Genomic DNA, 115,343 nt, shown 5'->3' with positions numbered 1-115,343 from the left:
TAATGCTTTTTCTGCTTCCTTTTTAAGAAAGTTTTCTATATATCCTTGAGGGTCTTTTGCCATTTCTTTTAATTCATCTTCATTTGCAAACATTTTATCAAAAAGATTTTTATAGTAATTAGTATCATATTCCTCTGAGTACAAAAAGAAAGAAGTTGTGATTAATAAAATAAAAGATATAATTATCCTAAAAATATTTTTATTTTTTAACATATTTTACCTCATAAAGATTATAAGGATTTTATCCTATACTATAGGAATGTATATGTCAATATAAAATAATAAATGCATTAAGGCATAAAACTTACATTTACATTTTTTATTATATCTATTTTTTGAGCTTCAGGCTTTGAATATTTAGCTGATGCTTTTTGTGAATTAGCCTGATTTCCTATATTTATAACAGAAGTATAAAGCACATTATTATCTTGATATATAGTAGCTTCAACAACTATTTTGTAAGTACCGTCTTTTACTATATTGCCTTGATTATCTTTGCAATCCCAAACTATATTAACTTTTCCTTGTTTCGGTGTAGGTTTTGATACAGCATCAATTATTTTTTTATCAATACTTTGAGCATTAGCTTTTTTTTGCCAATTATTTAGAGATTGTTTTCTGTATGTCCAGCCTTCTCTTCTTCCTGTAAAATCTGTAATATATATTGTGGCTATATAATTGCCGTTACTATCCTCAGCCCAAACAGCTATTTGATTACTTGAATAACCCTCTCTTTTTGTATAATCGAAACTTATATTAACTTTTTTAGTGCTATTTTGAGCATAATTTTCATTAATATAAGATACAGCAAAAATCATAAATATTATAATAAAAAGTTTTTTCATAAAAAGTCCTCCTTATTAAAAAATATACATTATAATATTTCACAATTTAATAATATATTATATTATCATTTAATCAATTATAAAAACATCATCTGTTTGACAAAACAATATTTTTATTATAGTATTTTTTCGAATTCTATAATTAAGTAAAGGTTATAAAAATGTCTGGCAAAGTATATATTGTTGGAGGCGGCTGCGGTTCTTATGAGCTTTTAACATTAAAAGCAAAAGAAGTTTTATCTATATGCGATTGTGTTATATATGATAGGCTTGTTGATAATAGTATACTTCAATTTTGCAATGAAAAAGCAGAGTTAGTATATTTAGGAAAGGAGCACGGAAATCCTGAACTTCAAAATACTATACATAAAACAATTCTAAAATATGCCTTGCAAAATAAAACAGTTGTAAGACTCAAAGGCGGAGACCCTTTAGTATTTGGAAGAGGCGGAGAGGAATTAGATTTCTTATATGACAACAACATTAAATTTGAAATAGTGCCAGGCATAAGTTCATCAATAGCCTCATGCGAATATGCAGGCATTCCTTTAACTTATAGAAATATATCAAGAAGTTTTCATGTATTTACAGCCCATGCTATGGGTGAATATAATCATTTAGATTTTACTATAATCTCAAAATTGGAAGGGACTTTAGTATTTTTGATGGGAATAGCAAACCTTGAAAAGATAGTTAATGGACTTTTAGAAAACGGCAAATCAAAATCTTCTCAAGCTTCAATAGTAGAAAATGCATGCCGTCCAAATCAAAGAGTAATAGTAGGCACTTTAGAAAATATTGTTAGTTTATCTAAAGAAAAAAACATAAAGTCCCCCGCTGCTATTATTGTTGGGGAAGTGGTTCAATTTCAAAATAAATTTTCTTGGTATGATAAAATGCCTTTAAGCGGAAAGTCTATTTTAATAACAAGAGATAAAAAAAGAGGCAATATTTTATACAATAGATTAATAAGCTTAGGAGCACAATGTTATCTGCTGCCTATGATAGATATAGAATATAATAATAAACAAATAAATGATTTAAATAAATATAAAGCTATATTATTATGTTCATCAAATGGAGCTAATGCATTTATTGAAAAAATAGATGATTTGAGAATATTAAATAATATAAAAATAGGCGTTGTAGGAAAAGCAACTTTAAATGCTTTAGAAAAATATAAAATTAAAGCAGACTTTTACCCTAATAAATTTTTAGTTAATGAATTAATAAAAGAATCTCTAAACCATACTAAAGAAAATGATAATATATTAATAATCACATCAAATATATCTCCTATAAATGCAGATGAAATAAGCAGCAAATATAATAGAAACTTCACAAAATTAGAATTATATAATACTAAAAAAATAAAATATGAAGAGAAAGTAATGATAGAAAATATTAATATGATAGATTATATAATATTTTTTAGCCCATCTACAGTTGAATCATTTTTGGAATCAATTAATTATAACGTATCTTTAATTAAAAATAAAAAAATAGCATCTATAGGACCTGTAACAAGCAAAAAAATAAGAGATAATAATTTAAGTGTATATTTAGAAGCTGAAGAATTTTATACTGAAGGTGTTATAAAATCTTTATTGGAAGATAAATAATTATTAGGAGATTAATAAAAAAACATGTTTAAAAGAACCAGAAGAACAAGAAATAATGCTATTATAAGAGATTTAATATCCAATGTAAATTTAACTATGAACGATTTTTTATATCCAATATTCATAGAAGAAGGAAATAATGTAAAAAAAGAAATAGAAGCTATGCCTAATCAGTTTAGACTTTCTATAGACAAATTAAAAGAAGAGTTAGAAGATATAGTTAGTTTAGGTATAAGAGGTGTATTATTATTTGGAATACCTAAAAATAAAGATGAAATAGGAAGCTCTTCTTTTGATGAAAATGGAATAATACAAAATGCTGTAAAATATATAAAATCAAATTTTCCTAATCTTTTAGTTGTAACAGATGTATGTATGTGCGAATATACTTCACATGGACATTGCGGAATATTATGCGAAAATAATGTTGATAATGATTCTACACTTGAATATATATCAAAAATAGCATTATCACATGTTCAAGCTGGAAGCGATATAGTAGCTCCTTCAGATTGCATGGACGGTCATGTTTATGCTATTAGAAATATTTTAGATAAAAATAGATATTATAATACTCCTATAATGTCTTATAGTGTAAAATATGCTTCTTGCTATTATTCACCTTTTAGAATGGCTGCTGATTCTGCCCCAAGTTTCGGAGATAGAAAAAGTTATCAAATGGATTTTAGAAACAGCAAAGAATACATAAAAAAGATAGAAAATGATATAGATGAAGGAGCAGATATTTTTATAATAAAACCTGCTTTGTCTTATTTAGATGTTATAAAAGATGTATCAAATAATTTCAATATTCCAATAGCAGCCTATAATGTAAGCGGAGAATATTCTATGATTAAGGCAGCATCAAAGCTTGGATTTATAGATGAGAAAAGAGCTGTTTTAGAAAATATGTATGCATTAAAAAGAGCGGGTGCTGATATAATCATAACTTATCATGCAAAGGATTTAAGCAAATATTTAAAAGAGCTATAATAAAATGTTTTTCCCAGTATTTTTAGATATAAAAAATAAAGAGTGCCTCATCATAGGCGGAGGGAATATTGCTTTAAGAAAAATTAATAAGCTTATAAAATATGAATGTAAAGATGTTACAGTTATTTCTGATAAAATATTAGATGATATAAAAAAATTAGCAGATAATAAAAAAATAAAAATAATAAATAATAAATTTGAAATAGATAGAGAAACATTAAAAAAATATTTTTTAGTTATTGCAGCTACTGATGATGAGAAAATAAATAATGAAATATCTAATTTATGCATTAAAGAAAATATATTAGTTAATAATGTTTCTTCCAAAGAAAATATGAATATACGTTTTTGCACAAGCATAGAAAATGAAGAATATTCTATAGCAATATCAGCAGATGGTAATCCCAAAAAAGCTTTAGAATTAAAAGAGAAAATCAAAAAATATTTAGATAAAAACATATAATAAATTTATTATAATTTGTGATTTAAATCACGGCATTTATAAGCATACATGATATTCTATAATAAAGGGTTATATAGGTATATTGTATGCATAAATTATTAGTAAATGAAGTTTATAATATTATATTTAATAATAGTATATCTTTACAAAGCGAAGTTATAAATATAAAAGATGCATATAAAAGAGTACTTAAAAAAGAACTTTATTACAAAATAGATGACCCTCCTTTTAATAAATCTGCAATGGATGGGTACGGATATTTTAATAATGGTAATAAAAAATTTTTGCTGCTTAAAGAAAGTATCATAGCAGGAAATTCAAGCAAAAACATAAACATTCCTGAAAATTGCTGCATAAAAATAATGACAGGTGCGGTTGTTCCAAACAATATAAATAAAATATCTAAATTTGAAGCTGCAGAAATTATTGATGAAAATGAAAAAAAATATGTTTATATAAAAGAAGATGAAAAGTCTGATAACATCATATATAAAGGAAGCGGATATAAAAAAGGTGATTTATTATTAAATGTAAAAATATTAGAAGCTGAAGACATATCAAAATTAGCATCTAACGGATACTCAGAAATTGAGGTAGTAAAAAATCCTAAAATTGCTTTTATAAGTACAGGAAATGAACTTACAGATATTACAAAAGAACTTGAAGAAGGAAAGATATACGATTCAAACAGCTTTTTAATAAAAAATAAATTAAAAGCAATGAATATAGAATGCCAATTCTATGGCATAGTAAAAGATGATTATGATAGTCTTTATAATGTTGTATATAAAGCATTAGATGAAAATGATATTATAATAGTTAGCGGCGGCATATCATTTGGAGATATGGACTTTACAAAAGAAGTTTTTAATGCACTTAATATAAAAGAACTTTGTCATGGAGTAAAAATAAAACCTGGAAAACCATTCTATTTTGGCAAAAAAGATAATAAAGCGATATTCGGACTTCCTGGCAATCCTTTTGCTGTATTAGTTGCTTTTGAAAACTTCGTTAAACCTTATATATATAATTCTATGGGCTGTAAATATAATAATCAATTTTTTAAATTGCCTTTACTTGAAGAATACAAAAGGAAAAAAAGCGATACTGAAGAATATTTGCCTGCTGAGTTTGTTTTTAATGAAGATGCAACGCTTGTTAAACTAATTGATTATAAAGGCTCTTTCTATTTGCCTTCAAATATAAAAGCACTTGTAAAAATAGATGTTGGGGTTAATGAAATTAAAGCTTTAGAGAAAGTTAATATAAAGTTTATATAAAAAATAATTAAATGAAGGAGTATAAAAAAATATGAATACTATGCAAACAACATGTAATTACTGCTCATTAGCATGCAATTTTGATGTTACATCAGATGGTAAAACAATCACAAAAGTTATACCATCTAAAAACTATCCTGTTAATAAAGGGTTCTCTTGTATTAAAGGACTTAATTTAAATAAGCAAGGTCTTATGAATAGCCCTGACTCTAAGCCAAGAATTAAAGACAAACAAGGTAATGTTAAGCATGTTTCTTGGGAAGAGGCTTTTAATTATACTGCTTCCAAATTAAAAGAAATAAAAGAAAAATACGGACCTCAGGCTATAGCTGGAATAAGTACAGGTCAATTAGAAACAGAGGGTATGGCTATATTTGGACATGTTGTTAGAAATTTTTTGGGCGGAAATTTAGACGGAAATACAAGATTATGCATGGCTACTTCTGTTGTTGCTCATAAACAAAGTTTTGGTTTTGATGCTCCTCCATATACTTTAAATGACTTTGAATTATCAGACACTATATTTTTAATTGGTGCTAACCCTATAGTGGCACACCCTATTATATGGGACAGAATAAGGTTAAATAAAATTCCTAATAAAAAAGTTATAGTAATAGACCCTAGAAAATCAGAAACTGCTAAAGAAGCAGATTATTGGTACGGATTAAAAAGTAAAACAGATATTTATTTATTCTATACTTTGGCTAATGTTTTAATTGAAAAAGATTGGATTAATAAAGAATATATAGAAAATTATACAGAAAACTTTGAAGCTTACAAAGAACATGTAAAAAACTTTCCATTAAGCAAAGCAAAAGAAAACACAGGCTTATCAGAAGAACAAGTTATGGAAATAGCTACTATGATACATGAAGGAAAAAATGTTTCATTCTGGTGGACTATGGGAGTTAATCAAGGTTATCAGGCAGTACGCACTGCTCAGTCAATAATTAACTTGGCACTTATGACAGGAAATATAGGAAGACCTGGAACAGGTGCTAATTCTATAACAGGACAATGCAACGCTATGGGCTCAAGAGCCTTCAGTAATACTGCAGGATTATACGGAGGCGGAGATTTCGATAACCCTAAAAGAAGAGAAGCTGTATCAAAAGCATTAGGCATAGAAGAAAAATGGCTTCCAAATGCCCCTACTATTACATATAATGCAATTATAGAAAAAGCTATCGCTGGAGAAATTAAAGCACTTTGGATATGCTGTACTAATCCTAGACATTCTTGGACTAATAATGAAACTTTCAAAAAAGCTATTGAAAATTTAGAATTATTCATAGTACAAGATATTTATGATGATACAGACAGCTCTAAGCTTTGCGATGTTTATTTCCCTGTTACTTCAGGACTTTATAAAGAAGGTGTAATAATTAATACAGAAAGAAGATTATCAAAATTACGCCCTGTACTCACAGAAAAAAACGGCAAATTAACAGATTATGAAGTATTTTACAAAATGGGTGAAGCTTTAGGAATGGGTGATTTATTAAAAGGCTGGGAAACTCCTAAAGATGCTTTTGAATTAATGAAAAAATGCAGTAAGGGTATGCCTTGTGATATTACAGGTGTTGACTATGATGCTTTAAATGATTCACCTGGCATACAATGGCCTTATCCTGAAGGAAGTGCACCTCTCACTGATAATGAAAGAAGACTTTTTGAAAACAATCAATATTATACTCCAACTAAAAAAGCTAAGTTTATGTTTGAAATGCCTATAGAAAACCCTGTTCAATGCAGCGAAAAATATCCTTATATATTAAATACAGGAAGAGGAACTGTAGGTCAATGGCATACTCAAACAAGAACAAGAGAATTAGATGTTGTTAATGATGTATCTGTGAAGAATGCTTATATTTACATAAGTGAAGCTATGGCAAAAAATAAAGGAATCAATAATTTTGATGCCGTTGAAGTGGAATCTATAAATGGTCAGACAAGAAAATTTATTGCTTTTATCACAGATTCTCTTTCTGATAATCAATTATATGCTCCTATACACTATATAGAAACTAATGCCCTAACTCCTAGTGTATATGATACTTATTCAAAAGAGCCTTCATATAAATCAACACCTGTTAATATAAAAAAGGCTATATAAAAATAAAAAAGGAGTAAATATGAAACCTATAAAAAGAATAGCAATAGATAGAAATAAATGCATAGGCTGCTTAACTTGCGTAAGTGCATGTATAGTTGCACATGACGGAGAAGAGCCAAGAAACAGAGTTGTTATAAGCAGTAATTATAAAAACTCCCCTATATTTTGCAGAAACTGCGATTTACCAGAATGCGTATATACCTGCATGTCTGGGGCTATGAAAAAAGACCCAAAAACAGGATATGTAACTTATGATAAAGAACAGTGTGCAAGCTGTTATATGTGCATAATGGCTTGTCCTTATGGAGTATTAAAAGAAGATAGCTTAACAAAAAAACAAATATTAAAATGCGATATGTGTGAGCATTATGAAGAAGGCTCTCAATGCGTAAAAAAATGTCCTATGAAAGCTATTACTTTAGAGGAGGTAAAATAATATGAAATATCTTGTATTAGGTGCTTCTGCTTCAGGATTAAATGGGGCGAGAGAACTTAGAATGTTAGATAAAGATGCTGATATCACTTTAGTATCTATAGATGATAAAATATATTCAAGATGCATGCTTCATTATTATATAAGCGGAAAAAGAACAGAAGAATCTCTTAATTTTATGCCTGAAGATTTTTTTAATAAGTATAATGTAAAATGGATTAGCAATACTAAAGCTATATCTATAGACACAGATAAAAAAACTGTAAAGCTTTCAAATGGAAATGAAGAGAGTTATGATAAACTTCTTTTAGCTACAGGAGGCTCAAGTGCTATACCTCCTATTGAAAATTTAAGAGAGGCTAATAATGTTGTGGGAGTTAGAACTCTTGATGATTGTAAAAAAATAATGGAATTAGCTAAAAAATATAAAAATGCTGTAGTTATTGGTGCGGGGCTTATTGGTGTTGATGTTGTAAGCGGGCTTTTGCCTTATAGATTAGAAAAGCTTTCTGTTATTGATATAGCTCCTTTCATTATAAGCAAACAATTAGATGAGTATTCTGCTAATGTTTATCAGGATAAATTAAAAGAAAATAATGTTTCTCAGTATTATAGTGTTAAAGTAAAAAGAATAGATATTGATAGTAATAAAAATCCTAAATTTGTTGAGCTTGAAGATGGAAGAAAGATTGATGCTGATTTTATAGTTGTTGCTATGGGAGTTACTCCTAATACTGATTATTTAAAAGACAGCAAAATAGAGTTAAATAAAATGGGAGGAGTTGTTATAGATAAATTTGGTAAAACAAATATTGATGATATATATGCTGCCGGAGATATTACTGCAACTACTGCTATATGGTCTGCTGCTGTTAAACAGGCAATAATAGCTGCTAATAATATGACAGGAAATAATATTGATATAGATACTCTATTTAATTTTAAGTCTACAATGAATTTCTTTAATATTCCTTCAATGTCTATAGGAAATGTTATACCTCCTGATGATTCATATTCGGTAGAGATATTTGATGATAAAAAAGGAAATTACAGAAAGATAGTTCATAAAAACGGTAAAATATATGGTGCTTTGCTTCAAGGTGATTTGCGTTATGCTGGAATACTTACTCAATTAATAAAAGAAAATATTGATGTAAGTAAAGTAAAAAAACCATTATTTAATATAGATTATTCAGACTTTTTTAATATAGATGAAAACTTTAAATTTGCTTTTTAATGAAAATATAGCTGCTGTTGTTTTATGCGGTGGAAATAGCAAAAGATTTGATTTTAAAGATAAAGCCTTGCTTAAGTATGATAACAACAGCACGTTTTTAGAACATATTATTTCAGAATGCAGTAATCAAGAATTATATTTATCTGTGAATAATTCTGATAAATATAATTCCTTGATTTCTGATTATAAAGAAAAATATAATAAAAAAATATATACAATAGAAGATATTAATAAAAACATAGGTGCTTTAGGAGGTATTCATAGTGCATTTGTTAATATTAATACTGATTATATACAATTTTTAAGCTGTGATACCCCTAATATTAGCAGAGATTTTCTTTACTATATGCAAAGTATGGTAGATGAATATCATGATGCTTTTATACCTGTTTATAATAACAAGGCTTATTTTTTATGCGGTATATATTCAAAAAATATAATTAATGCTGTAAATAAAAATATACAAAATAAAGAGTATAGAATAAAAAAATTAATAGAAAAAATTAAAGTTAAATATATAGATTTAAAATATACAATTTTTAAATTACACAATATAAATACTTCAGATGATTATTTATTATTTCAAAAAACTATACCTCAATATTTTGCCGTTTGTGGCAAAAGAAACTCTGGGAAAACAACTCTAATATGCAAATTAATAAAAGAGTTTGTTAATATGGGTAAAAGTGTTGCTGTGATAAAACATACATCTCATGACCATTCTTTTGATACAGATGGAAAAGATACTTATGATTTTAAAAATAATGGAGCTTCTGCTACTTTAATATATTCCCCATTAAAATATATGCTTGTAAAAGACTATATAAAAAGTGAAGATGAAAAAGATGATTTAATAAAGTTTATAAAAAGCTTAAATGAGTATGACATAATTATATTAGAGGGTTTTAAACATCTTGATAATATACCAAAAATTGAAGTGTTTAGAACAGATGTAACTAATAAACCTTTATGTGAAATCTCTTCTTTAAAAGCCTTAATTACAAATGATATTAATTATAAAAGCGAAGTCCCTGTTTTTGATATTAATAATATTTCTTCAATAATAGATTTTATAACACAAAATCTTATAATAATTTAACAATAAAAGGAGTTTTAAGTATGACTAAATTAAAAGGATTACCTATTGGTTTTGTTGGAACCTGCGTAGGATTAGCTACATTATCAAATGTCTATAATCTATTAGGTTTCAGTTGGGTAAGACATTTATGCATGTGTTTAGCTGGATTTGCAGCTATATTAGGCATATTGAAAGTTATATTCTTTTTTCCTAAAGTACAAGAAGAATATAAAAGCGGAGTTTTGGCAGCTATGTATACCACAATAACGATGAACACTATGCTATTTGGTACTTATATTGCTGGGTATAACACTGCTTTAGGAAAAGCTATATTTTTAACAGGTGTATTTGTGCATATGGCTATGATATTATGCTACACTATATACCATATAATTATGAATTTTAAAGTAGATTTTTTACTCCCTTCATATTTTGTTACTTATAACGGACTTTTAGTTTCTACAGTTGCTGGAATAAATATGCTTCCTCCTCAACTTGCTATGGGAATAACTTTTTATGGAATAGGCGTTTATGTTCTTATATTAATATTTTTAATACCAAGAATAATCACAAAACCTATACCTGCTAACTTTGTTCAAACAAAAACAGTATTGTTAGCTCCTTGTTCTTTATGTCTTGTAAGTTATTTAAACTTCAATAATGTAGAAAGCCTAAAAATGTATTTTAATCCTACTGTAGCACTAATATTATATATTTGTGTATTATTAACATTTATATATATATTATTTAATATATTTAAATTTTTTGAAAACGGATTTACTCCATTATTTGGAGCTTTAACATTCCCTATGGCTATAGGTACTTTAGCAGGATACAGAGCAGGAGCATTTTTCACTTCTATTGAAACTTATAAAACTTTAGGAGTTTTGGCAACAAATGTTACAGGTTTTCAATTGCTAATATCATCTACTTTTATGTGTTTAGTATTTTTTAATTTTGTAAAAATGTATTTAACCCCTAATAAAGAATAAATAGAAAAAATAGGTTATTTATATATTATTTATAGATAACCTATTTTTCACATATTCATTTTTTTACTTATTCTTTTATAAAGTTCTAAAGCTAAATTATTTTTATCTTTTAATTCATTAATAGAAATCTTATCTCTATAGTTTTTATTGTTATAAAAGAAATTTCCATGAAGTATAATATTATTATCATAACTAACTTCTGCATAGCCCCCCACCGGGGAATTACATCCGCTATCAAAAAGACATGCAAACTCTCTTTCAATATCAACTAATCTTCTTACATTTTTATCTTCTATCAATTTCAACACTTCTATCATCTCATAATCATTTTCTCGACACTGCACACATAATGCACCCTGCCCCGGTGCAGGAAGAATATCATCTATAGAAAAATATTCAGTTATCATACTCTCAAGATTTAATCTCTTCATAGCAGCAGCAGCCAATATTAAAGCATCATAATCTTCTGTTTCAAGCTTTTTTAATCTTGTATTAATATTCCCGCGTATAGGTTTTATAATTAAATCATCTCTAAGCATCATAACAGAACTTGAACGCCTTAAAGATGTAGTTCCTATTACAGAACCTTTTTTCAAATCATTGAATTTAATATTATTCTTTGAAATTAATACATCTCTTGCATCATCTCTCTCCGGCACAGAAGCATATACCAATCCCTTTGTATTAATTATAGGCATATCCTTCATAGAATGCACAGCAAAGTCAATTTTTTTATCTAATAAAGCCTCTTCTATTTCTTTTGTAAAAGCACCCTTTAAAGATTTTTCTGTACTGTTTGGGTTTTCTATTAAATGCTTATCCCCGCTTGTTGTTATCTCTTTTATTTCTATATTTATTTCTTTAAATTTATCTATCTTTTTTAATTTTTCTATTACTATATTTGTTTGAACCAATGCTAATTTGCTGTTTCTGCTTCCTACAATAATCTTTTTTCTCATCATAATAAAAATATAATTCCATCTTACTAAAAACAATTTTGTTCATTTTAGCAAGTTATTATTTTTTTATCAATACTTATTGACTTTTTTTTATATAATTATATTGTTTAATAAGAAATTATGATTACATTAGATGAAGCATTCAATAAAATAAAAATATTCCAAAATATTAATTCTCAAACTATAGAATATATAAAAAAATTCTCCAATCTAAAAGTATACAAGGAAAAAGAACATATATTCATGGATAAAGATAAAATTGATACTATATATATAATAGTGTCAGGCAAATCAGCATTATATAAATTAAATAATTTCGGAGATAAGAAAATAATTTTTATATTTGGAGAAGGACAAATATTAAATGAACATAGCATACAAGATATAAAAGTTTCTATAAACTGCGAGGTTTTAGAATATTCTATTGTTATGCTTATACCATCAAATATTTTCATAAAAGCTATGGAAAAAGATTTTGCATTATCTAAAGCAATATTGGATTTAATGTCTCTGAATATAAGAAGGCTATATAGACAGCTTCAAAACACTACAAACAATTTAGAATGCGAAAAAAAATTAGCTTCAAAATTATTAAAATTAGTAAAAGATAATGGCATATACTGTGAAAACATAGTAAAAATAAATGTACCATTAACTATAACATATATATCTGAATTAATAGGCTCAAGACGAGAAACAGTTTCAAGACAAATAAAAAAATTATCAGAATTAGGTTTTATAGAATTCAAAGACAATTTTATATTTATAAAAGATATAGAAAAGTTAAGAAATTACTTTTATGATATATAGTTTATTTAATAAAATAACTTCTTAATAAAATTTTAATATTGCAGTGTGATATATATCACATACTTATTTTTAATAATGTCTATAATAAATACATAATTAAAAGGAGGTTTGCAGCATGGGATATAAATTAGATAAATCGGATTTTCAAAATCTGATTGACAATCTAAAAAAGCACTATTTGATTTATGCTCCTAAAAATTTTAAAGGTACAGGAACATTTTCTGATACGGATATAGTAAGATATGATTATATTTCAAATATTGATGATATAGAATTTAATAAAAAATCTAATTATTCATTTAAAGAATCTATTTTGCCAATCACTCAAACATTATTTTATTTTACAGAAGATGAAGTAAAAGAGGCTAATATTGAAAGAGAAAAAACAGCATTAATATTTTTAAGAAGCTGTGATTTGCATGCTATAAAAAGATTAGATCAAATATATCTTAAAAATGGTTTTGAAGATTATTATTATAAGCGTTTGAGAGATAATATAAAATTCGCTCTAATAGGCTGTTCAAAATCTTTTGATAATTGCTTTTGTGTGAGTATGGATAGCAATAAATGTGATGAATATGATTTTGCTCTAAACGTTAGAGATAATTATTTTGAAATAGATTGCAAGAGTGAAGAGTTTAGGAGTTTATTTAAAGAGTATAAAGAATCAGATATAGAGATAGATTATGTAAGAGAGAATGATATTAAAGTAGAAGTAGCAAAAAATTTAAGTTTAGATGTTTATAAATCAAAGATGTGGGATGAATATGACACAAGATGTATTAACTGCGGAAGATGTAATTTTGTATGCCCTACTTGTACATGCTTTACTATGCAAGACATTTTTTATACTGATAATGGAAAGGTTGGGGAGAGAAGAAGGGTGCATGCTTCTTGTATGGTAGATGAGTATACTGATGTTGCTGGAGGAGGAGCTTACAGGAAGAAAAATGGAGAGCGTATGCGTTTTAAGGTTATGCATAAGGTTTTTGATTATAAAAAAAGAAATGGATATACTATGTGTGTGGGATGCGGAAGATGTGATGATGCTTGTCCTGAATATATATCATACTCTAACTGCATCAATAAATTGGAAGATGCTATGAAGGAGGTATCTAAATGAGTAACAATGAATATGTGCCTTTTTTATCAGAGATTTTAGATATCAAAAAGCATACAGAAATTGAATATACTTTTAAAATGTCATATAACGGGGAATCAAAACCAGGACAATTTTTTGAAGTATCAATTCCAAAGTTTGGAGAAGCACCTATATCAATAAGCGGCATAGAAAAAGGAAGCGTTGATTTAACCATAAGAAAAGTAGGAAAAGTTACTAATGAAATATTTGAAAAGTACATTGGAAGCAAGCTTTTTATGAGAGGACCTTATGGAAATGGATTTGATGTTAATTTATATAAAGACAAAGATATTATAATAATTGCAGGAGGTACGGGCGTTTCTCCTGTAAGAGGTGTAATAGATTATTTTAGTGCTAATAAGAATGAAAGAAAAGATATGACCACTATTATAGGGTTCAAAAGCCCTGATGATATTTTATTTAGAGAAGATATTGAAAGATGGGAAAAAAATATGAATCTTATATTAACAGTTGATGCTGCTCCTGATGGTTATAATAAAAATATAGGACTTGTAACAAAATATATACCAGAATTAAAAATCACTGACAATACTATAGCAATAGTAGTTGGTCCTCCTGCCATGATGAAATTTTCTATAATGGAATTAGAAAAAATTGGACTTAAAGAAAAGAATATTTGGGTATCTTACGAAAGGAAGATGTGCTGCGGTATAGGCAAATGTGGGCATTGCAAGATAGACGATGTTTATATTTGTTTAGATGGCCCTGTGTTTAATTATGTTAAAGGTAAAACTTTAGTAGATTAGGAGTTTATTGTATGTTAGATATAAATGTAAAAAAACTTAAAAAAAATGCATTCCGTATTACTAAAAAAAGAGGATTAACTGCTTCAAGAATAAGAGTTCCCGGCGGGCATTTAAATGTTAAATATTTGGATATTATAAAACATATAGCAGACAATTATGGTAATGGCACAATTCATATGACTGTACGTCAGGGGTTAGAAATTCCTGATATAAAAATGGAAGATATGCCAAAAGTTAATGAACTTTTACAGCCTATAATAGAAGGACTTAATATTAATCAAGATGAAAAAGGAAAAGGTTATACTTCATCTGGAACAAGAAATATATCTGCGTGCATTGGAAATAGGGTTTGCCCTTTTGCATGCTATGATACTACAGCATTTGCTCAGAAAATAGAGAAAGCAATATTTCCTAATGACTTACATTTTAAAGTGGCTTTAACAGGGTGTCCTAATGATTGTGCTAAAGTGAGAATGCATGACTTTGGAATTATTGGAATGACTCATCCCCAATACGAAAAAGATAGATGCATAAGCTGTAAAGCTTGCATAAAATCATGCAAAAGAAAATCTGCCGATGTTCTTAGTATGGTTAATTATAAAATAGAAAGAAACCATAAAGGGTGCATAGGCTGCGGTGAATGTGTTATTCAATGCCCTATGAGAGCTTGGACGAGAAGCGAAAAAAAATATTACAGACTTACAATAATGGGAAGAACCGGCAAGAAAAATCCGAGACTTGGTGAAGACTTTATAAAATGGGTTGATGAGGATAGCATAGTAAAAATCATATTAAATACTTATGAATATGTAAAACAATATATAGATTTAACTGCTCCTGGCGAAAAAGAACATATAGGATATATAGTTGATAGAACAGGATTTGAAGAGTTTAAAAAGTGGGCTTTAAAAGATGTACAGTTGCCTGATATAGCTGAAGTTTATACTCCTATTTATTGGAAAGGTATACATTATGTTTAAATAAGACTAATATTTTAATTTTTATTTATAAGTTTCTTGGTTTTATTTATACATAAATTTATAAAAGAGTCCCATTCTCCTAAAGTTTTATCGAATACTTCAGCTTCAATGCCTAATTCTTTTATAGCATTAAATATACCATCTAATATATCATTCTTATAATGAAATGATTTTGATATTAATATTGGGATTATTAATACTTTTTTATTTAATTTTAAAAGTTTATCTTTTATTTCATCTAAGCTTATACCTTCAGAGAAAGTCATAGACAAATACGAGTCATTTTGAAGACTTAATTTATAAGCGAGCATTCCATAAGCAGAATTAGAATGATGCTTTCCTCCGTGGCCTACAAATAAATATGTATAATTATTATAATCATTAAATTTTTCTTTTATTATAGATACCATATTATCATAATCACTTGGAATGGATAATAATGATTCACCGTATTTTAATACAGAATATTCCTCTTTAAAAGGTACTGTAGTGTGGAATATACGCATATAGTCTTTATTTTGCAGTAAAACTATAGGAGCAATATATACTTCTTTTATATTCTTATCTTTTAGCTCATTTAATCTATCTTTAACTGCTGGAAAATCAGAAGCTTCTTTCATCATTTTTCTTATAGCGCTTGAACTATAAGCATCCGTTATATAAAAATCTTTAAACTCATTTTCAAATCTTTTTATTATATCAGAATACATTTTATCTGTTTCTTTATAATTATTTGCGCCATGAAATAATAATATTATACTTTTATCTGACATAAATCCTACTCCATAATAATAATATTATAATCAATTTATAATCAAATTTCAATTAATAGAACTACATATATTAAACATTATCATGTTTCTAAAGTATAAAGTCAATTATGCATAAATAAAATATCAATGAATAGTTATATGTTATTTTAGTACCATAAAAAATTATCCTATAGGAGTGCCATTTTCTGCTTCTTCATTAATGCTAAGCAAAACAACTTCATTATTTTCTTTTACAGCACCAAGAACAAGACATTCAGAAAAAAAGTTAGCAATTTGTTTTTTTGGGAAATTCACAACAGCAATAATTTTTCTTCCAATTAAATCTTCTTTTTTGTATAGTTTAGTGATTTGAGCAGATGATACCTTTATGCCCAATTCTCCAAAATCAATTTTTAATTTGTATGCTGGTCTTTTAGCCTTTGGAAAATCCTCTGCCTCTATGATTGTACCTACTCTAATATCGAGCGAAAGGAAATTATCAAAAGTAGTTTCATTTTTAATATTATTTTCCATAAATAAATCCGTTTGCAAATAATTGAATTATAAATTATCAATTTCTTCTTTGCTTAAACCTGTTATTTTGCTTATTAAATTAATATCTATATTTTCTCTTTTCATATTTTTAGCTAATGCATATTTTTCTTTTTCTACACCTTTTTCAATACCCTCTTTTATACCCTCTTTTATACCTTCTTCTCTTTCTCTCTTTAACATGACTTCCTGTCCATATAGAAAAGCCTCACGAGCATTATAAACTTGCATACTCTCTTCATCAGAGGTAAATATTTTATATTTTTCTATAACTTTACTCATAATAATGTTTTCCTCCTTTAGCTTATCTATAATTTTATTTAAATCATTAGATGTAAAAAACTCTATCCAAGAAAGCAATTTATTTTTCTTTATTTCTTCAATAGTTGAAGTTTCTAATATTTTCTTAAATCTTTTTATCTCTATTAAATGTATTTGAATCATATCTAAACTTATATCATGATTATCTGTATCTATGAGCTTAAAACATCTATGCTCTTTTCCGCTATCATTAAAGTTTAAATTAAAATCCAAAAAATTTATACTAATTATTTGACTTATATCTCTGTAAGCCTCATTAGTCTTTAATTCTAAGGCTATATTTTTTGATATATAGTAATAAATTCTTTTTAAAAAATCTATATTTCCAAAGAGCTGAAACTCTATTATGATTTTTTTATTATCATTAGTTTTAGCTTTAACATCTAAAATAGATTCTTTTAAATATTGATTATCTTTAAGATTATAAGGATTAATTATCTCTAAATTATGAACCGTCTCAAAACCAATATTAGTAAGTACAGCATTCACTATATTTTCAAGTATATCCTCATCACCTTTAGAAGCTAAAAGATACCTAATAAAAAAGTCATTTAATAGATTAATCTTGTTCATATATATATTATACTAATGTTGGAGAAAATTGTCAAAGAGTGATTCATTTGATTATTTAGGCTTATGAGTTGAAAATATATTTTTTATTTGTGTGAACTAGCCCCCTGCGAAGCGTGCCCGAAGGGCGAAAACTTTTTGCTGCGGGAAAAAGTTGAACAAAACAAAAACCTATATAACAAAATATAGTTATTTAACTACATACTAAAAATTTTTAAGCTTCTTAAAAGTTTTTTTATTTTGCAGGACTTTGCCCCGCACCCCAGTTCTTTTGCGACCGTAGGGAGTGCCGGAGGCGTGACCCAAAGAACCAAAAAGACTTTATTTAATTTAATATAGAAAACAATAAATTTTGTTTATTATATTTTTTTAAACCATAACATAACTATATTATCTAAATGGTTATAAGCAAAATGACATAATTCATATCCATATTTATTTAAAATATATTCTAAGTTTTTTGCATCATAAAAGTGGTTATTAGAAAGAATTTCATTTAATTCTTTACATTCATCACCAAAAAAAAATTCATATTTTGTCGGTAAATTGATACGACATACTTGGACTTTATCAATTTTTACATCTGAACTCATTTTTATTTATCTCCATTTTTTGTACATTTCAATAATTAAAAACATAGGCGGCTGAAAATCAAACCTTAAAAATTAACTTCCAACCGCCTACTAGACTTTATATATTCAACTTTTACTTTTTATCTATAATTATTTTTTGTCATTGTCATCAACAACCTCATAATCAGCATCAACTACACCGTCATCTTTTCTGCTTGAATCTTGGTTAGTGTTTTGCTGTGCTTGCTGCTGTCCTGCATCAGCTTGTCCTTGCTGTGCTCCTGCTTGTTTGTAAAGAGCCTCTGAAGCTTTGCTCCATGCTGCTTGTAAATCATCTGTAGCTCTTTTAATGCTGTCTGTATTGTTAGATTCTACTGCTGATTTTAAAGCACTCATTTTTGACTCAATCTCTGATTTATCTGAAGGCTGTAATTTATCGCCGTTTTCTTTTAACAATTTTTCTGTTTGATAAATCATATGGTCAGCATTGTTTTTAGCCTCAACTTCCTCTTTTTTCTTTTTATCTTCTTCAGCATGTTTTTCTGCATCCTGAACCATTTTGTTTATTTCTTCCTCGCTAAGTCCGCTTGAAGAAGCTATTGTTATTTTCTGCTCTTTACCAGTACCCAAATCTTTAGCTGTAACATGTACTATACCGTTAGCGTCTATGTCGAATGAAACTTCAATTTGAGGTACGCCTCTTGGTGCAGGTGGTATTCCTACTAAATCAAATCTTCCAAGCTCTCTGTTGTCATTAGCCATTTTTCTCTCACCTTGTAATACTCTAATAGTTACAGATGATTGATTGTCTGCTGCTGTTGAGAACACTTGTTTTTTGTTTGTAGGTATAGTAGTGTTTCTGTTAATTAAAACAGTCATTACTGAACCTTCTGTTTCAATACCAAGTGAAAGCGGAGTAACGTCAAGAAGAAGAACGTCTTTAACATCACCTTTAATAATACCGCCCTGTACTGCAGCACCCATTGCTACTGCTTCGTCTGGGTTTACGCTTTTATTTGGGTCTTTTCCAAATATGTTTTTAACTGTCTCTTGTACTAAAGGTATTCTTGTAGAACCTCCAACAAGTATAACTTCATCTATATCGCTAGTAGAAAGTCCTGCATCTTTCAATGCTTTTTCACATGGGATACGAGTTTTTTCTACTAAGTCTCTTACTAAATCCTCAAATTTTGCTCTTGATAAAGATACATTCAAGTGTTTAGGACCTGATGCATCTGCTGTCAAGTATGGCAAGTTGATATCTGTTTGAAGTGAGCTAGAAAGTTCTTTTTTAGCTTTTTCAGCAGCTTCTTTTAATCTCTGTAAAGCCATTTTGTCGCTATTTAAATCAACGCCTGTATCTTTCTTAAACTCTTCTATTAGCCAGTTAATTATAGCTTGGTCAAAGTCATCACCGCCTAAATGTGTATCACCGTTTGTACTTTTTACTTCAAATACTCCGTCAGCTAATTCAAGTATAGATATATCAAATGTACCGCCGCCCAAGTCATAAACTGCTATTTTCTCATCTTTCTTTTTCTCCATACCATAAGCTAAAGCAGCAGCTGTAGGCTCGTTTATTATTCTTAATACATTAAGCCCAGCAATTCTTCCAGCATCTTTAGTTGCCTGTCTTTGGCTGTCATTAAAGTATGCAGGTACTGTGATGATTGCATCTGTTACAGTTTCTCCTAAATACTCTTCAGCTGTTTGTTTCATCTTTTGAAGTGTTCTTGCACTTATCTCTTGAGGAGTAAAGTTTCCTTCAAGTGTTTTAATTTTTACTTTTCCGTCTTCCTCTATAACAGTATAAGGCATTCTTGAACGCTCTTCTGATACTTCAGAATAAGTGTTACCCATAAATCTTTTTATAGAGAATATTGTATTTTCTGGGTTAGTTACCATTTGGTTTTTAGCAGGCTGACCTACTAATACTTCCCCTTTATTTGTAAAGGCTACTATAGAAGGTGTTGTTCTGTTTCCTTCGCTGTTTGTTATTACTACAGGTTTTCCGCCTTCCATTACTGATACGCATGAATTTGTAGTTCCTAAATCTATTCCAATAATTTTGCTCATTATAAATTTCTCCTTAAATGTTAATTAAATGTTTATGTACGTTTAAAGTCTGTAAGTCTAATTCTTCGTTAGAACGCTTACAATATATTCAGTATGCCCATTGCCTAAATGTGATGTATTAAGATCAACATTTATAACTTCTCTGTTTTCTATATGTCTGTTAATCTCATCTGTTAAATCTTGCAAAACCTTATTAATATGATTTATGCTTTCTTTTTTTGAATCTTTAGGTTCAAAATAAGCTCTAAAAAGTTGAATATGTGCCATAAAAAAATCTCCTTATAAATATAAAGTAAATAAAAATTTATTATTCAGCCGTCTTTGGTTTTCCAACCACAACCTTAGCTGTTCTCAAAAGTTCATCATTTAATTTGTAGCCCTTAGCATAAACTTCTACAACCTGCTCTTTATCAATATCAGGAACTTCTATCATAGTTAATGCCTCATGCAAATTAGGGTCAAACTCCTCTCCTAATGCCTCTATTTCGCTCACACCATTATCAGTTAAAAAATCTATAAACTGTTTATGTATTAATTCTACGCCCTTATAATATTCACTTCCCTTTATAGTTTCATCATTATCAAAAGATTTTAATGCTCTCTCAAAATTATCCATAAAATTGATAAGAGATAATAATAAACCTTTATTAGCCCTCTTTATGCCGTCAGCTTTTTCTTTGGCAGTTCTCTTTCTAATATTTTCTGATTCTGCCATAGCACGCATATATTTATCTTTCATATCAGAAACTTCATTTTCTAACTCTTCTACTCTCTTTTTTAGAATGCTAATTTCATCTTCATTATTTTCAGAACATTCACAAGCCTCTTTTTGTTCTTCATTAACTTCATTAGTTTCATTAGCTTCTGCATTAGAATTGTTTTCTGCAATGTCCTCACTACCCTTACTAGCAGCTTCATTGCCTTCTTTCATTTCTTCTTCTTGCATTTAATCTCCTTTTTGTTTCCTTCTTATTTCCTTTTAATTATTTACAGAAGTTACACCTATAATATATGCAATAATCGTGCCAAATAGTTATATTTTCATTATTACATTTAGTTAAAAAATAGAAAAATAATGCTATAAAATATTAATATAGCTTTATATTATTAATTTTTTTTATTATAAGATACTTACGAGCTATTAAAATTACACAAATATTAAAACTTATTAAATATAGAAAACATTAATAATTTATTATGTTTAATAATAAGACATTTATACAAATAATATATGTTTAATAATTATACATTCAATTATAAAAAGGTGTTTAAAAAAGTATCACCCCCAGAAAGGATCTGCAGGGTGATAAGGAGGTTTATGAAAAATTGTATTATTTAACAATACAAATAGTATTATATAAGAATTTAAACAAATGTCAAGAAAAAATATCAAAATATCATACATTTTAATTTTATTATTAATTCTATGAAATTATCATAAATTATAGTAAATTATGATATAGAAGATATTATATCATTAATTTCTCTTGCTATATGAGAATCTGTTTTAAGCTCTTCTTTTATTTTTTCTCTTGCATGTATAATAGAAGCATGATCTCTATTAAACTCCAATCCTATTTCTGTAACCGATTTTTTAGAATATTCGCAAGCTAAGTATACAGCAACATGTCTAACTTTAGCTATAAATTTGGTTCTGTCTTTGCTGTCAAAAGCATTCATTTCTATACCATAATAATCAGCCACCATTTTTTTTATTTCTTTTATAGTAGCATTTTTTAATTTTGGTTTGTTAGTAAAATAATCTTTAAATATATTTAACTTATCACATTCTTCAACATTAGGAGTTATTTTCATCAAATCCCTCACAGACAAATAAGCCCTAATAGCACCTTCAATCTTACGAACATCAGTTGTAATATTTTCTGCCATATATTTAATTACTTCTTCATCAATGTTTGTATTTAAATCAATCAACTTTCTCTCTATTATAGCAAGCCTTGTTTCATATTGCGGAGGCTCAATAGATAATATCAAACTCTTTTCGAATCTGTTTTTTAATCTCGCCTCTATATTTCTAAGTTCTTTCGGAGGTTTATCACTAACAAATACCATCTGTTTACAAGCATTATCTAAAGCTTGAAATATCTCAAATAACTCTTTAGAAGTCTCCTGAGCACTTTCTAACAATTGCAAATCATCAAGCAAAAACATGTCTAAAGATTTATATTTCTTTTTAAAATTATCAGGTCTTTTAGTTTGAAGGCCATATATATATTCATCTCTAAATCCGCTTCCATCTATATAATGAACTTTTGCATCTGGATTATTTTCTAAATAATAATTTCCAATAGCCTGAAGCAAATGAGTTTTACCTATACCCACACTTCCATATATATAAAGAGGATTGTATTCTCTTCCTGGTTTTTCTGCAACCAATTTGGCAGCAGCAAAAACAAATTTATTATTACTCCCCTCTATAAAATTGTCAAACTTGAAATATTCATTTAAATTAGATTTATATTTATTTTTTGTATTGTTTTCTTCTGTTGATTCTATTTCTACAATATCATTATTAAAACTATCTTCTTCATTATTTACAATATTTACATCAACTAATACTTGAATGTTTATATCATACGAACACTTGTCTTTTAAATAGTTTTTTATACGCTCTAAAAAATCTTTCTTTATATGGTTAGCAGCAAAATCACCCGAACAAATAATACTTACATTATGCTCATCATCAACCCTAAAAACACTGCCTTTGAGTAAAGCAACCCCAGCATATTCTCCATTTTCTGATATTATCTCCAAAAAATCATTGAAATATTCTTTTATCTTTTCCATTTATCTATCTTTAAAAAATTAGTTGCTCTTTTATCGGTATCAAATCATAATAAACTTTAATCGAAATTAATTATAATATAATAACATATAAAATATAAACTAAAACAAACAACGAAATAAAACCTAATCCATATAATAAAAACTTTAAAACATTAAAATGAGATAACATTCTATATATTTGTTCTTCTTTACTATTTTCTTGATAATAGTTTGGTGTTATATAATTATCTTTTTGAGGGTTAAATACTTTAACTCTAATAGGTTCTGTTTCTTCTATAATAACACAATGCTCATCGCTTAAAGCAAGTGATATCTTAGTAGAATTTTCATTAACTGTTTTATCTATAACCTCGCCAACAACTAAATATTTATTATTATTTTTTTTAGAATTAATATCCAAATATGTCATGCTTGGATAGAAAGAACTGTAATCTACTTTTACTATAATCTTATCGCCTATCTTTATATCTGCTATAGCCCTGCCAATAATAGGAGCTACAACAAAATCTCCATCTACTATTTTATATTTTGATGTAATACTATCTTCATTATTTACATCCTCATTATTTGACTCTAAAGTATATTGACTTATATCAATACTGCTGCCTTCAAACTCTTTTTTAAAATCTTGTAAAAAAGCATTAACATCATCAATATAAAGCCCCTTACAGCTTACATCATATATTCCTATATTATAATCCATAGAAACATTTAGCGTATCTGAAAATATATCTATTATAGAAATAATATCATTATTAATAGCAGCCATAGTTGTATGAACTACATTGGTTCTGTTGGCTAAAATGGAATCCAAATCGCTATTTAATTTATCTAAAACTATATTAACTTTATAATTTAGATTATTATAAACTTCTATATATTTATAAAGCTCCAAATAATTATCATAGCTATTTAATACTTTAAATAACTCATAATTATCTGAAATTAATACTGTTTTAGTAATAAGATTAATTGTTAGTTTATCTATAAAAAATACAAAATATATATACTGGTCTAAATCTGGATATTCTGCTATAAATCTCACGGCAAGAACTTCTGTTTCATCTAATATTAAATTATTGTCCGACATAATACTCCGCTTATATAGTAGTATTTATTTTATACCTTTAAGAGTATCATTATATCATTAATAAACCAATACTCAAGTATAATACTATATAGTATATTAATATTTTCGGTAAAATAAAGTCTATATTATACTTTTACACAAACATTCTATATAAGATATTATAAAATATTTATAACTTTATAAAAAAATCATAAATAAAAACTATAATAAATAATTTAAGCTATGATGCTTTACAATTTTAATTCTTTTTAGTATAATCTTAAATAAGGATAATATTATGTTTACTTATTTTGTAATCAAAAGAATACTAAAAGGCATAATCATGTTTGTGATACTTATGTTTATGTCTTCTGCTATATTTAACACTGTAAGCGAAAAAACTCTTAAGGCACAGATAGAAGAAAATATTAATGCCGAAGTACGAGGACTTAGCAATATGCGTACAGAAGATGTTGCTAATTTTATTAAAGAGAGAAGAGCATACTATTATGATATATATTGGCTTAACAGAAGCATTGGTGAGAGAATATTTATAAGAGCAATCAATACTATTACATTTCAATTCGGCAAATCTACTATAATGATGGATTCTAACGGCAACAGAGATGTTATAAAAATAATAGGAGAAGCACTGCCCCGCTCTATAATACTTTTTACAACAGCATCAATCATACAAATGATAATAGGCTTAATAATAGGACTCGTAAAGGCAAGAAAAGCAGGAAAACTATTCGACAGAACAACAAGCATTATCACTATGATAGTTTACGGCATGCCTACTTGGTGGCTTTCTATGATACTAATAATGATATTTGTTTATAAGTTTAATTTGTTTCCATCTGGAGGAGTTCATTCCATACCAACACCTGAAGGCATAATGTATTATTTGGATATGTTATGGCATATGGCCTTACCTATGCTCACATTAACATTAATAGGATTCTGGGGGCTTTCTTTTGTGGTGAGAAATATAGTGTTGTCTACCCTTCAGGAAGATTATATTATGGCAGCACGTGCTAGAGGCATATCAGAAAAGTCTGTTCTTTTAGGGCATACTTTAAGAAGCTCTGCACCTCCCATAGTTACAATAACTTTGTTAGGACTGCTTGGCTCAATTGCAGGCTCTATCATATTTGAAGGAATATTCTCTTGGCCGGGTTTGGGCAATCTTTATTGGATATCTGTTCAGCAAAATGATATACCTGTATTAATGGGCAATTTAGCTATTACTACTGCTCTTTATCAATTTGGTTTGGTTGTGCTTGATATATCTTACGGATTTTTAGACCCGAGAATAAAAGTTGGAGGCAAGATGTAATGAATAATGTTAATAAAAAACTTGCACCTCTAATAGAATTTTTTAATGAGTTTAAAAAAGATAAAACAGGCGTTGTAGGCTTATGCATACTTCTTTTGGCAATATTTGTTTCACTGTTTGAGCCTATAATACTCACATACAAAGAGGCTCCAAAACGATGGAGAGATATAACCTATTGGCAGGATAACCCAGCATCAGCCCCACCAGAGTGGCTTAATTTCTTCAGCAGAGAAAAATCGGCAATTACAACAGATATAAAACCTATAAGCGTAAAAACTAATTATATAGATAATCAAGCAGTATACAAAGCAATGTTTGAATATGATTATCAATTCGATAAATCTCCAGTGGACTTAATCTTTCATGCTAATGTAGATAATTCTTCCGTCTTAGTATGGAATGTAACAAGACCAGACGGAGCAGTAATCACACTTTCAGATAGTTTACATAATATAAAAGGAGATTTAAGAATATCTGCATTTAATGATTCAAAAAATAGAATATTTAGGTTTTACAGAGAGTCAGTTCCAAGAATGCTTGCAAGACAAATTGACACCCTCACAACAAACCCTATGAAAATACTTTTTAATACAAAAAAAGATGATATGGCAAAAAATTTCTTGGCATTAAAAGGTGTTTATAAATTTGAAATAACTGCTAATTTTTCTGACATTAATTCAAGTTTTGAAAATCCTTATATGGTATTAGTAGGCTCAATGTCTGGAATAATGGGCACTGACAATATGAAGAGAGATATATTTTCTGGGCTTATATCAGGTCTTAAATGGGCATTATTTATCGGTATAGCTACGAGTTTTATATCGGTTATAATCGGCGTGATGTATGGAATAGTCTCTGCATATTTCGGAGGGTTTGTTGATAGCTTTATGCAGTTTGTGTATCAGATATTTATAGGTATACCTGTTTTGCCTGTAATGATAGTAATGAGTGCAATATTTAAGCCTACAATATGGACTATGATTACGATGATGATATTTTTCTCTTGGACAGGCTCTGTTATGACGGTTCGCTCTATGGCTATGCAGCTTAAAGAAGAAACCTACATTGAGGCAGCACGCACAATAGGGGCTTCGCATTTTAGAATAATATTTAATCATTTAGCTCCACTGCTTTTGCCTTTTTCATTTGCTTCTATGGCTTTGGCTGTGCCTTCTGCTATAGTTTATGAGTCTTCATTATCTTTGCTTGGTCTTGGAGATGCCACTATTGTTACATGGGGGCAGATTTTGCATGATGCTATGAAGGGTTCTGCAGTGCTTTCTGGGCTTTGGTGGTGGATAATACCTCCTGGAATATTGATTGCTATTTTGGGAATGTCTTTTGCATTTTTGGGCTTTGCTTTAGATAAGATACTTCACCCGAAACTAAAAAGCAGATAATTATTTTATTAACTAATATGCATTTTTTATTATAATTTATATTGTTATTACTGTGAAATTATTTTTTGATGATTATATTAATTTATATAATTATTAAAAAATAAAACTGATAAACTGTATTGACTAAAAAACTTATTTATGTTAATATAGATAAACTAATAATTGATAATATTTGGAGAGATGCCCGAGAGGCCGAAGGGAGCAGTTTGCTAAACTGTCGTAGGCAACCCCTACCGCGGGTTCGAATCCCGCTCTCTCCGCATTGGAATATCTGTGATAAAAAAAATATTATTATTTACTATACTCACTCTATCTCTTCTATATTCACAAGATACTAATAACATAACAAATGATACTATTCAATCAAATTATTTTAATATTCAGGAAAACACAATAAATAATACAAACAATGAACCAGCTATACTTCAAGACATTAGAAATATAGAAAACAGAGCAAATGTAAGCACTACTTCTATGTTTATAAGGGCTATTATTGGTTTTATAATAACATTAGTTGGAATATATATTGTATTTATATATTTAAAAAATAAAACTAAAAAGGTATCTGGTTCTAATGAAATTATAAAAGTATTAGCTACCACTGCCATCGCATCAAACAGATATGTTTCTATTATAGAAATAGCAAATGAAATGTATTTAATATCAGTATCTGACCATAATATAAATTTGCTTTCAAAAATAGAAGATAAAGAAATGAAAGACCAAATAAAAATGATGTATGTTAATTCTAAAGAAAATACTGTGGAAGATAGTTTTAAAAACATATTAGACCAAACTCTAACAATTTTCAAACAACCGAAAATGAAAAAAGAAGATGCTCTAAAAACTACATCAGATATAAGAGAGAAATTAAAATCTTTAAATGAAGACAAAAATAAAGAGTAATATACCCGCTATACCCTTCTTGTTTTTTATACAGAATAATATATGATAAACATTAAATATCTTAATAAAAGGAATAAAGAATTATGAATAAAAATATAATGATGATTTTTTCATTGATTGTAATAGCTTTTACTATTTCTTGTAATGATTCTTATGCTGCTATAAAATGGGAAAAAGATTTAGCTTCTGCTGTAAAAAAAGCAAAAGATAAAGACTTGCCTATAATGATAGATGTATATACTGATTGGTGCAGTTGGTGTAAGGAATTAGATAAAAATACTTATGCTAATAAAGAAGTAATTGATGCTGCTAAAAGAATGGTATCTGTTAAACTTAATCCAGAAACATCAAAGGAGGGGGCTGATATAGCTCAAAAATATGGAGTTCAAGGTTTTCCTACTATACTTTTTATTAGCCATGACGGTTTTGTTTTAGAGAATGTTGGCGGATATGTAGAAGGTGAAAAGTTTGTACCATACATGAAAAATGCTCAGGAAAAACTAAAAAAAATAAGAATTGTTCTTCAAAGTAAAGAGCCTAGTTTAGAAAAATTAGATTTATATATGGAATCAGGCAACGAGGAAGAATCTTCAAAAATATTCAATGCTTTATTAGAAAAAAAAGCTATATCAAAAGAAGCTATGTCTAAATATATATTAGGCTTTGGTTTGATGAGAGCACAAAAAAATGATTATGATACAGCTAATTCTTATTTTGACAGAATTATAAAAGAATATCCAAATTCTCAGGAAGTTTATATAGCACATTATTATAAAGCAGTAACAATGGTATTGGCAGGCGAAAAGGAAGAGCCTAAAAAATATTTAGAAAAACTATTAGACGACCCTAAAATACCGGAAGAGATGAAAGTACAATACAACACATTATTATCATATATAAACGAAAATTGATAATATATTAAAAATTTTGTGTTTCTGGGGCTTTGCCCCCTGCGAAGCGTACTCGTAGGGTAAGACCCCAGTTCTTTTGTTGACACAAAGAACCAAAAAGACTGCATTTTTATATTATTACCTTATATTTGATATATATATTCTTAAAATATTTAATAAAACTATATATATTTTTTATTTTTAAATTAATTCATAAATAACTTTTAAGAAAGCTCATGAATATTAACTGCCTCAAACTCTTTTAATACATCTCTTATAAAAACATCTTTCGTAAAAATAACTATAGGTATATTATAATCTTTAGAATACTCCACTATAAATTTTAATGCCTCTAATATTCTGTTATTGTCAAAAGTGATAAAAGGATCATCGAGTAAAATTAATCTGCCTTGCTTATGTATTTTAGTAAGTATTGAAAGACGCATTGCTATATAAACAGCATCTCTCGTAGCAGATGATAAAAACTCTATATTTCTTTTTTCGTTTTGCTTATCTAAAACTATTATTTTATTTTTATCAAAACCAGACATTGTTATTCCGTCATCATGCAGATTTTTACCTGTAATATGATTATATAAAACTTTAGCTTCATTAGATAATGATTCAAACACATTGTCATTTTTCTGATTTATATTGGATAAAATATCTTCAAGTAATTGTAATGCTTTTTTTCTTTTATTTATGTTTATAATTTCATCGTCTAATTTAGATAAATCACTTTCAAGATTAACTATAGTATTATGTATATTATCAAAATTATTAAGCTCTCCGCTTGTATAGGATATTTCTTTTTCTATTTTGTTTATATTTTCTTTTATTAATTCAATTTCTTTTTCTAAGCCTTTTAATTGATTTTCTAATCCTCTAAACTCAGCCTCATTAAAATCATCATAACCTATAGTTTCTAATTCTTTTATAATCCTATTACAATCAGCTTCAAGCATATTAATATCTTTTAGAGAGTTCTTTTTAGCTTCCTGCATAAGTTTATTATAAAGCTCGCTTGTTTCTTTATATAAAGCATCATAATCTCTTTTTATAGAATAATAATGCTCTATATTTTTTGCATTTAGTTTATTTAAAAGATTTTCTAATTTTGTATTTTCTTCTTCAGAACTTTTTTTAACTATTTCTAATTCTTCTAAATATTTATCAATCTCTTCATTATCTTTACTGTTAATTATTAATTCTATTTTTGCTAGTTCTTTGTTTAATAAATCTCTCAAATAATTATAATCATTAACATCATTGTTTATATTTAATTCAGGCAAAGTATCCAAAATATCTTTTATAATTTTTGTATTTGTATTTTCTTTTATAAACAAAAATGGCAGAGAAGGAAGTATTATAACAAGCCAAAATGCATTCTTAAAATAAACGCTAAGAAGAATAGATATAAATGCAACAACTAATATAAAAACAAATTTAGGAACTTTTTTATTTTTGTTTACTACATCGTCTATCTTTTTTATTGCATTTTCTATTCTTATTTTTATGCTGTTATAATCAATAGATTTTCTCTCTTCTATATTTTTTTTAAGACTTTCTATTTTACCATTCAAATAAGACTCTTTATTTTTTAATTCATCAATACTATTTGTAATAGATTTTATTTCATTAGAATAATCATTTTGAAGTATTTTATTTTCACTTAAAAAATTATTCTTTTTATAAAAATTATTTATTAGAGAAAGTAAATCCAATTTATAATTTTTTAATTGTGCCTTCTTTTTTAAATCAAATGTCTTAAATATTTCATCATGTTCTTTAATTTTATCTCTCATAAGATTGGCATTAAAATTAAGCTTATCATTTAATTCTTTTATCTTTTCTTTTTTAGAGCTTTCATTATTTATTTTATCATACAAAATATTTAATTCTTCTTTTATACTATTTTTTTTATTTTCCATTAAATTAATTTGATACGGGATAGACGACTGAGCCCTTCCGCTATATTCTGCCCTAATTTCTGAAATCATCTTTCCTATATCAATATCAGAAGAGAATAATTTTTTCTTTATTTCACTCTCCCACTCTTTTGAATCTTTTTTATTATCAGACATATTAAATATTATTTCGCTTTGTCTTATGGCATACAAATTGTTATAAGAATCCGGGTGAAGTTTGATGCTATCATCAATTGCAGGCACACTCTCTACATCAATCTCATCACCATACCTATTTTTTATCATCTTTGAAAAACCTAAACTCTTTTTATTCTCAGAAAATAAATACATAAGTGAATCAAATATAGTAGTCTTTCCAGATTCATTTGCCCCATAAAATAAAGTAATAAAATCTGATATCTCAAAACTTTTATTCTTAAACTTTCCAAAATTATTTAGTTTCAAAAGCATAAACAAAACCCATTATTTTTTATTGTAAAGCATTATATATTTTCTCTATTCCTAATCGTTTAGCAAGTTCTAATATTTCTAAATTATCTTTATTGTTAATATCAAACTCATAACTATTTACAACATCCAAAAACTCTTTAATTATCCTTTCATTGTAGGCATTTTCTAAAAAATATAATTGACTATTTTTCAAATTAATATCTCTTACATTTTTTGAATATTTATTTATTATAGACTTCTTAGTTTTTTCAAGCTCATTTTCATCTTCTATTATTCCATAAATATTAATACTTATAATATCATTTTTTTTCCAATTAACAGATAAACTCTCTATCTTTGTTTCAATATCATAACTATTGCATTCATAAACTCTATACTCTCCAGCAGATTCTATATTAATATACTCTTTTTTTATTTTGTTATTTTTTATCTCTAAACCTAAACATCTTCTAATACCAATTTCTGCCTTGCTTCTTCTCCAAACCCTTGAAGAACCAGGATAAACTATTTCAATATTTTCTATTCTTGCATCCATCTGTTTATGAATATGCCCAACTATTGCTAAATCAACATTAGACTTTTTTATTATATCAATAGGTATACTTGCAGAAGCCTCATTTTCTTCTATAGCCCATAAAGTACCCTCTACTATGCCATGTGCTAAAAGTATTCTCTTTTCATTTTTAAGACTATCAACCAATTCTAAAAACTCATTGTTTACAGAATATTTATCATTATAAGGCAATGCAATTATGTCTAAATTATCTATACTAAAAGCACTTATATCTTCCAATACTGTAATATTGCTAGGGAAATTTAATTGACTTAAACTGATTCCTTTAGATTTTAAGTTTTCATGATTGCCTTTAAGAAGATATATTTTATTTTCTTCTATTATACTTATAAACTCTTCTTTAAGCTCTTTCAAATCTTCAAATGTATCAAAAGTATCTCCAAGTAAAACTAAAGCATCATAATCTTTTGATATTTCTATTATTTCTCTAAGCACATTAAAAGAATATTCTCTCTCTGAAACGCTTAAGTGCAAATCTGAAGCTATTAATAATTTTGGCATAATTTTTATTTTCTCTGAAGTATATATATTATTTTTTGTATTATAGATTATATATATTAATTAATCAAGAATTGAAATTTAATTATTATGGTAGTATTATAGAAAGGCTAAATTTACAATAAAGGCTTAAAGAATGGACAAAGAATACGCTAAACATTTAATGGGTATATACAAAGATAAAATACTTCATGAGAGAATGAAAAGAAGACTTGAATATTTCGAGAGAGTTTACAAAAGAGAAAATGATAAGAGGTTATTTGCAGAATTGGCCTTTTGTATATGTACTCCTCAGACAAAAGCAAGAAGCGGGGCTGCTGCTATAATAGACCTTTATAATCATAATTTACTTTTTAAGGGTTCTGAGGAGAGCATTGCTAATATATTAATAAAGCATGTACGTTTTCACAACATGAAGGCAAGAAATATAGTTCTTGCAAGAAAGTTATATTTTCCAAAAGAAAAATTTATATTGAGAGAGAGAATTGATGATGCTATAAAAAACGATTCTATTGTGAGTTTGAGAAATGAATTAGCAAAAGAAGTTAAAGGATATGGACTTAAAGAAGCTAGCCATTTTTTAAGGAATATTGGTTTCGGACAAAAAATTGCTATACTTGACAGGCATATAATGAGAGTAATGAGCAAATTAGATATACTTCCAGAATCTATGACTCCAAAAACAAGCTTAACTAAAAATAATTATATGAGCTGTGAATCGAATTTAGTAGAGTACTCAAAAAAAGAAAAAATACCAATGGAATATTTAGATTTTGTATTCTGGTATGACGCCACTAACGATATATTTAAGTAATATTTTTTATTAATTATATTTATATATATTTTAAAACTATTTTATAAAATATAAAATAATGTATTATATATTGTATATAAATTGCAATTTTAGTGTATAAAAATTGCAGTCTTTTTGCTTCTTTGTGCCAACAAAAGAAGTGGGGCTTGGGGCAAAGCCCCAATTATTAATTAAAAAACTAAAAATATCTTTAATATTTATTAATGTTTTTGAAATAAGTTTATTATTTTGATAGAAATTATGAGAGCGTTCTTAGCATTAAATATTAATGAAAATATAAAAAATAAATACCATAACCTTTTACTAAAAAAGATAGATGATAATATAGCAGAAGTAAAATTTGTAAATAAAAATAAAATGCATATCACATTAGTTTTTTTTGAAAATATAAAAGAAACTGATATAGAAAAAATAAAATCATCATTAGAAAAAACAAACAATATAATAAAGCCTTTTAATATATCATTTGAAAAACTATCATATTTCACAAATAAGTTTAATGATATAAATGTTTTGTTTGTAAAAGCAAATTGCAAAGAATTAGATGAATATGTAAAGCATTTAAGAGATAATATTAATATAAAATATGACAAAAAAGATTTTAAATCGCATCTCACATTGGCAAGAGTAAAAAAGGTTTATGACAATGATAAATTAAAAGAGATAATAAATAATATTAGTTTTGAAAAGAGCAGTTTTTTAGCAAACTCTATCACACTTTATGAAAGCGACTTTGTTAATTACAGAGAAATATTCACAGTAACGTTTTGAATATAATAAATATTTTAAAGTTTGTCTATTTTTTATTGTTCTTTTTCCCGCAGCAAAAAGAACCAAAAAGTGCAAGTGTTTTTAGGCTTGTATATTAGAACGTATTAAATATAATATTTTTTATCTAAAAAATGCAGGCTTTTTGCTTCTTTGTGCCAATACCGAGGGCACTTTCTTCGGTCGCAAAAGAAATGGGGGTGTGTACCCTAAGGGCACGCTCCGCAGGGGCAAAGCCACCACAAATAAAAAAATTAAAAAATATAATTATTGCAAATTAACCAATATTAACTTCCGCAGTAGGTAAATCTATTAAACCGTATCTGCTGTCAACAGAACCAATACTCATAAATAATGTTAAATATCCAACACGTCCAATAAACATTAATGCTATCACTATAATTTTGCTCCACACAGAAAGTCCAGCAGTAATACCAAGCGAAAGCCCAACGGTAGATATAGCAGAAACCGTTTCAAATATTACAGGCATCATAGCCTTATGCCCATCAATATAAAATATAAGCAATGCCCCAAAAACAGATATAGCAATAGCCAAAGTAAATATGGCAATGGATTTATTAACAGCATCATCTTTAATCTTTCTTCCCTTTACAATAATAAAAGGTCTGTTAGTAATAGCTGTAATGATTGAAGCTATAAATACAAAAAAGGTTGTAGTTTTAACACCGCCTCCTGTACTGCTCGGAGAAGCACCTATAAACATAAGAAATATTACAACACCTATCGTAACGCTATTCATAGAATTGTAAGCAATAGTCTCAAAACCTGCCGTTCTAGTACTTACACTTTGAAATATTGAAGTTAAAATCTTTTCTTTTAATGGCATTCCCTCTAAAGCATTAGAATATTCATTGAAAAATATAAATAAAGTTCCAAACAATAAAAGAAAAGCAGTTGTAAGTAAAATAATTATTGTTTGCACATCAATAACATATCTTTTGCCTTTAATCTTACTAATAATAGCAGTGTATACGCTTACAAATACAGGATAACCTATTCCCCCAAGCACTATCAATAAACTTACAGTAATACTCAAAACAGCATTATCAGAAAACCTGTGTAAACTGTCAGTATATAAGGCAAATCCAGCATTACAAAAGGCACTTATAGAGTGAAACAAAGAATAAAATATCCTCTCCCCTATTCTATTATTATCCATAACAGTAAAAAGCAATATCGCCCCAATTAACTCAACTAAAAAAGTAGCCAAAAATATAGCCTTTACAGTAGAGCGTATAATATCTTTATTTTTTGTGTTAAACATTTCAAGCGTTCTTATTCTGTCTTGCACACTTCCTTTATTAATAGAAAATAAAATCACTATTGCAGATATGGACATTATTCCAAGCCCGCCAATTTGTATTAATATTAAAACAACAATCTGTCCAAAAAAAGTAAACTCTTTAGAAATATCTATTACGCTTAAGCCCGTAACGCAAACGGCACTTGTTGCAGTAAATAAAGCATCAATAAAAGGAAGCCTTCCGCTGATTGTACTTAACGGCAAATATAAAAGTAATGCCCCTAATGTTATTATAAAAATAAATGACGCTATAATCATCTGATAGAGAGTAAACTTTGAATATGATAATCTAAGCCAATTTATTACTATTATTAAAAAGAATAGTATAGAACCTGCTATAGTCCATATAACTCTATTAGCATATATGCCATAATATTTTCTGCTGAAGAAATTAAGAAGCAAAAGCCCTATAATTTGTATTATAGGAACTATTATATATAATTTTCTTGGCGCTATTCTTATTTGGTCTATTAAAATAATAATAAAACAAACTGTTATAATATTTATTATTTTGTCATAATAATGTATATAAAAATTATAAACAGTAATCTGTCTTACTTGCATTAAAAGAATAAATATTGCAAATATAGAACCTGCTATTGCAATTAAATTAGAAAGCCTTCTTAAAATTTCATCTAATGATTGAAGTATAGACTTCTTTTTGTTATTAAATATATCATTCAAAATATCTTTTCTCATATATAAATAATACCTTAACAGATTACTTTATTTTAATATATAATATACTATAAGTAAATAGCTAAATACATATAGAAAACATCTTTCAACTTATTATATATAAATTTTTTTCCTTGAAAATATTTTTATATGTATTATAATAGCAAACTATAATTTTATTTTTTAGTTAGGAACGGTACGATGGATAATTTAGATTCAATTCGAGAGCTTTTCGAGCAAAATATATCAAATGCAAAAAATCAATTAGAAATAGATGAGATAAGAATTAATTTTTTAGGCAGAAAAGGTAAAATTACAGAACTTCTAAAAAACATGTCTTCTATAGAGAGTATTGAAGAGAAAAAAGAATTCGGTAAAAAAATAAATGAACTTAAATTCTACTGTGAAAACACTTTAACAGAAAAGAAAAAATTATTAGCAGACAAAGAATTTTTAGAATCTTTAGAAAAAAATAAAATAGATATAACAATGCCTGGAAGAAGACCTAAATCTGCAAGCGTAAACCTACTTACTAAAGTAGAAGAAGAAATTGTAGGTATATTAACAGAAATAGGCTTTAGAGTAGTAGAGGGTAATGAAATAGAAGATGATTTTCACAATTTTGAGGCTTTAAATATACCATCTTATCACCCTGCAAGAGATAGTCATGATTCATTTTTTGTTTCTAAAGAGCATGTATTAAGAACTCACACTTCTGGTATGCAAATAAGAACTATGATGGAAACTGAGCCTCCTATAGCGGTTGTTTCTCCTGGTAAATGTGCTAGAAGAGATGCTATAGATTCAAAACACTCACCTATATTCCATCAAATAGAGGGACTTTTAGTTGATAAAAATGTAAGTTTTAATGATTTAAAAGGAATATTGGAATTATTCTGTAAAAAGATGTTTGGAGATAAGACTCAGATTAGATTAAGACCTGATTTCTTTCCTTTTGTTGAGCCTGGTGCTGATTTGAGTGCTACTTGTGTTATATGCGGAGGTAAAGGATGTAAAACTTGCGGAGGCGAGGGTTGGCTTGAACTTATGGGTGCTGGTATGATTCACCCTAATGTATTTAAGCATGTTGGTTATGATGCTAACAAATATACTGGCTTTGCTTTTGGAATGGGTATTGAAAGAGTTGCTATGATTAAATACGGCATTACAGATATTAGAATGTTTTATGATAATGATATAGATTTCTTAAAACAATGGTAAATTATTAATTGAGGTTATTATAATTATGAGAATTCCTTTGAGTTGGTTAAAAGAATTTGTTAATTTAGATGGTTTAGAGGTAGAAGAGATTGCAAGAAATATTACTCTTTCTGGAAGCGAGATTTCTTCTATAGAGACTACCGGCGGAGATATACCTGGTGTTATAATAGGTAAAGTTTTAACTGTACACAAACACCCAGATGCTGATAAATTAAGCGTATGTAAAGTGAATGTTGGGGACGATGTGCTTTCTATAGTATGCGGTGCTCCTAATGTTAGAGAAAATATATATGTTCCTGTTGCTATGATAGGGGCTAAACTTCCTAATGGGCTTACTATAAAAAAGGCTTCCATAAGAGGTTTTGAAAGCAATGGAATGCTTTGTTCTAGAACAGAGTTAGGATATGAAGAAATTGAAGGCGTTTACGGTATTTGGATATTAGATGAACATATAGACAAATTAAATATAGAAGATAAAGACAGTATTTTAGGAAACTCACTTTCAACAATTGTAGGTTCTACAGATCATATATTTAATGTAGAAATTACAGCAAACAGAGGGGATTTGGTTAGTATTATAGGTTTTGCTCGTGAATGTTCTTTAGTATTAGAGAAAAGAGTAAGCATACCTTCTGTAAATACTTATGATGCTACAGGCGGAAATATTGATATTACAGTAGAAAATCAGGAATCTTGCTATAAATATGTTGGAAGACTCATAAACAATATAACAGTTGGACCTTCTCCAGATTGGATGCAAAACAGACTTAAAAAATGCGGTATTAACCCTATTAATAATATAGTAGATATTACAAATTATGTTATGCTTGAATATGGTCAGCCTCTTCATGCTTATGACTTTGATAAAGTAAAAGACGGAAAAATTATAGTAAGAAATGCTAAAAACGATGAAAAAATTACTCTTTTAGACGGCAGAGAAATTAATCTTACAGATGAAGTTTTGGTTATTGCTGACAGTGAAAAACCTATAGGTGTAGCTGGTGTTATGGGCGGAGACAGCACTAAAATAGAAGATACTACTAAAAACATCTTAATAGAAAGTGCATATTTTGACCATATTGCCGTAAAGAAATCTACTATAGCTACTAATACAAAAACTGATGCTTCATATAGATTTGAAAGAGAAATTGACCACACTCTTACTTTAGCAGCATTAAACAGAGCAGTAGATTTAATAGTAACATTAGATAATAATGCTAAAATAGTATCAAGGGCTAAAGAAGTAAATGTAAAACAATTTGAAGCTACAAGAATAGTATTCGACTGCGGACTTGTAAAAAGATATTTAGGTCTTGATATGAATAAAATGCAAGTATCTTCTATATTTAAGAGATATGGCTTTAATGCATCTGCTTTGGGTGAGAATAATTTAAAAGTAGATATACCTTTTTATAGACATGACCTTACAATAGCAGAAGACCTTATAGAAGAGATAGCACGTGTTTATGGATACAATAATCTTGATTCTAATGTGCCTCATATAAAATGCAACCCTATTAAAACAGATTATGCTGATATAAGTTTTGTTAAGCATAGAATGGCTTCTTATGGACTTTATGAAACTAAGCAGTATTCTCTTGGCGACAGCAAAATGTTTAAAAATATAGGTTTTAAAGATGAACAATTAATTAGTGTTGTAAACCCTCTAACAAGTGAAATGGACGTTTTGAGACCTACTACATTAGTTTCTCTTCTTAATAGCATTGCTTACAATCAAAATCACAGACATAAAAATGGTGCTTTATTTGAAGTTGGAAACATATTCTATAAAGAAAATGATAAGTTTGTAGAAGAGAAGCATTTATCTGCTGTAATGTTTGGGCTTTATCAAGAAAAATTATGGAATAAAGAATCAAGGGCTTATGACTTCTTTGATATGAGCGGTGTTGTAGAAGAGCTTATTACAAAAGATTTAAATAGCACTGATTATAACCTTATACCTAAAGAGCATGATTGGTTTATACCTACTATGTCTGCTGATATAGTTATATTTGGTGAAAAAATAGGTATTATTGGCAGAATTCACCCTAAAATATTATCTCTATTTGATATTAATACTGATGTTTATTTTACTGATATTAATATAAGATATGCTGTTGAGCTTATCAAAAAAAGAGTAAAAAAACAGCAGTTAAAAGATATAGGTAAATACCCTGCTGTATTTAGAGACTTAGCATTAGTTTGCGATAGAAATATTGAGTTTAGCAAAGTAATAAAATCTATTTCTAAGTTTAATGATATTATACAAAATGTGGATGTGGTAGACAGATATGTTGGAGAGCAGGTAAAAGAAGGCAAACAATCTATAGCAATATCTATAACTTATTATGACCCTAATAAAACTTTGAGAGAAGAAGATATTAATGCTGTAGAGAGCTCTTTACTTGAAATGCTTAAAACAAGATTTAGTATAGAATTACGTTCATAAAAAGTGGGAGATTATAGATTATGAAATATGATGTTATATCTTGGGAAAATATTGATGAGGCTATTGAGGTTTTAGCTAAACAGATAGAAGATTCAAAAATAAAATATGAAGTAATTTATGGACTTGCCCGCGGAGGATTAGTTCCTGCTGTTATGCTTTCTCATAGATTAAAAGTTCCTATGGTTCTTAATATGGAAGAGGTGTGGAGATTAAAGGTAAAAGATAAGTCTGTTTTAATTGTAGATGACATCTCTGATACAGGTGAAACTTTAAAATATTTTGACGACCAGAAATTTGATATAGCTACTTTATTTATTAGAGAGCATACTAGCAAAATAAGACCAAAATATATATATAGAAGCATAAATCATGATGATTGGCTATTATTTCCATGGGAGACAAAATCATCTAGTAAATAAAAATTTTATATGATATTAAATCACACCTTTATAAAAATAAAAAAATAAGCATTATTTAAATAATAATGCTTATTTTTTTATTTTCAGTGCAAAATAAAATTTTTACAGTATAATAAACTAATTTTTAGGCGAAAAGTTTTAAAATATAATACAACATTAACAACTAATATAAAATATTATATATTTTATTAAAAATAAAAAACTATTCAAAAAAAGAATCAATACAAAGTAAATTAAAATATTCTATAGTACTAAAAAGATATTTTTATAGTAAAACACAAATAATAAAACAAATATTGTATTTTTTTTATTCTAAACTATTGACATTATTTCTAATTGTATTAATATTAGTTTCCGAATAAAAATGACATGTATGTCGTTTTTATTAACTATATTTAATGAGGTGAACACAAAAAAATCAAAATGCCAAAGGTAGATGAAGAATATTTTGAAAACAAGAGGAAAATAATATTAAATGCGGCTATGAGAGTTTTTCAAAGAAAACCTGCTTATAGCGTTACAATGAAAGATATTGTTAATGAGTCGGGTTTAAGTCAAGGAGGTGTTTACAAGTATTATTCAAATATAGATGAAATTGTTGTGGCTTTACTTAATACTATTACTGTACCTGTAAAACCAAAAGAATTATTAGATAAATATAGTAATGACCCTGAAAAGGCTATATTTGAATTATTCAATGCTTTTAGAAAGTTTTTCTTCATAACGGCAAAAGAATTTGGAAAAATAATGTTTGAATTGCAGCCTATGTTTTTCAATAATGCAGAAAGGTTGCAAATATTAAAAAAGAATATCAATAAAGACATTATATTAAATTATTGGTTTGGTGAATTATTAATATTTATAGACCAAAAAATAGATGAAAAATATTTTACTCCTGTACTTAATGCACATGATATTTATATGCAGATGATAGTTGCCGTTGGTGGGATTGGTAATGAATTAATATTAAACAAGTATTATAACTTAGACAGAAAGCTTTATTACTATAGGGAGGAAAAAAGAAAGAATAAAAATTTAGAAGTTAATTTAGATGGTTTAATTGATACATTATATAAAACATTATTACTTTTACTTGGAAGTAAAAATGTATACAAATATGGTTTTAGAACTTAAGTTTTGATTATTAAAAAGGAGCATAAATGAGAAAAAACATTATTGTGTTATTATCAATATTTTTTAATATAAACTTGGTATACGCTCAAACTACTAATACATTAAGTTACGCTCAATATATGGAAAATATTAGAGATTTAATACCAGAACTAAAAATAAATGCTGTAACAGAAACAAATGCTGAAATGAATTTACTTAGTGCAAAATCAAGCGGCGATGTTAACCTATCTGCACAGCTTGGAGCAGTTGGTAAATATGGAAACTTATCATCAGGATATACCGACCCAACTTTAAGTCCTTCTATTGGTGCTACAGGCATTCAAGCGGGAATTGGACTTGGAAGCTTAATACCATATACAGGTACAAAATGGTCTGTTAATTTAACACATAACTCTTTTCTCACAGGAGATTTAGTTGCCCCTGATGGTACAAAAACAAAGTTTCAAAATTATCAGCCATCATTAACATTAGAAGTAACTCAGCCTCTTTTAAGAAACTTCTTTGGAGCATTAGATAGATACCCAATCAAAGATGCTGAATATGCATTAAATATAGCAAAGCTTCAAAGAAAATTAGATGATGCGAGTGTTTTAGTAGCCTATCAAAAATTGTATTATCAATGGATAATGTATGAAAAGCTATTGGAATATTATAGAAATATGTATATTACAGCAAGAAGATTTGAAAACCAAATGAGAGACAGATACAATAATGGACTTATAGATAATGACTCTTATCAAAATGCAAGAACACAAACTTTAGTTTATAGCGATTATTATGCACAAAATAAAATTGCTTTAGACACATTACTTACAACTATAAGTTTCTTCTTCCCTGTAACTAATCTTAAACCAGACCACACAACTTGGGATTCTTATTTGGATTTGGGAAGCAATATGACTATGGAAACTGTTGCTTTTGCTGATAGTGTTAATGGACAGATTGCATATCAATCAAAAATTAGAGCAGAATATGCTTTATCTGCAATGAAGAATGGTACATTGCCAAATTTAGATATAGTAGGAAGCGTAAACTTAAATGGAATAAGTCCTAATACTTCTGGTTATTTTAATTCATTTGGAAGTATGACAAACGTTGACTTTTTTGCCGGCGTACAATTCTCCTACCCTCTCGGAAACAGAGCCAATGAAGCACAGTACAAAATGGCTGAAAACTCATTATATGGCATAATAGCTCAATATGATATGCTTGAAAAAGATTATAACACACAGCTGCAAGGATATATTTATAAATTTGAAACTTATAAAAATTTAATGAATAGTAAAAGAACACAAATCAGAGCAATAAACTCAAGAATAGCAACACAGCTTCAAAAACTTGACCAAGGACGTTTGGAAATTGATGATTTGCTTACTTCAAGATTAGATTTAGTAGCAACGCAAACAGAATTATTAAATTTGCAATATGAGTTTATTACAACAATATTTGATTATAGAGCATTACTTGCTATAGATTATGAATAAATGTTTTTAATAATGTTTTATTTATATTAGAAACTTTTAAGGATTTAGATAACATATAAATATTTATTTAATAAAGCTAAGTTATAAAAACTTATATCTATTAAATAACAAAATCTTTAATTTATATATAAAAAAATAATAGGAGACTAGCAATATATGGAAAGAATTATAGTGTTTTTTGCGAAGAAAACTATGCTTGTTAATATAATAGTAATGGCTGTATTATTTGTAGGAGGTTATTACTATTTTAATTTAAGAAAAGAATCAATTCCATCTACAGATTTAGATATGATGCTTATAGCTGTAACATATCCAGGTGCTACTCCGCTTGACGTAGAGCAAAATGCTGTTATACCTATAGAAGAACAATTACAAGGTATATCTGGTATAGATGAATATAATACAACAATTATTGAAAATGCTGCTATTATTATAGTAAAATTAGATGAAACTATACCAAACAGACAGCCTGTTAAAGATGAAATATTCAGACAGATGCAAAATATTCCAGATTTATCAGAAGATGTAGAAGAGGTTACAACTTATGACTTAAACCCTAATAAGATGTCAATATATACTTTGGCTGTGCACTTTAAAGAGGGTATGGAAGGCGATGAGAGAGAATTGTTTGATGTAAGTCAGAGGCTTGAAAATGAGCTTGTAAGGCTTGATGGTGTTTCTGAGATAAGAATAAATGGTAGAACTGACCCTGAAGTTAAAGTATATGTAGACCCAATAAAAATGCAGGAAAACTATATTTCTTTAAGCGATGTAGTTAATGCTCTTAGCATAAGAAACGTGAGAGCTACAGGCGGAGATATGGAATCTGGCGGAAAAGAACAAACTGTTGTTACTTTTGGCGAATTCCAAACTCCGAGCGAAGCAAGCAATGTTATAATACGTTCTACATTTAATGGTCAGAGAGTAAGAGTAAATGATATAGCTCGTATAGAAGAGGGCTTTGAAGAAAAAACTACTTTGATGAGAGTAAATAGAGCTTCTGGTTATTCTTTAGATATAGTTAAAAACGAAAATGCTGATATTCTTAAAACTATTAAAACTGTAAACCAATATTTAGCCGAAAATGCTGATATAATACCTGATAACATTCAAGTATCTGTAATGGGTGATAAATCAAGAACTATCAACTCACTTTTAAGTATTGTAACTTCAAACCTTATTCAAGGATTTATAATCATATTTATAACTTTGATTATATTCTTGGATTTCAAAAGTGCCATGTTTACAAGTTTGGGTATGGTTGTTACAATGTTTGCTTGTTTTATATATATGCAAGTGGCAGGAATTACATTCAATACTATGTCATTAGCTGCTATTATTACTGTACTTGGTATGATAGTAGACAACTCAATAGTAGTATCTGAAAATATATTTAACTTTAAAAATGCTGGATATAAAGGACTTGAAGCTACAAGACTTGCTGTAAGCGATGTTGTTATGCCGATGCTTGCTTCAACACTTACAACTGTTGCAGCATTTTTCCCTATGCTTACAATAAGCGGTATAATGGGTAAAATATTGAATCTTTTCCCTAGAATAGTAATATTCACTCTTGTTGTTAGTATGCTTCAAGCTACTTTACTCCTTCCAAACCAATTACAAGATAAAGAAGATAAATATAAATCATACAAACCTAAAAAGAAAAGCAAATTTAAAAATCCTCTCGATTTCGACAAAGATGCTTTATTTGATAAAATGAAGATACCTTTCGGTGCTGCATTAGAAAAATTAATAAAAGTAAGATACATAGTAATAGGTTTTTTTGTAGTTATGTTTATAGCTTCTATATTCTTAGCACAAAATAGTTTCAAAAACTTCGTACTTATTTATGATACAAGTGCAGACACAATAGTAATTAACATAGAAATGCCTACTGGTACTACAAAAGAAGTTACAACAGAAAGCATAGCTAAAATAGAAGATGCTGTTGCGAGAGTTGTAAAACCTGAAGAACTTGTTGCTTTATACTCTCTTGTTGGTAAGCAAGTTGACCAAGAGGTTGTTTCTGAAGAGAAAGGAAGCTTAGCGGGTATTATGGTTTATTTAGTTCCTGCTGCAGAGAGAGATAGAACTGCTGATGAGCTTGTTGCTTTAATAAATCAGGAAATAGATAAAACAGATATTAGACAAACTGTTCCTGTATTTACTATGAATACAAAAGGAAGTGTAGACCCTGGGGACCCTGTAGATATTAGGATAGTTGGTAATGATACTGAACTTGCTAAAAAAGCTAAAGAAGATATTGAAGCATATTTAGCTACTGTACCGGGTGTTATAGATATTGATGATGATGATAAGGTTGGTAAAGAAGAATTGAGAGTTATGTTTGATTATGACAAGATAGCTGAACTTGGTGTAAATGTTGCTGGTGTTGCTAATGAAGTGAGAACTGCATACTATGGTACAGAGGCTACATATATACAAGAGCTTGAGAATAAACTAAACTTTAGAGTACAATTTGATGATAAATATACTTATGATACAAAATATTTAGAAAATTTATTAATACCAAATTCTAGCGGAAGATTAATTTATCTTAAAAACTTAGCAACTATTGAAAAAGCAGACGGTCTTGCCACTTTAAAACACTACAACGGCGAAAGAACTATAACAATCACAGCTGGTATAGAATATGGTAAAAATACTTCTCAGCAGGTTATGAATGCTGTTAGAGAGAAATATAAAGATTTTTCAAAAAACTATAGAGGATTAAAATTAGAGTTCGGTGGTGAGGCTAAAGAAACTGTAAAAGCATTAAAACAATTAGCTTTCAGTTTTGCTATGGCTTTCATATTCGTATATATTGTATTACTACTTCAGTTAAACAGATTCATACAGCCTATCATGATAATGATAATTATTCCATTTGGTTTAATTGGAGTACTTCTTGGATTTGCTATTCACAGAATGCCTTTATCATTCATGGGTGTTGTAGGTATTATTGGTTTGGCGGGTGTTGTTGTAAACAATGGTATCATACTTGTTGACTTGATTAACAAAATTATAGATGAAGGCGTTGAGGGCGGTAAAAAAGGAGTGGCAAAGGCTATTGTTGAAGGAGCTAAGCAGCGTCTTCGTCCGGTATTTTTAACTACCGTTACTACTGTAGTCGGACTTTTACCTACTGTTTATGGTATAGGAGGCAGGGCTGACATTATTATTCCTATAGTTATGGCATTAGCTTATGGGCTTTTGTTTGCTTCTCTTCTTACACTCATATTCTTGCCTTGTATGTTTATGGTAATGTTTGACTTGAGATTAATAAAAATACCTGAAAGCAAAATTGAAGATACAGCTACTATAATAACAAGTACAGGTAAATAAAACTTTTTCATATTTTTCTTAGATTAAATAAGCCATTAACAAAATAATGGCTTATTTTTTGTTTAAGTAAAAATATATTATTTTGACAATTTATAAAATTTTGTATATAATTTTAGAAATATTATATTTTTAGGAAAAACAATGAGAATAGGATATGGATATGATTCGCACATATTTCAAGAGAATCGCAAATTAATTTTAGCAGGGATAGAAATACCATATCATTTAGGATTAAAAGGTCATTCAGATGCCGATGCTCTAATACATGCACTAATAGATTCTATATTCGGAGCATTAGCTTTAGGGGATATAGGAAGCCATTTCCCTGATAATGATGAAAAATATAAAGATATATCTTCTATGGAGCTATTAAAACAAACTATTTCAATAATGAAAGAAAAAAATTACTATCTATCAAATACTGATATTACCATCATTATAGAAAAACCTAAAATGAGAGACTTTATAGATTTAATGAGAGAAAACCTATCAAAAATCCTTAATACTAATATAGATAATATTTCTATTAAAGCTAAGACAAATGAAAAAATGGACGCTGTAGGCGAAGGTAAAGCTGTAGCTGTACATTGCGTAACATTATTAGAAAAAATATAAGAGAAAAAACATGGGAACAAAAATTACAAACAAATATTTACTTGATTTAGTATCAAGAAGCTTTGCTCTAACTATACCTCTATTAGATAAAAATAAAAAATCTAAAGTGGAAGTGCAATATTTATTAGCAAGAATTATAGATACTATAGAAGATTCTATGCATAATATCAATGATAAAGAAACTTTAATAACAGGATTTATTAACATATTAAAATCTTCAAGTTTAGAAAATATTAAAAATCTTGATAATTTTAAATATATAGTATTAGAAAAAACAATAAATGAGAATGACAAAATATTGATAGAAAATATAGATTTAGTATTAAAAACTTTTTTTGGTTTTGATTCTCATATAAAAAACATGTCTATATCATATTTAAATGAAATGGGTTATGGAATGATATATTATCAAGATCATAGTATAAATAATTTTGAAGATTTAAATGATTATTGTTATTATGTTGCCGGTACGGTTGGAGTATATTTAACTGAACTTGTTAGGGCTTTAGATAATCTGCCGCTTGACAAAGAAAAAGCAAAAAAGTTTGGAAGATTTCTCCAAAAAGTAAATATTATAAAAGATGTGAGAAATGATTTTAAAGAAAACAGAATATTTTGGCCTAAAAATTTATTTAATGATGATAATATAGCATCGTATTTCCAAGATGAAACTTATAAGGACAAAGCCTTAGAAATTTTAAATAAGATGGTTGATAATGCCATGGACGATTTTGAAAATACTATAAAATATATAATGGAAATAGAAAAAAAAGCTCTCGGATATAGACACTTTTGTTTGATAGCAGCATTAATGGCATATAAAACTCTAAAGATAATGTATAATAATTATAATGTTTTTTCTGGAGAAGCAATTAAAATACCAAAAAAAGAGACTATGGATATTGTCGCTAAAGCAAAAGCTAACTATTATACAAACAAAAAATTAGAAGATTTGATGGAAATACATTTATCTGAAAAATATAATAAAACTCTAAAAGAGGATAAATAATAAACTAAAATTACAAATATATGAATTATAATTCTTTTGAAATTTTTATATTTTTGTTATAATTATAATATGAAATAATTATAAGGAGTATAAAATGAAAAAAAGATACTTTATAATTCCTATTATAACTATTGCTATTTGTTTGTTTATGGGATATTTAGCTGGAATATCTGTTAAAGCAGACAATTTCTCATGGTACAATTCTTTAAATAGGTCTCCGCTCAACCCGCCAAATATAATATTTCCTATAGCTTGGAGTATATTATATGTGTTAATGGGTATTTCAATAGCCATTATAATAAATAAATATATAGATGAACAAGATTTAGAAATAAAGAAAAAAATAAAAAATTATATATTTCTTTTTATTATTCAATTTATTTTGAATATGTTTTGGACTTATATATTCTTTGGATTAAAAAGTCCATTGTTTGGTTTTATAGAAATAATAATTTTGGATATACTTATTATAATTACCATAATGAAATTCAAAACTATATCTAAAGCAGCAAGCTATATATTAATACCATATATTTTATGGTGTTTATTTGCAAGCTATTTAACTTTTCATGTATTAATATTTAATTAAAATAATAAATAACTATAAAGGGTTAAAAAATTACCGTAATATCAGCAAAATATTCTCTGCTTGATATAGGATAGCCCTTTATAGTTTCATATTTTATATCGAGAATATTTTTTACTCCGCATTTTAAAGAAACTGTCTTTTTATAATTAAAAGAAGATATTAAATCAAAAGTTGTATAAGCTTTGTCTGTATCACTTTTAGTAGTATTATTATAATCATCTCCTATATACTGCACATTAAACATCAAAGCATATTCATAATTTAAATTAACACCATAAACATATTCTACAGAAGTATTAAATTGATGTTTTGGAAGACCTGGAAGTGAATTATTATTAACACTTAAATTATATGTATTTTCTCCAGAAAGATAGGAATAATTACCCTTTAGTCTAATGCTTGAATTAATAGAAGCTAATGGTATATTGAAAGTAATGCTTGTTTTATTTCCTTGTGCCATTAAATAACGATTATTTGTAATAGTTAAAGTATCTTTTTTGCCTGTTACAAAATACATACTTTCTATTATTATAAAATCAATAGGGTTAAATTTTACACCTAAAGTGCCGCCTTGATATATATTTTGATTTTTTATATTATTTGTTTCATTTTGTCCAATTAAGCCAATATCTGTTTGCAAATCCAAAAAATATTTACCAGTAAAACTTATCCCATCAATAGGCTTTAAATTAAAACTAACATCGCTTTTTAAATATGTTCTCAAATCTGCATTTTTACTCTTTCTGCCGCTAAAGCCTTTCTCCTCTCCAGATGTATCTAATTTAAAATTAAGAGAGTTATCATCTTTTTTTATATTATAATTAAATACATTTATTTTTCCATAAGTTTTACTTGAATTGGTCTCTACTTTCTTATAAGATATTTTTTGATTCGTAAGCTCTAAAGAAACACCTTCTAAAATATTTTTATAAATTAATTCTTCTCCCTGAGAATATCTAGAAGTAACTATATTATAAATTATATTTCCATCATAAATATTATATCTTATATCAATAGAATCTATATTATTTTTATCATACAAAAATAAATATATCTTCTTCTCTTCATCATTTAATCTTTTCCCATTAATTATAAAAGTAGATTGTGAATATACCTTTTTATTTTTTATATTAATATTACTAAACTCTTTTATAATTTCTGCTAAATTTTTAGACTTAGAAGATTTAATATCATTCTTTCTAATAATCAAATAACTATCAAAAAAATGATTAGTAGTATCTTCTATATTTTCAAAATTAGTAGTATCTTCTATATATGGAAACAAATCATAAGAAAAAATACTAATAAATAACAACAATAAAAATCTTTTCATATATTAATATTACAAAAACTATAAAAATTTATCAACTGTAATTATATATAACAAAAAAATATAATAATAATAAAATAAATCAAAAATTTAATTGTAATAAAGAATTGTATTTTTATACCGATATCATATAATAAGACTTATGAAAAAATTAATTATATTATTTATAATTTTATCTATTAGCAATCTATACCCTAAAATAGATATGAAACGCTCCACCATAATAGAAAAAAAAGATTATGGTTATATAGTTTATGCTGAAGACTATTATAGACTCTATTCACTCCCATCTTATTATGCTGAATATGATTTGCTTAGAAATGTAGATTATTTAGAAAGAGCATTAAATGCACCTTTTGATTTTGTAAACAGAGCATTGACAATAATAGAAACAGAAGAAGCTTATACTAAATATAAAGACCTTATGCATATGCAATTTAATTATCTTATTACTCAAAATTATATATATTTAGCAGGTCTTTATGATAAACAAAATTATTATTTTTATAATTCACAATTTGATGAAGATATAAAAAAGAGTTTTGAATATGCTGTTTATTTTTATAATTTAGCTAAAGAAAGATGGGCTGTCACCAAAGATTTGGCTCAAAAAGTAATGAAAAATAAATCAAAGTTAGAAATGGATAACTTAATAGACAAAGCATACAAAATAGCGCTTGGAGAGATAGATTATAATAAAACAGCAGACAGACAATTAAAACATATAGAAGAAATATTAAATATGATGGAATAAATTATGGATAATAAATACTATGAAATAGAATTTGAAACCATAATAAAATCAAAGACAAAAATATATAATGATGACATTACTGTAAAATGCCAAAATATGAATGGAATAGTCACTTATTTTGAAGGTAAGTCTATTGATATATTTATAGATGAAATAAAGAATAATAATATTTTATTAAAAAATTCAAAATTTTATACTAATGTACTGTTAGATGAGAAAGAAATATCTGATAAAGAAACATTTAATGAAGCTGAATATTTTTATCATATTTATTTAAATTGCATACCATATTCAAATAAGCTAAAAAATGAAAATAACGATACTTTAAAAAAAATTTGTAAAGAAAAATATGAAAAGCGTTTTTTATTTTTAGAACCAAATGTTGATAAACTAAAATCTATATTAAAATCCACGGAAAATGCTAATATAGATATATTGTATTTAATAGATAGAATATTAAGTGATATAGGAATATTAATAAGAACTGATTTTATAAAATATATACAGGCAATAAAAAAATCTATAGTTATAGGAAATAAAGTAGATAAAAAGGATATGTATATATATAACATAATGAGCAGCATTGTTTCCTATTTAGAGCATAATCATATTTTTAATTATATTTTTGATAATCATGATTTTCAAGACATCAATATGATATCGCACAGTAATAGAGTTAGTATAATGATGATAGAGTTTATGCATTATTATAATAAAGAGTTTAAAAATAGACTTTCTAACAAATTGAGATTAGAATATAAAAACAAATATATGGATAAATATAAAAAGGTTATATCACATTTTGAAAGCGATATACCTATAGATAATTTAGAGAGAGTATTTAAATTTGGAATAAGAAAATTTACTAACACTGAAATCATTAATTTTTCTATAGGCTCATTATATCATGATATAGGTTTATTAAAAATATTTGATTCAGTACCTATGAATAATTTTCTAAAAGATACAGACAATAACCAAGACTTGCATGCATTAAAAGGATATAATTTTATAAAGAAAACTTTAAACTTTCAAAATGATGTATCATTATTAGTGGGGCTTCATCATGATTATTATGAGTATTCAAAAAACAATCTAATAAAACAGTTTTTAAATAATAAATATCCAGATAATATATTATCATTTGAAGCAGAAGATTTCATAAAAGGCGAAGTATATGCTTATGTACCTTCAAAAATATTAGAAATAATAGATATATTTGATGTATTGCTATTTATGAACTCAAAGAAAAAAGAAAAGGTTGAAGATGTATTAATTTATATAAAAAATAAACTAATGGCAGAAGAAATAAAATTAGACCCTATTATTTTGGACTTATTTATTAATTATCTATCTGAAACTTATGAAATAAAAATCGGATAATCCTACAAATTAAAAAAATCTTTTAGAAAGACACCTACTCCATTATTATATGAACCGTAAATAAATTATCAATAGTATTTTTTATATTAATATTGATAAACTCTTTTATAATCTCTGTTAGATTTTTTGATTTAGAAGATTTAATATCACTTTTTTTAATAATTATATACAACAAAAAAATAGAATAATAATAAAATAAATCAAAATTTAATTGTAATAAAGAATTGTTTTTTTATACAGATATCATATAATAAAAGCTATGAGGAAGTTAATTGTATTATTTATAATTTTATCTATTAGCAACCTATACTCTAAAATATATGTGAAACATTCTACCATAATATAAAAAAGATTGTGGCTATATAGTTTATGCTGAAGATTATTATAGACTTTATTAGCTTCCTGTAGAAAAAATCTTAAATATGATGGAATAAATTATGGATAAATACTATGAAATAGAATTTGAAACCATAATAAGATCAAAGACAAAAATATATAATGATGATGTAACTATAAAATGCGAAAACATGAATGGAATAGTTACTTATTTCAAAGGCAAGGCTATCGATATATTTATAGATGAAATAAAAAATAATAATGCTTTATTAAAAAACTCAAAATTTTACACTAACGTATTATTAGATGAAAAAGAAATATTTGAAAAAGAAATATTTAATGAAGCTGAATATTTTTATCATATTTATTTAAACTGTATACCTTATTCAAATAATTTAAAGAATAGAAATTTAAATACATTGAGAGAGATTGTCAAAGAAAAAAGTGATGAAAGATTTTTATTATTAGATACTAAACTAAATAGATTAAAAGAACTTTTCAAATCAAATAAAAAAATTAACAATGAAATAGTTTTATTCATAGAGCAAATATTAACAGATATAGGCATTCTTATTAGAACAGATTTTATTAAATATATAAAAAATATACAAAACTCTTCTATTACGACTAATAAGATTAATGGAAAAGAAATTTATCTTTATCATATAATGAGTAGTATAGTTTATTATTTGGAAAAAGAGTACATTTATAATTATATTTTCAATGCGTATAATGATTTACAAGATATTAATATGTTATCACATAGTAATAGAGTTTGTTTAATGATGATAGATTTTTTGCATTATTATAACAGAGAATTTGTGAAAGGATTAGGAAACAAATTAAGATTAGATTATAAAAATAAATATAGGGAAATATATAGAAAAGTTACTAGCAATTTTTACAGTGATATATCTACAGAACATTTAGAAAATATATTTAAACTAGGTATTAGAAAATTTACAGATTCAGAAATAATATATTTTGCTATAGGCTCATTATATCATGATATATCACTACTTAAAATATTTGATTCAGTACCTATTAGTAATTTCTTAAAAGATACAGACAATAATCAAGATCAGCATGCATTAAAAGCTTATAACTTTATAAAGAAAACTTTAAAATTTAAAGATGATATTTCTTTATTAGTAGGACTTCATCATGATTATTATGGATATTCTTCAAATAGTTTAATAAATAAATTCTCAAATGAAAAAGATCAAGAACATATTCTATCTTTTGAAGCAGAAGATATTATTAATGGAGAGGCACTAGCCTATGTACCTTCTAAAATACTAGAGATATTAGATACTTATGATGTATTATTATTTATGAACTCAAAGAAAAAAGAAAACTCAAAAGATGTTTTAATTAATATGAGAGATAATCTTGTAACTGATAAAATAAAATTAGACCCTATATTATTTAATTTATTTACAAATTTTTTGCATGAAGTTTCAGATATCAAATTAATTTCATTATCTATAGATTAAAAAAATCTTTTAGAAAAACGCCTACTCCATTATTATCATTGGTATCTGCTATATATTTAGCATTTTCTTTAACATCATCTTCTGCATTTCCCATAGCTACTCCAATACCTGCAAACTCAATCATCTCTGCATCATTATAATTATCTCCAAAAGCAATAACATTCTTTCTATCAATACCTTTTTTGCTGCATAGCCACTTCAAAGCATTAGCCTTATTAGCATTTTCTGAAAGTATCTCTAAAAAATTTGGATTAGAAAAAGAAGTATGTACTGTAAATAATTTATCAATATTTTTTTTCACATCTAAAAGTACATCATTTTCTCCAAGTATAATTATCTTTTGTGCTTCAATACTATCATTAAAATTTTCTAATCCAACTATTTTATTTTTTTTATCAACTTTTTCTGTATGAGTTTGAATTTTAAAATTATCTTTAGCAACTATATATTTTTGTATAGAATATATATTTAATGAAGTATCATTTATATATTTTTCTTTATAGAGATTTATTATTTTCTCTGCTATATCTTTTTTTAAAGGATTAGTAAAAATGCAATTAAATTTTTTATCAACAACCATAGCCCCATTAAATACTATAGATTCACTATTATTATCTAATTCTTTATAATAAAAGTTCATAGAAAATATAGGTCTTCCTGTAGCAATTACAACCTCTATGCCATTATCTATAAGTTTCCTTAAAATAGTTTTATTATAATCAGTTATTTCAGCAGCATCATTAAGAAGTGTGCCGTCTAAATCAGTAGCTATTAATTTTATATTATTGTTCATAATTAAATAACTTCCTCCAAAAATTTTCCTAATCCATCATCTTCATTAGATAAAGCAACATAATCAGCTCTTTGCTTTAAAATATCCTCAGCATTTTCCATAGCAACTCCAATACCTGCAAACTCAATCATCTCTATATCGTTATAGTTATCTCCAAAAGCAATAACATTCTTTCTATCAATACCCTTCTTATCACACAACCATTTCAAAGCACTTCCTTTATTTATACCATAAGCTAAAACCTCTAAAAAATTAGGATGCGAAAATGAAGTATGAACATCAAGATTATCTCTTATATGAGTTTCCATATTAGAAAGCACATTATTCTCTCCAATAAAAAGCATCTTACTAAAATTATAATTATCAATAGAATCAAATCCTACAACAACATCAGTAATATTTTCTTTTTGAGCATAATTTTTGAAATACATATCTTCTTCAGAAACTATATACTGATTGCCATTATAAACATGCAAATAAACATCATAACTTTTAGCAATATCCATTAAATAAAAAACATCTTTTTCTTTAATAACTTCATTATATACAATATTGCCTTCATTGTCTGTAATAACAGAACCATTACAAACTATAGAATAATTATTATTATCTAAATATTTACTATATCTCTTAAGACCATCAAAAGGTCTTCCGCTTGCAAATACAAGTTCTATACCATTATTAATGCAATGTTTAAGAACATCTCTATTATAATCGCTTATTTCGCTATTATTATTAAGAAGAGTTCCGTCTAAATCGGTAACTATTAATTTTATATCATGCATGCTTTATATAATACCATAAAAACAATCTAATTCAAGCATCTTTTTTAACGCATACTCTTATCATAAGGTATACCAGAAGCTTTAGGGGCTTGAGAAGTTTTAGAGGTAAATGAAAGTACAATTAAAGTAGCAATATAAGGTATCATTTTATAAATACTATTTGATATAGGCAAATTAGCAAGCAAAGGTATACCAGAATATGCTGAAGCAAGTGTTTTCATAAGCCCAAAGAAAAAAGCAGCATAAAGTATCTTGATAGGCTTCCATTGACCGAATATTAATACAGCCAAAGCTAAAAATCCATATCCAGCAACAGTGGCATTAAAGTTTGTAGAAGTAGGTATAACAAATACTAATCCTCCAAGTCCGCCCAAAGCACCAGAAATAGCCACTCCAATATATCTTATCTTATAAACATTAATACCCACAGAATCTGCAGCTTGAGGATGTTCTCCGCAGCTTCTAAGTCTAAGACCAAATCTTGTTTTATAAAGCATAAACCAAGATAAGGCAAGTATAACAAAACCTATATAAGTTGTTATATAAGTATTCTTAAATAGTAAATTACCAATAATAGGAATACTTCCAAGTATAGGTACAGACTCTATTCTAAAATTATTAACAAAACTTATTTGCTGAACAGTTTGAATAGCTCTTGTAACATATATAGCAAAAGCAGGTGCAAATATATTTAACGCCGTACCGCTAATAACTTGATCGGCACTCATATTAATAGCAGCATAAGCATGAAAAAGTGAAAATATAATTCCTGCTAAAGCTGATATAATCATAGCCAAAAACAATGTAACAGTAGGAGGGAAATTTGCTCCAAGCCTGCTTATAAAAAATATTCCCGCAAAAGCTCCTATTATCATAATACCCTCAAGAGCAATATTAACAACTCCGCTCCTCTCAGAAAACATTCCCCCCAAAGCAACAAGTAAAAGAGGAATAGAAAAAAACATAGTCTGCTGCACTAAAAAATAAATTGTATCCATTGAAAACTCCTTTTTTTATTTTATTTATCTTTTACTAATTGCATTTAATCATTAGCATTTGTTTCTCTATTTTTGTTTATCTTTTTAGATATAAATCCAACAATAGATTTGAAAAGCAAAGCAAAAGCACTAAAATAAATGATAGAAGCAATAATCATCTCTATTATCTCAGGTGTAAAATCATAAACCTGCATATAAAATCCGCCCACTGTGATATGAGCAATAAAAAGCCCAGCAATTAAAACACCTATAGGGTGAGAAAGCCCAAGCAATGCAATAGGTATGCCCATAAATCCCTCTTCAGCAAGCACATCAACAACCTCAATATGTTTGCCAATACCAGATAAATAAAGAAGCCCGCCACCAAGTCCAGCTAAAGCACCGGCAATTACCATAGAAAGTATGATATTTCTTTTTTCATTTATTCCTGCATATCTGCTCGCATCTTTATTTAATCCGCAAGCTTTAAGCTCAAAACCAAATGTAGTTTTAGAAAGTATTATATAAACTATAATAACAACTATCACAGCAACAAAAAAACCGCCATTTGCACTAGAACCTCTAAATATTATATCTAATCCCATTCCAGGTAATGTAGCTGAAGGAGGAATATTTTGCGATTGATTTTTTAGCATATCATAAACAGTTAAAGTAACTAAATAATTAGCAAGATACATACCAATATAATTCATCATTATGCTTGAAATAACTTCATTAACATTAAATCTTGCTTTAAGAAGTCCAGGCAAATAAGCCCATAAACCTCCAGCTATAAATGAAGCAAGCAAAGCAACAACCCAATGAATTGCAGGAGGAAAAAACGTGCATTTAATTGCAACCAACACTGCAGCATAAGCCCCTATAATAAATTGACCGGAAGCTCCTATATTAAAAAGTCCATTTTTAAAAGCAAAACCAACTGAAAGCCCTGTTAATATTAAAGGAGTTGCTGTATATATAACTTGCCCTATTCCTCTCATACCGCCTGAGAAACCGCCTGAAAGTATAGTCATAAAAGCAGGAAAAGCATCGCCTGCATTGCTTACAAGAAGTATTATAAGCCCTAAAAGTAAACCTATAATAATGGCAAGAAAAGAAGAAAATACATTTATAAATCCTTCTTTCTCTAAAATATTTGCCAACTTATCTTTTAAATTATTGTTACTACTCATCAAGCACTCCTTTTAGAACCAGCCATATATAAGCCTAACTCATTAATGGTTATATCTTTATTTAATACATTAGCCACAATCTCACCTTCATATATAACAAGTATTCTGTCGCTCAAATTCATAACCTCATCAAGCTCTAACGATACAAGAAGCACTGCCTTACCGCTATCTCTCTGTGCAATCAATTCTTTATGTATATATTCGATAGCTCCAACATCTAATCCCCTCGTAGGCTGAACAGCTATAAGTAAATCAGGGTTTCTATCTATCTCTCTTGCTATTATTACTTTCTGCTGATTTCCTCCAGACATGCTCCTTGCAAAAGTTTTAGCCCCTTCTGCACTTCTTATATCAAATCTTTTTATAAGTCCATTAGCATAATCTTCAATTTCTTTAAATTTTAAAAATCCCTTATTTTGAAATCTATCAGTAAAATAAGTTTGAAGTATAGTATTTTCAGCAAGAGTATAATCAAGCACAAGTCCATGTTTATGCCTATCTTCAGGAATATGCCCTATACCGCTTAATGTCTTTTTTCTTATAGATAAATTAGTAATATCCTTTCCATTCAAACTAACGCTTCCGCTAGACATATCCATAAGTCCTGTTAAAGCATATATAAGCTCAGTTTGACCATTTCCATCAATACCAGCAATACACACTATCTCACCCGCACGTACATCAAAAGAAACATTCTTTACTATATTTTTTTCACTATGCGGAGATTTAACATTCAAATCCTTAACCGATAATATAACATCTTTTGGTTTAGCTTCTGTTTTTTCTACTACCAAAGCAACCTTCCTTCCAACCATCATCTCAGACATCTCTTCTTTTGTGGTAGTCTTCACATCAATAGTGCCAATATATTTTCCTTTACGAAGCACAGAACATCTGTCAGCAACCTCTTTAATTTCATTTAATTTATGAGTAATAAAGAGTATAGATTTACCTTCTTTTGTTAAAGATTTCATTATCTTCATAAGCTCTTCGATTTCATGAGGAGTAAGTACTGCGGTAGGCTCATCAAAGATAAGTATTTCATTATCTCTATAGAGCATTTTTAATATTTCAACTCTCTGCTGCATTCCAACAGTTAAATCACTAATAATAGCATCAGGATAAATTTCAAGTCCATAAGTCTTACTTAATTCCATAACCTTTTTTCTAGCATCATCTACTTGAAGCACCCCATTTTTTACAGTTTCCACCCCAAGCATAATATTTTCTAAAGCAGTAAAATTATGAACAAGCTTAAAATGCTGATGCACCATACCAATCCCTAAAGCATTAGCCGTATTAGGATTATCAATATTAACTTCTTTTCCATTGACTTTAATAATGCCCTCTTCTTGTTTGTAAAGCCCAAAAAGCACACTCATTAGTGTAGATTTACCCGCTCCATTTTCACCAAGCAAAGCATGAATCTCACCCTTTTTCAATTGTATGGTAATATTATCATTAGCTACTATTCCCTTAAACCTTTTTGTAATTCCTAACATCTCAACTACATATTCCACAATATTTACCTCCTAAAATAAGGGATACCCTATCAAAAGGTATCCCATTTATAATCAAAACTTATTTTTATTGTATAAAATTAACTTTAACAATATTTAGAGGAAGTTTATTAACAGAATCAGCATCAGTATCTTTAAGAAGTTTGATGTTTCCAGCAACTAATTGTTGATATATGACATCATAATCGTCTTTAGTAAAGTTTTTAAATCTTGAAGTTTCCATAGGAAGTCCAATACCATTAACTTTGGCATCAAGAACAACAGATTGTCCGCCAGGGAAATTATTATTATAATAAGCATCTATAGCATCATAAACAGAACCGCCAAGCATTTTTACAGCAGAAGTAATAACAGTTGGAGATTCTGCACTTTGATCAACGTCCACACCTATAACAAGACCATTATTTTGTTCAGCAGCAGCCATAGCAGAATTTCCAGCGCCTCCTGCAGGGGCAAATATTACCTGCACACCGCTTTGGTACCAAGAAGTAGCAAGAGTTTGATTTTCTGGAGTAGGATTAAAGTTACCGACATAAGTATAATTCATTTTAATAGTTCCGCTAGGTAATCCTAATTCCTGAGCTGCATATTCAGCACCTTGTACAAAACCATAACCAAATCTTATAACAGCAGGTACAGCCATACCAGCCATAACACCTAAGTTAGTATAACCCTCTTTTACTATAGCATAACCTGCTAAGAAACCAGCTTGCTCTTCTGCATAAAATACAGAATAAACATTTTGTTCTATTCTAAAATCTGTATAAGTACCATCTTGAGGAGCACCGTCTAAAAGTATAAATTTTACATCAGGATGAGTATCTTGTGCTTTATATACAGCAGGCTCAAATAAAAATCCAGGTGTTACTATAACTTGAGCCTTGCCTGCAACAGCTAAATCTATAGCATTAATATATGCATCTGTAGATTTTTCTGCAGGCTGATAATATTTATGAGCAATTTTTTTCTCTTCTGCATATTTTTTCAAGCCTTCCCAAGCTCCCTGATTGAAAGATCTATCATCTATAGTACCAACATCAGTAATCAAAGCTAATTCATAACCCTTACCGCCGCTTCCGCAAGATAATATCATTACAGAAATAAATAATAAACACAAAAGTTTTTTCATATTTTCTCCTATTCTTTATAAAATATTTATTGCTTAATTTTTAATTAAAGCCCAACTTTATTTTTTATCATTATCTATTAAAACTTTAATAGATTCTATAACTAAATCTATAGCCTCTTCTCCTGTATAATTTTTAGGGTCATCTATACCATTTTTTATTCTCTCTTGATTATGAAGTACAAGCATAGAAGCACCAGTCCTCACTCCCTTAGAAGCACCAACTGCAAAAAGTGCTGCAGACTCCATCTCTGAAGCCAAACATCCAGCCTTTATATATGATTCCCATTTATATAAAAGCTCTTTATCAACTGCCATACTCTCAGGAGCATGCTGTGCATAAAAAGCATCTTTACAATGAACAATACCCGCATGAGTTTTTATATTAATTTTTTTTGAAGCATTAATCATAGCATCTAATACATCTATATTTGGAACACAAGGAAACTCATTAGGTATATAGTTTCTCATAGTGCCTCCAACCTTTATAGCACCGCTTACTATTACAACATCACCCGGAAGCACATTCATATTCATGCCGCCGCAAGTGCCGACACGTATAAAAGTATCAGCCCCCACCTTTATAAGCTCCTCTAATGCTATAGCTGTAGAAGGTCCGCCTATACCATGAGATGTAGTAGAAACTTTAACACCATTTATATAACCTGTATAAGTAACATATTCCCTAAAATCTGCTACTAACTTAGCATCATCAAACCTTTTTGCTATCTTTACGCATCTTTTAGGGTCTCCAGGCATTATAACATACCTTCCAACATCGCCCTTTTTTAGTTTTAAATGATGAACCAAATTCTCATCTTCTCTAAAAAAAGGTTTCGGTAAAGCATTTTTTGTATTAGACATAAAATATATTACCCTCTCTTTTCTAATAATACTATAGACTCTAATGCAGTTAAAATCATATTATCTATATTTGAAGAATAATTTAAATGCGTACCCATTCTATCCATCATAGTATTTTCTACAACATGCATAACTCCTCCAGCTCGCACATTTCTAATAGCCGCACAAGAAAAAAGAGCCGCACATTCCATCTCTGAAACTATAGCCCCACATAATGTATAATATTTAAGATTATTTTCAAATCTCTCTCTAAAAAAAGAATTCTCTGGTTCTAATTCACCATAAAAACAATCTTTGCTATGAACAACACCTATATGATAATTATAATTTTGTAATTTTGCCGCATCTCTTAAAGCAAATACTATATCTGTATTAGCAATAGCAGGATATTCAAAAGGTATATATTCTAAAGAAGTACCCTCGTCTTTTATAGCAGCCTGAGCAATAGCTAAATCTCCGGGCTTCACTTTTAAACTAAGACCGCCTCCTGTACCAACACGTATAAAAGTATCCGCTCCAACCCTTATAAGCTCTTCCATAGCTATAGAAGCAGAAGGTCCTCCTATGCCTGTTGAAGTTACACTTACAGGAACATTTTTATATTTGCCAGTAACTGTAACATATTCTCTATAGTCGGCTTTAAACTCTACATCATCTAAAAAGCTTGATATATACTCCACTCTTTTAGGGTCGCCAGGAAGTAAAACATATCTTGCAACATCACCTTTTTTTAATTTTATATGATACTGCAATAAGCCCTTATTAAAGGCTTCCTCATCATAGAATGCTTTAGGCTCTCTATATTCCATTTATAATTATCCTTGATTTTTTATTTTATTAAAAATATTGAAAATTATTTTAAAGATTTCATTATAGTAACGCCATTGCTAGTACCTATTCTATTAGCTCCTGCATTTATCATCTTTATAGCATCTTCATAAGTTTTTATGCCGCCAGAAGCTTTAACCCCTATATCATCTCCAACAGCCTTTCTCATAATTTCAATATCATGCTCTGTAGCTCCTCCTGTAGAAAATCCAGTAGAAGTCTTAACAAAATCAGCCCCAAACTCTTTAGCTATCTTGCAAGCTAAAACTTTCTCTTCATCAGTTAAAAGACAAGTTTCTATAATAACTTTAAGTACAGCAGCATGGCAAGCATCTCTTACTTTTTTAATGTCTCTTTCAAACAAATCTATTTTTTTGCTTTTTAAAAAACCAATATTGGCAACCATATCTATTTCATCAGCACCGCTGTCAATGGCAAACTTAGCCTCATAAGCCTTAGCCTCTTTAATCATAGCCCCAAGCGGGAAACCAACAACCGAGCAAACTTTAACATTTGAATGCAAAACAAAATTATATGCAACATTAACATAAGCTGAATTAACACATACAGAATAAAAATTATGCTCCTTAGCTTCTATACATAATTTTCTTATATCATCTATAGTAGCATCTGCTTTTAATATAGTATGATCTATTAATTGATTAAGATTATCCATTTTTTATATACCTCTATATATTAGGATATAAAATATTATATACTTTGTCAAATTTATTTTTTCGATTATATATAAAAATTTATATAAAAAACAATTATATAGCACCTGTCGAGTTTCTTTTAACCTTTCTATATATGTAAATATACATTATAGCTGATAAAAGTATAGAAGCAATATCCGCTATAGGCTGCGACCATATTATGCCGTTTATACCAAAAAATTTAGTACCTATGTATATAGCAGGAACAAATGCTAACCCTTGCCTGCATATAGAAAGCACTAAAGACGGCAAAGCTTTTCCTAATGCCTGAAATGTAGACATAAATACAAATTGAAAACCTATAATAGGAGCTACCGAATAAGCCGCTATTAAAAACTTAGAACCATATTCTATAACCTCATCATTATCTATAAAAATTCTAATTAACTCTTTAGAAAATATAAAAGCAATAACTAAAAATAAAACACCAGAAATAAAACTAAACAAACAAGAAAGTTTTATAGAAGCATTCATTCTCTTATAATTTTTTGAAGCAAAATTATATCCTATAAAAGGCTGTACCCCCTGCCCTAAACCTATAAACACCAACAACACAAGCGTAAATATTCTTTGAGAAACTCCAAGCCCAGCAACCACGTTGTCATTATACCTCGAAGCAAAATTGTTAATCAAAATATTCGCCACACTTATGAGAACATTGTTCATAAACACAGGAAAACCAATAGAAAATACATTGCTTAATATATCGCTGCTAATTAAAAAATCTTTTATCTTTATAGATAGAAAAGTGCTTTTTTTGAGTATGTAAAAAGTATAATAGAAAAAAGAACAAGCATTTCCTATTATAGTAGCCAAAGCAGCACCCGCAACCCCCATATTCATATAAAGTATCATTATAGGGTCAAGTATAATATTTATCACCGTTCCAAGCATCATTCCAAACATAGCTTCCTTAGAAGCACCCTCAGAACGCACAACCTGCCCCATAGACATTTGACAAACCACAAATACAGCCCCAATGGCAACTATAAGCAAATAATCCTTAGCAAAAACATAAGTGTTAGAACTAGCTCCAGATAATTTTAATATATTTTCTAAAAACACAAAAAATATTATCATACATACTAAACCAGTAGCAACACTCGCATAAAATACAAAAGATGAAACCTTCTTCGCTTTATCATAATTCTTAGAACCCAAACATCTGGATATATATGAAGCTCCCCCTATACCATATATAGAGCCAAAAGACATAAGAACCAAATATATAGGCATAGTTAAAGAAACAGCAGCAACCTGATTAGGGTCATTTGTTTTGCCTACAAAAAATGTATCAACCATATTATAAAACACATTCACAAGCATTCCGAGTATTGTGGGAAGTGCTAATGTAATTAATGCCTTATAAACAGGATAGTTCTCAAACACATCAATTTTTTTATCAATCATATATACCTCATACAATTATTTTAGTTTGATAATTAAAAAATATATTAGATTTGTTTTTTATTTGTGGTGGCTTTGCCCCCTGCGAAGCGTGCCCTTAGGGTACACACCCCTACTTCTTTTATTGATATAAAAGAAGCAAAAAAACTGCATTTTAAAAAAGAAGTTAAATTACATATAATCAAAACTTTTGCTTTTTTCTAAACATATACAAAATATAAAAATAAACAAAAATTATTTATCTAAGTATAATTAATATCCCATAAAAAAGCCCCAAATAAATTAATATTTGGAGCTCTTAACAATCAACTCTTAGACAGCTCTTCTACCGTATCCTCTGTATAGTTCTTTACTTTTTCAATATTAAATATCAATGATTCTCCATTGGAATCAACATTAATATTATCGCCCTCTTCAATATGCCCGAAAAGTATCTCTGTACTAATATAATCTTCAACTTCTTTTTGTATAGCACGTCTTAAACTTCTTGCACCATACTTCTTATCAAAACCTTTATCTATTATATAATTTTTTGCCTCATCAGTTAAACTTATAAAAATATTTCTATCTTTTATAGCTTCATTCAACTCTCTAAGCATAATCTCTATAATATCTTTTAAATCTTCTTTTGTAAGTGTATGGAATACTATAATATCATCTATTCTATTTAAGAACTCAGGATTGAAATTCTGCTTTAATTCTTCCATAGCAAAGTTTTTCATGTCATTAATATCTTTTTCACTTCCAATAGCATTGAATCCTAAAGAAGTTCCTTTAACAATATCTCTTGCCCCCAAGTTGCTTGTTATAATAATTATAGTATTAGAGAAATCAACCTTTCTTCCGAAGTTGTCCGTAAGCTGACCCTCTTCAAGCACCTGTAAAAGTATGTTTGTGATGTCTGGATGGGCTTTTTCTATTTCATCAAAAAGTATTAAAGAATAAGGTTTTCTTCTAACCTTTTCTGTAAGTCCGCCTCCCTCTTCATAGCCAACATATCCCGGAGGAGCTCCAATAAGTCTGCTTACTGCAAACTTCTCCATAAACTCACTCATATCTATTCTTATAAGAGCATCACTATCTCCAAACATAAACTCTGAAAGCACCTTAGCTAAAGCAGTTTTACCAACACCAGTAGGACCTAAAAATATAAAACTTCCAAGCGGTTTTTTAGTGCTTTTTAATCCAGCTCTTGCTCTTCTTATAGCTTTTGATATAGATGATATAGCCTCCTTTTGTCCAACTATCTTACTATGAAGCTCATCTTCCATGCCAATAAGTCTTTTACTCTCAGAATCTAATAATCTTTTTACTGGTATATTTGTAATTTCTGATATTACATGTCTTATATCATCTTCATTAATAATTGTCTCTGTTTTATCTCTCTCACTTCTCCACTCAGCTTCTTTTTTATCCAATTCCTCTTGCAAAGATTTTATAGTATCTCTTAATTTAACAGCCTCTTCAAAAATCTGATTTTTTACAACAGTCTCTTTTTCCTGATTAAGCTCTTTTATTTTATTTTCTAAATCTTTTAATTCCTGAGGCTTAACCATATTCATAAGTCTTGCCCTTGAACCTGCCTCATCAATTAAATCTATAGCCTTATCTGGTAAATGTCTTTCAAATATATATCTTTTACTTAATACAGCAGAAGCATAAATAGCCCCATCAGTATATTTTACTTTATGATGCTCTTCATATTTAGATTTTATTCCATTTAATATTTCTATAGTGTCTTCAATAGAAGGCTCTTCAACATTTATAGGCTGAAATCTTCTCACCAAAGCACCGTCTTTTTCTATATACTTTTTATATTCATTGATTGTAGTAGCACCAATACATTGAATCTCTCCGCGTGAAAGTGCAGGCTTAAGCATATTGGCAGCATCTAAAGCTCCCTCTGCTCCTCCTGCTCCAATTAAAGTATGAAGCTCATCTATAAATATTATAATATTACCAACTTTTTTTATCTCCATTACAATGTTTTTTATTCTCTCTTCAAACTCGCCCCTATATTTAGTGCCAGCAACAACAGAAGATAAATCTAAACTCAAAACCCTTTTTTTTAACAATATATCAGGCACATCAGTAGAAACAATCTTTTCTGCCAATCCTTCAACTATAGCTGTCTTACCAACACCCGGCTCTCCTAATAATATAGGGTTATTTTTCTTTCTTCTTGAAAGTATCTGTACAACCCTCATTACCTCATTTTCTCTGCCTATTACTCTATCTAATGCCTTTTCTCTTGCCATTTTAGTTAAATCACGGGCGAATTTATCTAAAGTAGGAGTTCTTGCTGTATTATCTTCTTGTATATTGTTTGAAATAGCCTCGGAAATATTTGATGAAGAGCCAGACTTTCCTCTAATTCTCATCATCTCTTGTCTTAATGTTTTTAAATCTAAATTATATCCAGTAAGTACATTATATGCTATGCCGTTTTCCTCTTTTAAAATACCAAGGAGCAAATGTTCTGTGCTTATACAATTATCTCCTAATGATTTAGCCTCTTCTGCCGCTCTGCTTATTAAATGCTGAATACGCGGAGATGGAGGTATCTTACCAAATAATTTAGTGTTGCTTGTAGATTTTACCATAGAAGATTCTATATCAAATTTAATCTTTTCTATATCTATTTTTAATTTATTTAAAACATTAACAACTATTGAATCTGTTTCATGAAATATTCCTAATAAAACATGTTCTGGAGTAAGCATGTCGTGATTTAATCTCTTAGCTTCTTCTACAGAATGTAAGTCTAATATTCTTATAGCTTTATTAGTAAGACGAAATGGATAAGACATATTTATTTCCTATAATCATAAATTTATATATTATACTTCTTTTTTTCAATATTTATCGGATATAAAAAAACTAAGCTTATAAAAAAATAGAATTGCATATTAAAACAATATATACAATTCTACTATATATTACAATACTTTTAGAAAAAATTACAACCTAGATACATTAATAACAGGTACATTTCTTCTATTAGTAGAAGCTGTATTAATACTATCCAACTCATTATTTTTTATAACACTAGGATTAGCGTATAAAAAAGATAAAATCAATGCTGCAATTATAGCCATAGATAAAACAAATGAAAGCTTCCTCGAACACATCATAGAATACATATAACTAAAAAGAGTATTCTCCTTTTTCACTACAGTACTCTCTACTTTAGCCCTACTTAACATACGAGCCCATTCATCATCCGGCAAGTTATTTAAATTGAAATAATTCCTTTTTCTTTCAATTTTCCTTTTAAATTGCATCATTTCATGTAATTTCATAAAAGAGTCCTTTCTTTTTCTAACAAAGTTTTCATTTTTTTGAGAGCATAAGAATAATTACTCTTAGCAGAATCACTAGATATATTTAAAATATCAGCTATCTCTTTATAAGAATAATTTTCATAATATCTCAAAATAAATACATCTCTTTGCTTTCCTTTCAATTTGCTAGAAGCTGTGTATATTTTCTCTTGCAAATATACTCTTTCATATTCTTTTTCGGTATTATACCTCTTATCGTCCACAACCTCTAATTTTTCAAGATAAGGAGACTCACGCCTATAAGCTTTAGAATACATATTAATAGCAGTGTTGCTAATTATTCTATATAACCAACCTTTAAAATAGTTTCTCTCTTCATATCTTCCTATAGCTTTATAAACGCGTATTAAAACATCTTGAGTTAAATCCATAGCATCTTCATAGTTATGCATAAAACGATAGGATATATTAAAGATATAATTTTTATACCTAGTAAGTAAAATATCCAAAGCTTCATTATCGCCGTTTTTGTGGGCTTCTATTAATTCATAATCTTTTAATAATTCTTTTTCTTTTGTCATCATTATTTGCCAACTCCATTACTGTTTACATATATAAAACAGATTTTAAACATTTAAGTAAAATCAAGCCATATAAGTTTTATCTTCTTTTAACCCTATATTATTCTTTTTAATAAAATCTTTATCGCTTGAAATTACTACCTCCCTCTCTTCAAATGCTTTCTCTATATCCTTTTTAGTTAGAGTTAAAGCATTTCCCTTTATACCATCTAAATTAAAAAGTATATTTACCATTGCAGTTTCAACTATACTTTTTAATGACCTTGCTCCCATATTCATAGTAGAAGCTTTATCTACTATATAATTTATAGCATCATCTGTTAATATTAGCTTCTTTCCTATACTCTTAAAGAAATCTACATATTTTATTATAGGTGATTCTTTAGTTTTTAGCAATATATCTTTTAAATTATCTTTAGTAAGCTCATTTAAAGTTACAATTATTGGTATTCTTCCTATAAACTCTGGTATCATACCATATTTTTCTACATCTTTCACATCAACCTGACTAAGTATTTTATTCTTCTGAAGCTTATTTACAACCGCATTAGAACCAAATCCTAAACTGCTCTCCCCTTTAAGACGCATCTTTATAATATCTTCAAGCCCAACAAAAGCACCGCCGAAAATAAATAAAATATTTTTAGTATTCATAACAATTCCGTCGCTTGAATGCATCATTCTTCTGTCGCCAAACTCAGGCACTCTAATATCCTCACCATTCATCATAGAAAGCAAAGCCTCTTGAACAGCCTTGTCTGAAGGATTACCTGTGGTAGATTGATGAGCATCGGCTTTTGCTATTTTGTCTACCTCATCTAAAAATACTATACCATGCTGTGCTTTATCTAAATCACCATTAGCCTTCTTATAAAGATTATACAATACAACCTCAACATCATCTCCAACATAGCCTGTTTCTGTAAGTGTAGTAACATCTGCACGAGCAAACGGTAAGCCTAAAATATCTGCTAACGTTTTTACTAAATATGTTTTACCAACTCCAGTAGGTCCTATCATAAGAATATTTGACCTAAATGGTATATCTTTATTTCCATTAATTCTTAAACAATGTAAATAAGCATGAACTGACAATGCCTTCTTGGCATCATCTTGACCTATTACTGTTTTATTAAGTTCGGAAACTATCTCTTTTGGTGTTAATATTCTTGGCTCTTTTATAATCTTCTTTTTAGACTTTGTATCTATATAATTTTCTTTGTTTGTAATATCTAATATTAAATCATAGCTTTCTTTCTCTAAAAAAGCAAAAACTATCTTTGAATTAACAAATGTAATTAAAGTATTAGACACTTCTAAAAGACCAATACTTGAATAAGGTTCATGAGATAAAACAAGTATGCCGCTTGACATTAATTTACTTTTACTGTCAAAATAATGATACTTATTAATATAAATATCTGCATCCATTGTAATGAGTTCTAATATTCTTCTTACAGATATGGCAGACATAGAATCCCCATAAATCGTATAAGTAATTAAACAATATAAAATAAATCTCTCATCATCATTTAATTCAAACTCATTTATGAATCTTTCTATATTAAAATTATATTGTTTAAATGTATGTATCTTTTTTAAATCTTTTTTTATAGAATCTATTAATATAGCTATCTCATCATTATTGTTGTTTGAAACTTTTTCATCATTAATAATAGTTTCATCATCATAACCCAATACCCTATTGATATTATTAGAAAGTCTTCTTGTCATATCATTTCTATCAGATATCAAGTTTAATGTATATACAATTTTACTCACGCTTTCAAAATAATCTCTAAAAGCCTCTTCTCTATTCTTATATTCCTTGTTATTGTTTTTTTTCATTAATTTTCCTTTAATTTATACACAAAACACTTATTCCAAATTACCAACTAAATCATACTCTGTATTATGCACTATTTTTACCTTTACTATATCGCCAATATTGATATTATCAACATTCTTTTTATCAAAATATACCTCAACAAATCCGTCAACTTCCGGAGCATCATATTTGCTTCTGCCGATAAATTTATCTTCCTCTTTCTTCTCTATAAGTACATCTATAGTTTTCCCTATAAACCTCGAAAGCCTCTCCTCAGATACCTCAAGAGCAATCCTCATAAGTTTATCTCTTAGCATTAACTTTCTATTTTTACTAATTTTCTTTTTATTAATAAGTAATGCATTAGTATTTTCTTCTTCAGAATATGTAAAAACTCCAACCCTATCAAGCTTCATCTTTTTTACGAATCTTGCCAATTTCTTAAAGCTCTCAGCAGTCTCCCCAGGAAAACCTACAATTAAAGAAGTTCTTATAACCGCATTTTCATCATAGCTTCTAATATAATTTATCATATCCTTATAAAAAGAATATCCTCTATTTCCTCTGTTCATATCTTTTAATATATCTTTATCTATATGCTGCAAAGGTATATCAAAATAAGGAACAACTTTTTCTGTTTTAAACATAGCATCTATTATATTTTTATTTAAAACAACAGGATTTTGATAAAGAACCCTAATCCATTCTATGCCGTCAATAACAGAAAGCTCTTTTAATAAATCAGGAAGTGCTAATTTTTTATATATATCATAACCATAATACGTAGTTTCATGAGCTATTAAATTTATTTCTTTAGCACCATTTTTTGCATATTCTTTAGCTTCTTTAACTATATCTTCTATTTTTCTGCTTCTATGTTTTCCCCTTATTGAAGGTATAGCACAAAAACTGCAATTAGCATGACATCCATCGCTTATTCTTATGTATGCACTATAATTTGTAGAAGTATTTATTCTATCAACATACTCTTTATAGGTAGTATTTTCTTCAGCATCATGAAAACCGTCTTTCTCTACAGCAGTTAAAATCTTTTCCAAATCATGTATGCCAATGGCAGAGTCAACTTCCTTAAACATCTCCATGAAATTTTCTTTATATCTCTCACTCATGCACCCAGATACTATAAGCCTCTTACATTTACCATATTTCTTATAAAGTGAATGGTCAAATATAGCATCTATTGACTCTTTTTTAGAATCCTCTATAAAAGCACAAGTATTAATAACTATAACATCCGCATCCTCGGCATTATCAACTATCTTGTATCCATTTTTATTTAATATGGCAAGTATATGTTCACCATCAACTGTATTCTTCTCGCAGCCTAAACTATGTAAATATATGTTTTGCAAATTAAATTTCCTTCTTCTAATTATTATATAAAAATATACTCAAAATAATAAAAATGTCAATTATCATATTAATTAAAAAAGTAATAGTTTTTTAATCTATGGGGACTAGCCCCCATACCCCCACTTCTTTTGTTGTTACAAAGAAGCAAAAAAACTGCATGTTTATATAGTAGGTATATTTACTATTTATACTCTTGTCATTTCATTTCTATTCATATCATAAAAAAGCAAGTACATTATTAAAAACTATTTCATAGTGAGGAAATCCAGAAATATCAAAAAAATTTTTTTTTTAGACCTCACAGTTTCAATTTCTTCATATTTATTTAAAAAATTTATTAAACTATCTTCTATAAAATAAATAATTATTTAGTATCAGTCATAATCAAATTGTATTTAGTAGAATCATTTAAGTTTTTAGTCCACTTAATGGTTTTATTAACTGTCTCTCCAAGAGCTCCCACATCAACTATTCTTCCATTAACCTTAACAACAACCTCCCCCGCATTACCAATAGTAAGCATCATCACGTCTCTCGCCTCTAAATATAATGTCTTTCCGCTTAAAAGATTTGTAGTAGCAGGTCCGCCAGAGTCAATAAAATATCTCAAATAAACAAAATGCTTAGCAGTTATCTCTATTCTAATATTTGATTTCTCAGTGTCTTGCTCTATATAAGTTTCTCCGTCTATTACAGGTAATTTTACATCTGATGATATAATCATATCATTAGTAATATTATTTTCGTTTAAATAATTTGTAGTTTCTTCATTATTGTAAGCAGAATTAATCATCTGATTTTCTTCAAGTTTTTCCATCTCTACAGTAGCTAAATTATCATAAACTTCTATTATGCTTATCTTAAAATCATTAATACCATTCCCATTTAAATCTAATATTATAGGGTTGCTCTTAGAAAAAGATAAATCCTGCCCATTAATATTCATTCTAATAACATTTCCTATACTATTAAATTTAATAGTAGCAGATATACCAAGCGGCTTAAAATATATAATATCTCCAGGTTTTACATTTTGTCTCGCACTATTATCAACAATATTCCTTGCTATCTCAACTTCTCTTTTATTATTATTGCTGCTTGAAGAAAACATAGATTTTATATTATCTATATTAAAAAATATAACAGCAAAAATAACCAATATAGCTAATATAACTATAATAAGTACAAAAGAATTAGCTTTACTTTTTTTATTTCTAAGCTTATTTAAATCTCTTTTTGTAATATATAATAATTCCGCCTCGGCACTGTTTGGAGTATATGTTTTACTATTTACTGAAATACTGCTGTTAGTTTTAGAAATATCTTCTTTTTTATTTTCTATTTTTTTTAAATCATCTTCTTCCGTTTCTTTTATTTCCTCTTTTTTATTTTCTATTTTTTCTTCTTTCTTTTTAGAAGATATTTTAAACTTCCTAGATTTTGACAAGTCTTCTTCAAATTTATTTTCATTTCTTTGTAAATTATATCGCTCTATCATAGCATCAGAATCTAATGAAAGCTTATCACTTAAATTTTTGATAAACCCTTTAACATATATCTCTCCCGGCAATAAATCAAACTGTTCATCTTCTAAAGCTTTTATAAATTTAGAAACAATATATGTACTTGATGCTAATTCTTCTATGGTAAGACCTTTTTTTTCTCTAGCATTTTTTAATATTTGTCCTATGGTTTCCATATAATTTAAAATCCTTTAAATTTTTTTAATTGTCTGATATTAAACCATCTTTTAACACCTGCATCTCTTCAGGTATAACAGGTACAAATGTCTTATTATCATATTGAACATTATATCTAATAGACTTAAACAAATATTCTACAGGTACATTGGTAGTAGATATCCCAAGTATTCTAATAATCATACCGTCTTCAGCAATCCACAAATGTATCGTAGGAAAACCAGTTCTATCAACACTTGCTTGTTTAGGAGTAAGAAGCATATGATAAGCCAATCTATTATCATCACTAGTATATTGAGAGCTATTATATCCAGATATATTTAAAGCACTGCCGTCAAAACTGCTCACAGGTCTTAATGCTCTATCAGAATAAAAATCTATATTATACTTAGATATAAGTCTTGATATTCCTGCCTTTGTATAAATAGCACCAGAATCTCCATAATGCAATGTCTGCTCGCTTACAACCTTTTTTCTTGGAAATATCATCCACAAAGTTTTACCATCACAATATATAGAATCGCTGTTAGTACCGCCTGAATATTCAAGTTTAAATATATTTGGATTCTTACTTATGAGAGTACCAGTCTTTATTTTACTTCCATTGCGTTCTGTAAAGGTAGATGAAAAACTATTCATAGCGGCAAATCTGTTTGACATCATACTAATAACTTTCTCAGGTGTCATTATTTGCGAAAATAAAGAGACTGAAAATAAAAATAATAAAACCAATATCTTTTTCATAATTTTCTACTTTTTCCTAAAAATAAAATAATAGTTATTATACCTATAATATAACAAAAAACCATAAAAAACAAGCGTTAATATTGCTATTTTTAATTTTACATTTACATAGTAATATTTTTTTTAAACTGCCTCCTAATGTAAAGTTTATGTCATAAAATATTGATATTTTGTAAAAAATTTGTTATATTAAAAATATGCTTAAGAAATTTGTATTAATTAGTAGTTTCTTTTTTATAGTAATTTTTCCTTTTGAATTATTAACTTATGATTCTATATCATTAGACAATCTGCCGGAAAAATCAAAAATCTTTATAGAAAATAATTTTAACAATACTAATATAAAAACTATAAATAAAATAAATAATCGTTTTCATGTATTATTAGAAGAAGATTTTTTGCTAATATTTGATAATACAGGAATTTGGTGTGAAGTAGATGGTAAGGATAAGCCTATACCCACTGATTTTATACCAGAAAATGTCATGTATACTATTGATAAAACTAATCCAAATACAAATATACTAAAAATAGTAAAGAAATGGAATACTTATATTATAACATTAGATACTCATATCAACATGTTTATAGATTCTTCTGGTATGCTTGTAGGGCAAAAAATTTCAGATTAATAAATAAAAAAGGATAATAATGAAAAAAGTATTTATATTATTAATTATATTTAGTTCAGTCCTTGCTGCAGATGATTGGAAAGTTGATCCTAATGAGCTTCCAAAGAGTACTATAGATTTTATAAACAAATTCTTTCCAAATAATAGAATCATACTCGCTGAAAGAGATAGAAAAAAATATGAAATTGTGCTTGAAAATGGAGTAGAATTAGAGTTTTTTATTAACGGAGAATTGAAAGAAGTAGAAGGAAATTATGTAGCCGTACCTCCAGAAATATTGCCAAAAACTGTAGCAAATACAGTATCTGTAACATTCCCAAATACTACTATAACAAAAATAAAAAAGAAATGGAATCTATATGAAGTAAAACTTAATAATTCTATGGCACTTTATATAGATGTTAATGGACAGCTTTTAGGACAAAAATTTGATGATTAATATGCAATTTTATCCTTATTGCTTACTTGACAATTTAAAATTATTCTATTATATTATATTTTATAGAATAGTATATATCTTTATACTGGAGGGCTTTTTTTGATTTATGGCTGATGAACTATTTTCGAGAAAAGAAACAGTAAAAGATATTTTTTTAATTGTAGAAGATAAATTAAAAAAAGGTCTATTCCAAGACTCTATAGAAGATTTGGATAGAATTATGTCTATGGACTTTGAATATCCAAATCTATACGAAAATATATCTTGCGTGAAGTTTTGGATTAATAGAGCTGATAAAATAGAAAGTTTTAAAGGAGATTATTTAGAATACTGTAATTTTTTAGATTTGTCTTATAAAAAATTTGAAGAGTTTATAAAGAATAAATCATACAATGAAACATTAATAGCAATAAAGGCCATTCACTATTTCGTATACAATAGCATTATATTGCAAATAATGAAAAAAAACGTAGAAGAAATTAAAGGTAAAGATGAATTACATTTGCTGGCTAATGCTTTTATAGAACTTGGCGATTATTCAAGAGCATTAAAAGCTTATGAATATTTAAATGTGATAGAGCCTTATAATGGTAATACTCTTTCAAATATAGCACAAATTAATCATATATTAGGAGACGCAAAAAAAGCAAAAATGTATATTAGAGATGCTTTGTTTTATGCGCCTTTAGATATAGAATTTGAAAGAATTACAATAGATGCTGTAAGAGAAATTAGAGATATTATCATTAGAAGAGGTATTCATAATAATAGTCAGGAAGAAATCATCTCTTGGATGAGTGCTTACGGCGAACTTATGAATATTTTAGATATTAAAAGGGAATTAACTAAAGAAGAAGAATTTGAATTAAGAAAACATATATCTAAATTAGAAGCAGACTATAGAAAGTTAAAATTAAGAGAAGCTACTGCGCCAAAACTTTTATCTGCATATGCTTTTTTAACAACATATTTAATAATGAGGCATACGCAAGAAGATATGAATGAAATAAAAATATGGGGCAGAAAAATGTCGGAAATAGATAAAGATTTGCTTCAATTTTATATAAAAATATTAAATAAGGGGTAAACAGATGTCAGAAGCTCTACAAAAATTAGAAAACATATTTTCAGAAGAAACTTTTACAAGAAAACCTTTATTAAATTATACTGTGAAATATTTTGCAGATCTATCTACAATTATTAATGATATTAATAGTAATGAAGATATTAATTCTATTTTAGATACTGCTAATTCACAATTAAAAAAAAATGCTAATCATATATCTGCATTATATGCAAGCGGTTTTTTAAATCTTAAACTACAAAACTATTCTGATAATACATTAGATAAGCTTATAGGTATATTTAAAAATGCAAAAAAATGGAATATAGTAGAATATATTGCACAAAAAATATTAGATGAATATTATGAATGCGACTATGCTTTAAGATATTTAGCTAGTTATTATCAAATATCAAATAAAGAAACTGAAGCTTTAGAGATTTTAGAGAGATTAATAAAATTTGATGTATCAAACCCTGAATTACCTGAAAAGATAGCTCATACAAAAGAGTTGGCTGGAGATATCACTAGTGCTGTACATTATTACAAAATTGCTTTTGAGAGAAATTTAATTAGAAAAAGAACTAATGCTGAAAGCAACATTAAAAAAGTGCTTGAATATGAACCTGACAATTATAATTATTTATTAAAATATGAAAATGCCTTAAAAGAATTGGTTGATGCTAATATTATGATAGATATATGGAAAATAATATTCTTCCACTATTTTGAGAATAATAGATTTAATGATGCTTTAAAAACTATTAAAAATCTATTAAATTATGAACAGGCTATAGTAGCACAAAATAATAAAAAGGCTAAATTTTTTAGACATAGATTAGTTGATGTTTATGAAAAATTATACCCTAATCATACGCTTTTTGAAAAGATAGAAGAAATTTCAGCTATTACTAATGTTAATAAACCGCCAAAAGCTTGTATAGAAATATTTGAAAAATACATACAATACGATGTTGATAAATACGTTATACATAGAAATTTTGGTGTTGGTAAAATTAAGTATATAGACATAAATGAATTAAAAATCAAATTTGTATCTCAAGAAGAAGAGAGAAAAATGACATTTGATATGGCAATACAATCTCTCACAACTCTTCCAGAAGATGATATAAATGTATATAAAGCTTACAAATTAAATGAACTTAAAAAAATGGCAGAAGAAAATCCGACAGAGCTTCTTACTATAATATTAAAATACAAAAAAACTATTAACACTAAAGATTTAAAACAAGAATTAACTGCTGCTCCTCATATAGTAATAGCAGATTCTTCTTACAATAAATGGCTTGAAAATGCTAAGAAATCTGTAAGAGCTTCTACTACAGTGAAATTTGATAAAAACACTTTCCTTTATAATGAAGAAGCAGAAACCTATGATGCTGAAAGTTTATCTAAGTTTAATAAGACAGATAATTTCCTTGAAAGATATCAAATCTATATGGAATATCTCACTTATACTCCAAACTTAAACTCTGATGAAGCAAAAGAAATGTATAATTATTTTGTTACTATATCAAAAGATAAAAAAGCACCTAGCGACAGCAGAATAATAAGCACAATATATCTAAAAACACAAAATGATACTAACAAAGATATACCTATGCTCTCTGAACTTATAAAAGAAGTTGATAATTACACTCACATATACGAGATATTACCATCTTCAAATTATAGAGATAAATTTGTAAAAGCTATACAAGAAGGAAAACCAGATGAATATTATAATATTATATTAAAAATATTATATTCACCTCAAGTAAAAAACCATTATTTAATAGTAAATAAATTGTTCTCTGACGGCAAAGTTGATATGCTTGCTAAAACTATAGATGATATATTTTTACATTACAAAGAATATCCAGAATCTTTTGTTTATTTTGCTCAAAAAATCCTTGACGGTGAGTATTATGATGAAATAGAAGGAGATATAAAAATTAATAAAAACTCTCTAATGATAGGTTTATTAAGTATAATACCTAATTTATCAAAAATGCTCGACAATAAAGAAACTTCTCCTCAGGGAAGAAAGTTAATAAAAATAGTATATGATTTAGTATTTGATAAGGCTTATTTACTTAAATTCATAGAAACAGAAAATGAGGAAGATGTAAAAATAATATTTAGTGAATTCCAAAAATTGGTTAATTTGGAACAGCATTATAAAACAGATATAATAACAGCTGTATTAAAGAGATTCCCAAATTGGAAAATATAATTAAATAAATATTTTAATTAAGAAATAAAAGAGAGTGCAGGTAACAAATCTTGCACTCTTTATTTTTTATATACTAAAATTTTGTAGGTTTGTAATTTTTTTATTGTTCTTTTTCCCGCCTTACGCGGTGTGGACTTCGTCAAAGAACCAAAAAGTGTAAGTTCTTTAGCTTTATATATTGGAATGTGTATTAAATATATTATGAAATTTAAATTTTACCTAAAAATGTAGTCTTTTTGCTTCTTTGGGTCCCCAAAATTAATTAAAATAAAAAATAGATTTTGAAAAATTTTTGGTATATATAAAAAAGTTAATAATATATTTAAAACGTACATCATTAATACATAATAATACTTATATCATAAAAAACTATAATACATATTCACTAAATAATAAAAGTTCATAAAATAATTTTAATATATACTAATCTCTTTTAAAATACGGAGATAAATCTATATATTCATCATCTAGCCAAGATGAAGCTACACATTCATATTTATTCTTGCTTAATTTATAAATTTGATACTCTATCTTTTCATCTCTTCCTACAACTTTCTCTTTATACTCTACCAACATCTCGCTTATTCCATCAGCATCAATATCTCTAAAAGCAAATTGCATCTCATTTACAACACCGCTTTTCATAGAATTAATCTCTCTATAATAAGATACATCAGCAACCAAACTAATTTTATTATCTTCTATTCTAAAAATATAAAGATAAATATCCCTATCCTCTCCATTATCATTAATTATATAATATTTTATAATACCAACCTCATTTTTCTTATCATAAAAACTCTCTAAATCTATAGCCGCATTTTTTCCAATTCTCGAAGACTGATAAGAAAATTTTTCATCTAAATTGCTTCCATAAACAGATATCTTCTCTCCTTCAACAGAGCTAATCAAAGCTATAAACTCATTTCCTTTTGAAGAGCCCAAAACATCTGCTATCACTATAGAATATACTTTATAACCATCTCTTTCTAATTCTGTTTTTAAATTATCTGCCTGAGAATATTCACTGCTGTCTATAACACTATCACTATTATAATAAACAATATCTCCAGAGCCTTGCAAATTAAATAATGCATTAATATCATCATTAAGAGCATATAAACTCATAAAGCTAAAAATAAAAAAACAAAAAATAAAGATTTTTTTCATAATAAAATATCCAATAATACTTATTTGGAAGACACTTTTATATCAACAAACTTTATTTGAGAGTTTACTCTACCGTCAGAACTTTTATATTTAATAATTTCAGGAACAGTATAATTATCAATATTGGTGTATGATATATCAACATCATAAATTTTTGATTTTTTATTATAATAATCAGCACTTTCCACCAAAAGACTATTTTTATCTATTGTGTAGTTTATACTATAGTCTTTATTTTCACCTACTGCTCTTAGTACAACTTCATATTTATCATTATCTTCTTCTACAGAATCAACAGTAAACTTTTTTGAAAGCGAACTATAACTCTCAGATACAATAGCATAAAATCCAACAGTTTCCAAAGGCTCTTCAAACACAGAAAACATCTTAGCATAAAAACTATCAACATTTTCAAGCACAATGTTTGGTTTAGAGTTTTGTACGAGAGTGAACTTTAATCTGATTTTGTCTTTTGAAGAGAGATAATTTTTTGCAGGTATAGTTGATATTTGAGCTTCTACTATTTTACCTTCTATATATGCCTCAAAACGTTTTGGATATATATTTGTATAATTATCTTTTATTTTGTTATAAAGCTCTTCAAAAGAAATATCCTGAGAATGAAGCAGATTAAAAAAAGATAATAAAAAAAATAAAGTTATAAAAGTAAAGTATTTTCTCATAGTTTTTTTAATTGTCTTCCTTAAAAGTTATTATCGTAATATATATAATTTGCTTAAACAAAAATAATTATGTTAATTTACAAGTTTATTAGTATCAATAGGAAGCTCTAAAACTCTTGAAGCATTGATTAAAGCATTCTTCATAATATCTGAAACACACTCTCTCCTCGCCTCTGCCAAAACTTCTGCAGTATACGGTATAAATGCAGGTTCATTAGCCCTCCCTCTCATCTTCTGAGGTGTTAAATATGGAGAATCAGTTTCTATTGTAAACATATCTTTAGGAACATATTTAGCTGCCTCTCTTAAAAAATCATTTTTTAAATATGTGCAAGAACCGGAAAAAGAAAGTATATATCCCAAATCTAAAGCTTTCTTAGCATCTTCCACATTTCCGCTGAAACAATGAAATATTCCTCTTTTTGGTATATCCGCCTCTTTAAGTATACTGAAAGTATCTTTAAAAGCATCTCTGCTGTGAATAAGTATTGGAAGATCAACATTTTTTGCGGCATTACATAAAGCACTAAAAAATTTCTTCTGTTCCTCTTTATTGGAATCATCATGATAATAATCTAATCCTATCTCTCCAACTGCATAAATAAGTTTTTTTCTGTTTTCTAAAGTTTTTTTGTTTATAGTTTTTATTTTTAATTCAAAAGCTTTAATAGTGTGTTCATCATTTTCATTGGCATAGTCTGGATAATAACCCATACTAAAAAATACACCTTCAGCATCTGATAATATATATAAACGCTCGTCTATATCACTTGGGTGAACACCTATGTCTACAAAATAATATATGCCAGCCTTGTTTGCTCTCTCTAAAACATCTTTTAAATCTTTAGCCTTCTTGGATATATAAGTAAGATGGCAATGACTGTCTATCATAATAACTCCTAATTAGTTTTTTAAAAATTATCCTTTAAATTCTTTCCAGATAAAACATGAAAATGCAAATGAAATACGCTCTGACCTGCATTCTCTCCGCAATTATTAACTATTCTAAAAGATTCTAAATTATTTTCTTTAGCTACCTCTTTAATAGTATCTAACACTTTTCCCATCAAATCATTATCTATCTCTGTTATATCTTTTAAATGCTTCTTTGGTACAACAAGCAAATGAACATCAGATTTAGGGTTCAAATCTTTAAACACAACACAATATTCATTTTCTTTTATAAAGTTTGAAGGTATTTCTCCTTTAACAATCTTACAAAATATGCAATCATTACTCATAATATAAAACTCCTATATTTATTAATAAATAAAAAAATTATTAATAATTATTACTAATTAGTATTGAAAATTAATTTAATAATATATATAATTATAAAATAAAAACAAAAAAAATAAAAGGCGGTAATTAATGATAGAGAATGCATCACCAGTTGTTTTAGCATTATTTGGCGGGGGAATTACATTTGCTTTTACGGCACTTGGAGCAGGATTAGTATTTTTCTTTGTATCTGAAATAAAACCTAAACTACTTGCTACTATGTATGGTTTTGCAGGCGGGGTAATGACTGCAGCTAGTTTTTGGTCTTTGCTTGCACCTTCTATAGAACTGTCAGAAAATACTAATTTACCAAATTGGCTTATACCTGTTGGGGGTTTTTTATTTGGTGCATTTTTTATATGGGTATTAGATAAATCGTTACCGCATATGCATATAGTTAATGGTCATGAAGAGACTGAGGGAGCTAAAGTAAAACTATCAAAAAGTATACTATTATTTTTAGCTATTACATTACACAATATACCAGAGGGTTTAGCGGTTGGTGTAACATTTGGAGCTTTTTCTATAGGAGATAGCGGGGTGAGTTTTAATGCAGCTTTGGCTTTAGCACTTGGTATAGGTCTTCAAAACTTCCCAGAGGGGGCTGCTGTTTCTTTGCCTCTTAAAAGTACAGGTGTTTCAAAATCAAAATCTTTTTTACTTGGAGCAATATCTGGAATAGTAGAGCCTATTGCTGCCGTGATAGGAGCTATTGCTGTTACTAAACTTACATTAATACTTCCTATAGCATTATCATTTTCTGCAGGTGCTATGATATATGTTGTTATAGAAGAATTGGTTCCAGAAGCTGTTGCAGAAGAGCATAATCACTTTGGAGTATTCGGCTTTATATTTGGTTTTGCTATAATGATGGTTTTAGATGTTGCTTTGGGATAAAATAGCTAAACAATTATATTTTATCAATTTATATATTTTTACAAAAGTGTTATCAACTTTTTCTCGCCGCAAAAAGTTATCGCCCTTCGGGCAACGCTTCGCGAAAGTGCACTTCATATTGGAATATGTATTAAATATAAAATAATACCTGTATTTTAGGGATAAAAAATGCAGTTCTTTTGCTTCTTTTATACCAATAAAAGAAGTGGGGTGCGGGGCAAAGCCATGCAAACAACTATATATTTTGTATGAGTTTTTTATTCAACTTTTTCCCACCGCAAAAAGTTTTCGCACTTCGGGCAACGCTTCGCGAAAGTGCACTTCATATTAGAATATGTATTAAATATAAAATAATACCTGTATTTCAGGGATAAAAAATGCAGTTCTTTTGCTTCTTTTATACCAATAAAAGAAATGGGGTGCGGGGCAAAGCCCTGCAAACAACTATATATTTTATATGAGTTTTTTATTCAACTTTTTTGTCGCTCAAAAAAGTTGCAAAAAACGCAAGTACTATAACTTTGCATGTTTTGAATATGTATAAACTATATTGTAATACCAACATTTCAAGCTAAAAAAATGCAGCCTTTTTGCTTCTTTGTGCCAATATAGCAGACACTCCATTTAGTCATAGAAGAATATGGGAGTTATGAAGTGTTCACAGAGCTTGAACAAAGCCATCACAAATACAAAACTAACAATTGAAAATATAATTGTTTAAACTTATATCACATACTGAAAGATTCACCTAAGTAAATCTTACGTGCTAAAGGATTTGCTATAATCTCTTCAGGGCTTCCTTGAACTAATATTTTACCATTACCCATTATATATGCCCTATCTGTAATCCTTAAAGTTTCTCGCACATTGTGGTCGGTTATTAATATTCCAAGTCCCTTTTCTTTTAATGAAGCTATAATATTTTGTATATCAATAACTGCTATAGGGTCAACTCCTGCAAATGGTTCGTCCAATAAAATAAATTTTGGATTTACGGTTAATGCTCTCGCTATCTCGCATCTTCTTCTCTCACCGCCTGAAAGTGTATAGCCTCTTTGTTTTCTTACATGTGTTATATTAAACTCTTCAAGCAGTCTGTCTGTAATATCCATTCTGTCTTTTTGAGTTAAAGCATCATTGTATTCAAGTATAGAAAGCAAATTATCCTCAACGGAAAGTTTTCTAAAAATAGAAGCCTCTTGCGGTAAATAACCTATACCAAGCTGAGCACGCTGATACATGTGAAGATTAGTGATGTCTATATCATTTAAATAAATATTACCCTTAGTAGCTGTAACAAAACCAACAGTAATATAAAAACTTGTTGTCTTCCCCGCACCATTAGGCCCTAAAAGTCCAACTACCTCACCTTGCTTTACACTATAAGAAATATCCTCTATTATTTTTCTTTTACCGTAAAATTTAGTTAAACTTACTGCCCTTATCTCTGAAGGATTTTCTTTATCATAATTAAAAAAATTGTCTACGGTAATTCTATTTGCAGAGGGTATATCCTTATCTTTCTTTTTAAAAATATTTAGAAACTTATGAAACATATACCCTCTCTATAATTATATTTTATTATTGTTCGTTAGAAGCAGAATGCTTTTTAGAATCAAAATCTGCCATAATACCGTCAAATGTATAAAGGTCTCTTCCCTCTAACTTTCCATTTCCAAGCATTTTTATTTTGCTTAATATCTCATTAAATAATTCTTCTTCTTCCAACTGTTCTTGTATAAACCAATCTAAAAACCTTACTGTAATATGGTCTTTACTCTCCATAGCCTTACCAACTAATTCATTAATACAAGAAGTAACATATTCTTCATGTTTTAGTATAGCTTTAAATAAATCCTCAACAGAGTTAAAACTGCTTTGCGGAGCTTTCATCTCTGTAATAATAGCCTGTCCGCCAACTTTATTAATAAAATCTCTAAACTTTTCAAAGTGAGTTGTCTCTTCTTTGAAATGACCATATAAGAATTGACTGCATCCTTTTAAGCCTTCTTTATCACACCATCCAGCCATGTTAAAATAAAGACTTGCAGAATAAAGCTCTTTGTTTAATTGTTCATTTAATAATTTAATTATATCTTCTTTTATTATAGACATATATAACTCCTACTATAAATATTGTATAATATTATAACAAATATATCAAGAAAATGTTATTTTTAATTTATAAATATTGACATCATATTTTTGTATAGTATAATAATAAATATTATACTAATATATATGAGGTGTCTAATATGACAGAATTAACAGACAAGCAAAAGCATATATTAAATTTTTTGCAAAAGTTTATGAATGAAAATGGATACCCTCCAACAGTAAAAGAAATAATGGTTCATTTTAATTTTGCCTCTCCAACAGCCGTAACAACGCATTTAACAGCATTAGAAAAAAAAGGTTATGTAAAAAAGACAGGTAAAAGAGCAAGAGGAAGTGTGCCTATAAATACATCAGAAAAAAAAGATAATCTTATAAGAATACCATTACTTACAAATGAAGTTAAGGCTGGTCTTTTAATGGACGTTTCTGATGAATCTTATGAAGATTTTTTCCCATTACCTGAATCAATAGCACAAGATGAGAACAATTTCCTTATGAAAGTAAAAGGCGATTCTATGATAGATGCTCATATAAAAGAAGGGGATATGGTTTTAGTTAATCCTTCAAACATAGAACCTCAAAATGGAGATATTGTAGTTGCAAAAATAGATGATAATGGCGATGAAGAGATAACTATTAAAAGATTTTTTAAAGAGAAAGACTGCATAAAATTAGTTTCCGAAAATAAAGAATATCCTCCTATAATACAAGAAAAAGTTTCTATAGTTGGTAAAGTAGTTGGATTAATAAGATTAAAAATATAAAAAAAGAGACTCCCCTAAAAAAGAAGCCTCTCTTTAAAAATTATTATAAATATTTACTTATAAGCATCCATAGCATCATTAATATTATCTATAGTTATTGCCTTATATGGCACTCTCACTGCTTTTACTTCATCTAAAGTATAACCAGTACCATCAAGTACATCTTTGTTATTTACAACATTTATAACCATATCAACTATAGCCTTAGCCTGATCTTTAGGGCTCTGTAATACTGTGCCAAGTATAGCGCCTTTCTTTATCTCTTCTATTACTTCCGGTATAGCATCAACTCCTACTATTGGTATAAACTTATTACTATCGCCTATATTATAACCCTCTTTTTGTATAGATTTTAAAGCCCCCAAAGCCATAGCATCATTATTAGAGAAAATAAACTCTATATTGTTCTCATGTTTTTTTATCCAAGCATCCATTAAAGTTTGTGCCTGAAGTATATCCCAATTGGCATTATTCATCTCTAACTCTTCTAATACAATCCCATTTTCTTCTAATACAGCCTTAATTCTCTCAGTTCTTCCTTCAGCATCTGGGTGCCCCTCTTCACCTTTGAGCAAAACATATTGTATCTTTCCATCTTTGTTTTTATCTAAAGAAGCATTTGAAAGCCAAGCCTTCAATACTATCTCCCCTTGCATATCTCCAGACTCCACGCTTCTAGTTCCAACATACCAAACCTTATCATAACTCAATAAATCTTCTTTTTTAGGTTCTTTATTAAAAAATATTACAGGTATATTAGAAGGTTTAACTTTCTCTATAACCAAATTAGCAGCTAAAGGATCAACTAAATTAATAGCAAGAGCATCAACATTTCTCTGTATAGCCGCATCTATTTGGTCATGCTGCTTAACTTGATCATTCTCAGCATCATACATAGTAAACTTTACATTATTAGATTTTAAAAATGTTTCTATATTCCTTCTCATAAAAGAAATAAAACTATCATCATATCTATATATAGCCACAGCAACATCTATTGCCTTATCATTAGAATCACTAGCCTTATTCGATGAACAACTATAAAAAATAGATAAAAATAATAGCAATGAAAAAATAAATTTGCTCATAAAATTACTCCTATTTTTAAATAAAAATATTATTTATAAATTTCAATAGCCCTATCCAAATTAAACATAGTTACAGGTATATAAGGCACAAAAATATATTTATTATTATCAAAACTCAAAGTTGTGCCGTCTAATGGTGATTTATTATTTATTATATTTAATGAAACCTTAGATAAAACTTCTGCCTGAGTAGAAGGGTTTTGCATTACTGTAGCAAATACAGAATAATTTTTTATCTCTTGTAAACATTCTGGTATACCGCCAATTCCTACTATAGGTATATAATTAAGCATTCTGCTGTTATTATTAAAACCCAATTTTTTTATAGAATCTAATGCCCCCAATGCCATATTATCATCATTAGCGATGATATATTCTATTTTCTTGGAATATTTAGCCATTAGTTTATCCATTTCCATAGAAGCAGTTTTTCTATTATCAAGAGAATAAACCTCAGCTAATATATCAAGTTTAATATTATTTCTTTTTAAATAATCTTTCATATACTGAGTTCTATTCTCACTCTCAAAGCCATTAGTTCTTCCTTTTATTATTACGCATTGAATCTTTCCATCTTCATTCTTATCCCAATTAGCATGAGACTTCCAACTATCTGCTATAACTCTTCCCTGAACCGTTCCTGCATTCTCACTGCTTCCTCCAATATACCAAACATTATTATAACTATTAAGAGCTTCTAAATCCGGTTCCTTGTTAAAAAAAATAATAGGTATATTTCTAACGCTTACTTTATTTATTATAGTTTGAGCATAACTTTCATTTACTAAATTAATTGCTATAAGATTAACTTTTTTATTTAAAAATATTTCTACTTGGTCATTCTGCGTTACTTGGCTATTATGAGAATTTACTATAGTTAAAGAAGCTTTGTTTCCAATATTTTTCTCTATATAACTTTTTAAATATTGTGTATAATCATCATCAAACCTATATAAAGCTATACCTATAGTGCTTTTTTTATTTTGAGTAAATATTAAAGAAGATGATATAAATAATAAAATAACAAAATTTAATACTCGCCTGACCATAAATACCTCAATTTAATTATAGTTAAATATGTTTTTGTTGTCAAGATAATTTATTACCAAGTTTCTTTAATTTTTTTGAGTATATCCTCTGTTAATTTAATAGTATTTACATCATTTTCTACAGAAACAAATCTTTTATCTTTTCCTAATATACAGTTTGCAAAATGCTCATCTTCCAATTTTAATGGATTATCTCTATGAATAAACACTCTCTCTATAATAGATTCTTGAGTATAATTGATTCCTATAGAAGTTTTTATTTTGCTCTCGCTGCTTGCTTGTCTATGTATTGTAATATCTTGTGTAGCATAATCCAATATAAAATAAGCATCTTCTGTACTTATGGCTAAAGTTCTAATTTTCTCTTGTGTAATTCTGCTTGCGCTTACTGTTGCTATGGTTTCATCTTCAAACTCTAATAAAGCACTTGCAATATCTTCGTTGTTTGTTCTTACTCTCTTACCGCTTGCTGAAAATCTTATAACAGGCTTTTTTACAAGTGAAGTTACTATATCTAAATCATGAATCATTATATCAAATACAACACCAACATCTGTAATACGAGGTGTAAATGGCGCTAATCTTCTTGCCTCTATTAGATAAGGTTTTTCTATTATATGATGAAGCTCTTGTACTGCTCCATTAAATCTCTCAACGTGTCCTACTTGAAGTATGAGATTTTTTTTATTTACTATCTCTTGTAATTCTTTAGCTTGTAAATATGTTTCTGTCATTGGCTTTTCAACCAATACATGTCTGGACTTTTCTAAAGCTTTCTTTGCTATTTCAAAATGAAACTTTGTTGGGCTTGCTATTATTACTGCCTCTGAATTGTCTATAGCTTCATCTAAACTATTAAATTTATTAATATTATATTTATTAGATACTTCATTAAGATGATTTTCATCAGCATCATATATACCCGTTAAATTAATACTTTCTATTTGATTTATAACATTAAGGTGAAATTGCCCCATTCTGCCTACACCTATAAGGGAAATATTTACTTTATCCATTATAATAATATCCTTTTACACACAAAATTAAACTTTAAAGATTATAATCATAATATAACAAAATTCAATAACAAATTGATATTTTATTTAAGAATAATTGATTATATAATATATTAAATAGTTTAATTATAGAAAGTTTATAAAAAATAATATATACTAATAAAAAAACTAACTTTAGGAATATAGAATAATGGGAAGTGTATTTGGCAATAATTTGAAATTAAGCATTTTTGGGGAATCTCACGGAGAGGCTATAGGGTGTGTATTAGATGGATTTCCTTATGGAATAAATATAGATAATAATTTTGTAGAAAGTGAAATGGAGAGAAGAAGAGCTAAAAACAACAAACTCTCTACAACAAGGCAAGAAAGCGATAAAGTTGAAATATTATCAGGAGTTTTGGATAATATAAGCACAGGTATGCCAATAGCTTCTATTATAAAAAACGAAAACAAAAGAAGCGGAGATTATTCCAATTTAAAAGTCTTACCTAGACCTTCGCATAGTGATTATACTGCTATGCTTAGATACGAAGGTTTTAATGATATAAGAGGAGGCGGGCATTTTTCTGGAAGGCTTACTGCTCCTTTAGTATTTGCGGGTGCTTTGGCTAAATTAGCTCTTAAAGAAAAGTTTGACATAAATATAGCAGGACATATAAAACAAATATACAATATAAAAGATAAATATCCTAATAATGAGCTTCCAAGTTATGAGGAGTTTATAAAAAATTATAATAAAGAATTGAGCGTATTTGATGATGATGCTATGGAGAAGATGATTAGCACTATAGAGAAAGCTAAACTTGATATGGATTCTGTAGGCGGAATTATAACAGCGGTTGCTTTTAATGTGCCTGCTGGATTTGGAGACCCTTTTTATTCTTCAATAGAGAGCAGAATTTCTTCTTCTATGTTTGCTGTACCTGCAGTAAAAGGTGTGGAGTTTGGAATCGGTTTTGATTTTGTAAACTATAAGGCAAGCGAATGTAACGATGCATACACCATAAAAGAAAGCAGCAACATAAAAACTATAGAGACAAAAACTAATAACAATGGCGGAATATTGGGCGGCATTTCTAACGGAATGCCTATAGTGGTAAATGTGGCAATAAAGCCTACTCCATCAATATCTAAAGAGCAATTAACCTTAAACATAGAAACGAAAGAAGAAGAGATTTTAACTATAAAAGGGCGTCATGACCCTTGCATTGCTGTGAGAGCTGTCGCGGTTGTAGAGGCAGCACTTGCTATAAGCATACTTGATTTATGTTTGGACATGAAAGGAAAAATATACTAATTATATTTTTATAAATTATAATTATAAACTTTTTCTAACAATAAAGTTTTTTACTTATTGATACACTTCGAAAAAAGTTCAAGTATTATAGCTTTATATGTTGGAATATGAATAAAATATAATACCTATATTTTATGTTAAGAAATGCAGTTCTTTTGGTTCTTTTATACCAATACCGAAGGCACTTCCTACGGTCGTAAAAGAACTGGGGTGTGGGGCAAAGCCCCGCAAATATTTTTATTCATAAATTTTAATAAACTTAAAAATTTTCAATATATATTAATTAAGCTTAGAGACTAATTCTTTTTCTAAACTCCCCATTGTTTCAATGAAATCTTTTATATTATTAAAATTCTCTCCGTTTAATTTTTTTGATGGAATTTTTAAAGCATATTTACATATCTTACAATCAGCATTATTATATTCATTATTTAGATTTCCTATATAGCTATCTTCTTTATAATTATCAATTTCAACAGGATAAATAAAACCAGCCTTTTTAGCATTAAGTGTATAGGCATAAGAAACTATCTGCAATCTATCTTCTCTATTTATATAATCTTTATCTTCATTGATTTTTTTATCAAGGCTTTTATATTTAGCATCAAGTACAATATTATTTTTATTGTCATCTGATAATTTATGAAAGTCAGGATAAATTTTCCATCTGCCTCTATTGTCATTAATAAGCAAATGAAAAGGGTCTTTCCCTGTTTTATTTTCAGAATGTTCAAAATTAATTTGCTTCAAAATAGTGTTTAAATATTCCTCAAATAGCCATGCTCCGTCAAATAATAATCCATACACTGTATTATCATCTCTACCATACTTTAACTTTTCGTGCCTTAATATTTGAATGCATATTTTCCTCAATGGCTCATATTCATAATAGTAGGGGTGCGATAATTGTTTTAAGTTTTTATTTATAATGCTTTCTCTTTTATTTCTCTCATAGCTATGTGTAGAATAAAATATTTGATGAGTATAATCTTTTATTTCATTATCATAGCTTAAAAGATATCTATTTTTTGTGTTTATATATTCTATGGTGTGTCTTATTAATTGAGTGATATTATTATCATAGCTATATTCTCTGGTATTATAAGAAATTTTACCATTAAAAGGAATATTGTTTTTAATGTATCTGTTAATATCAATAGTGCCTTTAACATTAGAATCATTATGCTTTATTAGTTTGTATTGTTTAAAAAGCCCCTGTCTTAATGCTCTCTTAAAAAAACTAATAAACATATAAATTAAAAAATCAAATGAATCATCATAATCTTTACTATGCTCCAAATTAACAACATTAAGAGAAAGCACTTTCATAAGCATGTAATGCAGAAAATAATCTTCATTATCATTGAAAGCAAATCTTGAAGAAATTTTTATTTGTGTATTATTGTAGCTAATAAAGCCCATTATATTATTGGTGTGTATACTATCATTTATTATATCAAATATTCTGCTCTCTTCTTCTAAGTCTTTACTTTCTTTTATGGAGTTAGGAAATATTATAATATTATCTTTTATAGCTGATATAGTTTTGCCTGAAATTTCTTTTATTGAGATTATATTTTCTTCTGAAATATTGTTATGTATTTCATGTTTAGTATTATCTTTTAATTTAATAATTTTATTGTTTATATTCATTTATTATTGCAGGGCTTTGCCCCGCACCCCAGTTCTTTTGTTGCCACAAAGAACCAAAAAGGCTGCATTTTTGGCTCTTACTTATTTTAAAATTTATCAATTATCTATATTATTATCATTAGTATCTTGTTTTGTATTGTTAGCAGGTAACACATTATAAGAATATTCTAACTTTTTAAGTTTATCATTTATATCAGGCATACCTCTCAAATACTCAAATAAAAGCCCTTTCAAATGGTTATCCCACAAACTTTTAAATGCATCTTCTTTATTATTACCATTATAATAATTTTTTAGCTTCAAGAAATAAGAAGCCCCTATATGATAAGAAGAATTAAAGCCTTCTATTTCACTAATTGCATTATTTAAAGCATTCATTCTATCAATTGCATCTTGTTTTATACTATCATCTAAATCTTTTAATATACTCTCTTGTGTATCTTTAGCATTGACCTCTTTCCAAGCGAACCTCCTACGCATAGCAAAGTCCATACTCTCAACGCTTCTGTCAATATCATTCATAGTGCCCATTATATAAACATTCTCTGGTATATAAAAATATTTTTCTAATTCCTCATCTATCAAATTAGAGTATTGAGTAAGCACTTTTCCTTTAACACCTCTATATCCGGGGTCAATAGCAAAAAATAATTCACCGAAAATTTTTGAAATCTCTCCCCTGTTAATCTCATCTATGATGAATACAAAATTTTTCTTTTCAACTTTTTCTACAGTATTATTATTATTTAATTCTTTTTCTATTTCAGAATTATATTTTTCATAGAATGCTTTTAAAAATCCATGAACATACGTATGTTGACCTTTAAGTCCAAATTTAGCTATAAAGTTTTGATAATCCCATTTTTTATTTATTTTAAGTTCTCCAGAAAATTTTTTATAAAATTCTACTAATTTATCTAATGTTAGTTTAATTGGTTTATCAGCTTTTATATCTGGAACAAAATACAATGTTTCATCATTTAATTCTATTTCTTTTAATGGGGCTGCTTTCCTATTAATACCTTCAATTTCAAAACATCCTTTTTCATCTATTACAATAGAAATATAGTCTATAAATTCGAGTAAATTATTTTTTATAATAGCATCTTCATTCAATTGTGAAATATCTTTTTTACTATCAATTAAATTCTTAAGTGCCTTTTTACAAAACTCTTTAAAAACTCCGTCTTTTCTTTCAAAGCCAATATTTCCACTACTGTCTTTAATAGGTCTTAACCCCTCAACAAAATCTGTATAATCATAAGATGGGTGAAACTGCACAAACTCATATTGATTTTTAAAATTCTCATCTTCTTCTAATTCTTCTGTATACTCTTTTTTATCATCATCAAAAATAATCTTAGCTGCTATCTGTTTTGCTAAATAAGTTTTTCCTGTGCCCGGTGCACCTGTGAGTATGAGGTTGTAATTTTGTTCTAAAAGTTCTTTACATTCTTTTATCATATTTACATCCATTATTTTTTTTATTTCTTCTATCAATATTTTATCTTTATCATTACTTTTTTTTAATTTATAAATAGGTTGTACAGTTGGATAATCTTCACTATCTTCTTTAAATGTTAATTTTTTACCTTTTAATAACTTAAAGTTTTTTAATTTTCTGTATTGAAATTTATAAACTGTATCTGTATCAACCAAATTACTTCTATCTTTATTTAGTTCTTTTATAATACCTTCTTGAGTTAAAGCTATTTCATAACTATCATAAGCATCTGAATCTACAATACCAACAAAATAATTACTATCAGGACTTCTTTGGTAGCTTTTTTCACTGATTCTTTGGCTTACTATTATAACATCACCTATTTTTATTTTTCTAAATGTTTGACCACTATCTTCAAAATATCCAAATAAGCATATATGCTCTTTTATCATAATATTCACAAGGTCATCAACATATTTTTCATCTTTATTTTCACCTTTTTTTAAATTACTTGTATTTATTACCCAAAAATCACTCATATATAAAAACTCTTCATCATTTTTGATTATTTACTATAGCAGTATAAAATATTACTAGTAAAAATCAATAAACTATATTACACTTTTAAAACATAAACATATTTACTTATATACCCATATATAGTATAATAAAACAAAAAAGATAAGGAGAATATATGTGAGGAATAACTTGCTTAATCGGTCTGATTATAGCTGGAATAATTGGTTTAATTGATAAAGTTAAAGGGAAAAAAGAATAATTATGCTAATTGCTTGATAATAATTTTGTTTTTTTATAAATAATTGACAAGTGATATCTTATAATATAGAATTATTAGCATAAAATATAATAAATATCGGAATTCACATGCTTTCGTTTGAACGACAAGAAATTATTTTAGACTTACTAAAAAAAGATAAAAAAATTACAATAACAGAGCTTTCTAAACAATTAAATGTTGCATTAAATACTATAAGGTCTGATTTAGAAACAATGGAGCAAGATGGTCTTGTATTAAGAGTACGAGGTGGAGTTTCACTACCTTCTTCAAATATTAATGCTACAAATAATAATATAGGAATAAGATACCAAAAGAACTTGAATGAAAAAAGGATTATTGCAAAAGAAATAGTAAAAGAGTTACCTAATGATATAGATTTTTCAATATTTATGGACTCATCTACTAGCGCTATGCAAGTTGCTCATGTTATGTCGCAGTTATCAAAACGCTGCACTGTAATTACACATTTTACAAATATAGCACATATACTTGGAACAAATTCAAAAATTTCCGTTATATTATGCGGAGGAATGTGGTGGTCAAATGAGAATTGTGTTATAGGTTCAGAAACAATAGATATGTTAGATTCATACAGGGCAGATATTGCTTTAGTAGGATGTACAGGAATAAAGCTAAAACAAGGTATTTTTAATGGAAATATAGAAACAGTTCCAATTAAAAGAAAAATGATAAAAAATGCTAACAAGAGCTGGATTTTATGCGACTCATCTAAATTTGATCAAGACTCTCTTATAAAAATAGCTGATTTTAGTGATATAGATAGAATTTACACAGACAAAGCGCCAAGTAAAGAATGGTTAGAGTATTTTGACTCAATAAAAACAGAAGTATTTTATCCATCTTAACTAAGATATTTATGACAGATAAAATACTCCTTGATTTTAGGTATATAAAATTTATAATGCTAAACGATATATATTTTTTACATCCTCTTTATTAAGCTTTTTGAAATTACCTATATATTCAGACCTATTATAAAATAACCTTTCTGTCATTTCATCTATCTTGTCATCATTTATATTAACTTCTGAAAGCTTTATTGGTAAGTTTAAAGACTTATAGAACTTTTCCAGTTTTTTTATTGTTTCAGTTATTGTCAGCTCTTCTTTTCCAACTCCATAATCTACATTAAATACCCTTCTTGAAAATTGTAAAAATCTACCAATATTTTCTTTATACACATACTTCATCCAAGCAGGAAACACTATAGACAATCCAGCACCATGAGCTATATTATATTCAGCAGATAATTCATGTTCAATACTATGACTTGCCCAATCTTCTGTTCTACCTTGGGATAGTATTCCATTGTGAGCCAATGTACCAGACCACATAGTTTCAGCACGTATATCATAATTTTCAGGATTATCAAAAGTTAATTTTCCATACTTAAGCATAGTAATAATTGCAGATTCTAAGAGTCTATCCGTTAAATCTACATTTTCTGTTTGCGAGAAGTATCTTTCAAATAAATGAGCTATTATATCAGATACTCCATTTGCTATTTGATTTTTAGGCAGAGAAAAAGTATTTTCAGGATTTATAATAGAAAATTTAGGTATAATAGCCGAAGATTCTATGGATCTTTTTAACTTACTTTTTTCCTCAGTAATAACAGAATTTGGAGAAGTTTCGCTTCCAGCTGCAGGTATAGTTAATACGACTCCTATTGGTAAAGCCTTTTCTATAGTTTTGCTTCCATCTAAATAATATTCCCATATATTATCATAATAGTATCCGCTAGCTATACATTTTGCTGAATCTATAACACTTCCTCCGCCAACAGCTAATACAAAATCTATATTTTCTTTTTTACACAACTCTATACCTTTTAATGCTAAAGATAATTTAGGATTAGGCTCAACACCAGGCAATTCTAAAAACTCTATGTTCTCTTTTTTTAAGCATTCTGTTACTTTATAGTAAAGACCGTTTTTCTTTATAGACCCTCCTCCATAATGCAGAAGTACTTTTTTTACAGAAAGTTTTTTACATAAAGCGCCAATATTATTTTCAGTATCTTTACCAAAATAAATATTACATGGGCTGTAATAGTTAAAATTGTTCATAGAAAACTCCGTTATTAATTTCTATTACTTATTAGACCATTCAATAAGCTCATCCAAATTTTTATCTGTCAACTGACTAATATTTCCCATAATTTGAGTATTTAATGTCATTTGAGCTGCTGCTTCTAATACTTCCATTTTATCAAAAGCTGATAATAAAGTATTTCCTACAGTAGTAATACCATGGTTTTTCATAATAACAACATTTGAAATTTTTAATCCTTCACATACAGCTTCAGATAAGCCGTCAGTTCCCATTAATATATATGGAGCATAAGCTATTTTTTTTAAAACAACAAAAGCCTCTCCAGTTAAATTAATATTTATTTTCTTATCCATAGCAGCAAAACTAGTTGCAGTAACAGGGTGGGCATGTATTATAGCTTTTATATCATCACGAGTTCTATAAGCGCTTAAATGCATTCCTGTTTCTATACTAGGCTTTAAATGAGGTGTAAGATTTTCTCCGTCAATAGTCATAAGACCTATTTGTTCCGCTTTTATAAAACCTTTATCTAAACTAGATGGAGTAATAATAATATGTTTTTCATCTAATCTAGCACTCAAATTTCCTCCTGAACAAGTAGTTAATTTTTGCTTATATAATCTTCTCATATAAAAAGCTAATTCTTCTCTTTGTTCTAAACATTCTTCATATTTCATAATGTAAAACTCCTTATAATAATTTAAATTTATTTAATATGTTTATTTTTCTTTCCCATTCTATTTTATATAAATTCCTTAGATTTTTGTATATCTGAAAATATTCATTATAAAATAGCGTATTCTTCTCATTCGGATATATCTCTATGGTTTCATTTTTAAAAGCATCTAATGCTTCTTTTAAAGTTGAAAATACACCAGTAGCCATACAAGCAGATACGGCCGCTCCCTTTGCCCCTAACTCTTTTGATTTAGAAATAACTATAGGAACCCCCATACAATCAGATATAATTTTAGCTAAAATTGTACTATTAGCGCCTCCTCCCATTAAAAAAATCTTTTTAGGTATATAGCTTTGAAAACAATCTTTAATGGAGAATGCTATACCTTCGTATATAGCTTTTAATAAATCCCACCTAGTTGTATTTTCGTTTATTCCAAAAAAACTAGCCCTCGCATTAGTATCCAAAAAAGGAGCGCGTTCACCAGAATTTTTTATATACGGATGATATATTACTCCATTTGAGCCCATTGGTATATCTTTTATTTTTTCATCTATAAAATCATAGAACTCTCTTTTATTTTTCAATATGTTTTCAACATCTGAAAATAATGTATTAGTTATCCAATCTATATTAGGAGTACCAGCCATATTTCCTACTATAGAGACATACTTTTCGCCATCTCCATAACATAAATAAGATACAGAATCTTCTAATAAATTAAAAGAATTAGATAAAAATTCATTAACACAAGATGTACCTAAAATAGAGCAAACATCGTTTTCATATAAAGCCCCAGCTCCTATACATGATGATATAACATCTATATACCCTGCTGATACACTAATACCTTCTTTTAATCCTGTCATGTATGCTGCTTCTTTAGTTATACTTCCAGCAACAGAGTTAGAATTTATTAAATTAGGCATCAAACGATAATATTCAGAAATATTCAGCATATCGAATATCTCTGAAGATACTTCTTTTTTTCCTAAATCTAAAAGCGAAGTCGAAGTATCTGTTTCCTCAATAAAAAATTCTCCTGTTAATTTATACCTTATCCAATCTTTACAAAATAAAGCATACTTAGCATTATCCAGAGATTTTTTATCATTAATAGATAACCATTTTATTATGAAACTCATCGCACCTGGACATGGCAAAGAGCCAGTTATAGATTTATATTTTTTTACCTGCTCTTTTGATACATCATTAATAATTGATGATGCTCTTGCATCATTCCATAAAATAGCAGTTCTAACAGGTTTCCCTTTATCATCAACTAACCAGCAGCCTTCTCCCTGCGCAGAAAGCCCAATACCTATTATATTTTTATCCCCTATTTTTCCTATTAGATTCCTTATTACAATACATAAATTATCCCATAAAACATTCATGTCTTGCTCATATATTCCATTGGGCAATTCTATTATTTCATTTTTTTTCCTAGATATTTCTATTTCTTTACCATCTAAAGAAAATAAAACAGCTTTTATTTCAGTTGTGCCTATATCCAACCCTAATACAAAACTGTCCATGATACCTCCTTACCATACCTCTATTTTATTTTGCTAAATAAGGAATTTCTTTCTTACATATATAAGCTTCTAAAGATTCTATAACCATTTTACTTTGATGTATAACAACATCTTTTGAAGCACCAGCTATATGAGGAGTTAATATCAATCCTTCTATATTATCTAACATAGGATCATAAGAAGATAATGGCTCGTATGGAAATACATCTAAAACAGCACATCTAATCTTTTTATTTTTTAAAGCTTCTATTAAGGCATCATTGTCAATTAATGTACTCCTAGCTGTATTAATAATAATAGAAGAATCTTTCATTAAATTAAAATGTTCTTTTTTTATTAAATACTCGTTACTAGATTTAGCATGCAAGCTTATAACATCAGATTCTTTTAATATATCTTCAAATTCCATATATGAAGCATTAAATTTATGAACTATTTCTTTTGGTATATATGGGTCATAAACACATATTTCCATACCTAATGCCATAGCCTTTTCAGCTACTTTTTGTCCAATAAATCCAAAACCTATAAGCCCTAATTTCTTACCTATTATTTCATTACCGCTAAATTTATAATAAGGCTCATATTTCAAACTAGGATGCATCCAAGCTACATCTTTTTTATTTCTATCAACTTTATCTAATGGCAAATCTAACGTACATTCTTTATTTTTCAAAGCCAAAATAGAATCAGGTATATTTCTCATAGAAGATATAATCATAGATATTGTGTACTCAGCTACAGCATTAGCATTTCTTCCTGGAGTATGTGTTACTATTATTGATTTATTTTTGCAATATTCAACATCAACATTTACAGGATTTCCTCTAGCGCATATTATAAGCTTAGTATTTTTTAGTATATCTATAACTTTTTTGGTTACAGGAGCAGAATTTACTATTAATACTTCAAACTCTTCTTTTGAAAGTATATTTATCATATCATCTTCAGTAGGATCTGCTTCTTGTCCTATAGCTGCGCCGAAATTCTTAACATTTCCTATAGATTGTAATTTATTTTTTTCGTTTTCAGTAAGAACAGCGAAATTTATTATATTAATTTTTTCCATTTGTACTTATATCCTTTACAAATTGTATTTTATTAAAAAACACAAAATAAATAATTTTTATTAAAGATTTTTGCTAAAAGAAAATAATTAGTAAAAATCTTTAACCTCAGATGAAAAATATTCTTCCAAATTATACGGTGAATAAATTCCTTTATCAGTAACAATTGCACTAATCAATCTAGGAGGTGTAATATCAAAAGAAGGATATATTCCTTTTACTCCGTCTAATGTATTTTTTATTCCTCTGTAAGACAATACTAAAGAAGGATCTCTCTCTTCTATAACAATATCTTCGCCTTTTAATTTATCTTTATCCGGTATGCCTGTTACATAATATGGGATATTAAATTTTTCAGATAAAATAGCAGCTTGAAAAGTACCTATTTTGTTTGCTATATGGCCATCTCTAGTTATAGAATCAGCAGCAGAAGTAAATATATCTACGTATCCCTTATTCATAACATAAGCAGTCATATTATCTGTTATTACAGTAACATCTATACCGCTGTCAAAAAAACATGAAGAAGTTAATCTAGCCCCCTGAAAATATGGTCTCGTTTCAAGACAATAAGCTTTAAAAGTCTTATTTACTTTTTTAGCTGTTCTGCACATCATACCAATTATAGTTTCACCAAAACATTGAGTTAATACAGAAGAATTATTTGGTATTAAACTAACTAAATATTTAGAAACCTCTTCCATTATAGTATAACGTCTATTTAAAGAGGCTATAGCATCTTCAAAAATAGCTTCTTTTACATCTTTACCATTTTTTAAAGCATTTTTAGCAACTTCTAAACATCTCTCTGTAATAAGTCTATATCTATTTGCTGTAGTAGGTCTAGAATTAGATATCACCTCTGAAGCTTTTGTTAAAAACTCAATCTGTTTTTTTTCACTTTCATTTTCAACTTGACTTGCTGCTAAAACCATTCCCATAGAACATGCAGTATATGGGCCAGCACTTTGAGTAACCATATCATATATAGCTTTTGCTACTTCTTCATAGGAAAAACACTCTACAAATTTAATTTCTGTAGGATACGCTCTTCTATCTAAAATACGAACTTTTTTATCTTCATACCAAGCTACATTTTCATATCTAAGTAAAAATGGCAAATCATAATCTTTTCTTTCCATTTTTGATATTCTCCAAATTATTCATATACAAAATTAAATATTTTTGTTAAATCTTTTCCTTCTTCTATACAATCTTTATTCTCTATCAACATAATAGCAGTCTTTATTAATGTTCTTTCCATTTTCAATTTTTTATCACTTAATTCTACACTGGAAACTTCCATTACTTTAGAATCTCCAACTGTTCTCCTAATAATCTCAGTACCTGCATATCCAATAGAATCTGATATTATTGATTGTATATAATATTCCTTAAAATATTTATTTTTATAAAGATCGAAAGTCACTATTTCATCATACTTTTTATTAAGTGATATTTTTACTTTATCAAAAGTATCTTCTATAGTAGTTTTTATCCATTTTAAGAAATTAGAATTATCAGAAAAATAAGATTTATTTGCCAAAGAGAAGAATAAGTTTCCTATAACATTTCCTATATCATAGCCTATAGGTCCATAGAAAGCAAATTCAGGATCTATTACCTTTATACCTTTATGATTAATAAAAATAGATCCAGAATGCAAATCCCCATGAATTAAAGCTTGTGCATAATTCATAAATCTATCTCTTAGCTTACAAACATCAAACTTTAATTTTTCATTTTTATATAGAAACTCTTCTACAAATTTTTCTTGCCCTTTAGAAATAATATTCCTATTTTTATAGTTATAATACGGCTCAGTTAAAACTAAATCTTCTGTAATATCACATAATTCTTTATTTATAAAAAGTTTCACATTATCTTTTTTTTCGGCCCTATCCATAACTAAATCTGTTGTAGGCAAAAGAACATTAGATAAAAACAAAGATATCTCATCAGCAAAATTATCAAAAGTCTTTTCTTCCATCAATTCTTTTCGCATATTTTTATATTCAGATATATCTTCCATAGATAAAGCATGCATTTTTTCATCATATAAAAATATCTTAGGAACATGATTAGGAGATAATGATCCTTCTATTTTTAATATTTCCGCCTCTATTTTATTTCTAAGAACATCTAATGGTCTTCCTGAAGATCTTAAAAAGTTATCTGATTGTTTTACAACTATTGATTTATTTGTTGTTTTACTAGTAACTTTAAATACATAATTGATATTTCCATCTCCTATTTCCACAGCCTCCAAATCTTCATCTTTAGCAAAATATTTAACTACATCTTTACAGTATTCTTTCACATCTTCAGTATTCATTAAAAAATGAGAATCAAATCTTTCCATTTTAGTTTACATCCTCTTTTTTATTTATTTTTTTTAAAGAAATGCGGATAACCTATAATTATTTCTATAATACCAAATATTATCATAAGTATACAATACCAAACATAAGGCATAATAGAAATTGGAGATATTTTTGCTAATCCTCCAGCAACTAATAATTGTCCAGCAAATGGTGATATACCATTAAAAGCAGATGAGAATAAATCTAATATACTTGCTGTTCTTTTTCTAGATATACCAAATTTATCTGCTATATTAGCTGCAATAGGTCCTGCTGCTATTATAGAAATAGTGTTGTTAGTAGTAGATACATCTATAAGACTAACCAAAGCAGCTATACTTAACTCTCCGCCTTTTGAAGTTTTTGTGTTTTTAGATAAAGTATATAATAGCCAATCTATTCCACCTAAATATTTCATAAGAGCTACCAAACCACCTACAAATATAGCTATTACAGCCATATCTTCCATTCCAAGCATACCATTATGAATTATTTTGAAAGACTCTACAAAAGTGAAACTGCCATTAAATATACCTATAAGCATAGCTACGATAACACTTATACTCATAGTAATAACAACATTGATACCAACTAAAGATAAACCTATAACAGTAATATATGGTATTATATTAATTATAGAAAAATCACTATGGTTTCCTAAGTCTATAGCTCCAACAGGATGGAATACTAACAATATAAAGTTTACTATAATAGCAGGTAATACCATCAATATATTCTCTTGGAATTTTGATTTCATACTTACTTCTTGTGTTCTAGTAGCTGCTATAGTTGTATCAGAAATAAAAGATAAGTTATCACCAAACATAGCACTTCCAACAACTACTCCAGCTATCAATGGCATATTAATATCAGTTTTATTAGCTATATCTATAGCAATAGGCATCAAAGCAGATACAGTACCCATTGAAGTTCCCATAGCAAAACTTAATATACATCCTATAATAAATAAACCAGGTAATATTAAATTAGGCGGTATAATGCTTAATCCAATATTAACAATAGATGATACAGCACCCATTTTTGAAGCAACACCTGAAAAAGCACCTGCTAAAATAAATATCAAAACCATCAAAATTAATGTTTTTTCTCCACCGCCTTCACAATACATATCAACTCTGGTTTCAAAATTTTTCTTTTCAGCTTTTTTATTGTTCAATAATAATGCTACACCAGAAGCTATTAGAATACCAACCATAAGTGGCATGTTTTCAAAACTTCCAGTATATAAGCCAGAAAACATATAAATTACCAAAAATACTATTAATGGTATTAATCCCAAAAAACTTCCTTTATTTTTTTCTTCCATAGGAGTCTCCTTTTTTTTATATTCACTAACTAAGTATAGTAATAATAATTGAATTATCAAGGAAAATTTGAGTTTTTTTAAAATTTTATTGAATATTTTTGAATAAATTTGAGTAAAATTGATAAAATTATATATTTTTGTTCAAAATCAATGCTTTATTACTAAACAATTAAATATTATTATATCAATAACAGTATTTTTATAATTTTTAAAAAAACAAAAATTATTCTAAATATTACAATTAGAATACTTATAATATAAAAAATACAATATTAAATTATCAAACTTCACAATATAAATGATATTTATTATAAAAACAAATTGAATTTTAAATAAATTTTAATAATTTATATAAATATTTATTAAGCTCAACTTATATCATAAAAAATAATATTATAAAAAAATAAATACTATTGAGCTAAAATATTTATATTAAACTTAATAAAAAAGTCATAAAAAAATCAAATATAAAAGCTCTCGCAAACTAAAAATCTATCTTTGCCGCATAAATCTTTTTTTACAATTACGTTTTTTATATTGAAATTATTACAAATATCAATTAATGCTTCGCCTTGATTATAACCTATCTCAAAAAAGAAAGCTCCATTATAATTTAAATATTTTCCTATTACATTTAAAAAACTCTTGTAAAAATCAAGCCCATCATATCCAGAATATAATGCATTTTGAGGCTCAAAGTCTAAATCTTTTTGAAGAAAATCCTTATCCTTCAAAGCAACATAAGGAGCATTTGAAACTATTATATCAAATTTTGTTTGTGGTGTAAAAATTAAAGCATTGTCATTTATTGTGTTTATTAATTTTTCATCACCTAATATATTAATAGCATTTTTTTTTATCACTTCAAAAGCACCGCTGCTTATTTCAACAGCTGTAACAGATATATTTTTATTTTGCTCTATAAACATTTTTTTTAATGTTATTGCTATGTTTCCGCTTCCGCCTCCAATATCGCATATAGAGACATTATTCTTATCTTTCGTATAGTCTAATACTAAATCAACAAGCTCTTCAGTTTCTGGTCTTGGTATTAATACATTGTTATCTACATAGAAATCAAACCCATAAAACTCTTTTTTATTTATAATATAAGAGATAGGCTCATAATTAAGACGTCTTTTAATTAATTCTTCTATATTATTAATCTCTTTTGCAGTTAACTCTCTTAATGCCTCAGTTATCAATTTAGTTTTATTTATATTTAAAACATGCATTATAATAGTTTGTGCTTCTATATATGAAATTTTATAATCATTATTTATTTTCTCTAAAGTTTTAGCATATTTTATTGAAGCATTATTTATATTCATTTTTTATTATTTAACCCTATTAAACTTTCTGTTATTAATCAAGCCTGATATTATATGATTTTTTGATTTATCATTAGCAGTTAATATTTCATTAACATCATCTATAAAATCTTGGAATTCTCTATTACAGCAAAGTTTATGCATAGTATCTATATCTAAATAAGGTCTTTTTTTGGCAGAAAATATTATCTGAGAATCTTCAGGATTATAATAATCTAATTTTATAACACCAACTCCAAAAGACTGATTTAATCTTTTTAGCTCTTCAATCAAATCTATATCATTTTCATCTATTTCCATAGCTACAAGCCAAGCCTCATTAGCCCAAGAAGAATTTGATAATGTCTGAAAATAATATTCTGTAATATTAGCAAGTGTCAAACTCAATTTTAACTCATACGCATAAATTTCGGTTGTAGGTATATTTATATTGTTGAATAAATTTAATACTGATTTATTAATATAATCTTTAAATGTAACACCAACCATATCAGGAGTACCCCATTTCATTTTTCCTTTTAGGTTTGTATTTGCAGCATTAGCATTTATAGTTTTAGAGTATATTTTCATATTGTATAAATAATTAGTGAGAGGAGCATGTAAATCTTCTTCTAATATCTTTTTGGTATTATTTTCAGGAATTTCTTCTGAATATTCTTCATAGCTATTAATATCTAAATTTTTATTAGAATTGTTAATTTTGCTTTTTAAAAAGAATTTAGCCTTTCCAATTTTAACAAATATAGTAGTGTCAGGATTATATTTAATATCAGAATATATTTTTGAACCAATACTAAATTTCGGAGTTTTACTCATCTGGAAATCTGGATTATTTTGTCTGCCAGTTTCTTCTATTTGTTTATCATAACCTAATTGACAAGCTTTCTCCCATATTTCATTTGGTCTCATAGGGGCATCGCTTTGCTCTAAAACTCTTTTTGCCGCTTCATAATATGTCATAATAAGTAATCTCCTATATTGTTTTCTACATATATAATACAACATTTTTAATTAAAAATAAACAATATGTAAAAATTAGTAGATTTTATAAAAAATTATTGTATAATTTATATGTCTCTTTATTTTTTAAAAAAAAATTACTATACTATAGATAGACATATTTTTATAACTTTTTCAAAGTACTAACGATAGCTAAAATTTATAAAAAATTAATCGAAAATGTATAGTAGTAAACTTAAAAAGTTAGAGTAATACAAATATTGAGGTTATTTTTTTATGAAAAAAATGCATAGTTTATCAGTAAAAGTTCCGATTATGGTTAGCTGTATTATAATAGTAACTATATTGGTATTATCTATAATTCTTACAATAGCTGCTTCGAGAGGTATTAGAACAGCTACTTTAAATGGTTTTCAAAATACTGTACAAGGTTATTCTTCAACTATAGAATTAGTGCTGCATGAACAGCGTGTTCTTATTGAAACTTATTCAAAAAGTGCTGCTTTTCAATCTTTTATAACAAACTACAACGATATAGAAGTGAAAAATAATTTAGAAAAAGTATTAAAAAACTACAATGATATCAACTATTACTCAACTAATACGGGTATTGCAACTGTTGATGGTAATATATTAATAGATAGTTCTGACCCTAATTTAGTAGGTGTTTCACTTGCTGATATACATCCTGAATTATATCAAAGTGTTATAAAAAATAATTATGATTTTGAGTTTGATAATGTTATAACAAAATCATTATCTACAGGAAAGAATTCTTTAATGCTAATGGGCGGTATAAAAGATGATATAGGAAATATACTTGGTATAGCATATATAAGTTTAGATATGGATAAAGTAAATAACTCATTTATTAAATCTTTGCCTCTTCAGGGAAGCGAAAGATTAACAGTAGCAAACCATGATAAAATGGTATTATTATCATCTGATGAAGAGTTTGTTGGAGTAACTTTATCTCCTGTATATGATGTCATAAAAACACAAGATAGCGGTATTATACCATCTTATAAAAGTGCCAATACAAAAACAGCAAGAACATCAGCATATAATGGTATAACAGGAGTGCCATGGTCTGTAATACTTGCTAAAGATGATTCTGATATATATAGTCAAATATATACTATTATCATAGAAGCTATAATTATAGGTATTATATTTATAATAATATCTTCTATTTTAGTACTATTATATATTAGAAGTATCACTAACCCTCTACAACAAATTATTCAAGTATCTAAAGAAATATCTAAAGGCGATTTAACAAATACAGAAAAAACAATACATCGAAAAGATGAACTTGGAGAATTAGCTGATTCATTTTCTACAATGCGCCAGGAACTTGTGGATATTATAATAAGAGTAAGAGATTCCGTAGAAAAAATTACAAACAGTGCTCAAGAGCTTTCACAGGGCAGTAATGACTTATCACATAGAACAGAATCGCAAGCTGCAAGTTTGGAAGAGACTGCAAGCTCTATGGAACAAATGGCTTCCACTATAAAATCTTCTACAGACCAATCTGTACAAGGTAATAGAATGATGGTTGAATCTAGACAGTCTATAGAAAGTGCTGGAGATATCATACTTGAAACTACAAAAAATATAGAAGAAGTTTATGAGGCTAGTACTAAAATTAAAGATATTACAAACATCATAGAAAATATAGCATTCCAAACTAATATACTTGCTTTGAATGCTGCTGTAGAGGCTGCACGTGCCGGCGACCAGGGTAAAGGTTTTCCGTTGTTGCTTCTGAAGTAAGGAATTTGGCTCAAACTACTCAATCTTCTGTAAAAGATATTACAAACTTAGTAGATAATGCTTATGATAAAATTAATAAAGCTACTGACTCAGCTAGAACTTCTCAAGAGATATTCAATGACCTTAGAGTAAAAATAGATGAAACTGCAAGAATAATGCAAGATATCAGTTCTACTGCTGTGGAACAACAAACTGGAGTAGACCAAGTTAATAGGGCTGTTGCAGATATGGATAGTGTTACTCAGCAAAATGCTGCTTTGGTAGAAGAATCGTATGCTGCTACTATGTCTTTATCTAATCAGGCTCAAGAGCTTTATGAGGCTATGAAGTTCTTTAAAATAGATAAAGAAGACTTAGAAAATAATAAGGAGTAATATAATAGTACAATCAGTAATAAATACCTTTAAAGTATTTATTACTGCGATAATAAAAAAATATTTATTTTTTATATATAGGTGCTTTTATGGAAATTATTTATCTTTATGCTTTAATTATTTTGGGTTTATTATTTGCCACATTAGTGCTTCTCAAAACAGTAATATTAAAAAAAGATAAAGTGAAAAAACCTAAAGCATTAAAAAAACGTATAGAAGAATTAAATAAAAGATTAAAACAAAATCAACATGATTATGATGCTATATATCAGCTTGCAAATATAGAAGAAGAATTTGGAAGCAAAGAAAAAGCAGTAAGTATGTATAAAATACTATTAGATGAGAATTTTTTTAACAGTAAAGAAAAAATAGAAATGTATAAAAAATTAGAACTCATCTGTGAAGAATTAGGAGATATAGAGCAGGCATTTAAATACACATTAATAATAAATAAAGAAGAGCCTGAAAACAAATATTATTATACAAAAGTAGCTCATACACTTGTAGAAGAAGGATATTACAAATTAGCGTATGAATATTATCATAGAGCCTTAGTATTAAAATCTGAATTCTCTATAGAAGATTTTAAATATGCTGCTTTTGCTTCTTTCCAAGTTAAGGATTATAAAAAAACTATTATTTATCTTGAAAAACTATACAAAAAAATGTGTAAGGATATAAACCAATATAAACTTGACATTGCTAAGTTGATGCAATCTTTAGTTTCTATATATATACTTTCTGATGAAATTAATATAGCTAAAACTTTCATAGAAGAGGCATTTATATATAAGGCTATAGATAGCGACAACAGACTTTATATGAATAAGATTTATTTATTTATATTGTATAAGTTGGACGATAATAAAAAATTTACTGAAATATATAATAAACTTATAGATATGTATAAAATCAATAATGATTCTATAGATATCGCTGATTTAATATTTGATTATGGATTTTACAGCTATTTTCTAAAAGATATAAAATCTGCCATTAACTATTTTAATATAATAAAATCTTTCAATATAGAATTGTATAATGTTTTTAATATAGATAATATATTAGAATATTTACGAAATGTAGAAATAGCTAATTCTCAGTTAACTAAACTCTATGAAGAGAAAAAAATATATGATTCAAAATATAAAAATGATAATTTTGAAAATTATATTAAAAAAGAATATATAGATAATTGGGAAAAAGCTATTAGTTTATGGGAAAGTTCATTCATACATTTAGATTATATATCCAATTTAGTAGAAACAAAAAAAACTATGAATATAGAAGAAGTATTAAAAGAATTCAAACTATATGATATAGTAAACCATAATGTACAAGAATACCAAAAAACTTCTGCTCCTTCCAATAAGATTGATAAAATATTTAATTTGAGCTTTTCAGATTTTAAAAAAATATGCCAAAATATAATATCATCAAAACTTTCTTATACTATAGTACAAGAATATATAGATAGTGCTGATAAAATTAAAGGAGATGAGATAGATTATTTGGCTTATAATAATAAAATGGCAAGAGTTGAACTTACTTTAATATCTTTTAGAAGATGGAAAAAAATTGATATAGGAGAATTAAGCATTAGAGATTTCTTTATGAAAGTGCAAGAATCTGGAGCTAAAAATGGAATATTAATTGTTCCTGCTGAATTAACCAAAAGTGCAAGAAGTTATGTATCGCATAATGAAAGTATTACAGTATATTCTAAGCATCAATTTAATAATTTACTTAAAGGTGAAATATTCTAAATTGATATTTTTTGGATTTGTATATTAGGATTTATTTATGGAAAATATATATATATATGTTTTTATATTCTTATTATTATTGCTATTTATAATAGCATTATATTTATTTATAAATAATAATATTTATAGAAAAAATAGCAAATCTATAAAAAATACTATTAACGAATTAAACAGCAGGTTATTAAAAAATCCAAATGATTATAATGCTATTTATAAATTGGCTCTAATTAAAGATGAAAATGGGGACATTCTTGATGCTTTAAAAAAATATGAGTTTCTTATGTCTGTTAATTATTTTGATGATAATGAAAAAATTAAAATGTATAAAAGAATGGAAAATATATGCTGTGAATTAAATTATAAAGAAGATACTTTTAAATATGATGTAATTATTACGAATTTAGAACCGACAAATATACATTATTTGATAAAAGTAGCATATACGCTATTTAATGAAAAAAAATATCAATTTGCATGCAATTATTTTAATAAAGCTACTATGTCTAGAAGAGAATTTAATATAGACGAACTAAAAGCTGCGGTGTATTCCTACTATAATATAAAAAATTACGAAAAAGTAATTACTTTCTTAGAAGATTTAGACAAAAGAATAGATAAAGATTCCATTAATTTTCAAAATGAATTAATAGAAATAAGAAAAGCTTTAATATATATGTACTTATTTACTGATAAACTTCAATATGCTACTGAATATATAGAAGAGCTTTTAAATAATAGCAGCAATTTAGATAAAAATTTGATAATTTATTATAATAGAATGTATTTATTTACTTTGCATAAGTTAGGAGATAAAAAAAAGTTCAAAGATGTATATAGAAAAATAAAATCTACATTAAAAACAGATGAATTAGAAACTATATATGAAGAATTAATTTTTGATTTTGGATTTTACTCCTATTTTTTAGGTTATATAGAAGATGCTATAAAATATTTTGAGGTAATAAATAAATTCAGTTCTAATATATCTAAAAATTACAAGCTAAATGAAGTTTTAGGATATTTATATCAAGTATATAGAGCTAATTTACAAGTTAATAAAGGAAATCGTAAATTAGATAATGTTTATGAGCATGAATATTATAAAGACTATATACAAAAGGAAAATTTGAATGAATGGGAAAACACTGTCGAAATTTGGGAAAATAGTTTTATTAACTTTGAATATATCAATACTTTAGTACCAAAAAATAATGAAAGCTCAATAGATACAGAAAATATATTATTAAGCTTAAAAATAAGTCATAATATTAAATTTGATAATAAAAACAAACTAAGCTCTAATAACTCAAATAATGATATTGTAGATAAAATATATAATTTAACTTTTAGTGATTTTAAAAAGCTATGTAAGAATATAGTAACTAATAAACTTTCTTATACTATAGTACAAGAGTTTATAGATAATCCTGATGATAATATAGATGAAGTAGATTATCTTGCTTATGATAATGAAACTGGAAAATATAATTTAACATTTATTTCTATTAAACGTTGGCATAATACTAATGTCGGAGAATTGATATTAAGAGATTTTATTGTAAAAGTAAAAGATTCTGGAGCAAAAAAGGGAGTATTAATAGTACCTGTAGAATTAACAAGCAGTGCTAAGAGCTATGCTATACACAGTGAAATTGTTACAATTTATTCAAGAAAACAATTAAATAATTTACTAAAGGGCACAATCTTTTAAATAAATATTAAATCAAAAAATTAAATGCTTACATTTATAAAATTAAACTCTTTAACATCGAAAAGGCCGCTTGTAGTGAGTTTTATTTCCGGTATTACTGGAAGTGCCATAAACGATAAAGTCATAAATGGGTCTATTTCTCTATTAACATTAAGTTCATTATAGGCTAATTCATGCATGGAATATATTTTTTTTACTATATCATTTGGAGATTCATCTGACATGATTCCTGCTATTTTTAATTGTAATGTATCAAGAACTTTTCCGTTTTTTACAACGGTTATTCCTCCGGAGCACCTTTCTATTTCTTTTATTGCAAGTATTATATCTTCATCATTGTCGCCTACAGCTATAATATTATGAGAGTCATGCGAAACACTTGTAGCAATAGCACCATTTTTTAATTTATAATTTTCTATTAATCCTAAACCTATTTTTCCTGTAGCCTTATGTCTTTCTACAACAACCAATTTTAATATATCAACACTTTTTCTATATTTAAAATATCCATTTTCAAATCCTACTATTCTAACACTCTTTTCTGTAATTAAATCTTTATTAACTATTCTTATGACATTAGCCTCATCGGATTTTAATTTTATTTGTATATCTTCTACTTTTATAGGAGCAATGTTTATAGTATTGAAAATATTATCATTATAATCATCTTTTTCTACTTTAAACAAAGCCTTACCATTTTCTGAAACTAATTTTCCATCTATAAATACTTTATTAGTTTTGAAATCTTTCAAATCATTAAATAAAACAATATCAGCCTTGTATCCTGAAGCAACTAAACCAATATTTTTAAGTCTGTAACATTCGGCAGCATTAATAGTAGCCATAGCAATTGCATTAAATACGTCAAGACCATGTTCAACTGCTATTTTCAAATTATGAGATATATGCCCGTTTTCAATAATATGATCCAAATGCTTATCATCTGTACACATTGCACATCTTCTTGCATTGCTTTGATTAACTCCCTGCAAAAGTGAAGCTAAATTCTGTGCTGCCGATCCTTGCCTCAAAAGTACATACATTCCATTAGCTATTCTTGCTTTCAAATCTTTAGCGGATACGCATTCATGATCAGTATAAACTCCAGCTGCCCTATAAGCATTTACAGTTTTTCCTCCAAGCATAACGCCATGTCCGTCTATAATCTTATCAGCATTAATAGCAGCAAGCAATTTTTTTAATACTTCTTTATCACAAGATAATACTCCCGGAGCATTCATCATTTCAGCAAGTCCGAACATATCTTCATCATTTATAAACTCTTCTATTATTTTAGAATCAAGCACAGCACCTGAATCTTCAAAACCAACAGCAGGCACACAAGAAGAAAGCATGAACTTACATTTAAGAGGGCTTTTTTTGGCAGAATTAATCATAAACTTAATGCCGTCAATACCGCATACATTGGCAATTTCATGAGGGTCAGTTATAATTAAAGTAGTACCGAAAGGAATAACCACTTCAGCAAAATTAACCGGAGTACATAAAGATGATTCTATATGAACATGTGAATCTATAAGCCCACTTGTAGCATAAGAGCCTTTAGCATCAATAACTTCTTTTCCATTATAAGAACCCACTCCTACAATATAATCATCAACAATGGCAATATCTGCATCCGTAATCGTTGCTGATATAGGGTCTACTACTTTGCAATTTCTTATAACCAAATCAGCTAAAACTTTTCCGCTTGATACTTCAATCATTTTTGATAATTTTTCTATAGTCATTAATCGTCCTTATAATTAATATATATATTTTAAATATAGTAAATATAGGTAGATTTTCAAATTTATATTTATTATCAATTATATCATTCAATAAATGTATCATAAATTTATTCCTAAAATTAAAGAGTTTCATAAATTCAATATTTTGTGGTAATTTTTCATATTTACTATTGATTATTTTTTCTATTTAATATATAATTTCACAAAATATATGGAAGTATTATGATAAACAAGCAACAAGCATAAGTACATTTCTTAACTTAATTTTTCTAAATATTCCAAATATACAAAAAAAATTTATCAATCTAAATGCGCTCATAGCATTTTTATGAGGTAAATCTCTATGAAGAACAAATTTATTTTTTATAAAATATTTTTACTTATATCTCTATTATTAGCTATGTCTGTATTGATTTTTATTATTTTAGGCAATATAAGTAGAAAAGGTTATTTATCTGATTTTAAGCTGAATGAGAATCTGTCCAGTCATGGAAATTATTCATATAGCTTTAGAATAAAGTACTATAGTAAAGTATTCAGAAACAGTGATATATATGGTGTTTATACAGATACTAATAAAATTATTGAGAATCATAATTTTATAAAAGAAATTAAATTTGAAAAAGAAGGCAGTCCTTTTGGAATATTGAATTCGGTTAAGGAATTACAATATGATGAGAAAGCAGATAATATTGATTATAAATTAAAAATAAAATTACCTATATTATTAATTGTTTTAATTATATGTTTATTTAGCATATCAATTTTTATTTTAACAGATGAAAATAAAAGAAGATTATCATTAGAATATTTAGATAAAATTAAATTTTTTTGTATCAAATATAAAAAACATATAATTGTTTTATATTTAATAATAATTATAGTTTTTATATTATTTGTAATAATTAATTCTAATATAAATCATACATCAAAAATAACAGATTTAGAATTAATAGCAGAAAGTAAAGCAGGATATGTTTATAAAGGAAAAATAGATTTAAAATATAATTTTTTATTTTCTATAGATAATAATTCTATACAGTTTAATGATACTAATGATATAAAATACTACGGTTATTCTTTATTTATTACCAATAAGCCTTTAGTTTCCTGGTATAGTACTAATATTTATTATACGGATAATAATACTTTTATAATATCTAATGAATCTACAAATCAAAATGCTTATTATTACGGTGGTATACAGGTACCAACATATATTGGAGATAAATATAAAATAACTATATTAGCAAAACGATTAGCAGAAACAGGAAATATATCCTGGCATTTAAATAGTCTTAATAATTTTAAAGAAATAACAAAAAAAGAAATATCCAATAACTATACAATATTAACAGATACCAGAGAGATTACTTCTCAAGCAGGCGGAATATTAGATTTACATTTGATGATTCCTAAGGGTATTACTGAAATAGAGTCTATATTAATAGAGAGTTTAAATAAATTGTTAAACATAGATAATAGTTATACTGTGTTTACTTCTATTAAAAAAATAGATACTGCAAAAGTTCAATATCGTATTAAATTAGAAAATACATCAAAATATCTTATAGTTATATTAATATTTATTTATTTATTTATTTTTTGTATTACATATAAAAAAAATATTCAATTATTATTGCATAGTAAAAGATTTAAAAAATATATATTTATATCATATTCAATTATAACTATAATTTTTATATTATTTGTTATAATAAATTCTAATATAAAATATACATTAAAATTAAGAGATTTAGAATTAATAGCAGAAAGTAAAGCAGGATATGTTTATAAAAGTAAATTAGATTTTAATGAAAATTTTCTATATTCTATTAATAAAAATTCGTTACAGTTTAATAATACTAATAATATAAAATACTACGGTTATTCTTTATTTATTACAAATAAACCTTCAGGTTCCTGGTACAGTACTAATATTTATTATACGGATAATAATACTTTTATAATATCTAATGAATCTACTAATGAAAAAAATGCTTATTATTACGGTGGTATACAGGTACCAACATATATTGGAGATAAATATAAAATAACAATATTAGCAAAACAATTACCAGAAACAGGAAATATATCCTGGCATTTGAATGGACATAACAATTTTAAAGAAATAACAAAAAAAGAAATATCCAATAACTATACAATATTAACAGATACCAGAGAGGTTCCCCTCGCGGCAGCTAACAGTTTAGATTTACATTTTATGATTCCTCATGGAGTTACAGAGATAGAGTCTATATTAATAGAAAGTGAAAATAATAAATTAAATTTTGAAAATGGCTATACTATATTTACTACTAAAAACAAACTTTTTAATAATTCTATACTTTTATCAGGAAAACTATATCTTTATAATATTTGCCGGTATATATTAAGTTTATATTTAGTTCTCATTGTTATATTGTTTAATATTTATGTAAATAGAAAAGATATAAAAAATATATGTAATATTTGTTTCATAATAGTACTAATTTTATTAAAAAATATATATATAGTTGCTGACCCGCAATTTTGGGCAGAAGACGGTTTAGTTTTTTTTGAACCATATTTAAATGGCGGGTGGAAGTATATTTTTAATTCATATGCCGGATATTATCTTTTTATACCAAAATTATTAACTATTATATCATTTAAATTAAGTATTATATTAACAAATAATATTACTTTGATTCCCTTATTTATGAATACATTTGCAGTTATATTTGCAGTACTTTGTATATCTTATTTATTTTATAGTGATGAATGCAATTTTATTCCTGATTATAACTTAAAATTATTTTTATCTTTTTTAATAGCAGCTATACCATTTTCTATTGAAATATTTATAAGCATAACTAATTTACATTGGTTTATAGGATACTTTATTTTTTTAGTTTCTATGAATATAATTTATAATAATAAACTCCCAAATTATTTTACATCGTTTTTAATTTTATTATCTTCTCTTTCAAGTGTATATGGTATATTAATATCAATATCCATATTTATATATTTGTTAAATAATTTTTTGAAACATAAAAATATTTTTAATCTTATTACAAAAAATATAATAAAATTATTCGTTTTGAATATAGGTATTATTATACAATTATATTCAATTTTAAATAGTGGCAGAGTAGATTCTCATAAAGAAGGAAGTATTATTATTCATATAATATATTTTATATGTATTCTAATAAAAAAATTATTTGTAACAGAATTAAAAATTAATGAAATAGTTTTTATAGTATTTGGTTTTGTATTTCTATTTTTAATCATATTAAATATAATTAAGAATAAAGATATTATTGGATTTATTATTTTGCTATTTATGTTGTTTAGTGTATTTTTCTATGCATCAGGTAATAACATTAATATGGCGAATCTTATTTTAACTGATAATTCAATTGGAAGCCGTTATTTATTTCTTCCAGGATCGATATTATTAACATTATTAATATATAATCTTAAATATATTAATTCTAAATTCAATTATTTTTATAAATTATTATTATTCTTAATATTAATTAATTTTTTTGTAAATATTAATAATCTTCAAATAATTAGAAATAGAGGATGGAATGAATTATCAAAATTCTATAATAAAAATGGAAAATATACTTTATTTATAAATATAAATCCTATTGGATGGGGTGTTAATATACCATCAGATATAGACAATAAAGGAGAATAAACATGT

97 protein-coding genes, 1 tRNA gene and 1 pseudogene (2 of these 99 running past the window's edge) are annotated in these 115,343 nt (G+C 27.4%); 45 read left to right on the top strand and 54 right to left on the bottom strand.

Annotated elements, in window-relative coordinates; all coding sequences use genetic code 11:
* Positions 1–213, bottom strand: partial view of an ankyrin repeat domain-containing protein gene (locus R4I97_RS08995; protein ID WP_335784711.1) — the 5' portion only. It extends 1,659 nt beyond the left edge of the window; 213 of the gene's 1,872 nt are visible here — the first part of the coding sequence; it begins with the start codon at positions 211–213; its stop codon lies off the left edge, out of view.
* Between the two features lie 77 nt (positions 214–290).
* A complete protein-coding gene (locus tag R4I97_RS08990; RefSeq protein WP_335784710.1) occupies positions 291–845 on the bottom strand; it encodes a DUF2271 domain-containing protein in 555 nt (184 codons plus the stop codon).
* A 161-nt stretch (positions 846–1,006) separates the two neighbouring features.
* Between R4I97_RS08990 and cobA the strand changes: the two genes are divergently transcribed.
* From cobA to R4I97_RS08945, 9 genes are all read left to right on the top strand, one after another.
* Positions 1,007–2,467 carry a uroporphyrinogen-III C-methyltransferase gene (gene cobA / locus R4I97_RS08985; protein ID WP_335784709.1) on the top strand — a complete coding sequence of 487 codons (1,461 nt, stop codon included), beginning with the start codon at positions 1,007–1,009 and terminating at the stop codon, positions 2,465–2,467.
* Positions 2,468–2,491: 24 nt separating this feature from the next.
* Complete coding sequence (gene hemB, locus R4I97_RS08980) at positions 2,492–3,460, top strand: porphobilinogen synthase (protein WP_335784708.1); 969 nt, start codon at positions 2,492–2,494, stop codon at positions 3,458–3,460.
* A gap of 4 nt (positions 3,461–3,464) precedes the next feature.
* Entirely contained in the window at positions 3,465–3,923 is a 459-nt protein-coding gene (locus R4I97_RS08975; protein ID WP_335784707.1) for a bifunctional precorrin-2 dehydrogenase/sirohydrochlorin ferrochelatase, read from the top strand.
* A gap of 86 nt (positions 3,924–4,009) precedes the next feature.
* Positions 4,010–5,203 (top strand): molybdopterin molybdotransferase MoeA, encoded by a 1,194-nt coding sequence (locus R4I97_RS08970; protein ID WP_335784706.1) that lies wholly within the window; start codon positions 4,010–4,012, stop codon positions 5,201–5,203.
* 31 nt (positions 5,204–5,234) lie between these two features.
* Positions 5,235–7,319 carry a molybdopterin oxidoreductase family protein gene (locus tag R4I97_RS08965; protein ID WP_335784705.1) on the top strand — a complete coding sequence of 695 codons (2,085 nt, stop codon included), beginning with the start codon at positions 5,235–5,237 and terminating at the stop codon, positions 7,317–7,319.
* Between the two features lie 19 nt (positions 7,320–7,338).
* Positions 7,339–7,755: a 4Fe-4S dicluster domain-containing protein gene (locus tag R4I97_RS08960; RefSeq protein WP_219708140.1), complete on the top strand. Its 417-nt coding sequence runs from the start codon at positions 7,339–7,341 to the stop codon at positions 7,753–7,755.
* 1 nt (position 7,756) lies between these two features.
* On the top strand, positions 7,757–8,989 hold the full coding sequence (locus tag R4I97_RS08955; RefSeq protein ID WP_335784704.1) for an NAD(P)/FAD-dependent oxidoreductase: 1,233 nt from the start codon (positions 7,757–7,759) through the stop codon (positions 8,987–8,989).
* Positions 8,964–10,088: a molybdopterin-guanine dinucleotide biosynthesis protein B gene (gene mobB / locus R4I97_RS08950; RefSeq protein WP_335784703.1), complete on the top strand. Its 1,125-nt coding sequence runs from the start codon at positions 8,964–8,966 to the stop codon at positions 10,086–10,088. The genes R4I97_RS08955 and mobB overlap by 26 nt, the downstream gene beginning before the upstream one ends.
* A 20-nt stretch (positions 10,089–10,108) precedes the next feature.
* The gene (locus R4I97_RS08945) at positions 10,109–11,059 is read left to right on the top strand and encodes a TDT family transporter (protein WP_335784702.1); all 951 of its coding nucleotides are present in this window, start codon (positions 10,109–10,111) and stop codon (positions 11,057–11,059) included.
* Positions 11,060–11,106: 47 nt separating this feature from the next.
* Here R4I97_RS08945 and hemC read toward each other — a convergent pair whose 3' ends face one another.
* Positions 11,107–12,021: a hydroxymethylbilane synthase gene (gene hemC, locus R4I97_RS08940; protein ID WP_335784701.1), complete on the bottom strand. Its 915-nt coding sequence runs from the start codon at positions 12,019–12,021 to the stop codon at positions 11,107–11,109.
* A gap of 117 nt (positions 12,022–12,138) precedes the next feature.
* Here hemC and R4I97_RS08935 point away from each other — a divergent pair, with 117 nt between their 5' ends.
* The 4 genes from R4I97_RS08935 (at position 12,139) to asrC (ending at position 15,716) form a co-directional block, all read left to right on the top strand.
* Positions 12,139–12,828 (top strand): Crp/Fnr family transcriptional regulator, encoded by a 690-nt coding sequence (locus R4I97_RS08935; protein WP_335784700.1) that lies wholly within the window; start codon positions 12,139–12,141, stop codon positions 12,826–12,828.
* Between the two features lie 115 nt (positions 12,829–12,943).
* Complete coding sequence (asrA, locus tag R4I97_RS08930) at positions 12,944–13,951, top strand: anaerobic sulfite reductase subunit AsrA (protein WP_335784699.1); 1,008 nt, start codon at positions 12,944–12,946, stop codon at positions 13,949–13,951.
* The gene (gene asrB, locus R4I97_RS08925) at positions 13,948–14,736 is read left to right on the top strand and encodes an anaerobic sulfite reductase subunit AsrB (protein WP_335784698.1); all 789 of its coding nucleotides are present in this window, start codon (positions 13,948–13,950) and stop codon (positions 14,734–14,736) included. The genes asrA and asrB overlap by 4 nt, the downstream gene beginning before the upstream one ends.
* A gap of 11 nt (positions 14,737–14,747) precedes the next feature.
* Complete coding sequence (asrC, locus tag R4I97_RS08920) at positions 14,748–15,716, top strand: sulfite reductase subunit C (protein WP_335784697.1); 969 nt, start codon at positions 14,748–14,750, stop codon at positions 15,714–15,716.
* Positions 15,717–15,730: 14 nt separating this feature from the next.
* Here asrC and R4I97_RS08915 read toward each other — a convergent pair whose 3' ends face one another.
* From R4I97_RS08915 to R4I97_RS08875, 9 genes are all read right to left on the bottom strand, one after another.
* The gene (locus R4I97_RS08915) at positions 15,731–16,489 is read right to left on the bottom strand and encodes a sirohydrochlorin cobaltochelatase (protein WP_335784696.1); all 759 of its coding nucleotides are present in this window, start codon (positions 16,487–16,489) and stop codon (positions 15,731–15,733) included.
* 162 nt (positions 16,490–16,651) lie between these two features.
* The gene (locus tag R4I97_RS08910) at positions 16,652–17,002 is read right to left on the bottom strand and encodes a tRNA-binding protein (RefSeq protein ID WP_014933545.1); all 351 of its coding nucleotides are present in this window, start codon (positions 17,000–17,002) and stop codon (positions 16,652–16,654) included.
* 27 nt (positions 17,003–17,029) lie between these two features.
* Positions 17,030–17,914, bottom strand: coding sequence for an Rpn family recombination-promoting nuclease/putative transposase (locus tag R4I97_RS08905; protein ID WP_335784695.1), 885 nt, complete (start codon positions 17,912–17,914; stop codon positions 17,030–17,032).
* Positions 17,915–18,270: 356 nt separating this feature from the next.
* On the bottom strand, positions 18,271–18,504 hold the full coding sequence (locus R4I97_RS08900; protein ID WP_335784694.1) for a hypothetical protein: 234 nt from the start codon (positions 18,502–18,504) through the stop codon (positions 18,271–18,273).
* Between the two features lie 129 nt (positions 18,505–18,633).
* Complete coding sequence (dnaK, locus tag R4I97_RS08895; RefSeq protein WP_335784693.1) at positions 18,634–20,559, bottom strand: molecular chaperone DnaK; 1,926 nt, start codon at positions 20,557–20,559, stop codon at positions 18,634–18,636.
* Between the two features lie 57 nt (positions 20,560–20,616).
* Positions 20,617–20,826: a hypothetical protein gene (locus R4I97_RS08890; RefSeq protein ID WP_013243548.1), complete on the bottom strand. Its 210-nt coding sequence runs from the start codon at positions 20,824–20,826 to the stop codon at positions 20,617–20,619.
* Positions 20,827–20,866: 40 nt separating this feature from the next.
* Positions 20,867–21,505 (bottom strand): nucleotide exchange factor GrpE, encoded by a 639-nt coding sequence (locus tag R4I97_RS08885; protein ID WP_335784692.1) that lies wholly within the window; start codon positions 21,503–21,505, stop codon positions 20,867–20,869.
* A 506-nt stretch (positions 21,506–22,011) separates the two neighbouring features.
* Positions 22,012–23,367, bottom strand: a complete 1,356-nt coding sequence (dnaA, locus tag R4I97_RS08880) for a chromosomal replication initiator protein DnaA (RefSeq protein ID WP_335784691.1) — start codon at positions 23,365–23,367, stop codon at positions 22,012–22,014.
* Between the two features lie 70 nt (positions 23,368–23,437).
* Entirely contained in the window at positions 23,438–24,457 is a 1,020-nt protein-coding gene (locus R4I97_RS08875; protein ID WP_335784690.1) for a hypothetical protein, read from the bottom strand.
* 277 nt (positions 24,458–24,734) lie between these two features.
* Here R4I97_RS08875 and R4I97_RS08870 point away from each other — a divergent pair, with 277 nt between their 5' ends.
* From R4I97_RS08870 to R4I97_RS08850, 5 genes are all read left to right on the top strand, one after another.
* Positions 24,735–25,775: an ABC transporter permease gene (locus R4I97_RS08870; RefSeq protein ID WP_295296641.1), complete on the top strand. Its 1,041-nt coding sequence runs from the start codon at positions 24,735–24,737 to the stop codon at positions 25,773–25,775.
* On the top strand, positions 25,775–27,175 hold the full coding sequence (locus R4I97_RS08865; RefSeq protein ID WP_335784689.1) for an ABC transporter permease: 1,401 nt from the start codon (positions 25,775–25,777) through the stop codon (positions 27,173–27,175). Before R4I97_RS08870 ends, R4I97_RS08865 begins: the two co-directional genes overlap by 1 nt.
* Positions 27,176–27,349: 174 nt before the next feature.
* A tRNA-Ser gene (locus tag R4I97_RS08860) sits at positions 27,350–27,435 on the top strand.
* Between the two features lie 13 nt (positions 27,436–27,448).
* Positions 27,449–28,081: a flagellar biosynthetic protein FliO gene (locus R4I97_RS08855; protein ID WP_335784688.1), complete on the top strand. Its 633-nt coding sequence runs from the start codon at positions 27,449–27,451 to the stop codon at positions 28,079–28,081.
* Between the two features lie 83 nt (positions 28,082–28,164).
* A complete protein-coding gene (locus R4I97_RS08850; RefSeq protein WP_219709251.1) occupies positions 28,165–28,992 on the top strand; it encodes a thioredoxin fold domain-containing protein in 828 nt (275 codons plus the stop codon).
* Between the two features lie 203 nt (positions 28,993–29,195).
* Here R4I97_RS08850 and R4I97_RS08845 read toward each other — a convergent pair whose 3' ends face one another.
* A complete protein-coding gene (locus R4I97_RS08845; RefSeq protein WP_335784687.1) occupies positions 29,196–31,349 on the bottom strand; it encodes an ATP-binding protein in 2,154 nt (717 codons plus the stop codon).
* Positions 31,350–31,368: 19 nt separating this feature from the next.
* Entirely contained in the window at positions 31,369–32,424 is a 1,056-nt protein-coding gene (locus R4I97_RS08840) for a metallophosphoesterase family protein (protein ID WP_335784686.1), read from the bottom strand.
* A gap of 133 nt (positions 32,425–32,557) precedes the next feature.
* On the opposite strand from R4I97_RS08840, the gene R4I97_RS08835 reads away from it, so the two are divergent.
* Together R4I97_RS08835 and thpR are read left to right on the top strand one after the other, a co-directional pair.
* Positions 32,558–33,235, top strand: coding sequence for a transcriptional regulator (locus R4I97_RS08835; RefSeq protein WP_014935493.1), 678 nt, complete (start codon positions 32,558–32,560; stop codon positions 33,233–33,235).
* 240 nt (positions 33,236–33,475) lie between these two features.
* Positions 33,476–34,006 carry an RNA 2',3'-cyclic phosphodiesterase gene (gene thpR / locus R4I97_RS08830; protein ID WP_335784685.1) on the top strand — a complete coding sequence of 177 codons (531 nt, stop codon included), beginning with the start codon at positions 33,476–33,478 and terminating at the stop codon, positions 34,004–34,006.
* A 274-nt stretch (positions 34,007–34,280) separates the two neighbouring features.
* On the opposite strand, the gene R4I97_RS08825 is transcribed toward thpR, so the two are convergent.
* Positions 34,281–36,026 (bottom strand): TrkH family potassium uptake protein, encoded by a 1,746-nt coding sequence (locus tag R4I97_RS08825; RefSeq protein ID WP_335784684.1) that lies wholly within the window; start codon positions 36,024–36,026, stop codon positions 34,281–34,283.
* A gap of 180 nt (positions 36,027–36,206) precedes the next feature.
* On the opposite strand from R4I97_RS08825, the gene pheS reads away from it, so the two are divergent.
* The 9 genes from pheS (at position 36,207) to R4I97_RS08780 (ending at position 48,270) form a co-directional block, all read left to right on the top strand.
* Complete coding sequence (gene pheS, locus R4I97_RS08820) at positions 36,207–37,226, top strand: phenylalanine--tRNA ligase subunit alpha (RefSeq protein WP_013244754.1); 1,020 nt, start codon at positions 36,207–36,209, stop codon at positions 37,224–37,226.
* Between the two features lie 25 nt (positions 37,227–37,251).
* The gene (pheT, locus tag R4I97_RS08815; RefSeq protein ID WP_335784683.1) at positions 37,252–39,675 is read left to right on the top strand and encodes a phenylalanine--tRNA ligase subunit beta; all 2,424 of its coding nucleotides are present in this window, start codon (positions 37,252–37,254) and stop codon (positions 39,673–39,675) included.
* A gap of 20 nt (positions 39,676–39,695) precedes the next feature.
* Positions 39,696–40,094 (top strand): phosphoribosyltransferase, encoded by a 399-nt coding sequence (locus tag R4I97_RS08810; protein ID WP_335784682.1) that lies wholly within the window; start codon positions 39,696–39,698, stop codon positions 40,092–40,094.
* Positions 40,095–40,517: 423 nt separating this feature from the next.
* Positions 40,518–41,228, top strand: coding sequence for a helix-turn-helix domain-containing protein (locus tag R4I97_RS08805; RefSeq protein ID WP_335784681.1), 711 nt, complete (start codon positions 40,518–40,520; stop codon positions 41,226–41,228).
* Positions 41,229–41,254: 26 nt separating this feature from the next.
* The gene (locus tag R4I97_RS08800; protein WP_335784680.1) at positions 41,255–42,712 is read left to right on the top strand and encodes a TolC family protein; all 1,458 of its coding nucleotides are present in this window, start codon (positions 41,255–41,257) and stop codon (positions 42,710–42,712) included.
* Positions 42,713–42,868: 156 nt separating this feature from the next.
* Positions 42,869–46,057, top strand: coding sequence for an efflux RND transporter permease subunit (locus tag R4I97_RS08795; protein WP_335784679.1), 3,189 nt, complete (start codon positions 42,869–42,871; stop codon positions 46,055–46,057).
* 141 nt (positions 46,058–46,198) lie between these two features.
* The gene (gene ispF, locus R4I97_RS08790) at positions 46,199–46,672 is read left to right on the top strand and encodes a 2-C-methyl-D-erythritol 2,4-cyclodiphosphate synthase (protein WP_335784678.1); all 474 of its coding nucleotides are present in this window, start codon (positions 46,199–46,201) and stop codon (positions 46,670–46,672) included.
* 10 nt (positions 46,673–46,682) lie between these two features.
* The gene (locus R4I97_RS08785) at positions 46,683–47,681 is read left to right on the top strand and encodes a squalene/phytoene synthase family protein (RefSeq protein WP_335784677.1); all 999 of its coding nucleotides are present in this window, start codon (positions 46,683–46,685) and stop codon (positions 47,679–47,681) included.
* A 94-nt stretch (positions 47,682–47,775) separates the two neighbouring features.
* Positions 47,776–48,270, top strand: coding sequence for a TspO/MBR family protein (locus tag R4I97_RS08780; RefSeq protein WP_335784676.1), 495 nt, complete (start codon positions 47,776–47,778; stop codon positions 48,268–48,270).
* A gap of 22 nt (positions 48,271–48,292) precedes the next feature.
* Here R4I97_RS08780 and R4I97_RS08775 read toward each other — a convergent pair whose 3' ends face one another.
* Entirely contained in the window at positions 48,293–49,603 is a 1,311-nt protein-coding gene (locus R4I97_RS08775) for a TonB-dependent receptor domain-containing protein (RefSeq protein WP_335784675.1), read from the bottom strand.
* Positions 49,604–49,742: 139 nt separating this feature from the next.
* Here R4I97_RS08775 and R4I97_RS08770 point away from each other — a divergent pair, with 139 nt between their 5' ends.
* From R4I97_RS08770 to R4I97_RS08760, 3 genes are all read left to right on the top strand, one after another.
* Positions 49,743–50,354, top strand: a complete 612-nt coding sequence (locus R4I97_RS08770; RefSeq protein WP_335784674.1) for a hypothetical protein — start codon at positions 49,743–49,745, stop codon at positions 50,352–50,354.
* A 3-nt stretch (positions 50,355–50,357) separates the two neighbouring features.
* Positions 50,358–51,737: a phosphohydrolase gene (locus tag R4I97_RS08765; protein WP_335784673.1), complete on the top strand. Its 1,380-nt coding sequence runs from the start codon at positions 50,358–50,360 to the stop codon at positions 51,735–51,737.
* Positions 51,738–52,174: 437 nt separating this feature from the next.
* Positions 52,175–53,569 (top strand): phosphohydrolase, encoded by a 1,395-nt coding sequence (locus R4I97_RS08760; protein WP_335784672.1) that lies wholly within the window; start codon positions 52,175–52,177, stop codon positions 53,567–53,569.
* On the opposite strand, the gene R4I97_RS08755 is transcribed toward R4I97_RS08760, so the two are convergent.
* The 17 genes from R4I97_RS08755 to R4I97_RS08675 all read right to left on the bottom strand — a co-directional run bounded on the left by R4I97_RS08755 (position 53,559) and on the right by R4I97_RS08675 (position 73,289).
* Positions 53,559–54,362, bottom strand: coding sequence for a Cof-type HAD-IIB family hydrolase (locus R4I97_RS08755; protein WP_335784671.1), 804 nt, complete (start codon positions 54,360–54,362; stop codon positions 53,559–53,561). The genes R4I97_RS08760 and R4I97_RS08755 overlap by 11 nt on opposite strands.
* A gap of 2 nt (positions 54,363–54,364) precedes the next feature.
* Complete coding sequence (locus tag R4I97_RS08750) at positions 54,365–55,147, bottom strand: Cof-type HAD-IIB family hydrolase (protein WP_335784670.1); 783 nt, start codon at positions 55,145–55,147, stop codon at positions 54,365–54,367.
* A 44-nt stretch (positions 55,148–55,191) separates the two neighbouring features.
* Positions 55,192–56,145, bottom strand: a complete 954-nt coding sequence (locus R4I97_RS08745; protein ID WP_335784669.1) for an ABC transporter permease — start codon at positions 56,143–56,145, stop codon at positions 55,192–55,194.
* 44 nt (positions 56,146–56,189) lie between these two features.
* Complete coding sequence (locus R4I97_RS08740; RefSeq protein ID WP_335784668.1) at positions 56,190–57,317, bottom strand: ABC transporter permease; 1,128 nt, start codon at positions 57,315–57,317, stop codon at positions 56,190–56,192.
* Positions 57,317–58,819: an ABC transporter ATP-binding protein gene (locus R4I97_RS08735; RefSeq protein ID WP_335784931.1), complete on the bottom strand. Its 1,503-nt coding sequence runs from the start codon at positions 58,817–58,819 to the stop codon at positions 57,317–57,319. The genes R4I97_RS08740 and R4I97_RS08735 overlap by 1 nt, the downstream gene beginning before the upstream one ends.
* A gap of 85 nt (positions 58,820–58,904) precedes the next feature.
* Positions 58,905–59,966 carry a BMP family ABC transporter substrate-binding protein gene (locus R4I97_RS08730; RefSeq protein WP_335784667.1) on the bottom strand — a complete coding sequence of 354 codons (1,062 nt, stop codon included), beginning with the start codon at positions 59,964–59,966 and terminating at the stop codon, positions 58,905–58,907.
* A gap of 57 nt (positions 59,967–60,023) precedes the next feature.
* Entirely contained in the window at positions 60,024–60,827 is an 804-nt protein-coding gene (locus R4I97_RS08725) for a nucleoside phosphorylase (protein WP_335784666.1), read from the bottom strand.
* Between the two features lie 8 nt (positions 60,828–60,835).
* Positions 60,836–61,636, bottom strand: a complete 801-nt coding sequence (locus R4I97_RS08720) for a nucleoside phosphorylase (RefSeq protein ID WP_335784665.1) — start codon at positions 61,634–61,636, stop codon at positions 60,836–60,838.
* 44 nt (positions 61,637–61,680) lie between these two features.
* Positions 61,681–62,331 carry a deoxyribose-phosphate aldolase gene (gene deoC / locus R4I97_RS08715; RefSeq protein WP_335784664.1) on the bottom strand — a complete coding sequence of 217 codons (651 nt, stop codon included), beginning with the start codon at positions 62,329–62,331 and terminating at the stop codon, positions 61,681–61,683.
* Between the two features lie 94 nt (positions 62,332–62,425).
* Positions 62,426–63,781 carry an MATE family efflux transporter gene (locus R4I97_RS08710; RefSeq protein WP_335784663.1) on the bottom strand — a complete coding sequence of 452 codons (1,356 nt, stop codon included), beginning with the start codon at positions 63,779–63,781 and terminating at the stop codon, positions 62,426–62,428.
* A gap of 302 nt (positions 63,782–64,083) precedes the next feature.
* Positions 64,084–66,588, bottom strand: coding sequence for an ATP-dependent Clp protease ATP-binding subunit (locus R4I97_RS08705; RefSeq protein WP_335784662.1), 2,505 nt, complete (start codon positions 66,586–66,588; stop codon positions 64,084–64,086).
* Positions 66,589–66,738: 150 nt separating this feature from the next.
* Positions 66,739–67,080 carry a hypothetical protein gene (locus tag R4I97_RS08700; RefSeq protein WP_335784661.1) on the bottom strand — a complete coding sequence of 114 codons (342 nt, stop codon included), beginning with the start codon at positions 67,078–67,080 and terminating at the stop codon, positions 66,739–66,741.
* Positions 67,077–67,646 (bottom strand): RNA polymerase sigma factor, encoded by a 570-nt coding sequence (locus R4I97_RS08695; RefSeq protein ID WP_014932538.1) that lies wholly within the window; start codon positions 67,644–67,646, stop codon positions 67,077–67,079. The genes R4I97_RS08700 and R4I97_RS08695 overlap by 4 nt, the downstream gene beginning before the upstream one ends.
* Positions 67,647–67,706: 60 nt before the next feature.
* Complete coding sequence (gene clpX, locus R4I97_RS08690) at positions 67,707–69,491, bottom strand: ATP-dependent Clp protease ATP-binding subunit ClpX (protein WP_335784660.1); 1,785 nt, start codon at positions 69,489–69,491, stop codon at positions 67,707–67,709.
* Between the two features lie 30 nt (positions 69,492–69,521).
* Entirely contained in the window at positions 69,522–70,844 is a 1,323-nt protein-coding gene (gene rimO, locus R4I97_RS08685) for a 30S ribosomal protein S12 methylthiotransferase RimO (RefSeq protein ID WP_335784659.1), read from the bottom strand.
* A gap of 365 nt (positions 70,845–71,209) precedes the next feature.
* Positions 71,210–72,544 carry a helix-turn-helix domain-containing protein gene (locus R4I97_RS08680; protein WP_335784658.1) on the bottom strand — a complete coding sequence of 445 codons (1,335 nt, stop codon included), beginning with the start codon at positions 72,542–72,544 and terminating at the stop codon, positions 71,210–71,212.
* Positions 72,545–72,569: 25 nt separating this feature from the next.
* On the bottom strand, positions 72,570–73,289 hold the full coding sequence (locus tag R4I97_RS08675; RefSeq protein WP_335784657.1) for an outer membrane lipoprotein carrier protein LolA: 720 nt from the start codon (positions 73,287–73,289) through the stop codon (positions 72,570–72,572).
* A gap of 197 nt (positions 73,290–73,486) precedes the next feature.
* Between R4I97_RS08675 and R4I97_RS08670 the strand changes: the two genes are divergently transcribed.
* The 4 genes from R4I97_RS08670 (at position 73,487) to R4I97_RS08655 (ending at position 77,659) form a co-directional block, all read left to right on the top strand.
* Positions 73,487–73,921, top strand: a complete 435-nt coding sequence (locus R4I97_RS08670; protein ID WP_335784656.1) for a PepSY-like domain-containing protein — start codon at positions 73,487–73,489, stop codon at positions 73,919–73,921.
* A gap of 19 nt (positions 73,922–73,940) precedes the next feature.
* Positions 73,941–74,360 (top strand): PepSY-like domain-containing protein, encoded by a 420-nt coding sequence (locus R4I97_RS08665; RefSeq protein WP_335784655.1) that lies wholly within the window; start codon positions 73,941–73,943, stop codon positions 74,358–74,360.
* 106 nt (positions 74,361–74,466) lie between these two features.
* Positions 74,467–75,447, top strand: a complete 981-nt coding sequence (locus R4I97_RS08660) for a hypothetical protein (RefSeq protein WP_335784654.1) — start codon at positions 74,467–74,469, stop codon at positions 75,445–75,447.
* 4 nt (positions 75,448–75,451) lie between these two features.
* Positions 75,452–77,659 (top strand): transcript cleavage factor, encoded by a 2,208-nt coding sequence (locus R4I97_RS08655; protein WP_335784653.1) that lies wholly within the window; start codon positions 75,452–75,454, stop codon positions 77,657–77,659.
* Between the two features lie 423 nt (positions 77,660–78,082).
* Here R4I97_RS08655 and R4I97_RS08650 read toward each other — a convergent pair whose 3' ends face one another.
* The 4 genes from R4I97_RS08650 to R4I97_RS08635 form a co-directional block, all read right to left on the bottom strand.
* Entirely contained in the window at positions 78,083–78,829 is a 747-nt protein-coding gene (locus R4I97_RS08650) for a hypothetical protein (RefSeq protein ID WP_335784652.1), read from the bottom strand.
* Between the two features lie 20 nt (positions 78,830–78,849).
* On the bottom strand, positions 78,850–79,512 hold the full coding sequence (locus R4I97_RS08645; RefSeq protein ID WP_335784651.1) for a hypothetical protein: 663 nt from the start codon (positions 79,510–79,512) through the stop codon (positions 78,850–78,852).
* A 72-nt stretch (positions 79,513–79,584) separates the two neighbouring features.
* Complete coding sequence (locus R4I97_RS08640; protein ID WP_335784650.1) at positions 79,585–80,403, bottom strand: TatD family hydrolase; 819 nt, start codon at positions 80,401–80,403, stop codon at positions 79,585–79,587.
* Between the two features lie 20 nt (positions 80,404–80,423).
* A complete protein-coding gene (locus tag R4I97_RS08635) occupies positions 80,424–80,753 on the bottom strand; it encodes a histidine triad nucleotide-binding protein (RefSeq protein ID WP_335784649.1) in 330 nt (109 codons plus the stop codon).
* A 130-nt stretch (positions 80,754–80,883) separates the two neighbouring features.
* On the opposite strand from R4I97_RS08635, the gene R4I97_RS08630 reads away from it, so the two are divergent.
* Positions 80,884–81,690: a ZIP family metal transporter gene (locus R4I97_RS08630; protein WP_013244716.1), complete on the top strand. Its 807-nt coding sequence runs from the start codon at positions 80,884–80,886 to the stop codon at positions 81,688–81,690.
* A gap of 728 nt (positions 81,691–82,418) precedes the next feature.
* Here the strand turns inward: R4I97_RS08630 and lptB are convergent.
* Entirely contained in the window at positions 82,419–83,246 is an 828-nt protein-coding gene (gene lptB, locus R4I97_RS08625; RefSeq protein WP_335784648.1) for an LPS export ABC transporter ATP-binding protein, read from the bottom strand.
* Between the two features lie 25 nt (positions 83,247–83,271).
* A complete protein-coding gene (locus R4I97_RS08620) occupies positions 83,272–83,805 on the bottom strand; it encodes a ferritin (RefSeq protein WP_335784647.1) in 534 nt (177 codons plus the stop codon).
* A gap of 140 nt (positions 83,806–83,945) precedes the next feature.
* Between R4I97_RS08620 and lexA the strand changes: the two genes are divergently transcribed.
* Positions 83,946–84,572 carry a transcriptional repressor LexA gene (gene lexA, locus R4I97_RS08615; protein WP_335784646.1) on the top strand — a complete coding sequence of 209 codons (627 nt, stop codon included), beginning with the start codon at positions 83,946–83,948 and terminating at the stop codon, positions 84,570–84,572.
* 53 nt (positions 84,573–84,625) lie between these two features.
* On the opposite strand, the gene R4I97_RS08610 is transcribed toward lexA, so the two are convergent.
* The 3 genes from R4I97_RS08610 to R4I97_RS08600 are packed head-to-tail and all read right to left on the bottom strand — an operon-like array spanning position 84,626 to position 87,725.
* Positions 84,626–85,660: a galactose ABC transporter substrate-binding protein gene (locus tag R4I97_RS08610; RefSeq protein WP_335784645.1), complete on the bottom strand. Its 1,035-nt coding sequence runs from the start codon at positions 85,658–85,660 to the stop codon at positions 84,626–84,628.
* Between the two features lie 29 nt (positions 85,661–85,689).
* Positions 85,690–86,709: a galactose ABC transporter substrate-binding protein gene (locus R4I97_RS08605; RefSeq protein WP_335784644.1), complete on the bottom strand. Its 1,020-nt coding sequence runs from the start codon at positions 86,707–86,709 to the stop codon at positions 85,690–85,692.
* 53 nt (positions 86,710–86,762) lie between these two features.
* Positions 86,763–87,725 carry a Gfo/Idh/MocA family oxidoreductase gene (locus R4I97_RS08600; RefSeq protein ID WP_335784643.1) on the bottom strand — a complete coding sequence of 321 codons (963 nt, stop codon included), beginning with the start codon at positions 87,723–87,725 and terminating at the stop codon, positions 86,763–86,765.
* 190 nt (positions 87,726–87,915) lie between these two features.
* Between R4I97_RS08600 and aroC the strand changes: the two genes are divergently transcribed.
* Positions 87,916–89,025 (top strand): chorismate synthase, encoded by a 1,110-nt coding sequence (gene aroC, locus R4I97_RS08595; RefSeq protein ID WP_335784642.1) that lies wholly within the window; start codon positions 87,916–87,918, stop codon positions 89,023–89,025.
* 279 nt (positions 89,026–89,304) lie between these two features.
* On the opposite strand, the gene R4I97_RS08590 is transcribed toward aroC, so the two are convergent.
* Together R4I97_RS08590 and R4I97_RS08585 are read right to left on the bottom strand one after the other, a co-directional pair.
* Complete coding sequence (locus R4I97_RS08590) at positions 89,305–90,678, bottom strand: McrC family protein (RefSeq protein ID WP_335784641.1); 1,374 nt, start codon at positions 90,676–90,678, stop codon at positions 89,305–89,307.
* Positions 90,679–90,774: 96 nt separating this feature from the next.
* Positions 90,775–92,661, bottom strand: a complete 1,887-nt coding sequence (locus R4I97_RS08585; RefSeq protein ID WP_335784640.1) for an McrB family protein — start codon at positions 92,659–92,661, stop codon at positions 90,775–90,777.
* 346 nt (positions 92,662–93,007) lie between these two features.
* On the opposite strand from R4I97_RS08585, the gene R4I97_RS08580 reads away from it, so the two are divergent.
* Positions 93,008–93,787 carry a DeoR/GlpR family DNA-binding transcription regulator gene (locus R4I97_RS08580; protein WP_302279246.1) on the top strand — a complete coding sequence of 260 codons (780 nt, stop codon included), beginning with the start codon at positions 93,008–93,010 and terminating at the stop codon, positions 93,785–93,787.
* A gap of 51 nt (positions 93,788–93,838) precedes the next feature.
* Here the strand turns inward: R4I97_RS08580 and R4I97_RS08575 are convergent, their stop codons facing one another.
* The 9 genes from R4I97_RS08575 to R4I97_RS08535 form a co-directional block, all read right to left on the bottom strand.
* Entirely contained in the window at positions 93,839–95,011 is a 1,173-nt protein-coding gene (locus R4I97_RS08575) for an iron-containing alcohol dehydrogenase (RefSeq protein WP_335784639.1), read from the bottom strand.
* A gap of 24 nt (positions 95,012–95,035) precedes the next feature.
* Complete coding sequence (locus R4I97_RS08570; RefSeq protein WP_147732111.1) at positions 95,036–95,674, bottom strand: class II aldolase/adducin family protein; 639 nt, start codon at positions 95,672–95,674, stop codon at positions 95,036–95,038.
* Positions 95,675–95,687: 13 nt separating this feature from the next.
* Positions 95,688–97,214: an FGGY-family carbohydrate kinase gene (locus R4I97_RS08565; RefSeq protein WP_157145607.1), complete on the bottom strand. Its 1,527-nt coding sequence runs from the start codon at positions 97,212–97,214 to the stop codon at positions 95,688–95,690.
* Positions 97,215–97,239: 25 nt separating this feature from the next.
* Positions 97,240–98,283 carry an NAD(P)-dependent oxidoreductase gene (locus tag R4I97_RS08560; protein WP_157145606.1) on the bottom strand — a complete coding sequence of 348 codons (1,044 nt, stop codon included), beginning with the start codon at positions 98,281–98,283 and terminating at the stop codon, positions 97,240–97,242.
* Positions 98,284–98,370: 87 nt separating this feature from the next.
* Positions 98,371–99,423 (bottom strand): S-methyl-5-thioribose-1-phosphate isomerase, encoded by a 1,053-nt coding sequence (locus R4I97_RS08555; protein ID WP_335784638.1) that lies wholly within the window; start codon positions 99,421–99,423, stop codon positions 98,371–98,373.
* Between the two features lie 17 nt (positions 99,424–99,440).
* Positions 99,441–100,643, bottom strand: a complete 1,203-nt coding sequence (gene mtnK, locus R4I97_RS08550; protein ID WP_147732114.1) for an S-methyl-5-thioribose kinase — start codon at positions 100,641–100,643, stop codon at positions 99,441–99,443.
* Between the two features lie 20 nt (positions 100,644–100,663).
* Positions 100,664–101,971: a Na+/H+ antiporter NhaC family protein gene (locus tag R4I97_RS08545; RefSeq protein ID WP_157145603.1), complete on the bottom strand. Its 1,308-nt coding sequence runs from the start codon at positions 101,969–101,971 to the stop codon at positions 100,664–100,666.
* A gap of 461 nt (positions 101,972–102,432) precedes the next feature.
* The gene (gene prmC, locus R4I97_RS08540; protein ID WP_335784637.1) at positions 102,433–103,302 is read right to left on the bottom strand and encodes a peptide chain release factor N(5)-glutamine methyltransferase; all 870 of its coding nucleotides are present in this window, start codon (positions 103,300–103,302) and stop codon (positions 102,433–102,435) included.
* A gap of 6 nt (positions 103,303–103,308) precedes the next feature.
* On the bottom strand, positions 103,309–104,262 hold the full coding sequence (locus R4I97_RS08535) for an HTH domain-containing protein (RefSeq protein ID WP_335784636.1): 954 nt from the start codon (positions 104,260–104,262) through the stop codon (positions 103,309–103,311).
* 276 nt (positions 104,263–104,538) lie between these two features.
* Between R4I97_RS08535 and R4I97_RS08530 the strand changes: the two are divergent.
* The 3 genes and pseudogenes from R4I97_RS08530 (at position 104,539) to R4I97_RS08520 (ending at position 109,892) form a co-directional block, all read left to right on the top strand.
* A pseudogene (locus R4I97_RS08530) lies at positions 104,539–106,415 on the top strand (methyl-accepting chemotaxis protein).
* A gap of 89 nt (positions 106,416–106,504) precedes the next feature.
* Entirely contained in the window at positions 106,505–108,181 is a 1,677-nt protein-coding gene (locus R4I97_RS08525; RefSeq protein ID WP_335784635.1) for a tetratricopeptide repeat protein, read from the top strand.
* Positions 108,182–108,218: 37 nt separating this feature from the next.
* On the top strand, positions 108,219–109,892 hold the full coding sequence (locus R4I97_RS08520) for a restriction endonuclease (protein ID WP_335784634.1): 1,674 nt from the start codon (positions 108,219–108,221) through the stop codon (positions 109,890–109,892).
* Positions 109,893–109,912: 20 nt separating this feature from the next.
* Here the strand turns inward: R4I97_RS08520 and ade are convergent, their stop codons facing one another.
* Entirely contained in the window at positions 109,913–111,643 is a 1,731-nt protein-coding gene (gene ade, locus R4I97_RS08515) for an adenine deaminase (RefSeq protein ID WP_335784633.1), read from the bottom strand.
* Positions 111,644–111,986: 343 nt separating this feature from the next.
* Between ade and R4I97_RS08510 the strand changes: the two genes are divergently transcribed.
* Positions 111,987–115,337 carry a hypothetical protein gene (locus R4I97_RS08510; protein WP_335784632.1) on the top strand — a complete coding sequence of 1,117 codons (3,351 nt, stop codon included), beginning with the start codon at positions 111,987–111,989 and terminating at the stop codon, positions 115,335–115,337.
* Positions 115,338–115,339: 2 nt separating this feature from the next.
* Positions 115,340–115,343: the 5' end (the start) of a nucleotide sugar dehydrogenase gene (locus R4I97_RS08505; protein WP_335784631.1), read on the top strand. The gene runs 1,178 nt beyond the window's last position; 4 of the gene's 1,182 nt are visible here — the first part of the coding sequence; the start codon lies at positions 115,340–115,342; the stop codon falls past the right edge of the window.

It is taken from the genome of Brachyspira pilosicoli (genome assembly GCF_036997485.1).
GTDB classification, from domain to species: domain Bacteria; phylum Spirochaetota; class Brachyspiria; order Brachyspirales; family Brachyspiraceae; genus Brachyspira; species Brachyspira pilosicoli_C.
This window is presented reverse-complemented; position numbering and strand designations above follow the sequence as displayed.

What these genes read in the sequence shown, in the direction of transcription:
- R4I97_RS08845 (WP_335784687.1), bottom strand. Translation starts at nt 31,349, where the DNA reads ATGCTTTTGAAACTAAATAATTTTGGAAAGTTTAAGAATAAAAGTTTT.
- R4I97_RS08905 (WP_335784695.1), bottom strand. Translation starts at nt 17,914, where the DNA reads ATGAACAAGATTAATCTATTAAATGACTTTTTTATTAGGTATCTTTTA.
- R4I97_RS08680 (WP_335784658.1), bottom strand. Translation starts at nt 72,544, where the DNA reads ATGGAAACCATAGGACAAATATTAAAAAATGCTAGAGAAAAAAAAGGT.
- ispF (WP_335784678.1), top strand. Translation starts at nt 46,199, where the DNA reads ATGAGAATAGGATATGGATATGATTCGCACATATTTCAAGAGAATCGC.
- R4I97_RS08915 (WP_335784696.1), bottom strand. Translation starts at nt 16,489, where the DNA reads ATGTCAGATAAAAGTATAATATTATTATTTCATGGCGCAAATAATTAT.
- R4I97_RS08760 (WP_335784672.1), top strand. Translation starts at nt 52,175, where the DNA reads ATGGATAAATACTATGAAATAGAATTTGAAACCATAATAAGATCAAAG.
- lexA (WP_335784646.1), top strand. Translation starts at nt 83,946, where the DNA reads ATGACAGAATTAACAGACAAGCAAAAGCATATATTAAATTTTTTGCAA.
- R4I97_RS08630 (WP_013244716.1), top strand. Translation starts at nt 80,884, where the DNA reads ATGATAGAGAATGCATCACCAGTTGTTTTAGCATTATTTGGCGGGGGA.
- R4I97_RS08945 (WP_335784702.1), top strand. Translation starts at nt 10,109, where the DNA reads ATGACTAAATTAAAAGGATTACCTATTGGTTTTGTTGGAACCTGCGTA.
- R4I97_RS08580 (WP_302279246.1), top strand. Translation starts at nt 93,008, where the DNA reads ATGCTTTCGTTTGAACGACAAGAAATTATTTTAGACTTACTAAAAAAA.
- R4I97_RS08735 (WP_335784931.1), bottom strand. Translation starts at nt 58,819, where the DNA reads ATGTTAGGAATTACAAAAAGGTTTAAGGGAATAGTAGCTAATGATAAT.
- hemB (WP_335784708.1), top strand. Translation starts at nt 2,492, where the DNA reads ATGTTTAAAAGAACCAGAAGAACAAGAAATAATGCTATTATAAGAGAT.
- R4I97_RS08660 (WP_335784654.1), top strand. Translation starts at nt 74,467, where the DNA reads ATGGCTGATGAACTATTTTCGAGAAAAGAAACAGTAAAAGATATTTTT.
- cobA (WP_335784709.1), top strand. Translation starts at nt 1,007, where the DNA reads ATGTCTGGCAAAGTATATATTGTTGGAGGCGGCTGCGGTTCTTATGAG.
- mobB (WP_335784703.1), top strand. Translation starts at nt 8,964, where the DNA reads ATGAAAACTTTAAATTTGCTTTTTAATGAAAATATAGCTGCTGTTGTT.
- R4I97_RS08670 (WP_335784656.1), top strand. Translation starts at nt 73,487, where the DNA reads ATGCTTAAGAAATTTGTATTAATTAGTAGTTTCTTTTTTATAGTAATT.
- R4I97_RS08590 (WP_335784641.1), bottom strand. Translation starts at nt 90,678, where the DNA reads ATGAATATAAACAATAAAATTATTAAATTAAAAGATAATACTAAACAT.
- R4I97_RS08785 (WP_335784677.1), top strand. Translation starts at nt 46,683, where the DNA reads ATGGGAACAAAAATTACAAACAAATATTTACTTGATTTAGTATCAAGA.
- R4I97_RS08840 (WP_335784686.1), bottom strand. Translation starts at nt 32,424, where the DNA reads ATGCCAAAATTATTAATAGCTTCAGATTTGCACTTAAGCGTTTCAGAG.
- thpR (WP_335784685.1), top strand. Translation starts at nt 33,476, where the DNA reads ATGAGAGCGTTCTTAGCATTAAATATTAATGAAAATATAAAAAATAAA.
- R4I97_RS08750 (WP_335784670.1), bottom strand. Translation starts at nt 55,147, where the DNA reads ATGCATGATATAAAATTAATAGTTACCGATTTAGACGGAACTCTTCTT.
- R4I97_RS08850 (WP_219709251.1), top strand. Translation starts at nt 28,165, where the DNA reads ATGAATAAAAATATAATGATGATTTTTTCATTGATTGTAATAGCTTTT.
- R4I97_RS08970 (WP_335784706.1), top strand. Translation starts at nt 4,010, where the DNA reads ATGCATAAATTATTAGTAAATGAAGTTTATAATATTATATTTAATAAT.
- R4I97_RS08740 (WP_335784668.1), bottom strand. Translation starts at nt 57,317, where the DNA reads ATGAGTAGTAACAATAATTTAAAAGATAAGTTGGCAAATATTTTAGAG.
- asrA (WP_335784699.1), top strand. Translation starts at nt 12,944, where the DNA reads ATGGGATATAAATTAGATAAATCGGATTTTCAAAATCTGATTGACAAT.
- R4I97_RS08535 (WP_335784636.1), bottom strand. Translation starts at nt 104,262, where the DNA reads ATGACATATTATGAAGCGGCAAAAAGAGTTTTAGAGCAAAGCGATGCC.
- R4I97_RS08935 (WP_335784700.1), top strand. Translation starts at nt 12,139, where the DNA reads ATGATTACATTAGATGAAGCATTCAATAAAATAAAAATATTCCAAAAT.
- prmC (WP_335784637.1), bottom strand. Translation starts at nt 103,302, where the DNA reads ATGAATATAAATAATGCTTCAATAAAATATGCTAAAACTTTAGAGAAA.
- R4I97_RS08975 (WP_335784707.1), top strand. Translation starts at nt 3,465, where the DNA reads ATGTTTTTCCCAGTATTTTTAGATATAAAAAATAAAGAGTGCCTCATC.
- R4I97_RS08805 (WP_335784681.1), top strand. Translation starts at nt 40,518, where the DNA reads ATGCCAAAGGTAGATGAAGAATATTTTGAAAACAAGAGGAAAATAATA.
- R4I97_RS08910 (WP_014933545.1), bottom strand. Translation starts at nt 17,002, where the DNA reads ATGGAAAATAATATTAAAAATGAAACTACTTTTGATAATTTCCTTTCG.
- R4I97_RS08720 (WP_335784665.1), bottom strand. Translation starts at nt 61,636, where the DNA reads ATGGAATATAGAGAGCCTAAAGCATTCTATGATGAGGAAGCCTTTAAT.
- R4I97_RS08710 (WP_335784663.1), bottom strand. Translation starts at nt 63,781, where the DNA reads ATGATTGATAAAAAAATTGATGTGTTTGAGAACTATCCTGTTTATAAG.
- R4I97_RS08600 (WP_335784643.1), bottom strand. Translation starts at nt 87,725, where the DNA reads ATGGATAAAGTAAATATTTCCCTTATAGGTGTAGGCAGAATGGGGCAA.
- pheT (WP_335784683.1), top strand. Translation starts at nt 37,252, where the DNA reads ATGAGAATTCCTTTGAGTTGGTTAAAAGAATTTGTTAATTTAGATGGT.
- R4I97_RS08765 (WP_335784673.1), top strand. Translation starts at nt 50,358, where the DNA reads ATGGATAATAAATACTATGAAATAGAATTTGAAACCATAATAAAATCA.
- R4I97_RS08640 (WP_335784650.1), bottom strand. Translation starts at nt 80,403, where the DNA reads ATGATAGACAGTCATTGCCATCTTACTTATATATCCAAGAAGGCTAAA.
- R4I97_RS08565 (WP_157145607.1), bottom strand. Translation starts at nt 97,214, where the DNA reads ATGGACAGTTTTGTATTAGGGTTGGATATAGGCACAACTGAAATAAAA.
- R4I97_RS08780 (WP_335784676.1), top strand. Translation starts at nt 47,776, where the DNA reads ATGAAAAAAAGATACTTTATAATTCCTATTATAACTATTGCTATTTGT.
- R4I97_RS08655 (WP_335784653.1), top strand. Translation starts at nt 75,452, where the DNA reads ATGTCAGAAGCTCTACAAAAATTAGAAAACATATTTTCAGAAGAAACT.
- clpX (WP_335784660.1), bottom strand. Translation starts at nt 69,491, where the DNA reads ATGAAAAAAAACAATAACAAGGAATATAAGAATAGAGAAGAGGCTTTT.
- R4I97_RS08770 (WP_335784674.1), top strand. Translation starts at nt 49,743, where the DNA reads ATGAAAAAATTAATTATATTATTTATAATTTTATCTATTAGCAATCTA.
- R4I97_RS08745 (WP_335784669.1), bottom strand. Translation starts at nt 56,145, where the DNA reads ATGGATACAATTTATTTTTTAGTGCAGCAGACTATGTTTTTTTCTATT.
- hemC (WP_335784701.1), bottom strand. Translation starts at nt 12,021, where the DNA reads ATGATGAGAAAAAAGATTATTGTAGGAAGCAGAAACAGCAAATTAGCA.
- R4I97_RS08545 (WP_157145603.1), bottom strand. Translation starts at nt 101,971, where the DNA reads ATGGAAGAAAAAAATAAAGGAAGTTTTTTGGGATTAATACCATTAATA.
- R4I97_RS08610 (WP_335784645.1), bottom strand. Translation starts at nt 85,660, where the DNA reads ATGAGCAAATTTATTTTTTCATTGCTATTATTTTTATCTATTTTTTAT.
- R4I97_RS08650 (WP_335784652.1), bottom strand. Translation starts at nt 78,829, where the DNA reads ATGAAAAAAATCTTTATTTTTTGTTTTTTTATTTTTAGCTTTATGAGT.
- R4I97_RS08835 (WP_014935493.1), top strand. Translation starts at nt 32,558, where the DNA reads ATGGACAAAGAATACGCTAAACATTTAATGGGTATATACAAAGATAAA.
- R4I97_RS08560 (WP_157145606.1), bottom strand. Translation starts at nt 98,283, where the DNA reads ATGGAAAAAATTAATATAATAAATTTCGCTGTTCTTACTGAAAACGAA.
- R4I97_RS08965 (WP_335784705.1), top strand. Translation starts at nt 5,235, where the DNA reads ATGAATACTATGCAAACAACATGTAATTACTGCTCATTAGCATGCAAT.
- mtnK (WP_147732114.1), bottom strand. Translation starts at nt 100,643, where the DNA reads ATGGAAAGATTTGATTCTCATTTTTTAATGAATACTGAAGATGTGAAA.
- R4I97_RS08555 (WP_335784638.1), bottom strand. Translation starts at nt 99,423, where the DNA reads ATGGAAAGAAAAGATTATGATTTGCCATTTTTACTTAGATATGAAAAT.
- R4I97_RS08620 (WP_335784647.1), bottom strand. Translation starts at nt 83,805, where the DNA reads ATGTCTATAATAAAAGAAGATATAATTAAATTATTAAATGAACAATTA.
- dnaA (WP_335784691.1), bottom strand. Translation starts at nt 23,367, where the DNA reads ATGGAAAAGATAAAAGAATATTTCAATGATTTTTTGGAGATAATATCA.
- R4I97_RS08885 (WP_335784692.1), bottom strand. Translation starts at nt 21,505, where the DNA reads ATGCAAGAAGAAGAAATGAAAGAAGGCAATGAAGCTGCTAGTAAGGGT.
- R4I97_RS08870 (WP_295296641.1), top strand. Translation starts at nt 24,735, where the DNA reads ATGTTTACTTATTTTGTAATCAAAAGAATACTAAAAGGCATAATCATG.
- R4I97_RS08575 (WP_335784639.1), bottom strand. Translation starts at nt 95,011, where the DNA reads ATGAACAATTTTAACTATTACAGCCCATGTAATATTTATTTTGGTAAA.
- dnaK (WP_335784693.1), bottom strand. Translation starts at nt 20,559, where the DNA reads ATGAGCAAAATTATTGGAATAGATTTAGGAACTACAAATTCATGCGTA.
- R4I97_RS08605 (WP_335784644.1), bottom strand. Translation starts at nt 86,709, where the DNA reads ATGGTCAGGCGAGTATTAAATTTTGTTATTTTATTATTTATATCATCT.
- R4I97_RS08825 (WP_335784684.1), bottom strand. Translation starts at nt 36,026, where the DNA reads ATGAGAAAAGATATTTTGAATGATATATTTAATAACAAAAAGAAGTCT.
- R4I97_RS08570 (WP_147732111.1), bottom strand. Translation starts at nt 95,674, where the DNA reads ATGAAATATGAAGAATGTTTAGAACAAAGAGAAGAATTAGCTTTTTAT.
- R4I97_RS08725 (WP_335784666.1), bottom strand. Translation starts at nt 60,827, where the DNA reads ATGTCTAATACAAAAAATGCTTTACCGAAACCTTTTTTTAGAGAAGAT.
- ade (WP_335784633.1), bottom strand. Translation starts at nt 111,643, where the DNA reads ATGACTATAGAAAAATTATCAAAAATGATTGAAGTATCAAGCGGAAAA.
- R4I97_RS08585 (WP_335784640.1), bottom strand. Translation starts at nt 92,661, where the DNA reads ATGAGTGATTTTTGGGTAATAAATACAAGTAATTTAAAAAAAGGTGAA.
- lptB (WP_335784648.1), bottom strand. Translation starts at nt 83,246, where the DNA reads ATGTTTCATAAGTTTCTAAATATTTTTAAAAAGAAAGATAAGGATATA.
- R4I97_RS08775 (WP_335784675.1), bottom strand. Translation starts at nt 49,603, where the DNA reads ATGAAAAGATTTTTATTGTTGTTATTTATTAGTATTTTTTCTTATGAT.
- R4I97_RS08635 (WP_335784649.1), bottom strand. Translation starts at nt 80,753, where the DNA reads ATGAGTAATGATTGCATATTTTGTAAGATTGTTAAAGGAGAAATACCT.
- R4I97_RS08520 (WP_335784634.1), top strand. Translation starts at nt 108,219, where the DNA reads ATGGAAAATATATATATATATGTTTTTATATTCTTATTATTATTGCTA.
- asrC (WP_335784697.1), top strand. Translation starts at nt 14,748, where the DNA reads ATGTTAGATATAAATGTAAAAAAACTTAAAAAAAATGCATTCCGTATT.
- deoC (WP_335784664.1), bottom strand. Translation starts at nt 62,331, where the DNA reads ATGGATAATCTTAATCAATTAATAGATCATACTATATTAAAAGCAGAT.
- R4I97_RS08700 (WP_335784661.1), bottom strand. Translation starts at nt 67,080, where the DNA reads ATGAAATTACATGAAATGATGCAATTTAAAAGGAAAATTGAAAGAAAA.
- R4I97_RS08960 (WP_219708140.1), top strand. Translation starts at nt 7,339, where the DNA reads ATGAAACCTATAAAAAGAATAGCAATAGATAGAAATAAATGCATAGGC.
- R4I97_RS08795 (WP_335784679.1), top strand. Translation starts at nt 42,869, where the DNA reads ATGGAAAGAATTATAGTGTTTTTTGCGAAGAAAACTATGCTTGTTAAT.
- R4I97_RS08955 (WP_335784704.1), top strand. Translation starts at nt 7,757, where the DNA reads ATGAAATATCTTGTATTAGGTGCTTCTGCTTCAGGATTAAATGGGGCG.
- R4I97_RS08800 (WP_335784680.1), top strand. Translation starts at nt 41,255, where the DNA reads ATGAGAAAAAACATTATTGTGTTATTATCAATATTTTTTAATATAAAC.
- R4I97_RS08865 (WP_335784689.1), top strand. Translation starts at nt 25,775, where the DNA reads ATGAATAATGTTAATAAAAAACTTGCACCTCTAATAGAATTTTTTAAT.
- R4I97_RS08510 (WP_335784632.1), top strand. Translation starts at nt 111,987, where the DNA reads ATGAAGAACAAATTTATTTTTTATAAAATATTTTTACTTATATCTCTA.
- R4I97_RS08645 (WP_335784651.1), bottom strand. Translation starts at nt 79,512, where the DNA reads ATGAGAAAATACTTTACTTTTATAACTTTATTTTTTTTATTATCTTTT.
- R4I97_RS08730 (WP_335784667.1), bottom strand. Translation starts at nt 59,966, where the DNA reads ATGAAAAAACTTTTGTGTTTATTATTTATTTCTGTAATGATATTATCT.
- R4I97_RS08890 (WP_013243548.1), bottom strand. Translation starts at nt 20,826, where the DNA reads ATGGCACATATTCAACTTTTTAGAGCTTATTTTGAACCTAAAGATTCA.
- R4I97_RS08900 (WP_335784694.1), bottom strand. Translation starts at nt 18,504, where the DNA reads ATGAGTTCAGATGTAAAAATTGATAAAGTCCAAGTATGTCGTATCAAT.
- aroC (WP_335784642.1), top strand. Translation starts at nt 87,916, where the DNA reads ATGGGAAGTGTATTTGGCAATAATTTGAAATTAAGCATTTTTGGGGAA.
- R4I97_RS08810 (WP_335784682.1), top strand. Translation starts at nt 39,696, where the DNA reads ATGAAATATGATGTTATATCTTGGGAAAATATTGATGAGGCTATTGAG.
- R4I97_RS08525 (WP_335784635.1), top strand. Translation starts at nt 106,505, where the DNA reads ATGGAAATTATTTATCTTTATGCTTTAATTATTTTGGGTTTATTATTT.
- pheS (WP_013244754.1), top strand. Translation starts at nt 36,207, where the DNA reads ATGGATAATTTAGATTCAATTCGAGAGCTTTTCGAGCAAAATATATCA.
- R4I97_RS08665 (WP_335784655.1), top strand. Translation starts at nt 73,941, where the DNA reads ATGAAAAAAGTATTTATATTATTAATTATATTTAGTTCAGTCCTTGCT.
- asrB (WP_335784698.1), top strand. Translation starts at nt 13,948, where the DNA reads ATGAGTAACAATGAATATGTGCCTTTTTTATCAGAGATTTTAGATATC.
- R4I97_RS08705 (WP_335784662.1), bottom strand. Translation starts at nt 66,588, where the DNA reads ATGTCTTATCCATTTCGTCTTACTAATAAAGCTATAAGAATATTAGAC.
- R4I97_RS08990 (WP_335784710.1), bottom strand. Translation starts at nt 845, where the DNA reads ATGAAAAAACTTTTTATTATAATATTTATGATTTTTGCTGTATCTTAT.
- R4I97_RS08695 (WP_014932538.1), bottom strand. Translation starts at nt 67,646, where the DNA reads ATGATGACAAAAGAAAAAGAATTATTAAAAGATTATGAATTAATAGAA.
- R4I97_RS08675 (WP_335784657.1), bottom strand. Translation starts at nt 73,289, where the DNA reads ATGAAAAAGATATTGGTTTTATTATTTTTATTTTCAGTCTCTTTATTT.
- R4I97_RS08875 (WP_335784690.1), bottom strand. Translation starts at nt 24,457, where the DNA reads ATGTCGGACAATAATTTAATATTAGATGAAACAGAAGTTCTTGCCGTG.
- R4I97_RS08755 (WP_335784671.1), bottom strand. Translation starts at nt 54,362, where the DNA reads ATGAACAATAATATAAAATTAATAGCTACTGATTTAGACGGCACACTT.